This is a genomic window from Microbacterium sp. C5A9 (genome assembly GCF_022627955.1).
Classification (GTDB): Bacteria; Actinomycetota; Actinomycetes; order Actinomycetales; family Microbacteriaceae; genus Microbacterium.
This window is the reverse complement of record NZ_JABXGD010000008.1, coordinates 1-114168: the sequence shown is the minus strand read 5'-3', so window position 1 is coordinate 114168 and position 114168 is coordinate 1. Positions and strand designations below refer to the sequence as shown.

At 68.6% G+C, this 114168-nt stretch carries 105 protein-coding genes, 4 tRNA genes and 2 pseudogenes (1 of these 111 only partly in view); 71 read left to right on the top strand and 40 right to left on the bottom strand.

Translation table 11 applies throughout. The features are described from left to right. Both HWD99_RS15535 and HWD99_RS15530 read right to left on the bottom strand, forming a co-directional pair. On the bottom strand, positions 1 to 85 hold the start of the coding sequence (locus HWD99_RS15535; RefSeq protein WP_241797094.1) for a hypothetical protein. It extends 1121 nt beyond the left edge of the window; only the first 85 of its 1206 coding nucleotides appear in the window; it begins with the start codon at positions 83 to 85; its stop codon lies off the left edge, out of view. 131 nt (positions 86 to 216) lie between these two features. Beyond that, a tRNA-Gly gene (locus HWD99_RS15530) sits at positions 217 to 290 on the bottom strand. 111 nt (positions 291 to 401) lie between these two features. Here HWD99_RS15530 and HWD99_RS15525 point away from each other — a divergent pair. The 12 genes from HWD99_RS15525 (at position 402) to HWD99_RS15470 (ending at position 14020) form a co-directional block, all read left to right on the top strand. Then, positions 402 to 475 (top strand) — tRNA-Pro (locus tag HWD99_RS15525). Between the two features lie 62 nt (positions 476 to 537). Then, entirely contained in the window at positions 538 to 2055 is a 1518-nt protein-coding gene (gene tig / locus HWD99_RS15520) for a trigger factor (RefSeq protein ID WP_241797093.1), read from the top strand. 70 nt (positions 2056 to 2125) lie between these two features. Next, positions 2126 to 2635, top strand: coding sequence for a tetratricopeptide repeat protein (locus tag HWD99_RS15515; RefSeq protein ID WP_241797092.1), 510 nt, complete (start codon positions 2126 to 2128; stop codon positions 2633 to 2635). Positions 2636 to 2716: 81 nt separating this feature from the next. Continuing rightward, positions 2717 to 3316, top strand: a complete 600-nt coding sequence (locus HWD99_RS15510) for an ATP-dependent Clp protease proteolytic subunit (protein WP_241797091.1) — start codon at positions 2717 to 2719, stop codon at positions 3314 to 3316. Positions 3317 to 3336: 20 nt separating this feature from the next. Further along, on the top strand, positions 3337 to 3978 hold the full coding sequence (locus HWD99_RS15505) for an ATP-dependent Clp protease proteolytic subunit (RefSeq protein WP_194763380.1): 642 nt from the start codon (positions 3337 to 3339) through the stop codon (positions 3976 to 3978). Positions 3979 to 4127: 149 nt separating this feature from the next. After that, positions 4128 to 5063: a sugar-binding transcriptional regulator gene (locus HWD99_RS15500; RefSeq protein ID WP_241797090.1), complete on the top strand. Its 936-nt coding sequence runs from the start codon at positions 4128 to 4130 to the stop codon at positions 5061 to 5063. Next, on the top strand, positions 5060 to 6061 hold the full coding sequence (deoC, locus tag HWD99_RS15495) for a deoxyribose-phosphate aldolase (RefSeq protein ID WP_241797089.1): 1002 nt from the start codon (positions 5060 to 5062) through the stop codon (positions 6059 to 6061). Before HWD99_RS15500 ends, deoC begins: the two co-directional genes overlap by 4 nt. A gap of 11 nt (positions 6062 to 6072) precedes the next feature. After that, the gene (locus tag HWD99_RS15490; RefSeq protein WP_241797088.1) at positions 6073 to 7515 is read left to right on the top strand and encodes an aldehyde dehydrogenase family protein; all 1443 of its coding nucleotides are present in this window, start codon (positions 6073 to 6075) and stop codon (positions 7513 to 7515) included. Further along, entirely contained in the window at positions 7512 to 8381 is an 870-nt protein-coding gene (locus tag HWD99_RS15485; protein ID WP_241797087.1) for an aldehyde dehydrogenase family protein, read from the top strand. Before HWD99_RS15490 ends, HWD99_RS15485 begins: the two co-directional genes overlap by 4 nt. 162 nt (positions 8382 to 8543) lie before the next feature. Beyond that, on the top strand, positions 8544 to 9812 hold the full coding sequence (gene clpX / locus HWD99_RS15480; protein WP_241797086.1) for an ATP-dependent Clp protease ATP-binding subunit ClpX: 1269 nt from the start codon (positions 8544 to 8546) through the stop codon (positions 9810 to 9812). A 288-nt stretch (positions 9813 to 10100) separates the two neighbouring features. Continuing rightward, positions 10101 to 11387, top strand: a complete 1287-nt coding sequence (locus HWD99_RS15475) for an MFS transporter (protein ID WP_241797085.1) — start codon at positions 10101 to 10103, stop codon at positions 11385 to 11387. A gap of 17 nt (positions 11388 to 11404) precedes the next feature. Then, positions 11405 to 14020, top strand: coding sequence for an alpha-L-rhamnosidase (locus HWD99_RS15470; RefSeq protein ID WP_241797084.1), 2616 nt, complete (start codon positions 11405 to 11407; stop codon positions 14018 to 14020). A 7-nt stretch (positions 14021 to 14027) separates the two neighbouring features. Here the strand turns inward: HWD99_RS15470 and HWD99_RS15465 are convergent, their stop codons facing one another. The 3 genes from HWD99_RS15465 to valS form a co-directional block, all read right to left on the bottom strand. Then, positions 14028 to 16079 carry a M3 family metallopeptidase gene (locus HWD99_RS15465; RefSeq protein ID WP_241797083.1) on the bottom strand — a complete coding sequence of 684 codons (2052 nt, stop codon included), beginning with the start codon at positions 16077 to 16079 and terminating at the stop codon, positions 14028 to 14030. A gap of 93 nt (positions 16080 to 16172) precedes the next feature. Next, entirely contained in the window at positions 16173 to 16388 is a 216-nt protein-coding gene (locus HWD99_RS15460; protein ID WP_241797082.1) for a hypothetical protein, read from the bottom strand. Continuing rightward, positions 16388 to 18982 carry a valine--tRNA ligase gene (valS, locus tag HWD99_RS15455; protein WP_241797081.1) on the bottom strand — a complete coding sequence of 865 codons (2595 nt, stop codon included), beginning with the start codon at positions 18980 to 18982 and terminating at the stop codon, positions 16388 to 16390. The genes HWD99_RS15460 and valS overlap by 1 nt, the downstream gene beginning before the upstream one ends. A gap of 204 nt (positions 18983 to 19186) precedes the next feature. Between valS and HWD99_RS15450 the strand changes: the two genes are divergently transcribed. The 4 genes from HWD99_RS15450 (at position 19187) to HWD99_RS15435 (ending at position 24156) form a co-directional block, all read left to right on the top strand. Beyond that, the gene (locus HWD99_RS15450; RefSeq protein WP_241797080.1) at positions 19187 to 20797 is read left to right on the top strand and encodes an ABC transporter substrate-binding protein; all 1611 of its coding nucleotides are present in this window, start codon (positions 19187 to 19189) and stop codon (positions 20795 to 20797) included. 103 nt (positions 20798 to 20900) lie between these two features. Then, positions 20901 to 21842, top strand: coding sequence for an ABC transporter permease (locus HWD99_RS15445; RefSeq protein ID WP_241797079.1), 942 nt, complete (start codon positions 20901 to 20903; stop codon positions 21840 to 21842). Further along, complete coding sequence (locus HWD99_RS15440) at positions 21839 to 22651, top strand: ABC transporter permease (protein WP_241797078.1); 813 nt, start codon at positions 21839 to 21841, stop codon at positions 22649 to 22651. Before HWD99_RS15445 ends, HWD99_RS15440 begins: the two co-directional genes overlap by 4 nt. After that, entirely contained in the window at positions 22648 to 24156 is a 1509-nt protein-coding gene (locus HWD99_RS15435; RefSeq protein ID WP_241797077.1) for an ABC transporter ATP-binding protein, read from the top strand. Before HWD99_RS15440 ends, HWD99_RS15435 begins: the two co-directional genes overlap by 4 nt. Here HWD99_RS15435 and HWD99_RS15430 read toward each other — a convergent pair. After that, positions 24146 to 24796: a pentapeptide repeat-containing protein gene (locus tag HWD99_RS15430; RefSeq protein WP_241797076.1), complete on the bottom strand. Its 651-nt coding sequence runs from the start codon at positions 24794 to 24796 to the stop codon at positions 24146 to 24148. The genes HWD99_RS15435 and HWD99_RS15430 overlap by 11 nt on opposite strands. Before the next feature lie 304 nt (positions 24797 to 25100). On the opposite strand from HWD99_RS15430, the gene ileS reads away from it, so the two are divergent. From ileS to ndk, 4 genes are read left to right on the top strand one after another with little or no spacing between them, the layout of a single operon-like run. Further along, positions 25101 to 28487, top strand: a complete 3387-nt coding sequence (gene ileS, locus HWD99_RS15425) for an isoleucine--tRNA ligase (protein WP_241797075.1) — start codon at positions 25101 to 25103, stop codon at positions 28485 to 28487. Then, complete coding sequence (locus HWD99_RS15420) at positions 28484 to 29836, top strand: folylpolyglutamate synthase/dihydrofolate synthase family protein (RefSeq protein ID WP_241797074.1); 1353 nt, start codon at positions 28484 to 28486, stop codon at positions 29834 to 29836. The genes ileS and HWD99_RS15420 overlap by 4 nt, the downstream gene beginning before the upstream one ends. Beyond that, positions 29833 to 30246, top strand: a complete 414-nt coding sequence (locus HWD99_RS15415; RefSeq protein WP_241797073.1) for a DUF4233 domain-containing protein — start codon at positions 29833 to 29835, stop codon at positions 30244 to 30246. Before HWD99_RS15420 ends, HWD99_RS15415 begins: the two co-directional genes overlap by 4 nt. Position 30247: 1 nt before the next feature. Then, positions 30248 to 30664, top strand: coding sequence for a nucleoside-diphosphate kinase (gene ndk / locus HWD99_RS15410; RefSeq protein ID WP_241797072.1), 417 nt, complete (start codon positions 30248 to 30250; stop codon positions 30662 to 30664). 87 nt (positions 30665 to 30751) lie between these two features. Here ndk and HWD99_RS15405 read toward each other — a convergent pair whose 3' ends face one another. Further along, positions 30752 to 31369, bottom strand: a complete 618-nt coding sequence (locus HWD99_RS15405; RefSeq protein ID WP_241797071.1) for a vitamin K epoxide reductase family protein — start codon at positions 31367 to 31369, stop codon at positions 30752 to 30754. A gap of 283 nt (positions 31370 to 31652) precedes the next feature. Between HWD99_RS15405 and HWD99_RS15400 the strand changes: the two genes are divergently transcribed. Further along, positions 31653 to 34169: an Rne/Rng family ribonuclease gene (locus tag HWD99_RS15400; RefSeq protein ID WP_241797070.1), complete on the top strand. Its 2517-nt coding sequence runs from the start codon at positions 31653 to 31655 to the stop codon at positions 34167 to 34169. On the opposite strand, the gene HWD99_RS15395 is transcribed toward HWD99_RS15400, so the two are convergent. Next, complete coding sequence (locus tag HWD99_RS15395; RefSeq protein WP_241797069.1) at positions 34134 to 34400, bottom strand: DUF4031 domain-containing protein; 267 nt, start codon at positions 34398 to 34400, stop codon at positions 34134 to 34136. The two genes, HWD99_RS15400 and HWD99_RS15395, sit on opposite strands and share 36 nt — an antisense overlap. Positions 34401 to 34611: 211 nt before the next feature. On the opposite strand from HWD99_RS15395, the gene rplU reads away from it, so the two are divergent. From rplU to HWD99_RS15340, 11 genes are all read left to right on the top strand, one after another. Next, positions 34612 to 34920: a 50S ribosomal protein L21 gene (gene rplU, locus HWD99_RS15390; RefSeq protein WP_028501602.1), complete on the top strand. Its 309-nt coding sequence runs from the start codon at positions 34612 to 34614 to the stop codon at positions 34918 to 34920. Between the two features lie 18 nt (positions 34921 to 34938). After that, positions 34939 to 35196 (top strand): 50S ribosomal protein L27, encoded by a 258-nt coding sequence (gene rpmA / locus HWD99_RS15385; protein WP_028501603.1) that lies wholly within the window; start codon positions 34939 to 34941, stop codon positions 35194 to 35196. Between the two features lie 128 nt (positions 35197 to 35324). After that, on the top strand, positions 35325 to 36827 hold the full coding sequence (gene obgE, locus HWD99_RS15380; RefSeq protein WP_241797068.1) for a GTPase ObgE: 1503 nt from the start codon (positions 35325 to 35327) through the stop codon (positions 36825 to 36827). Continuing rightward, on the top strand, positions 36824 to 37609 hold the full coding sequence (gene proB / locus HWD99_RS15375; RefSeq protein WP_241797067.1) for a glutamate 5-kinase: 786 nt from the start codon (positions 36824 to 36826) through the stop codon (positions 37607 to 37609). Before obgE ends, proB begins: the two co-directional genes overlap by 4 nt. A gap of 9 nt (positions 37610 to 37618) precedes the next feature. Next, complete coding sequence (locus HWD99_RS15370; protein ID WP_241797066.1) at positions 37619 to 38872, top strand: glutamate-5-semialdehyde dehydrogenase; 1254 nt, start codon at positions 37619 to 37621, stop codon at positions 38870 to 38872. Positions 38873 to 38937: 65 nt separating this feature from the next. Further along, complete coding sequence (locus HWD99_RS15365; RefSeq protein WP_201470046.1) at positions 38938 to 39162, top strand: hypothetical protein; 225 nt, start codon at positions 38938 to 38940, stop codon at positions 39160 to 39162. 6 nt (positions 39163 to 39168) lie between these two features. Then, the gene (gene nadD / locus HWD99_RS15360) at positions 39169 to 39771 is read left to right on the top strand and encodes a nicotinate-nucleotide adenylyltransferase (protein ID WP_241797065.1); all 603 of its coding nucleotides are present in this window, start codon (positions 39169 to 39171) and stop codon (positions 39769 to 39771) included. Further along, the gene (locus HWD99_RS15355; RefSeq protein WP_241797064.1) at positions 39768 to 40889 is read left to right on the top strand and encodes a hypothetical protein; all 1122 of its coding nucleotides are present in this window, start codon (positions 39768 to 39770) and stop codon (positions 40887 to 40889) included. Before nadD ends, HWD99_RS15355 begins: the two co-directional genes overlap by 4 nt. 5 nt (positions 40890 to 40894) lie before the next feature. Then, positions 40895 to 41293 (top strand): ribosome silencing factor, encoded by a 399-nt coding sequence (gene rsfS / locus HWD99_RS15350; RefSeq protein ID WP_241797063.1) that lies wholly within the window; start codon positions 40895 to 40897, stop codon positions 41291 to 41293. 1 nt (position 41294) lies between these two features. After that, the gene (locus HWD99_RS15345; protein ID WP_241797062.1) at positions 41295 to 41984 is read left to right on the top strand and encodes an SDR family oxidoreductase; all 690 of its coding nucleotides are present in this window, start codon (positions 41295 to 41297) and stop codon (positions 41982 to 41984) included. 130 nt (positions 41985 to 42114) lie between these two features. Further along, complete coding sequence (locus HWD99_RS15340) at positions 42115 to 42372, top strand: hypothetical protein (protein ID WP_241797061.1); 258 nt, start codon at positions 42115 to 42117, stop codon at positions 42370 to 42372. 40 nt (positions 42373 to 42412) lie between these two features. On the opposite strand, the gene HWD99_RS15335 is transcribed toward HWD99_RS15340, so the two are convergent. The 3 genes from HWD99_RS15335 to HWD99_RS15325 form a co-directional block, all read right to left on the bottom strand. Beyond that, positions 42413 to 42598 (bottom strand): hypothetical protein, encoded by a 186-nt coding sequence (locus HWD99_RS15335; RefSeq protein WP_241797060.1) that lies wholly within the window; start codon positions 42596 to 42598, stop codon positions 42413 to 42415. Positions 42599 to 42722: 124 nt separating this feature from the next. After that, complete coding sequence (locus tag HWD99_RS15330) at positions 42723 to 43856, bottom strand: AI-2E family transporter (protein WP_241797059.1); 1134 nt, start codon at positions 43854 to 43856, stop codon at positions 42723 to 42725. 233 nt (positions 43857 to 44089) lie between these two features. Further along, positions 44090 to 44162: transfer RNA gene (locus HWD99_RS15325), tRNA-Ala, on the bottom strand. 119 nt (positions 44163 to 44281) lie between these two features. Between HWD99_RS15325 and HWD99_RS15320 the strand changes: the two genes are divergently transcribed. From HWD99_RS15320 to HWD99_RS15295, 6 genes are all read left to right on the top strand, one after another. Further along, entirely contained in the window at positions 44282 to 44722 is a 441-nt protein-coding gene (locus HWD99_RS15320; RefSeq protein WP_241797058.1) for a GNAT family N-acetyltransferase, read from the top strand. A gap of 63 nt (positions 44723 to 44785) precedes the next feature. Continuing rightward, positions 44786 to 45850 (top strand): NAD(P)-binding domain-containing protein, encoded by a 1065-nt coding sequence (locus tag HWD99_RS15315; protein ID WP_241797057.1) that lies wholly within the window; start codon positions 44786 to 44788, stop codon positions 45848 to 45850. 110 nt (positions 45851 to 45960) lie between these two features. Continuing rightward, complete coding sequence (locus HWD99_RS15310) at positions 45961 to 46752, top strand: hypothetical protein (protein WP_241797056.1); 792 nt, start codon at positions 45961 to 45963, stop codon at positions 46750 to 46752. Then, complete coding sequence (locus tag HWD99_RS15305) at positions 46749 to 47276, top strand: DUF3592 domain-containing protein (protein ID WP_241797055.1); 528 nt, start codon at positions 46749 to 46751, stop codon at positions 47274 to 47276. Before HWD99_RS15310 ends, HWD99_RS15305 begins: the two co-directional genes overlap by 4 nt. A gap of 58 nt (positions 47277 to 47334) precedes the next feature. Next, positions 47335 to 47991: an SDR family oxidoreductase gene (locus HWD99_RS15300; protein ID WP_241797054.1), complete on the top strand. Its 657-nt coding sequence runs from the start codon at positions 47335 to 47337 to the stop codon at positions 47989 to 47991. Positions 47992 to 47996: 5 nt separating this feature from the next. Then, positions 47997 to 49232 carry a glycoside hydrolase family 3 N-terminal domain-containing protein gene (locus HWD99_RS15295; RefSeq protein WP_241797053.1) on the top strand — a complete coding sequence of 412 codons (1236 nt, stop codon included), beginning with the start codon at positions 47997 to 47999 and terminating at the stop codon, positions 49230 to 49232. Positions 49233 to 49291: 59 nt separating this feature from the next. On the opposite strand, the gene HWD99_RS15290 is transcribed toward HWD99_RS15295, so the two are convergent. The 3 genes from HWD99_RS15290 to HWD99_RS15280 are packed head-to-tail and all read right to left on the bottom strand — an operon-like array spanning position 49292 to position 51870. Then, entirely contained in the window at positions 49292 to 50161 is an 870-nt protein-coding gene (locus tag HWD99_RS15290) for a 3-methyladenine DNA glycosylase (protein WP_241797052.1), read from the bottom strand. 1 nt (position 50162) lies between these two features. After that, complete coding sequence (locus tag HWD99_RS15285; RefSeq protein WP_241797051.1) at positions 50163 to 51188, bottom strand: App1 family protein; 1026 nt, start codon at positions 51186 to 51188, stop codon at positions 50163 to 50165. 4 nt (positions 51189 to 51192) lie between these two features. Beyond that, entirely contained in the window at positions 51193 to 51870 is a 678-nt protein-coding gene (locus tag HWD99_RS15280; RefSeq protein WP_241797050.1) for a DedA family protein, read from the bottom strand. A 41-nt stretch (positions 51871 to 51911) separates the two neighbouring features. On the opposite strand from HWD99_RS15280, the gene HWD99_RS15275 reads away from it, so the two are divergent. The 3 genes from HWD99_RS15275 to HWD99_RS15265 all read left to right on the top strand — a co-directional run bounded on the left by HWD99_RS15275 (position 51912) and on the right by HWD99_RS15265 (position 56530). Next, complete coding sequence (locus HWD99_RS15275; RefSeq protein ID WP_241797049.1) at positions 51912 to 53225, top strand: anthranilate synthase component I family protein; 1314 nt, start codon at positions 51912 to 51914, stop codon at positions 53223 to 53225. Positions 53226 to 53258: 33 nt separating this feature from the next. Beyond that, complete coding sequence (gene leuS, locus HWD99_RS15270) at positions 53259 to 55835, top strand: leucine--tRNA ligase (RefSeq protein WP_274618330.1); 2577 nt, start codon at positions 53259 to 53261, stop codon at positions 55833 to 55835. A gap of 92 nt (positions 55836 to 55927) precedes the next feature. Beyond that, positions 55928 to 56530, top strand: a complete 603-nt coding sequence (locus tag HWD99_RS15265; RefSeq protein WP_241797047.1) for a ComEA family DNA-binding protein — start codon at positions 55928 to 55930, stop codon at positions 56528 to 56530. 38 nt (positions 56531 to 56568) lie between these two features. Here HWD99_RS15265 and HWD99_RS15260 read toward each other — a convergent pair whose 3' ends face one another. The 3 genes from HWD99_RS15260 to HWD99_RS15250 form a co-directional block, all read right to left on the bottom strand. Further along, positions 56569 to 57936 (bottom strand): D-alanyl-D-alanine carboxypeptidase family protein, encoded by a 1368-nt coding sequence (locus tag HWD99_RS15260; protein ID WP_241797046.1) that lies wholly within the window; start codon positions 57934 to 57936, stop codon positions 56569 to 56571. Between the two features lie 138 nt (positions 57937 to 58074). Further along, entirely contained in the window at positions 58075 to 59340 is a 1266-nt protein-coding gene (locus HWD99_RS15255) for an FAD-dependent oxidoreductase (protein WP_241797045.1), read from the bottom strand. Further along, the gene (locus HWD99_RS15250) at positions 59333 to 60889 is read right to left on the bottom strand and encodes a cryptochrome/photolyase family protein (protein ID WP_241797044.1); all 1557 of its coding nucleotides are present in this window, start codon (positions 60887 to 60889) and stop codon (positions 59333 to 59335) included. Before HWD99_RS15250 ends, HWD99_RS15255 begins: the two co-directional genes overlap by 8 nt. Positions 60890 to 61673: 784 nt before the next feature. On the opposite strand from HWD99_RS15250, the gene HWD99_RS15245 reads away from it, so the two are divergent. Then, the gene (locus HWD99_RS15245) at positions 61674 to 63794 is read left to right on the top strand and encodes a ComEC/Rec2 family competence protein (protein ID WP_241797043.1); all 2121 of its coding nucleotides are present in this window, start codon (positions 61674 to 61676) and stop codon (positions 63792 to 63794) included. 46 nt (positions 63795 to 63840) lie between these two features. Continuing rightward, the gene (holA, locus tag HWD99_RS15240; RefSeq protein ID WP_241797042.1) at positions 63841 to 64893 is read left to right on the top strand and encodes a DNA polymerase III subunit delta; all 1053 of its coding nucleotides are present in this window, start codon (positions 63841 to 63843) and stop codon (positions 64891 to 64893) included. 81 nt (positions 64894 to 64974) lie between these two features. Here holA and rpsT read toward each other — a convergent pair whose 3' ends face one another. Then, positions 64975 to 65235, bottom strand: coding sequence for a 30S ribosomal protein S20 (rpsT, locus tag HWD99_RS15235; protein ID WP_201470029.1), 261 nt, complete (start codon positions 65233 to 65235; stop codon positions 64975 to 64977). Positions 65236 to 65479: 244 nt separating this feature from the next. On the opposite strand from rpsT, the gene HWD99_RS15230 reads away from it, so the two are divergent. Then, entirely contained in the window at positions 65480 to 66697 is a 1218-nt protein-coding gene (locus HWD99_RS15230; protein WP_241797041.1) for an MFS transporter, read from the top strand. On the opposite strand, the gene HWD99_RS15225 is transcribed toward HWD99_RS15230, so the two are convergent. From HWD99_RS15225 to HWD99_RS15205, 5 genes are all read right to left on the bottom strand, one after another. Beyond that, entirely contained in the window at positions 66666 to 67421 is a 756-nt protein-coding gene (locus tag HWD99_RS15225) for an alpha/beta fold hydrolase (RefSeq protein WP_241797040.1), read from the bottom strand. The two genes, HWD99_RS15230 and HWD99_RS15225, sit on opposite strands and share 32 nt — an antisense overlap. A gap of 66 nt (positions 67422 to 67487) precedes the next feature. Continuing rightward, positions 67488 to 69200, bottom strand: coding sequence for an ABC transporter family substrate-binding protein (locus HWD99_RS15220; protein ID WP_241797039.1), 1713 nt, complete (start codon positions 69198 to 69200; stop codon positions 67488 to 67490). 132 nt (positions 69201 to 69332) lie between these two features. Beyond that, entirely contained in the window at positions 69333 to 71276 is a 1944-nt protein-coding gene (locus HWD99_RS15215; RefSeq protein WP_241797038.1) for an ABC transporter ATP-binding protein, read from the bottom strand. Continuing rightward, positions 71273 to 72187, bottom strand: a complete 915-nt coding sequence (locus HWD99_RS15210; RefSeq protein ID WP_241797037.1) for an ABC transporter permease — start codon at positions 72185 to 72187, stop codon at positions 71273 to 71275. The genes HWD99_RS15215 and HWD99_RS15210 overlap by 4 nt, the downstream gene beginning before the upstream one ends. A gap of 13 nt (positions 72188 to 72200) precedes the next feature. Continuing rightward, positions 72201 to 73184, bottom strand: coding sequence for an ABC transporter permease (locus HWD99_RS15205; protein ID WP_241797036.1), 984 nt, complete (start codon positions 73182 to 73184; stop codon positions 72201 to 72203). Positions 73185 to 73450: 266 nt separating this feature from the next. Here HWD99_RS15205 and lepA point away from each other — a divergent pair, with 266 nt between their 5' ends. Genes lepA through hemW form a run of 4 tightly spaced genes read left to right on the top strand, consistent with a single transcriptional unit; the run spans position 73451 to position 77725 of the window. Further along, positions 73451 to 75304, top strand: a complete 1854-nt coding sequence (gene lepA, locus HWD99_RS15200) for a translation elongation factor 4 (protein ID WP_241797035.1) — start codon at positions 73451 to 73453, stop codon at positions 75302 to 75304. 1 nt (position 75305) lies between these two features. After that, positions 75306 to 75827: a DUF1990 family protein gene (locus HWD99_RS15195; protein WP_241797034.1), complete on the top strand. Its 522-nt coding sequence runs from the start codon at positions 75306 to 75308 to the stop codon at positions 75825 to 75827. A 10-nt stretch (positions 75828 to 75837) separates the two neighbouring features. After that, the gene (locus HWD99_RS15190) at positions 75838 to 76491 is read left to right on the top strand and encodes a DUF1990 family protein (RefSeq protein WP_241797033.1); all 654 of its coding nucleotides are present in this window, start codon (positions 75838 to 75840) and stop codon (positions 76489 to 76491) included. A 16-nt stretch (positions 76492 to 76507) separates the two neighbouring features. Next, positions 76508 to 77725: a radical SAM family heme chaperone HemW gene (gene hemW / locus HWD99_RS15185; RefSeq protein ID WP_241797032.1), complete on the top strand. Its 1218-nt coding sequence runs from the start codon at positions 76508 to 76510 to the stop codon at positions 77723 to 77725. Between the two features lie 47 nt (positions 77726 to 77772). On the opposite strand, the gene HWD99_RS15180 is transcribed toward hemW, so the two are convergent. Further along, positions 77773 to 78069, bottom strand: a complete 297-nt coding sequence (locus tag HWD99_RS15180; protein WP_241797031.1) for a hypothetical protein — start codon at positions 78067 to 78069, stop codon at positions 77773 to 77775. A gap of 34 nt (positions 78070 to 78103) precedes the next feature. Between HWD99_RS15180 and HWD99_RS15175 the strand changes: the two genes are divergently transcribed. Then, positions 78104 to 78379 carry a hypothetical protein gene (locus HWD99_RS15175; RefSeq protein ID WP_241797030.1) on the top strand — a complete coding sequence of 92 codons (276 nt, stop codon included), beginning with the start codon at positions 78104 to 78106 and terminating at the stop codon, positions 78377 to 78379. On the opposite strand, the pseudogene HWD99_RS15170 reads toward HWD99_RS15175, so the two are convergent. Beyond that, positions 78365 to 79225: pseudogene (locus HWD99_RS15170) on the bottom strand (carboxylesterase family protein); the annotation flags it as partial. The gene HWD99_RS15175 and the pseudogene HWD99_RS15170 overlap by 15 nt on opposite strands. 90 nt (positions 79226 to 79315) lie before the next feature. Here HWD99_RS15170 and hrcA point away from each other — a divergent pair. The 12 genes from hrcA to HWD99_RS15110 are packed head-to-tail and all read left to right on the top strand — an operon-like array spanning position 79316 to position 89344. Continuing rightward, positions 79316 to 80347 (top strand): heat-inducible transcriptional repressor HrcA, encoded by a 1032-nt coding sequence (gene hrcA / locus HWD99_RS15165; protein ID WP_241797029.1) that lies wholly within the window; start codon positions 79316 to 79318, stop codon positions 80345 to 80347. A gap of 36 nt (positions 80348 to 80383) precedes the next feature. Next, positions 80384 to 81499, top strand: a complete 1116-nt coding sequence (gene dnaJ / locus HWD99_RS15160; protein WP_241797028.1) for a molecular chaperone DnaJ — start codon at positions 80384 to 80386, stop codon at positions 81497 to 81499. Between the two features lie 10 nt (positions 81500 to 81509). Then, the gene (locus HWD99_RS15155) at positions 81510 to 82238 is read left to right on the top strand and encodes a 16S rRNA (uracil(1498)-N(3))-methyltransferase (RefSeq protein ID WP_241797027.1); all 729 of its coding nucleotides are present in this window, start codon (positions 81510 to 81512) and stop codon (positions 82236 to 82238) included. A gap of 44 nt (positions 82239 to 82282) precedes the next feature. Then, positions 82283 to 82630, top strand: a complete 348-nt coding sequence (locus tag HWD99_RS15150) for an HIT domain-containing protein (RefSeq protein ID WP_241797026.1) — start codon at positions 82283 to 82285, stop codon at positions 82628 to 82630. Positions 82631 to 82676: 46 nt separating this feature from the next. Beyond that, positions 82677 to 83702: a PhoH family protein gene (locus tag HWD99_RS15145; RefSeq protein WP_241797219.1), complete on the top strand. Its 1026-nt coding sequence runs from the start codon at positions 82677 to 82679 to the stop codon at positions 83700 to 83702. Between the two features lie 16 nt (positions 83703 to 83718). Then, positions 83719 to 84177, top strand: coding sequence for an rRNA maturation RNase YbeY (gene ybeY, locus HWD99_RS15140; RefSeq protein ID WP_241797025.1), 459 nt, complete (start codon positions 83719 to 83721; stop codon positions 84175 to 84177). Further along, positions 84174 to 85469, top strand: a complete 1296-nt coding sequence (locus tag HWD99_RS15135) for a hemolysin family protein (protein ID WP_241797024.1) — start codon at positions 84174 to 84176, stop codon at positions 85467 to 85469. The genes ybeY and HWD99_RS15135 overlap by 4 nt, the downstream gene beginning before the upstream one ends. Beyond that, on the top strand, positions 85462 to 86358 hold the full coding sequence (era, locus tag HWD99_RS15130) for a GTPase Era (RefSeq protein WP_241797023.1): 897 nt from the start codon (positions 85462 to 85464) through the stop codon (positions 86356 to 86358). Before HWD99_RS15135 ends, era begins: the two co-directional genes overlap by 8 nt. 51 nt (positions 86359 to 86409) lie before the next feature. After that, positions 86410 to 86925 carry an RNA polymerase sigma factor gene (locus HWD99_RS15125; RefSeq protein WP_241797022.1) on the top strand — a complete coding sequence of 172 codons (516 nt, stop codon included), beginning with the start codon at positions 86410 to 86412 and terminating at the stop codon, positions 86923 to 86925. A 5-nt stretch (positions 86926 to 86930) separates the two neighbouring features. Further along, positions 86931 to 87911, top strand: coding sequence for a hypothetical protein (locus tag HWD99_RS15120; RefSeq protein WP_241797218.1), 981 nt, complete (start codon positions 86931 to 86933; stop codon positions 87909 to 87911). Continuing rightward, positions 87908 to 88387: a hypothetical protein gene (locus tag HWD99_RS15115; RefSeq protein WP_241797021.1), complete on the top strand. Its 480-nt coding sequence runs from the start codon at positions 87908 to 87910 to the stop codon at positions 88385 to 88387. The genes HWD99_RS15120 and HWD99_RS15115 overlap by 4 nt, the downstream gene beginning before the upstream one ends. Positions 88388 to 88402: 15 nt before the next feature. Continuing rightward, a complete protein-coding gene (locus HWD99_RS15110) occupies positions 88403 to 89344 on the top strand; it encodes an NADP-dependent oxidoreductase (RefSeq protein ID WP_241797020.1) in 942 nt (313 codons plus the stop codon). A 12-nt stretch (positions 89345 to 89356) separates the two neighbouring features. On the opposite strand, the gene HWD99_RS15105 is transcribed toward HWD99_RS15110, so the two are convergent. Further along, a complete protein-coding gene (locus tag HWD99_RS15105; protein WP_241797019.1) occupies positions 89357 to 90001 on the bottom strand; it encodes a hypothetical protein in 645 nt (214 codons plus the stop codon). 193 nt (positions 90002 to 90194) lie between these two features. On the opposite strand from HWD99_RS15105, the gene leuA reads away from it, so the two are divergent. Beyond that, positions 90195 to 91949, top strand: coding sequence for a 2-isopropylmalate synthase (gene leuA / locus HWD99_RS15100; RefSeq protein WP_241797018.1), 1755 nt, complete (start codon positions 90195 to 90197; stop codon positions 91947 to 91949). A 195-nt stretch (positions 91950 to 92144) separates the two neighbouring features. Here leuA and HWD99_RS15095 read toward each other — a convergent pair whose 3' ends face one another. Further along, entirely contained in the window at positions 92145 to 92831 is a 687-nt protein-coding gene (locus tag HWD99_RS15095; RefSeq protein ID WP_241797017.1) for a trimeric intracellular cation channel family protein, read from the bottom strand. A 34-nt stretch (positions 92832 to 92865) separates the two neighbouring features. On the opposite strand from HWD99_RS15095, the gene recO reads away from it, so the two are divergent. Both recO and HWD99_RS15085 read left to right on the top strand, forming a co-directional pair. Continuing rightward, complete coding sequence (gene recO / locus HWD99_RS15090; protein WP_241797016.1) at positions 92866 to 93612, top strand: DNA repair protein RecO; 747 nt, start codon at positions 92866 to 92868, stop codon at positions 93610 to 93612. Next, positions 93609 to 94412, top strand: a complete 804-nt coding sequence (locus HWD99_RS15085) for an isoprenyl transferase (protein ID WP_241797015.1) — start codon at positions 93609 to 93611, stop codon at positions 94410 to 94412. Before recO ends, HWD99_RS15085 begins: the two co-directional genes overlap by 4 nt. Here the strand turns inward: HWD99_RS15085 and HWD99_RS15080 are convergent. Further along, entirely contained in the window at positions 94352 to 94978 is a 627-nt protein-coding gene (locus HWD99_RS15080) for an AAA family ATPase (RefSeq protein ID WP_241797014.1), read from the bottom strand. The two genes, HWD99_RS15085 and HWD99_RS15080, sit on opposite strands and share 61 nt — an antisense overlap. Next, positions 94975 to 95550, bottom strand: coding sequence for an AAA family ATPase (locus HWD99_RS15075; RefSeq protein WP_241797013.1), 576 nt, complete (start codon positions 95548 to 95550; stop codon positions 94975 to 94977). The genes HWD99_RS15080 and HWD99_RS15075 overlap by 4 nt, the downstream gene beginning before the upstream one ends. Positions 95551 to 95603: 53 nt before the next feature. On the opposite strand from HWD99_RS15075, the gene HWD99_RS15070 reads away from it, so the two are divergent. Next, positions 95604 to 96296: a DsbA family protein gene (locus HWD99_RS15070; protein ID WP_241797012.1), complete on the top strand. Its 693-nt coding sequence runs from the start codon at positions 95604 to 95606 to the stop codon at positions 96294 to 96296. Positions 96297 to 96300: 4 nt separating this feature from the next. On the opposite strand, the gene HWD99_RS15065 is transcribed toward HWD99_RS15070, so the two are convergent. Next, positions 96301 to 97068 (bottom strand): phosphotransferase, encoded by a 768-nt coding sequence (locus HWD99_RS15065; RefSeq protein WP_241797217.1) that lies wholly within the window; start codon positions 97066 to 97068, stop codon positions 96301 to 96303. Positions 97069 to 97103: 35 nt separating this feature from the next. After that, entirely contained in the window at positions 97104 to 97598 is a 495-nt protein-coding gene (locus tag HWD99_RS15060; RefSeq protein WP_241797011.1) for a glutathione peroxidase, read from the bottom strand. Positions 97599 to 97657: 59 nt separating this feature from the next. On the opposite strand from HWD99_RS15060, the gene dusB reads away from it, so the two are divergent. The 5 genes from dusB (at position 97658) to HWD99_RS15035 (ending at position 103047) form a co-directional block, all read left to right on the top strand. Then, a complete protein-coding gene (gene dusB, locus HWD99_RS15055) occupies positions 97658 to 98812 on the top strand; it encodes a tRNA dihydrouridine synthase DusB (RefSeq protein WP_241797010.1) in 1155 nt (384 codons plus the stop codon). Continuing rightward, a complete protein-coding gene (locus tag HWD99_RS15050; protein WP_241797009.1) occupies positions 98802 to 100196 on the top strand; it encodes a deoxyguanosinetriphosphate triphosphohydrolase in 1395 nt (464 codons plus the stop codon). The genes dusB and HWD99_RS15050 overlap by 11 nt, the downstream gene beginning before the upstream one ends. After that, positions 100196 to 102064, top strand: coding sequence for a DNA primase (gene dnaG, locus HWD99_RS15045; RefSeq protein WP_241797008.1), 1869 nt, complete (start codon positions 100196 to 100198; stop codon positions 102062 to 102064). Before HWD99_RS15050 ends, dnaG begins: the two co-directional genes overlap by 1 nt. Positions 102065 to 102100: 36 nt before the next feature. Beyond that, positions 102101 to 102874 (top strand): ATP-binding cassette domain-containing protein, encoded by a 774-nt coding sequence (locus tag HWD99_RS15040; RefSeq protein WP_241797007.1) that lies wholly within the window; start codon positions 102101 to 102103, stop codon positions 102872 to 102874. A 97-nt stretch (positions 102875 to 102971) separates the two neighbouring features. Further along, positions 102972 to 103047: transfer RNA gene (locus HWD99_RS15035), tRNA-Asn, on the top strand. 143 nt (positions 103048 to 103190) lie between these two features. On the opposite strand, the gene HWD99_RS15030 is transcribed toward HWD99_RS15035, so the two are convergent. Continuing rightward, positions 103191 to 103706 carry a septum formation family protein gene (locus HWD99_RS15030; protein ID WP_241797006.1) on the bottom strand — a complete coding sequence of 172 codons (516 nt, stop codon included), beginning with the start codon at positions 103704 to 103706 and terminating at the stop codon, positions 103191 to 103193. A 120-nt stretch (positions 103707 to 103826) separates the two neighbouring features. After that, the gene (gene def, locus HWD99_RS15025) at positions 103827 to 104393 is read right to left on the bottom strand and encodes a peptide deformylase (protein WP_241797005.1); all 567 of its coding nucleotides are present in this window, start codon (positions 104391 to 104393) and stop codon (positions 103827 to 103829) included. 61 nt (positions 104394 to 104454) lie between these two features. On the opposite strand from def, the gene HWD99_RS15020 reads away from it, so the two are divergent. Next, positions 104455 to 105450, top strand: a complete 996-nt coding sequence (locus HWD99_RS15020) for a DMT family transporter (RefSeq protein ID WP_241797216.1) — start codon at positions 104455 to 104457, stop codon at positions 105448 to 105450. Between the two features lie 60 nt (positions 105451 to 105510). Here HWD99_RS15020 and pgl read toward each other — a convergent pair whose 3' ends face one another. The 7 genes and pseudogenes from pgl to HWD99_RS14985 all read right to left on the bottom strand — a co-directional run. Next, entirely contained in the window at positions 105511 to 106296 is a 786-nt protein-coding gene (gene pgl, locus HWD99_RS15015) for a 6-phosphogluconolactonase (RefSeq protein WP_241797004.1), read from the bottom strand. Then, positions 106296 to 107231 (bottom strand): glucose-6-phosphate dehydrogenase assembly protein OpcA, encoded by a 936-nt coding sequence (locus tag HWD99_RS15010; protein WP_241797003.1) that lies wholly within the window; start codon positions 107229 to 107231, stop codon positions 106296 to 106298. The genes pgl and HWD99_RS15010 overlap by 1 nt, the downstream gene beginning before the upstream one ends. Next, positions 107228 to 108778, bottom strand: coding sequence for a glucose-6-phosphate dehydrogenase (zwf, locus tag HWD99_RS15005; RefSeq protein ID WP_241797002.1), 1551 nt, complete (start codon positions 108776 to 108778; stop codon positions 107228 to 107230). Before zwf ends, HWD99_RS15010 begins: the two co-directional genes overlap by 4 nt. A gap of 22 nt (positions 108779 to 108800) precedes the next feature. Next, positions 108801 to 110408, bottom strand: a complete 1608-nt coding sequence (locus HWD99_RS15000) for a glucose-6-phosphate isomerase (RefSeq protein ID WP_241797001.1) — start codon at positions 110406 to 110408, stop codon at positions 108801 to 108803. After that, on the bottom strand, positions 110405 to 111517 hold the full coding sequence (gene tal / locus HWD99_RS14995; protein ID WP_241797000.1) for a transaldolase: 1113 nt from the start codon (positions 111515 to 111517) through the stop codon (positions 110405 to 110407). The genes HWD99_RS15000 and tal overlap by 4 nt, the downstream gene beginning before the upstream one ends. After that, a complete protein-coding gene (gene tkt, locus HWD99_RS14990) occupies positions 111514 to 113610 on the bottom strand; it encodes a transketolase (protein WP_241796999.1) in 2097 nt (698 codons plus the stop codon). The genes tal and tkt overlap by 4 nt, the downstream gene beginning before the upstream one ends. A gap of 265 nt (positions 113611 to 113875) precedes the next feature. Then, a pseudogene (locus HWD99_RS14985) lies at positions 113876 to 114168 on the bottom strand (hypothetical protein); the annotation flags it as partial.

The following is a 114168-nucleotide window of genomic DNA, read 5'->3' as shown; positions in this document are numbered from 1 at the left end:
GAGACTCGTCGCCCGTGCTCGCGAAGCGCACGGGGAGAGTGTGGCCGCCGGCTCCGGCTCGGACCACGTCGACGGGTGCAGTCATGCGGGGACCTCCGTGGGGAACCTGCGTATCACGACTCTAGTCAGATCCGCCGGGACGGCGAGCAGCAGATCCGTCGAGACGGGTGGTCCGGAAAGCAGAAAGGCCCCCGCATCGCGGGGGCCTTTCTCGAGTGGAGGGGCTGACGAGAATCGAACTCGCATCATCTGTTTGGAAGACAGAGGCTTTACCACTAAGCTACAGCCCCGTTGTCGGCGGTGAACCCGGAGGAACTGTGCCGACTCATCGATCATAGCGGACTGTCGGACGTGCTCATGTCCGTTAGACTCGGTGGGGCTGAATCTGCGTGCAGATTCCCCGGGGCGTAGCTCAGTTTGGTAGAGCGCCCGCTTTGGGAGCGGGAGGTCGCAGGTTCAACTCCTGTCGCCCCGACACGGCTCGAACGGCCTGACAGCCGCGATTCAGCGCGGAAACCACAAGGAGAACACACCAGCATGGCGAACAGCACCGTCGAGAAGCTCACCCCGACCCGGGTCAAGCTCAGCATCACGGTCACCCCCGACGACCTCAAGCCCAGCATCTCGCACGCCTATGAGCACATCGCTCAGGACGTCCAGATCCCCGGCTTCCGCAAGGGCAAGGTCCCGGCTCCGATCATCGACCAGCGCATCGGCCGCGGAGCGGTCATCGAGCACGCGGTCAACGAGGGCCTCGACAAGTTCTTCCGCGAGGCGAGTGCCGAGCACAAGCTGCGCATCGTCGGCCGTCCGGCCGCCGAGATCACCCAGTGGCCGAACGAGAAGGACTTCTCGGGAGACCTCCTGGTCGACATCGAGGTGGACGTCCGCCCCGAGATCGAGATCCCCGCGTACGACGGCATCACCCTGACTGTCGACGCCGTCGAGGCTGACGACGCCGCCCTCGACGAGGAGATCGAGAAGCTCCGTGCCCGGTTCGGCACGCTCGTCCCCGTCGACCGCCCCGCGGCGAAGGGTGACTTCGTCGAGCTCGACCTCGTCGCCACGATCGACGGCGCCGAGATCGACCGCGCCGAGGGCGTCTCGTACGAGGTCGGCTCCGGCGAGCTGCTCGAGGGCATCGACGATGCGATCGAGTCGCTCACCGCCGGTGAGGACACCACCTTCCGCTCGGCACTCGTGGGCGGCGACCACGCCGGCTCCGAGGCCGAGGTCTCCGTGAGCGTCAAGGCCGTCAAGGAGCGCGAGCTTCCCGAGGCCGACGACGACTTCGCGCAGATCGCCAGCGAGTTCGACACGATCGCAGAGCTCCGCGAGAGCCTCGCCGAGCGCGTCGCCCAGCAGGGCGTCTTCACGCAGGGCTCCGCCGCTCGCGACAAGCTCGTCGAGACGCTGCTCGAGCAGATCGAGATCCCCGTCCCGCCGCAGCTCATCGAGGACGAGGTGCACAACCACCTCGAGGGCGAGAACCGCCTCGAGGACGACGTGCACCGCGCCGAGGTCACCGAGGCCAGCGAGAAGCAGTTCCGCACGCAGGTCCTGCTCGACACGATCGCCGAGCAGGCCGACGTGCAGGTCTCGCAGGAGGAGCTCTCGCAGTACCTCATCCAGTCCGCGTCGCAGTACGGCATGGCGCCGCAGGAGTTCGTCGAGGCGCTGCAGTCGTCGAACCAGCTGCCCGCGCTCGTCGGCGAGGTCGCCCGCAACAAGGCGCTCGCGATCGCGCTCGGCAAGGTCAAGGTCGTCGACACCAACGGCAAGGCCGTCGATCTGTCCGACTTCGTCGTGACCGATGACGAGGCTGAGGCCGCTGAGACCGAGGCTCCTGCCGAGGAGAAGCCGGCCAAGAAGGCTCCCGCCAAGAAGGCCGCTGCGAAGAAGGCCGACGACGCCGAGGGCGACGAGAAGCCCGCTGCGAAGAAGCCCGCTGCGAAGAAGGCTCCCGCGAAGAAGGCCGACGACGCTGAGGCTCCGGCCAAGAAGCCCGCTGCCAAGAAGGCGCCGGCCAAGAAGGCGGCCGACAAGGCTGAGTGATCGAACACGATCTCGATGAGAGGGGCGGATGCTGAGGCATCCGCCCCTTTCTCGTGGAGGAGGGAACGACATGAGTGACGACACGAACATGACCTGGGACGACCGCATCGACGAGGTGTGGGCCGATGCATCCGGCGAGGAGGTCGGGGAGTCGACGATCGCCCGCATCGATGCTCTTGCCGCCGAGCGCGGTGAGGACGACGCCCGCGCGGAGTTCGAGAGGGGTGGGGCGCGGGACTCCGCCGGCCTGCCGGCCGAGGCCGTCGAGTTGTACCGGCGCGCTCTCTCGCTGGGCCTCGACGACGAGCACCGTCCGCAGTGCGTGATCCAGCTGGCCAGCTCGCTGCGCAACCTCGGTGAGTACGACGAGGCGCTCGCGGTGATCCGCGCAGAGCAGGAGCGCTCGGCCGACGGCCCGTATCGGGACGCGCTCGCGACCGTGCACGCGCTGATCCTCGCGAGCTCGGGGAAGCCGGCGCAGGGACTCTCGGTCGCGCTGCTGGCCCTGGTGCCGCATCTGCCGCGGTACCACCGCTCCATGACCGCGTACGCCCACGAGATCGCGGAACTCGACGGCTGATATGCCGACGGCGAACACGGCCTGGGCGCCGCGTTGTCGCCGGTAGATTCGAATCACTGAAACACGGAATCAGGAGCTGACATGGCTGCAGAACCCCTCCTCGCTACGAGCGTCTTCGACAGGCTGTTGAAGGACCGCATCATCTGGCTGGGATCGGAGGTGCGCGACGAGAACGCCAACGAGATCTGCGCGAAGATCCTCCTTCTCGCCGCAGAGGACTCCGAGAAGGACATCTACCTCTACATCAACTCGCCCGGTGGATCGATCACCGCGGGCATGGCGATCTACGACACGATGCAGTTCGTCCCGAACGACATCGTCACCGTCGGCATCGGCATGGCGGCATCGATGGGCCAGCTGCTGCTGACCGCCGGCACCAAGGGCAAGCGCTACATCACCCCGAACGCCCGCGTTCTGCTGCACCAGCCCCACGGCGGATTCGGCGGCACCTCGAGCGACATCCAGACGCAGGCGCAGCTCATCACCTCGATGAAGAACCGTCTCGCCGAGATCACCGCCTCGCAGACCGGCAAGTCCGTCGAGCAGATCAACGCCGACGGTGACCGCGACCGCTGGTTCACCGCCGACGAGGCTCTCGAGTACGGCTTCGTCGACCACATCCGCGACTCGGCCACCGACGTCGTCGGCGGCGGCGGAACCGACCAGGACAACACCAAGTAACGGAAAGCGAAAGGACTCTCATGTACGCACCCACCTTCCGCTCTGCCGGCAACCTGCCCTCCAGCCGCTACGTGCTCCCTCAGTTCGAGGAGCGCACCGCGTACGGCTTCAAGCGTCAGGACCCCTACAACAAGCTGTTCGAGGATCGAGTGATCTTCCTCGGCGTGCAGGTCGACGACGCGTCGGCCGACGACGTCATGGCCCAGCTGCTCGTTCTCGAGAGCCAGGACTCCGAGCGCGACATCACCATGTACATCAACTCGCCCGGTGGTTCGTTCACCGCCATGACGGCCATCTACGACACGATGCAGTACGTCGCGCCGCAGATCCAGACCGTCGTGCTCGGCCAGGCGGCATCCGCCGCATCCGTGCTGCTCGCTGCCGGGCACCCCGGCAAGCGTCTCGCTCTGCCCAACGCCCGCGTGCTCATGCACCAGCCGGCGATGGGCGAGGCCGGACACGGTCAGGCATCCGACATCGAGATCCAGGCGGCGGAGATCCTCCGCATGCGCACCTGGCTCGAGGAGGCGATGGCCCGTCACACGGGCAAGCCCGTGGAGCAGGTCAACCGCGACATCGACCGCGACAAGATCCTGTCCGCCGCCGAGGCGCTGGACTACGGCATCGTCGACCAGGTGCTCACCTCGCGCAAGCGCATGTGACCATTCGGATCTGAGAGGACGTCGGCCCCCGGGCCGGCGTCCTTTCGTCATTCCGGCAGATGTGCGGATCACCTCGTACTATTGCTCATATGAGCACGCGGATGCGCGAAATCCGTTGCGCGCGTACTCTGGAGAACGAGGAGGATGCTGTGGATGACGAGCTGACGATGGTCCGCGTCGCCGAGTTGTACTACGACGAGGAGAAGACGCAGGACGAGATCGGAGCGCTCCTGGGCCTCTCCCGTTGGAAGGTCGGGCGCCTGCTCATCCAGGCGCGCGAGCGCGGCATCGTCAGGATCGAGATCATCCACCCGCGTGCGCGTCGGCTGGGACTCGAGCGCGAACTCGTCGATCGACACGGTCTCTCGGCCGCGGTGGTCGTTCCCGCCCCCGAGGGTGACGACGGAACACTCGAGCGCGTCGCACAGGCGGCCGCCGACTACCTCACGGCCATGCGGCCGGTGCCGCGCACGCTCGGGGTGAGCTGGGGTCGCACGCTGCGCGCCGTCGCCGAGGCGCTCCCCGACGGGTGGGCGACCGGAGTCACCGTCGTGCAGCTCAACGGGGGAGTGAGCCTCAATCGCAGGTCGGGCGGCGCAGCCGGACTCGCCGTCACGATCGCACAGCGGGCCTCGGGTCAGGTCTCGCTGCTGCCCAGCCCCGCCATCCTCGAACGCGTCGAGACCAAGCAGGCCATCGAGGCCGACCGCACCGTCGCGGCCGTGCTCGAAGAGGCCGCGGAGGCGCAGGCGTTCCTGTTCACGGCGGGCCCGTGCGACGCGAGCTCGGCCCACGTCGAGAACGGCTACCTGTCGGCATCCGATGTCGAGGAGCTGTCGCGGCGCGGAGCCGTGGGCGACGTGCTCGGTCGATACATCGACGCGGACGGCAACATCGTCGACCCGCAGCTCGACGCGCGCACGGTCGGCGTCGACCTCGGCCGCCTTCGCGGAGCGAGCCGAGCGGTCTTCGTCACCGCCGGTGACGCCAAACATGACATCGCGCGTACAGTCGTGACAAGCGGCCTGTGCAGCGTCCTGGTGACAGATGAGAACACAGCACGAGCATTGTTGGAGGAACGATGACGACCCAAGAACTCAGCCGCAGATCGGCGGTGGAGGTCCTCGGCGGTGAGCCGGACGACGCCACACTCCGCCGCTTCCTGCATGGCCTTCCCGGAGTCGACGCCGTCGGGCTCGAGCAGCGTGCTGCCGGCCTCGGCACGCGATCGATCAAGACGACGTCGAAGGCCTGGGCCCTCGACACGATCATCAGGCTGATCGACCTCACGACGCTCGAGGGCTCGGATACGCCGGGCAAGGTGCGGTCTCTCGTCGCGAAGGCGAAGAACCCCGATGCCGCCGACCCGTCGACCCCGAAGGTCGCCGCCGTCTGCGTCTACGGCGACATGGTCGGCGATGCGGTCGAGGCGCTCGGCGGCCTGCACGGCGATCCCGATGACGGGCTCATCTCCGTCGCCGCGGTGGCGACCGCGTTCCCGAGCGGGCGCTCGTCTCTGGCGATCAAGCTCGCCGACACCGCCGAGGCCGTGGCCGCCGGTGCCGACGAGATCGACATGGTGATCGACCGAGGTGCCTTCCTCTCCGGACGCTATGGCCTGGTCTTCGATCAGATCGCCCAGGTCAAGGAAGCCTGCCGCCGAGCCGACGGCTCCTACGCCTCGCTCAAGGTCATCCTCGAGACCGGCGAGCTGAACACATACGACAACATCAAGCGTGCCTCGTGGCTCGGCATCCTCGCCGGCGGCGACTTCATCAAGACCTCGACGGGCAAGGTGCAGCCGGCGGCGACGCTGCCGACCACCCTGCTCATGCTCGAGACGGTGCGCGACTGGCACCGTGGCACGGGGCAGCGCATCGGCGTGAAGCCGGCCGGCGGCATCCGCTCGTCGAAGGATGCCGTGAAGTACCTCGTCACGGTCGCCGAGACGGTGGGCGAGGAGTGGCTCCAGCCGCACCTCTTCCGCTTCGGCGCGTCGAGCCTCCTGAACGACGTGCTGCTGCAGCGTCAGAAGCTCACCACCGGCCACTACTCCGGCCCCGACTACGTCACGATCGACTAGGAGCCCCGTACATGTCATTCCTGGAATACGCTCCGGCACCGGAGTCGAAGGCCGTCCTGAACCTCAAGGACAGCTACGGCCTGTTCATCGACGGCGAGTTCGTCGACGGCTCGGGTGCGAGCTTCACCACCATCTCGCCTGCCGACGAGACGCGCATCGCCGAGATCGCCTCGGCGAGTGACGAGGACGTCGACCGTGCCGTCGCCGCTGCGCGCCGCGCCTACGACAAGACCTGGTCGACGATGAGCGGCCGCGATCGGGGCAAGTACCTCTTCCGCATCGCCCGCCTCGTGCAGGAGCGCGCCCGTGAGCTCGCGGTCGCCGAGAGCCTCGACAACGGCAAGCCGATCAAGGAGAGCCGAGACGTCGACGTGCCGCTGGTCGCGTCCTGGTTCTTCTACTACGCCGGCTGGGCCGACAAGCTCGACTACGCCGGGCTCGGCGCGAACCCGCGCGCGCTCGGCGTGGCGGGTCAGGTGATCCCGTGGAACTTCCCGCTGCTCATGCTCGCGTGGAAGCTCGCTCCCGCGCTGGCCGCCGGCAACACCGTCGTGCTCAAGCCCGCCGAGACCACGCCGCTGACGGCGCTGATCTTCGCGGAGATCCTGCAGCAGGCCGACCTTCCGGCAGGTGTGGTCAACATCGTGACCGGAGCCGGTTCGACCGGTGCCGCGCTCGTGCGGCATCCGGACGTCGACAAGGTGGCCTTCACCGGGTCGACCGGCGTCGGACGCGACATCGCCCGCGCGGTCGCCGGCACCAGGAAGAAGCTCACGCTCGAACTCGGCGGCAAGGCCGCGAACATCGTGTTCGACGACGCGCCCATCGATCAGGCGATCGAGGGCATCGTGAACGGCATCTTCTTCAATCAGGGTCACGTGTGCTGCGCCGGCAGTCGGCTGCTCGTGCAGGAGTCGATCCACGACGAGGTCATCGACCGACTCAAGAGCCGCCTGTCGACACTGCGTCTCGGCGACCCGCTCGACAAGAACACCGACATCGGTGCGATCAACTCGGCCGCGCAGCTGGCCCGCATCCGCGAGCTCAGCGACATCGGCGAGGCCGAGGGCGCGGAGCGCTGGACGGCGGACTGCGCGATCCCCGAGAAGGGATTCTGGTTCGCTCCGACGATCTTCACCGGTGTCGAGGCCTCCCATCGCATCGCCCGCGATGAGGTCTTCGGACCCGTTCTCTCGGTCCTGACGTTCCGCACGCCCGCCGAGGCGATCGCCAAGGCCAACAACACGCCATACGGTCTCTCCGCCGGCATCTGGTCGGACAAGGGATCGCGCATCCTCGCGGTGGCCGATCGCCTCCGCGCCGGCGTCGTGTGGGCCAACACGTTCAACCGATTCGACCCGTCGAGCCCGTTCGGCGGATACAAGGAGTCCGGATACGGCCGCGAAGGCGGACGCCAGGGTCTCACCGCCTACCTGAAGGGGGCATCAGCATGAGCAAGCGACACAGTGCCAATGACCGACTCAGTGTTCCGAAGACCTACAAGCTCGCGATCGGCGGCGCCTTTCCGCGCAGCGAATCGGGGCGTACGTACGAGGTGCTCTCGGCCAAGGGCGCGTTCCTCGCGAACGCCGCGCAGGCGTCCCGCAAGGATGCGCGGGATGCGGTCGTGGCGGCCCGCGCGGCGGTGAAGGGCTGGTCGGGAGCGACCGCCTACAACCGCGGCCAGGTGCTGTACCGCATCGCCGAGGTCCTCGAGGGGCGCCGCGCGCAGTTCATCGACGAGATCTCCGCGCAGGAGGGCGTGTCGGCAACCGCTGCCGCGACTCAGGTGGATGACGCGATCGACCTCTGGGTCTGGTACGCCGGGTGGTGCGACAAGTACGCGCAGGTCGCGGGGAACGCGAACCCGGTCTCCGGGCCGTACTTCAACATCTCGGTGCCGGAGCCGACCGGAGTCGTCGCGATCGTCGCGCCGCAGGACTCCGCTCTGCTCGGCCTCGTCTCCGTGGTGGCGCCCGCGCTCGTCGCCGGGAACACCGTCGTCGTGATCGCGAGCGAGCGTCATCCGCTGTCGGCCATCAGTCTCGCCGAGGTGCTCGCGACCAGCGACGTGCCCGGGGGAGTGGTCAACGTCCTCACCGGATCGCCCGCCGAGATGGCGCCGTGGCTCGCGTCGCACCAGGACGTGAACGCGCTCGACCTCGCCGGAGCGGGGGCCCTGGACTGGGTCGACATGCAGATCGCCGCCGCCGAGACACTGAAGCGCGTCCTGACCCCCGGTGAGGTGACGGCATCGCCCGAGCGGATCGCCGCCTTCACCGAGATCAAGACCGTGTGGCACACCAAGAGCATGGTCTGACAGCACGTTCTCGACAGGCCCGCCCACGCCTCGCGTGGGCGGGCCTGTCCGTCTGCGAGTCGATATCGACTCGAGATGCGCGCGCCGCGCCAATGCGTCCCGGTGTCGGATGCAGCGGTTAGGCTCAGTAGACGATCTCTGGATCCCCCTAGGAGGACGCGCATGGCCCGTATCGGTGAAAGCGCTGACCTGTTCAAGTGCTCGTTCTGCGGAAAGAGCCAGAAGCAGGTGCAGCAGCTCATCGCTGGACCCGGTGTGTACATCTGCGACGAATGCGTCGAACTGTGCAACGAGATCATCGAAGAGCGGATGGCCGAGTCCTCCGCCGAGGGGAGCGCGGACTTCGAGCTGCCCAAGCCCCGAGAGATCTTCTCCTTCCTCGAGGAGTACGTCGTCGGTCAAGAACCCGCGAAGAAGGCCCTGTCCGTCGCGGTCTACAACCACTACAAGCGAATCCGCGCGCACGGCACTCTGCAGACGGCCGAGCAGAAGGCCGAGAGCGTCGAGATCGCCAAGAGCAACATCCTGCTCATCGGTCCCACCGGCTGCGGCAAGACGTATCTGGCCCAGACGCTCGCGAAGCGCCTGAACGTTCCGTTCGCGGTCGCCGACGCCACGGCGCTGACCGAGGCCGGTTATGTCGGTGAGGACGTCGAGAACATCCTGCTCAAGCTCATTCAGGCGGCGGACTACGACGTCAAGCGCGCCGAACAGGGGATCATCTACATCGACGAGGTCGACAAGATCGCACGCAAGGCCGAGAACCCGTCGATCACCCGCGACGTCTCGGGCGAGGGCGTGCAGCAGGCGCTGCTCAAGATCATCGAGGGCACGGTCGCCTCGGTGCCGCCCCAGGGTGGACGCAAGCACCCTCATCAGGAGTTCCTGCAGATCGACACGTCCAACGTGCTGTTCATCGTCGCGGGCGCCTTCGCGGGCCTCGAGGACATCGTCTCGGCACGCGTCGGCAAGCACGGCATCGGCTTCGGCGCACCGCTGCACGACAAGGGCAAGGACCTCGACCTGTTCAGCGAGGTGCTCCCGGAGGACCTGCACAAATTCGGACTCATCCCCGAGTTCATCGGTCGCCTCCCGGTGGTCACGAACGTCTCGCCGCTCGACCAGGATGCTCTCATCGACATCCTCACCGGCCCTCGCAATGCGCTCGTCAAGCAGTATCAGCGCATGTTCGAGCTCGACGGCGTCCAGCTCGAGTTCGAGGAGGACGCCCTCCGGTCCATCGCCGACCTCGCGGTCGAGCGGAAGACCGGCGCACGAGGCCTCCGCGCGATCCTCGAGGACGTGCTCGGCCCCATCATGTTCGAGATCCCCTCGGCCGAAGACGTCGCGAAGGTCATCGTGACCCGCGCGGCCGTCGACGAAGGTGCGCCTCCCACGATCGTGATGGAGCGCAAGCGCAAGAGCGCGTAAGCTCGCTGCCCATTCCCTGGCGGGTGTTCGGCTCCGACATCGTCGTCGCCGACCGGTGGATGCGGCTGCGCGCCGACCGATGCCGGGGTTCGTGCTGTCGCGAGATCGCGCCGTAGACCCCCGCGGGTCGCGCCGCCGCGCGGCGGCGCTCCCGGCAGCGAGCGCTCGGGCGCGCGCGCGACGCGAGCTCAAAACCTGAGGGACTTTGGGATTCGTGACTCCTGCTGTTACAGTCGGAGTGCTTGAATCGTTTCACCGCAGTCTTGCTTGCGGCTTCAAAGGAGAATCGTGAACACATCGCTGACCAAAGGCCGCGCCTGGTGGATCGCCATCGTCGCCGGCATGGCATCGTTCCTCGACGCGGCGGCGATCGCCGGCACGGGCACAGGTCTGCTGCTCTTCCAGCAGGAGTTCGGCTTCGGGGCGGACGTCTTCGGGCAGTTGTCCGCGATCCTCACCTTCACGATCGCCGTCGGCGCCCTGGCCGGTGGATTCCTCAGCGATCGCTTCGGGCGTCGCCGCGTGTTCACGGTCACGGTGGCGATGTTCGCGATCGGTGCGCTGGTACTCGCGCTCGCACCGGCCACAGGCGCGCTCTACCTCGGCATGCTGCTGGTCGGCCTCGCCGCCGGCGCCGACCTGCCGGCCTCGATGGCGATGATCGCCGAGAGTGCTCCGGAAGGCAGCAAGGGCAAGATGGTCGCCTTCTCCCACATCCTCTGGATGGCCGGAGTCCTCGCCGTGGTCTTCATCGGCGTCCTGGTGGGCGGCATGGGCGGCACCGGTGCGCGCATCCTGTACGGCATCCTCGCCGCGATCGCACTCCTCACCATCGTCGCGCGCGCCGGTCTTCCCGAGTCCGGAGAATGGCAGCGCGCGCGTACCGGCACGATCGTCACCGCAACAGGCGCAGAGGCGTCGGCGGCATCGTCGGGTGGCGCGAAGGCGCTGTTGGCTTCGGGGTTCCTCGTGCCGCTCGTCGCGCTGACGCTCTTCTACGCGATCGCGAACATCCCCGCGAACACGAACGGGCAGTTCTCGGCATACCTGTACGTCAACGCGGCGGGAACCGATGTCTCCACCGCGAACCTCTTCGGGCTCATCGGTATCGGCGTGTCCCTCATCGGGAATCTCACGCTCATGCGCCTCGTCGACACGAAGTACCGCATGCTCGGATTCGTCATCGGGCTCGCGCTGTCTGTCATCGGGTTCCTCATCCCCGTCCTCGCCGGGGTCTCCGTCTCCACGCTCGTCGCGATGGGCGTGTTCTACGCTCTCGGCGGAGCGATCGCCGGTGAGCCGATGTTCAAGGTCTGGGCTCAGGAGCTGTTCCCGACCCTCCACCGCAGCACCGCACAGGGGATCGCCATCGCGGCCACCCGTGTCGTCGCGGCCGTCGTCGCCCTGTTCACCCCGATGATCATCACCGCGGGCGCCAGTTCGATGTTCGTCCTGCTGATCGTGACGACGGTGGTCGCGGGTCTGATCGGCCTGCTGTGGATTCCGCGGCTGCCGCGCGCACGCACCGTCGAGAGCGCTGAAGCCGCCGAGTCCGCCACGGCCGGCGTCTCCTGAGCGGCGGGCGACTCGACATGATCACTTCCGTTCCCGCACCGCAGCGTCCGACTCTCGAGCACCACGCCGACGGACGCCTGGGCATCGTGCACCGCGCTCCGAGGATCAGCTGGACGCTGTCGGATGCCCCGCGGGGATACGCGCAGCGGGCGTATCGACTCGAGCTCACTCGCAGCGTTCCGGGTGGCGAGACCACGACGAGCGTGTTCGAGCGGACGGAGTCCGCGCAGATCCTGGTCCCCTGGCCCGACAGCCCCCTCTCGTCGCGCGAGCGGGTCGCCGTGAGGGTCGCCGTGTCCGACGGTACGGAGTGGAGTCCCTGGAGCGAGGCCGGCTGGGTCGAGGCAGGGCTCTTCGATGCCGCGGACTGGCAGGCGGAGTTCATCGGCGGATCGTGGCCGGAGACATCCGCGCCCGAGGAGCGTCGCCCGTCGCGAGTGCGCACCGATCTGCACCTCGAGGGCGGCGTGGCGTGGGCCCGGTTGCGGTTGACCGCCCATGGCCTCGCCGAAGCGGAGATCAACGGCGTGCGCGTCGGAGACGAGGAGCTCACGCCGGGGTGGACGAGCTACCGGCACAGGCTGCCCGTGGCGACGTTCGATGTGACGGACATGCTCGTTCCCGGGGACAACGCGATCGGCGTCTGGCTGTCGGATGGCTGGTGGCGCGGGCACCTCGGCTTCGAAGGCGGACGCTGGGACGTCTACGGTGACGACCTCTCGGCCTTCGTGCAGCTCGAGGTTCTGTTCGACGACGGCACCTTCCACATCCATGGATCGGACGCGACCTGGCAGGCGGGCTTCGGCCCTGTGCTCTCGAGCGGCCTGTATGCGGGGGAGAGCGTGGATCTGACCCGCCACGACCCGTCGTGGTCGACGCCGGGGTGGACGGATGAGGACTGGACGCCCGTCTCGGTATCCTCCGCGGACACGAGTGTGCTCGTCGGTGCGGAGGCACCGCCGGTGCGCTGCACGGCCGAGCTCCCGCCCGTGCGCACCGAGATTCGCGAGGAGGGCCGGGTGCTTCTGGACTTCGGTCAGAATCACTCCGGGCGCCTGCGGCTGCGCCTGCCCGCCTCGCGCGGAACGGAGATCGTCATCCGCCATGCGGAGGTGCTGCAGGACGGCGACATCTACACCAGGACGCTGCGCCATGCCCGTGCCGAGGATCGCGTCGTGCTCTCCGACACCTCGATGGAGTGGGAGCCGCGAGGAACGATCCACGGGTTCCGCTACGTGGAGATCAGCGGGTGGCCGGGCGAGATCGCCGATGGCGATGTCGTCTCGCGGGTGCTGCACACCGACATGGAGCGCACGGGGTGGTTCCGGTCGTCGCACGCCGCAGTGAATCGTCTGCACGAGAACGCGGTCTGGAGCCTGCGGTCCAACTTCGTCAGCATCCCCACCGACTGCCCGCAGCGCGATGAGCGACTCGGATGGACGGGTGACCTGCAGGTGTTCGCCCCTACCGCGGCGTTCCTCTACGACGTGACGGGGATGCTGGGGTCCTGGTTGCAGGATCTCGCGGACGAACAGGACGACCTCGGCACCGTGCCGCTCTGGGTGCCGTTCGTCGCCCTCGAGCCGTGGAGCAGCTTCCCGGCGTCGCCGATGGCGGTGTGGAGCGACGTCGCGGTACTCGCGCCGGACACGCTTCATGAGCGGACCGGCGACACGGCCGTGCTGCGACGTCAGTGGAGAAGCGGGTTGGCGTGGATCGCCGAGTCCCTCGCGGGCGCCGGTGACTCGCTGATCGTCGACGGCGGCTTCCAGCTCGGGGACTGGCTCGATCCGTCCGCGCCTCCGGAGAGCCCGATGCAGGCCGTGACTCCGTCGTCGCTCGTGGCCAGCGCCTACCTGGTCCACAGCCTGCGGCGGCTCACCGCGATCGGCCGGGTGCTCGGCGAGGAGCGGGAGGTCGACCGTCTCGACGATCTGGCCGTCCGCGCGGCCGCAGCGTTCCGAGCCCGCTTCCTCGATGCGGACGGGAGCCCGGTCGTGGTGACGCAGACCGCGCTCGCCCTCATCACCGTGTTCGACCTGTGGCCCGACGACGCTGCCGCGAAGGCGGGGACGCGTCGGCTCGCTGAACTCGTGCAGGAGAACGACGGGCGCGTCGCGACCGGATTCGCGGGCACGAACGTCATCTCGGATGCGCTGTCGCTGGGCGGTCACGACGCCGCGGCCTACCGACTGCTGGAGGCCGACGAGAACCCGTCGTGGCTCTACACCGTCGCCATGGGTGCGACCACCATCTGGGAGCGGTGGGACTCGATGCTGCCGGACGGCACGGTGAATCCCGGCGACATGACCTCGTTCAACCACTACGCCCTGGGCGCGGTCGCAGACTGGATGCATCGACGGGTGGCGGGTCTCGCGCCCGGCGAACCGGGCTACCGGAGGATCCGCTTCGCACCGAGGCCCGGGGGCTCGTTCACCTCGGCCGGTGCGACGCACCGAACGCCCTACGGCGAGGCGTCGATCGACTGGGTGCGGCGAGACGGAGAGCTCGATCTCACCATCCGCGTGCCTGTCGGTGCGGTCGGCGACCTCGAGCTTCCCGGTGGCGAGACGAGGATTCTGGGGCACGGACTCCACGCCCTCAGCGTCCCGGCACCGCTCTCCGGCGACTAGTGACCGCTCACCGGTCGAGCCCGCGCCTCTTCAGCAGGGGAGCGATCTCGGCATCGCGCCCGCGGAAGTCACGGTAGGCGTCGAGCGGGTCCTTCGACCCGCCGACTCCCAGCAGGCGTGCACGGAACCGGTCGCCGTTCTCGCGTGTGAGGCCGCCGTTCTCCCGGAACCAGTCGACGGTGTCGGCGTCGAGCACCTCGCTCCAGATGTAGGAGTAGTAACCCGCGCTGTACCCGCCGGAGAACACGTGTGCGAAGTAGGTCGAAGAGTAGCGTGTCGGCACGGCGGGGTCGTCCAGGCCGATGTCGGCGAGCGCCGCGGCTTCGAAGGCCGCGACATCGTCGATCGCGGCGTCGGGTCCTCCGCGGTGCCACGCCTGATCGAGCCAGGCCGCAGCGAGGTACTCGCTCGTGTCGTGACCCTGGTTGAAGGTCTCCGTCGCGCGGAGCCGCTCGACGATCGCGGCGTCGAGCGGCTCGCCCGTCTCGTGGTGGCGGGCGTAGTTGTCCAGCACCTCGGGCCAGAGGATCCACATCTCGTTGACCTGACTGGGGAACTCGACGAAGTCGCGGAACACGTTGGTGCCGGAGAAGTGCGGATACGTCACCACGGCGAACAGACCGTGCAGGGCGTGACCGAACTCATGGAACAGGGTGGTGACCTCGTCGAGCGTCAGCAGCGTCGGCTCCCCGTCGCCGGGGAGCGCGACGTTGAGGTTGTTGACGACCACGGGCAGCGTGCCACGCAGGCGCGACTGGCTGACGAGCGGATTCATCCAGGCGCCGCCGCGCTTCGAATCGCGGGTGTACAGATCGAGCACGTACAGACCGACCGCCGTCCCGTCGGCGTCGTGCACCTCGAAGACGCGCGCACCAGGGTGGTAGGCGGTGAGGTCGGCGCGTTCGGTGAAGGTCACGCCGTAGAGCTGCGTGGCGGCGAAGAACACGCCGTCCTGCAGGACCCGCTCGGCCTCGAACCAGGGGCGCAGCGCCCCGGTGTCGATCGAATACCGGGCGGTGCGCACCTTCTCGGTGTAGAACGCCCAGTCGTGGGCCTCGACCGTGAACGGCGTGTCCTCCGTCTCGTCGACGATGGCCCGCAGTGCGTCTCTCTCGGCGCGCGCGTTGCGTGCCGACGGTGCGGCGAGCTCGCGCAGCATCCGTTCGACAGCCTCGGGAGTCCTCGCCGTCTCGTCTGCCGTGACGTAGGCCGCGTGCGAGTCGTAGCCGAGGATCGCTGCGCGCTCGGCGCGGAGCCGCGCGATCTCGCGCAGCACCGGGCCGTTGTCGTTCGCGTTGTCCCGCGACGCCCGCGCGCGCGATGCATCCATGATGCGCCGCCGTGACTCGCGGTCCCGCAGCTGTGCGAGGGAGGGGTGGCCGGTGAACAGCGGCAGCGAGACGAGGAACTTCCCGTCGAGACCGCGTTCTGCGGCGGAGCGGGATGCGGCCGAGAGCTCGCCCGAGCTGAGCCCGGCGAGTTCGTCAGCGGAGTCGAACACGACCGCGAGGTCGTTCGTGTCGTTCAGGAGATTGCGTTCGAACGCGGTGCTGAGGGTCGACAGCTGCTGATTGAGTGCGGTGAGACGGCGCTTGGCGTCGTCATCGAGGCCGGCGCCCGCGTGGGTCATCTCCCGGTGGTGGCGTTCGACGAGGTATCGCTGCTCGTCGTCGAGGTCGAGGTCCGCGAGCTGCGCATGCACCTGCTGCACTCGCCAGTACAGTGCCGCGTCGAGAGCGATGGCGTCGGTGTGGGCGGCCATCAGGGGCGCGAGCTGCTCGTCGACCGCTTGGATCTCGGGCGTCGCATCGGCCGAACTCACCGTGTAGAACGCGTGGGCCACGCGATCGAGCATCTCTCCCGACCGTTCGATCGCCTCGATCGTGTTCTCGAACGTCGGCATGGAACGCACCATCGTGATGCGTGCGATCTCGCGGAGGTGCTCGTCGAATGCCGTCCGGAAGGCGGGCAGATAGTGATCGGGTCTGATCGCGCTGTAGTCGGGGAGCCCGTAGGGCAGTTCTGACGGCTGGAGCAGCGGGTTCGAGGCGTCGGTCATGGCTCGAGCCTAATCACCGGCGTCGCCGGACGACCGAGACCCTCCGTCGCCGAGGGCAGCGGAGGGTCTCGTCAGGGACTGCGGCGGACCGGATCAGTCCTGGAACGGGCGGGCGATCACGTCACCGGTCGAGGTCTGCACGACCTCCCAGCCCGCATCGAGCTCGGCGATCGCGCGGCCTTCGAGCCACGTGAGCGTCCAGTGGCCGACGAGGCCGCGCGACTCGACCTCGGCGATCGCCGGTCGCAGAAGCGCCGGCACGGATGCCGGCGGCTCGGCGCCGGCGGCCCAGCGCGTGCCCAGCTGCATCAGGCGCCCTCGACCGGGGCGAGCTCGATCGCGGTGACGGCGAACTCCTCGGCCTCCGTGAACTCGAGCTCGGCGATGCGGCCCACGGCACGGAGGTCGTCGGCCGCGGCTCGCAGCGACTCGAGCTTGGCCGCCGGAGCGGCGATGGCCGCACGCGAGACCGGCGTCTTCTGGGAGGCCTTCGCCTCGGTCTTGGCGCGACGGATGCCGATCAGCGCCTCGCTCGCCGCCGACAGCACCGCCGTGTCGCCCTCGATGCCGAGGGGCTCGGGCCACGAGGCGGTGTGCACGGAGCCCTCTTCGAACCACGACCACACCTCCTCGGTCGCGAACGAGATGATCGGGGCGAGCAGACGCAGCAGTGTCGACAGTGCCAGGCGCAGCGCGAGGGCCGCGGACGCCTGACCGGTGTCGTTCTGGTTGTACGCGCGCTCCTTCACGAGCTCGAGGTAGTCGTCGCAGAACGTCCAGAAGAACGCCTCGGTGACTTCGAGTGCCTTCGCCTGGTCGTAGTTCTCGAACGCCCTGGTGGCCTCGACGATCACGGCGTCGAGGGCCGTCAGCATCGATGCGTCGAGCGCGTGGGTGACCTGTGCGCCCTCGGGCACCGGGAACGACAGCACGAACTTCGCCGCGTTGAGCACCTTGATCGCGAGGCGGCGGCCGATCTTGACCTGCGTCGGGTTCTGCGGGTCGAAGGCAGCGTCCATGCCCAGACGGCTGGACGCGGCCCAGTAGCGGACCGCATCCGACCCGTGGGTCTCGAGGATGTCGGCCGGGGTCACGACGTTGCCCTTCGACTTCGACATCTTCTTGCGGTCGGGGTCGACGATGAAGCCGGAGATCGCGGCATTCCGCCACGGTGAGCGGCCGTCTTCGAGAGTCGAGCGCAGCATGGTCGAGAAGAGCCAGGTGCGGATGATGTCCTGACCCTGCGGACGCAGGTCGAACGGAGCCGTGAGCTGCCACAGCTCCTCATCGCGCTGCCATCCGCCGGCGAGCTGAGGCGTCAGCGACGAGGTCGCCCAGGTGTCGAGGATGTCCGCCTCGGCTTCGAAGCCGCCGGCTGCACCCCGCTGGTCTTCGGTGTATCCCGCCGGAACGTCGGTGGTCGGGTCGATGGGGAGCGACGCGTGGTCGGGGGCGAGCACGCGGTCGTAGTCGCGGTCGCCGTTCTCGTCGAGTCCGTACCAGAGCGGGATCGGCACGCCGAAGAAGCGCTGGCGCGACACCAGCCAGTCTCCGGTGAGCCCGCCGACCCAGTTCTCGTAGCGCACGCGCATGAACTCCGGATGCCACGCGAGCTCGGTGCCGTGTGCGAGCAGCTCGTCACGGAGCTTCGCATCGCGGGCGCCGTTGCGGATGTACCACTGCCGCGTCGACACGATCTCGAGCGGACGGTCGCCCTTCTCGAAGAACTTCACCGCGTGGTTGAAAGGCTTGCCGACCGCGGTCATGTCGCCGGTCTCCTGCAGCTTCTCGACGATCGCCTTGCGGGCGGAGAACACGGTCTTGCCTGCGAGCTCCGTCTCGTACCACTCGATGGCCTCGGCGTTCGCGACGATCGAGGGCGCGGACGGCAGGAAACGGCCGTCGAGGCCGATCGTGGTCATGTTCGGGAGATCCGCCCCGGCGGCGGTGCGCAGCTCGCGCCACCAGATGATGTCGGTCACGTCGCCGAAGGTGCAGACCATGGCGGCGCCCGTGCCCTTGTCGGGCTGGGCGAGGTGGTGGCCGTGGATCTCGATCTCGGCGCCGAAGAACGGCGTGCGCACCTTCGTGCCGATCAGATCCTTGTGCGGCCCCTCGGGGTGCGTCACGATCGCGATGCAGGCCGGCAGCAGTTCGGGACGCGTCGTCTCGATCGTGATCGAGCCCGAGCCGTCCGCGAACGGGAAGTCGATGGTGTGGTACGCGGCCTGCTGGTCGCGGTCCTCGAGTTCGGCCTGCGCGATGGCGGAGCGGAAGTCGATGTCCCACAGGGTCGGCGCGAGGGACTGGCAGGCCTCGCCGCGCTCGAGGTTGCGCAGGAAAGCCAGCTGGCTCTGCCGGATCGTGTCGTCGGAGATCGTGCGATACGTCTGCGTCCAGTCGACGCTGAGGCCGAGCTGGCGGAAGAGAGCCTCGAACTGCTTCTCGTCTTCGATCGTGAGGCGCTCGCACAGCTCGATGAAGTTGCGACGGCTGATCGGCACCTGGTCGGCGGCGCGGCTGGACTTGTTGTCGCCGCCCTCGAACGGCGGCGTGAAGTCGTCCTGGTAGGGAAGCGTCGGGTCGCAGCGCACGCCGTAGTAGTTCTGGACGCGGCGCTCGGTGGGCAGACCGTTGTCGTCCCAGCCCATCGGGTAGAAGACGGTCTTGCCGCGCATGCGCTCGAATCGCGCCTTGACGTCGGTGTGCGTGTACGAGAACACGTGACCGATGTGCAGGCTGCCGGATGCCGTCGGCGGAGGAGTGTCGATCGAGTAGACACCCTCACGGCCGGACTGCGCGGCGCGGAGACGATCGAACAGGTAGGTCCCCTGCTCGGACCACGTCTCTCCCCACTTCGCTTCGAGGCCTTCGAGCACGGGCTTGTCGGGAATCACGGACATGGAGGTCTCCTCGAGCGATGTATGCGGCACTGTGTGAGCGTGCCTGAGTGTGGGTTGTGCCCCACAGTCTAATCGCGTCCCACGGATGTGGAGTTCCGCCGTGTCCCGAGCGAGCGCCGGTGCGTCCGCGGGGATCTAGAATTGGATCGAGTCCAAGAACTGATGCATCCGCGTCGTCTCCCGCATTCCCTCCCGAGGAACAGCATGCCCATCTCCTTCCTGCGCCGCGCGATCCCGCTCGGCGCCACCGTCGCCGTGAGCGCACTCCTTCTCAGCTCCTGCGCCGCACCGTCATCCGAGTCCGAGGGCGGCGAGCTCGTCTGGTCGATCGAGGGTGCGAACCTGTCGGCCGGCCACATGGACCCGCAGGTCAGCCAGCTGGACGTCTCGGGGATGGTGCAGCGAGCGGTGCTCGACTCCCTGGTGTTCCAGGAGGACGACGGCTCGTTCGTGCCGTGGCTCGCGAAGGACTGGAAGGTCTCGGACGACAGCACCGAGTACACGTTCACGCTGCGTGACGACGTCACCTTCACCGACGGCGAGCCGTTCGACGCCGAAGCGGTCAAGGCGAACTTCGATCGCATCGTCGACCCCGAGACGGAGTCGGCGCAGGCGGCGTCCATGCTGGGCGCGGACTTCTACGAGGGCACCGAGGTGGTCGACGACCACACGGTGAAGGTCAGCTTCACCCAGCCCTATGCGCCGTTCCTCCAGGCGGCGAGCACTCCGCAGCTCGGCTTCTACTCGCCGGCGGTCCTCGCCGATTCCGCCGACCAGCTGAAGGCCGGGGGTCCCGGGGTCACGGTCGGCACCGGTCCGTACGAGCTGACCGAGTACACGCCGGATCAGGAACTCGTCTACACGCGCAACGACGACTACGCCTGGGGCCCGCACGGCGAGGAGGCGCCGACGGTCGAGACCCTGCGCGTCGAGATCCAGCCGGAGGCGTCCGTGCGCACGGGCGTCGTGCAGAGCGGCGAGGCGGATCTCGCGAGCAACATCCCGCCGAACCTCGCGGGTGACCTCGGCGACGGCATCACGGTCGACTCGATCGAGTACCCGGGACTGCCCTACTCGCTGTACCTCAACGAGAAGAACGGCGTCTTCGCCGATGAGAAGGTGCGCCAGGCGTTCGCGCGCGGGATCGACATCGATGCGGCGGTCGAGGAGATCTTCTTCGACCAGTTCCCCCGTGCGTGGAGCGTGCTCGGATCGACCACGCCCGGATACGACGCGTCTCTCGAGGGCACCTGGGCGTTCGATCAGAGCGCGGCGAACGCGCTGCTCGACGACGCCGGGTGGACCGAGCGCGACACCGACGGCATCCGCATGAAGGACGGGCAGCGTCTGTCCGCCCGGTGGATCGCCTGGACGCCGGTCCCCGATGACAGGGCGGCTCTCGCCAACGCGATCCAGTCCGACCTCACGGGGATCGGCTTCGAGGTCGTCCGCGAGGTCCTCGAGCCCGGCGCGTACAACGAGCAGTACGGCCCGAAGACGTTCGATCTCACCGACTGGGGATTCTCCGGCGTCGACCCGGACTTCCTGCGCGCGCACCTGCACACCGATGGATTCCAGAACGCCTCGCAGGTCACGGACCCCGAGATCGACACCCTGCTCGACCAGGCCGTCGCGTCGAGCGATCAGGACCAGCGCAACGCGATCTACACGCAGCTGCAGGAGTGGAATGCCGAGTACACGGCCATCGTGCCGCTCTACAGCCCGTCGGCCATCACCGCGGTGGGCGAGCGCGTCAGCGGTCTCGACTACGACCTGTACGGGCGCCCGCTGTTCTACGACGTGAGCGTCGGCTGACGCCTGCGTCGTCGAGCGCCCTCCGGTCCATCGCTGCGGTATCGTTCGTGAGCGAGCGCCGCGGGCCGCAGGGCGCTCAGGAACTCTCGAGAGGGCGCGAACGGTGAAGGCAGCGCTCATCCGCATCGCCGGCCTCGCGGCATCCGTCGTGATCGTGCTCTGGGGCGCGGCGACCCTGGTGTTCCTCGCGTTCCGCGTGGTCCCCGGCGACCCGGTGTCGGTGATGCTCGGACCGCAGGCGCAGGTCAGCGAGGCCGTCAAGGACGGCATCCGCGCCGAACTCGGTCTCGATCGTCCGCCCCTCGAGCAGTACGTCGCGTTCATCGGGCAGCTCGCGCGGGGAGACCTGGGCGAGTCGTACCAGCTGCGCATGCCCGTGACCGAGGTCATCGGCCGCCAGCTCGGCGCGACGCTGCAGTTGTCCGCGCTGGCCCTCGTGATCGCCGTGCTGCTCGCACTGGCCGTCGCTCTGCTCGTACGCGGTCGGGTCGGGCGCGCTGTCGCCGCGGGCGTCGAACTCGTCATCCTGTCGTCGCCGGTGTTCTGGATCGGGCTGATCCTGCTGAGCGTCTTCGCCTTCGGTCTCGGGTGGTTCCCCGTGTCGGGCGCCCGGAACCCGGCGACGATCGTGCTGCCGGCGATCACCCTGGCGCTGCCGGTGGCGGCGCTGCTCAGTCAGGTGCTGCGCGACGGTCTCGTGCAGGCCGAGCGGATGCCGTTCGCCGAGACCGTGCGTGCACGAGGAGCGGGTCCCTCGTGGTTCACGCTGCGCCACGGCCTGCGCCACGGAGCCGCCAATGCGGTGACCCTGGCGGCCTATCTGACCGGATCGGTGCTCGGAGGAGCCGTGCTCGTCGAGACGGTGTTCGCCCGTGCAGGTCTCGGCCGCGTGACCCTCGCGGCCATCACCAACCGCGATCTTCCCGTGATCACCGGCATCATCCTGCTCAGCGCCCTCGTCTTCGTGGCCGTGAACCTCGTGATCGAGCTGCTGCATCCGCTCATCGATCCCCGTCTGCGGGCCGAACGCGGAGGTGGGCGATGAGGCGCGCTCAGGTCGTGCTGCTCTGGTGCGCGGTCGCCGTGCTGTTGGTGCTCGCCTTCGCCGCGGCCTTCCCCGGAGTCCTCGCCACGCACGACCCGCTGCAGACCGATGTGCGTGCGTCGCTGCAGCCGCCCAGCGCCGAACACCTCTTCGGCACCGACCAGAGCGGCCGTGACGTCTACTCCCGGGTGGTTCACGGGGCCGGGCGCTCGGTCGGCATCGGCCTCCTCGCCACAGGCATCGCGCTCGTGGTCGGGCTTCTCGTCGGAGCCCTCGCGGGACTCGCGCCCCGCGGAGTCGACGCGGCGCTCATGCGAGTGAATGACGTGCTGATGGCATTCCCCGAGTTCCTCGTCGCGCTCGTCGTCGTGGCGGTGCTCGGGCCGGGACCGGTCAACATCGCGATCGCCGTGACACTCGCGGCCGTGCCCGTGTACATCCGCCTCGCCCGAGTGCAGACGCGCACGATGCGCAGTGCGGAGCATGTCGAAGCGGCGCGCATCCTCGGCGTGCGTCCCGTTCCCGCCTTCGTCCGGCATGTGGTGCCCGCCGTGCTCGGCTCCCTCAGCGTCCTCGCGACGATCGGCATCGGATCGAGCATCCTCGCCGCGGCCGGTCTCAGCTTCCTCGGACTCGGCCCGTCGGAGCCGACCCCTGAGTGGGGCCTCATGCTCGCCGGAGGACGCAACGTGCTCGGTCAGGCCTGGTGGGTCGCCGTCTTCCCCGGCATCGCGATCACCCTCACGGTGATCTCCGCGACGATCGTCGGCAGGGTGCTGCGCGCCAGGGCCGAAGGGCGGACGTCATGACCGCGGCGCTGGACCTGGAGGGGCTGCGCATCGACTTCGGCGGTGCGCCGGTGGTCGACGGGGTCTCGATGACGGTGTCGCCCGGCGAGTGCGTCGCCATCGTGGGCGAGTCCGGGGCGGGGAAGTCTCTCACCGCCCGTGCGCTGCTGGGGCTGACGTCCGCAGACGCCCGCGTGAGGTTCGATCGGCTCGTCGTCGACGGAACGGACGTCGCACGGTTCGGGGAACGGCGGTGGCGCGCGCTGCGTGGTGCCGCCATCGCCCTCGTCTCGCAGGATGCTCTCGTGTCGCTCGATCCCCTGCAGCGGGTGGGCTCGGAGATCGCCGAGCCGCTGCGCCTCCACGGCCTCGTGTCGGGGCGAGCGGCGCTGCGCGAGAGGGTGCAGGAGCTGCTGCATCGCGTCTGGATGCCGGATGCCGACCGCAGAGCCCGGCAGTACCCGCACGAGCTGTCCGGCGGACTCCGTCAGCGGGCCCTCATCGCGTCTGCCATCGCCGCCGAGCCGGCCGTCCTCATCGCGGATGAGCCGACCACGGCGCTCGACGCGACGGTGCAGGCTCGGATACTGGGGCTGCTCCGCGAGATCGCCGATGCCGGGACCGCCGTCGTCTTCATCAGCCACGACTTCGCGGCCGTGCGTCGGGTCGCCGATCGGGTGCTGGTCATGCGGGGCGGTGTGGTGGTCGAGTCCGGGGCGGTGGCCGACGTGCTCGAGTCGCCGCAGCACGACTACACCCGGCAGCTGATCGCCGCGACGATGCACGAGCCGCGTACGACCCCGGACGGCGATGCCTCTCCCGTGCTCGTCGTCACGGGCGCGAGCAAGACGTTCGGCGGGAGCACGGCGGTGAGAGAAGCGTCGTTCGCCGTGCCCGAGGGACGCACCCTCGGCATCGTCGGCGAATCCGGCTCGGGCAAGACGACCCTCGCCCGGATGATCGTCGGCGTCGAGCAGCCGGACGACGGAGGGCTCCGCTGGATCGGGGAGCACAGGGTGCAGCTCGTGCACCAGAACCCGCTCGGCGCGTTCGACCCCCGATGGACCATCGGTCGGTCGCTGAGGGAGGCGCTCGCCGCGGGCGGGGTGCCCCGGCGGCACAGGGCGGCGCGCGTCTCGGAACTGCTCGCGGAAGTCGACCTCGACCCCGCGCTCGCGAGACGCCGACCCATCGCCCTCTCGGGCGGGCAGCGTCAGCGTGCGGCGATCGCTCGGGCCCTGGCCGCCGAGCCCGAGGTGCTGGTGCTGGACGAACCCGTGTCGGCTCTGGATCCCTCGGTGCGGGAGCGCGTGCTGCAGCTCCTGCTGCGGCTGCAGCGCGAGCGTCAGCTGACCATGGTCTTCGTGTCCCACGACCTCGACGTCGTCGGTGCCGTCGCCGACGACGTGCTGGTGATGCAGGACGGCGTCATCGTCGAGCAGGGCGCGGTCGCGGATGTCTTCGCCTCGCCGCAGCATCCGTTCACGCAGGAGCTGCTGGAGGCCAACGGCCCGCTCAGTCCGTGACCTGGATGCCGATCCCGGCGGCGAGCACGGAGGCGAGCCCCTGCACCTGGAAGCTGCTCAGGGTCGTGCCGCGGAGGCTGTTCGCATCGAGGAACGCCGACGCGTCGAGCCCGCGCAGGTCGACATGCGTGGCGCGCATGCCCCGGGAGTCGACCTCATCGGTGCGGGTCTCGGTGAAGCGGACCCGGGTGAGCTCGGCCTGGGGCATGTCGATCGTCCGGATGCTGCACGCGGTGATCTCGATGTCCGCGGCACGCACGGCGCCGAGGTTCAGATAGTCGATCCGCACATCGCGGAGCTCCAGCTCGTCGATGCGCGCACTGCTGAGATCGAGCGTCCCGATGCGGCCGCCGCTGATGCGGACGCGACGCACCCCGGCATCCCGCATCCGCAGCGAGGCGATGCGGACACCCGTCATATCGACGTCGATGAGCGTGGCCCCTGTCAGATCGACGCTGTCGGCATCGGCCGTGATGGTGCACTGCTCGAGAGAGGCGTGGGAGAGATCCGCCGCGACCTCGAGGTCGAGTCGTGCCGCGAGGAGGTCGGCACCGCGCCGTGCGGTCGCGGACTCGAACTCACGCGGAAGGTCGGGGGGAGAGACACGGGGAGCCGCAGGGGACTCGGGGGAGCGGGCCATGCTTCGAGGGTAGGGGGTGGGGCGGACAGGCAGTCGCCTCGCCGGCGGGGAGGCGCCCGCGCGTCACCGCGCGTACAATGGAACCCACGAGCTGTGATCCGGACATCGCCGGGGAGCTCTCGGAAGAACGGTCGGCCCCGCACGGGGTGGACTCAGTAGAACCGAGCGGGGCAGGCCCGTCACAGCCGCAGTGAGAGTGGCCCCGCCGTGAGGCGCGGCACGCGAGGTGGTACCGCGGTTCCCCGGAGACGATCCGGACGGATCGTCCTCGCAGCAGCATCCGCCACGACTCCTGCGAGACGACATGACCTACCCGCGTTCCTCCTTCGGCCCCGCCGCCGACCAGGCTGCCTCCGTCGCCCCGAGCCCCCGGTTCCCCGAGATCGAGCGGGAGGTGCTCGACTTCTGGGAGACCGACCAGACCTTCCGCGCCTCCATCGAGCAGCGCGAAGGCGACGACGAATGGGTCTTCTACGACGGCCCGCCGTTCGCCAACGGCCTCCCGCATTACGGGCACCTGCTCACGGGCTACGCGAAGGATGTCTTCCCGCGCTTCCAGACCATGATCGGCAAGAAGGTCGACCGCGTCTTCGGCTGGGACACGCACGGTCTGCCTGCCGAGCTCGAGGCCATGAAGCAGCTCGGCATCACCGAGAAGAGCCAGATCGAGGAGATGGGCATCGACGTCTTCAACGCGAAGGCGAAGGACTCGGTGCTCAAGTACACACATGAGTGGCAGGACTACGTCACGCGTCAGGCCCGCTGGGTCGACTTCGAGCGCGGCTACAAGACGCTCGACCTCGGGTACATGGAGAGCGTGCTCTGGGCGTTCAAGACCCTGTACGACAAGGGCCTCGCCTACGAGGGATACCGGGTGCTGCCGTACTGCTGGCGCGACGAGACCCCGCTGTCGGCGCACGAGCTGCGCATGGACGACGACGTGTACCAGAACCGGCAGGACCCGTCGGTCACCGTCACGTTCCCGCTGACGGGCGCCAAGGCCGAAGCCCTCGGGCTCACCGCCGTGCGAGCGCTGGCCTGGACGACCACGCCCTGGACCCTCCCCACCAACCTCGCGCTCGCCGTGGGGCCGGACATCGAGTACGTCGTGCTCCCCGCCGGACCCGGAGGCGCTGCCGACGTGCACGCCGCCGAAGGATCGACGGATGCCGCGATCGAAGCGTCCGCGCACCGCTACCTCCTGGCCCGCGAACTGCTCGGCGGCTATGTCAAGGAACTCGGCTACGAGAGCCTCGACGACGCGCTCGCCGCGGTGGACGCGACGGTCCGGGGCGCGGAACTGCAGGACGTCACCTACGACCGGCTCTTCGACTACTACGCCGACACCGAGACGTACGGCACCGAGAACGCCTGGCGCATCCTGGTCGACGACTACGTCACCATCAGCGACGGCACCGGCATCGTCCACCAGGCGCCGGCCTACGGTGAGGACGACCAGCGGGTGGCCGGTGCCGCCGGCATCCCCACGATCCTGTCGCTCGACGACGGCGGCAAGTTCCTCCCGAACGTCACCGACGTCGCCGGCCAGCTCTGGATGGATGCGAACACCCCGCTCATCCGCCTGCTGCGGGGCGAGGGTCGCCTGCTGCGCGAGCAGAGCTACGTGCACTCGTACCCGCACTGCTGGCGCTGCCGGAACCCCCTGATCTACAAGGCCGTGTCGAGCTGGTTCATCCGCGTCACGGACATCAAGGACGATCTGCTCGCGAACAACGAGCAGATCACGTGGGTGCCCGAGAACGTCAAGCACGGCCAGTTCGGCAAGTGGCTCGAGGGCGCGCGCGACTGGTCGATCAGCCGCAACCGCTACTGGGGCTCGCCGATCCCGATCTGGAAGAGCGACGACCCCGAGTACCCGCGGGTCGACGCCTACGGCTCGCTCGAAGACCTGGAGCGCGACTTCGGCACGCTGCCGCGCAACCCCGAGGGCGAGATCGACCTGCACCGTCCGTACATCGACGACCTCACGCGTCCGAACCCCGACGACCCGACCGGCGCGAGCACGATGCGCCGCATCGAGGACGTCTTCGACGTGTGGTTCGACTCGGGATCGATGCCGTATGCGCAGGTGCACTACCCGTTCGAGAACCAGGAGTGGTTCGACACGCATGCCCCCGCCGACTTCATCGTCGAGTACATCGGGCAGACGCGCGGCTGGTTCTACGTCATGCACGTGCTGTCGACCGCGCTGTTCGACCGCCCGGCGTTCACCGGTGTGAGCTGCCACGGCATCGTCCTCGGCAACGACGGCTACAAGATGTCGAAGTCGCTGCGCAACTATCCCGACGTCTCCGAGGTGCTCGACCGCGACGGCTCCGACGCGATGCGCTGGTTCCTCATGTCGAGCTCGGTGCTCCGCGGCGGCAACCTGGCGGTGACCGAAGAGGGCATCCGCTCGGGCGTGCGCGAGTTCCTGCTTCCGCTGTGGAACTCCTGGTACTTCTTCGCGACGTATGCGAACGCGGCGAAGGCCGGTGGCTACGAGGCGACGTGGCGCACGGACTCCACCGACGTGCTCGACCGCTACATCCTGGCGCGTCTCGGAGACCTCGTCCGCGAGGTCCGTGCCGACCTCGAGGGCCTCGACTCCACGACGGCATCCGCTCGTCTGCGCGACTTCGCCGAGGTGCTCACCAACTGGTACATCCGCCGGTCGCGCGATCGGTTCTGGGAGGGCTCGAGCACGGAGGCGTTCGACACGCTCTACACGGTCCTCGAGACGCTGACCCGCGTCGCCGCCCCGCTGGTGCCGCTCATCAGCGAGCGGGTCTGGCAGGGACTCACCGGTGGACGCAGTGTGCACCTGCAGGACTGGCCGGACGACTCCGCGTTCCCTGCGGCCGACGAGATCCGCGATGCGATGGATGCGGTGCGCGAGCTCTCGAGCGTCGGCAATGCCCTGCGCAAGAAGGAGAAGCTCCGCGTGCGTCTGCCGCTCGCCCGTCTCACGGTCGTCTCGCCGCTCGCGTCGACGCTCGGCCAGTTCGAGGACATCCTGCGCGAGGAGCTCAACGTCAAGTCCGTAGAGCTCGTGCAGCAGTCCGAGACGACGGCGGGGGAGTACGGCATCAGCCATCGGCTGAGTGTGAACGCCCGGGCCGCCGGTCCTCGTCTGGGCAAGAACGTGCAGACCGTGATCAAGGCCGCGAAGGCGGGTGACTGGTCGGAGTCCGACGGGATCGTGACGGCCGGCGGCATCGCGCTCGAACCCACCGAGTACGAGCTGGCACTCGAGACGACCGGTCGGCCCGACGGCGAGGCGCTCGCGATCGTCCCCTCGGGCGGATTCGTGCTGCTCGACACGCAGACGACCCCCGAGCTCGAGGCAGAGGGGCTCGCTCGCGACGCGATCCGCGTGGTGCAGGAGGCCCGCAAGAACGCCGGCCTCGACGTCAGCGACCGCATCGTGCTGGCACTGAACGCGACCCCGGAAGACGCGGCGGCCCTGACGGCGCACGCCGATCTGATCTCGCGGGAGACCCTGGCGATCGCGTTCGCCGCGCAGCCGACGGAGGGACTGGACGCGGTGGTCGACGACGTCTCGAGCCCCGGCGACGGAGTCTTCCGCTCCGGAGCCCGCGCGCTCGGCTCGTCGAAGGGACCGATCATCGTCACGATCGACGCCACCGCCGTCGTGCGGGACGCCGCGAAGGAAGGAGCGTCGTCATGAGCGCTCGCGACCGGGCGGATGCCGTCTACTCCACGCTGCTGAGTCGAGCGGGCGAGCGATGGGTGCAGCCGCGCAAGGAGCGCACGGCCCGCATCCTCGCCTTCCTCGACGACCCGCAGCGGACGTATCGGGTCGTCCACATCACGGGAACGAACGGCAAGACGTCGACCGCGCGCATGATCGAGAGCCTGCTGCGCGCGCACGGACTGCGCACGGGCCTGTTCACGAGCCCGCATCTCGAGCGATTCACCGAGCGGATCATGATCGACGGCGAGCCGATCGATGATGCGGCCGTCGCCGACGCCTGGGACGAGATCGAGCCCTTCGTCGAGATCGTCGACGCCGAGCTCGAGGCCTCGGGCGAGGAGCCGCTCACGTTCTTCGAGCTGCTCACGGTCCTGGCCTTCGTCGCGGTCGCCGATGCGCCCGTCGACGTGCTCGTGCTCGAGGTCGGGATGGGGGGCGAGTGGGATTCGACGAACACCGCCGACGGTGACGTCGCGGTCTTCGCACCCATCGACATCGATCACGCCGACCGTCTCGGCGGCACGATCGCCGAGATCGCGAAGGTCAAGTCCGGGATCATCAAGGAGGGTGCGGCCGTCGTCTCGGCGCAGCAGCCCGCCGAGGCCGCCGAGGTGCTCCGGAGAGCGGCCGCGGAGAAGAACGCGACCATCGCCTTCGAGGGCGACGAGTTCGGGCTGACCGTGCAGAAGCTCGCCGTCGGGGGACAGCTCCTCTCGATCCGCGGTCTCGCGGGCGAGTATCTCGAGGAGTACCTGCCGCAGTACGGTGCGCACCAGGGTCACAACGCCGCGCTGGCCGTGGCCGCGGTCGAGTCGCTCATCGGCGGGGGAGAGCAGCGCATCGCCGACGACATCATCTCCGAGGGGCTGCAGGGCGCGACATCGCCGGGACGCCTTCAGCTGCTCGGGATCTCGCCCACGGTGATCGTCGACGCCGCGCACAACCCGCACGGCGCCGCCGCGCTCGCGCAGGCGATGGACGACAGCTTCGACTTCGACGAGTGGGGCGTCGTGCTCGGCGTGCTCGCCGACAAGGACGCGGCCGGCATCGTCGCGAAGCTCGCTCCCGCGGCCGCGCACGTGTTCGCGACCGCGCCGGAATCGGACCGCGCCAGCGATGCGGACGTCATCGCCGACCTCGTCGAGGCGCTGGGCCATCGGGCGACCGTGCACGCGACGCTCGCGGATGCCGCCGATGCGGCACGCGAGTGGGCGGCGTCGACGGATCGTCGCGCGGTCGTGATCGCCGGTTCGGTCGTGCTCGCCGGAGAGGCGATCGCGCTCGCGGAGGACGAGGACTGGAAGTCGGGGTGGCGCGCGTGAGCGCGGACTCGGTCCCGGCACGGGCCCCTCGTCCGCCGCGCACGCTCGTGCAGAAGCTCGCCCCGATCGTGCTCGGCTTCGAATCGATCGTGGTGTTCCTCGCCGGGCTCACGGTCTTCGGTCTGAAGGCCCTGCCCGCGGGCATCCCGCCGTGGTGGGGGATCGTGGGCGGTGGCGTCGTCGGGCTCGCCTGCATCGCCGTCGCCGGGATGATCACGAAGCCCTGGGCGATCACCGCGGGGTGGGTGCTCCAGGTGATCATCGCCCTGTCCGCGATCCTCGTCCCGGCGATCCTGCTGGTCGTCGTGATTTTCGGTGGCATGTGGGGGTATGCGACGATCATGGGGGCTCGATTGGACGCACGACGTCCTGCCGCGCCCGCGACCGAGACTCAGACAGAGAGTGAATGACATGGCCACCGAAGAAACCCTCGTCCTCGTCAAGCCCGATGGTGTCGCTCGCGGCCTCACCGGAGCGATCCTGGCGCGCATCGAGTCGAAGGGCTATGCGCTCGTCGACATCCGCCTGGTCGAGCCCGACCGTGACCTCCTCGCCGCCCACTACGCCGAGCACGAGGGCAAGCCGTTCTACGAGCCGCTCATCGAGTTCATGCTCTCGGGTCCGTCCGTGGCGATCCGCCTCGCGGGCAACCGTGTGATCGAGGGCTTCCGCTCGCTCGCAGGCACCACCGACCCGACGACCGCCGCACCCGGGACGATCCGCGGTGACTTCGGCCGCGACTGGGGTCTCAAGGTGCAGCAGAACCTCGTGCACGGCTCCGACAGCGTCGAGTCGGCCGAGCGCGAACTCGCGATCTGGTTCGACTGACCTGCAGTGCGCGGCGGACGCCGCGCAGACGACGAAGCCCGCTCCACTCTCGCGTGGGGCGGGCTTCGTCGTCGGTCGGCAGTGCGATCAGAAGATCATCCCGACGACCTCGCCGAGCAGGTCGAGGCCGCGCAGCTGCGCGAGCAGGATGACGAGTGCGTAGGCGAGGATCGTGGCCAGCGGCACCCAGGCCATCAGCGAGGCGCCCGCCTTCCTGACCTTCGGGCTGCGTGAGAACGTGCCGTTGCGCATCAGGTGCACCATCGTGGAGAAGAACGTGGGGATGGTCACGGCCCAGGTGAGCATGCACCACGGGCACAGCACGCCGAGGTTGGGCGCGTACAGGCTCTGCCAGATGAGCCAGCACACGAGGCCGAAGGCGAACGTGACGCCCGCGCCGAACAGACCCCAGAACCAGCGCGGGAATCGGGCCCCTGCCAGGATCGCGACGCCGACGACGAGCGGTGCCGTCCAGAGCGTGAGTCCGATCAGGGGATTGGGGAAGCCGAAGATCTCGCCCTGCCAGGACCCCAGGTTCTTGCCGCACTGGATCATCACGCTGACGTTGCAGCTGAGTTCGGCATCGGGGTTCTCGAGCTGGATGAACTTGTCGATCGTCAGCTGGAAGGCGGCGAACCACCCGACCACGCTCGCGATGATCAGCCAGACGGCGTAGACGACGGGGCGGGTGCGCTGCTCGCTCATATGTGGATTATCCCAGCGATCGCTATGGATCGGGCGAGAGAGCGCCGGGGAAAACGACGCGGAGAACAGCAGGATGCCGTGAACCGGGCCAGTTGGTGCGATAATGGCCTGTGATGCATCGCTCGACCCCGTCGAGGCCGGCATCGACGCAGACTTCGGGGCCGTATGCCCCACGCGACCAGAGCCATGAGCCGGACGCACACCGAGTGAGTTCGCAGCATCCACGGATGCCGCATGAGAATTCGCGGAGCACCAGGTGCACCGCGCGAGGAGTAAGCCAGAGATGGCCGATGAGAACAATGACTACGACGCCCCTACCCTCGACTTCCCTGCGGATGCTGACGCGCCCGCAGAGGTGACGACCGAGGCTCCGCAGGAGCCGGAGGCCGTCGAGGGTTCGCCCGCTGAAGACGCGCCCGCAGCAGAGGATGCCGCGGCCGCCGAGGACGCCCCGGCCGCCGAGGACGCCTCTGCCGCCGAGGACGCTCCCGCCGTCGAGGATGCTCCTGCCGCCGAGGACGCCCCTGCCGCCGAGGAAGCTCCTGCTGCCGAGGAAGCTCCTGCTGCCGAGGACGCCTCTGCCGCCGAGGAAGCTCCTGCCGCCGAGGATGCTCCTGCCGCCGAGGATGCTCCCGCCGCCAAGAAGGCCGTGGCCGAGAAGCCGAAGCCCGAGGTGCCGTCCGCTCCCGAGCCGCTGACCGCGGTGTCGCTGGGTCTGCTGCCCGAGGTCTTCGTGTCTCAGGTCTCGACGCAGCTGCATTTCTACGCCCCCGAGATCGTCCCTCTCCCTGCCCTCCCGGGTCGCGAGCGCGTGTTCGACCGCATCGCCGAGCGCGAGCAGGACGAGCCGGCATCGGGTCGTCGGGGCCGTCGCCGTCGCGGCGGATCCGACGAGGGAGACCAGCGCGAGCAGCGCGATGAGCCCCGCCAGCCGCGTCAGCGCGTCGTCGAGTACATCACCGAGCCGAAGGCGATCAAGGGGTCGACCCGACTCGAGGCCAAGAAGCAGCGTCGTCGTGACGGACGCGATGCGGGGCGTCGCCGTCCGGTCGTGACCGAGGCGGAGTTCCTCGCTCGTCGCGAGTCCGTCGACCGCAAGATGGTCGTGCGCTCCAAGAACGGCCGCACGCAGATCGGTGTCCTCGAGGACGGCGTGCTCGTGGAGCACTACGTCGCGCGCAACCAGGACGCGTCGCTGATCGGCAACGTCTACCTCGGTCGCGTGCAGAACGTGCTGCCGAGCATGGAGGCGGCGTTCGTCGACATCGGGCGCGGACGCAATGCCGTGCTGTACTCGGGCGAGGTCGACTGGGACGGTGTCGAGACCGGCAACCAGCCGCGCCGCATCGAGCTCGCGCTCAAGGCGGGCGACCGCGTCCTCGTGCAGGTCACGAAGGACCCGGTGGGTCACAAGGGTGCGCGCCTGACGAGCCAGATCTCGCTTCCCGGCCGCTACCTCGTGTACGTGCCCGGCGGATCGATGAACGGCATCAGCCGCAAGCTCCCCGACAACGAGCGTGCGCGCCTGAAGCGGATCCTCAAGGAGGTCCTCCCGGAGTCGTCCGGCGTGATCGTCCGCACCGCTGCCGAGGGCGCGACGGAAGATCAGCTGACGCGCGACGTGCAGCGTCTCACGACCCAGTGGGAGCACATCCGCACGCAGGTCGAGAACCAGCAGGCTCCCGCGCTCCTGCACGCCGAGCCCGACCTCCTCGTCAAGATCGTCCGCGACGTCTTCAACGAGGACTTCACCAAGATGCTCATCCAGGGCGAGGAGTCGCAGCGCACGATCCGCGCCTACCTCGAGAGCGTCGCCCCCGACCTCCTCGAGCGCGTCGAGTCCTACGAGGACGACGCCGACCCGTTCGACGCGTTCCGCATCACTGAGCAGATCGAGAAGGCTCTCGACCGCAAGGTCTGGCTTCCCTCGGGCGGCTCGCTCGTGATCGACCGCACCGAGGCCATGACGGTCGTCGACGTCAACACCGGCAAGTTCGTCGGCTCGGGGGGAAACCTCGAGGAGACGGTCACCAAGAACAACCTCGAGGCGGCTGAGGAGATCGTCCGCCAGCTGCGCCTGCGCGACATCGGCGGCATCATCGTCGTCGACTTCATCGACATGGTGCTCGAGTCCAACCGCGATCTCGTGCTGCGTCGTCTGATCGAGTGCCTGAGCCGCGACCGCACGAAGCACCAGGTCGCCGAGGTCACCTCGCTCGGCCTCGTGCAGATGACCCGCAAGAAGCTGGGCCTCGGACTGCTCGAGACCTTCAGCGAGGCGTGCGAGGTGTGTGCCGGGCGCGGAGTCATCGTGCATCACGATCCCGTCGTGAAGCACCGAACCAGCAGCAACGGCAATGGGAACGGGAACTCCTCGTCGAACCGGCGCCAGCGCGGCGGGAACAACAACCAGGCCCAGAACCAGGCGCCGGCGTCCGTGACGACACACAGCATCCCCGAGGGTGCGAAGTCCGCACTCGCGCAGATCGCCGCGTCGACGCGGGCTCCGAGCGCCGAGGATGCGGTGTCCGAGTCCGTCTCGTCGGACCAGCCTGCGGAGGCTCCGGTCGCCCAGGAGCGTCCCAAGAAGCCTCGCAAGAAGCGCGGGGCCGACCGCAAATCCCCGAAGTCGCCCGCGGAAGCTCTCCTCGATTCGGTCCTCGACGCTCTGCCGGAGCCGAAGGCACCCGGTCAGGGGCGCGGTCGTCGTCGCGTCTCGACGGCCGCCCTCACGGGAACTCCGGTCTCCGTGAACTCCGAGCCGTCAGCGCCGGTCTCGGGCGGGGATACGCAGTCCTGAGGCGATGAGCCTCCGGACCAGCTCCTTGCCGTCGACGTGATGCGCGCCGGCGGCGATGAGCCGGGGGACGAGCTCTTCCGGGACGTCGTAGTGGTCGAGGTCGAAGGCGCGCGCAGGCACGTCGTGCGATCTCGCGAAGGCGTGCAGCTCGTCCAGGTTGTCGTCGCTCACGAGATGAGCCCAGAGTCGCCCGTGTGCGGGCCAGCGGGCGTCATCCACGAGAACGGTCATCACGACAGCCTATGGCCGGACACACCAGGCGGTACGTTTTGCCACAGTGTCCTGCATCCGGTAAAGTAGTCCCTTGGTGCGCATGCCGCGTCGTCCTGGACGGTCGGAGCGGAGAGTCTTGCAGCCGCACCCGTCGCCCGCGACGCATGCAAGCAACAGTCTTCCCGTGAGATTCTCGGAGCCCCGAGCTCCCCAACGAAACAGGTATGAAGTGGTTTACGCAGTAGTGCGCGCCGGTGGGCGGCAGGAGAAGGTCGAGGTCGGCACGATCGTTCAGCTCGACCGTGTCAAGGCTGCCCAGGGCGAGAAGATCGAGCTGGCCGCAGTGCTGCTCGTCGACGGCGCCACGGTGACCACCGACGCTGACTCGCTGGCGAAGGTCAAGGTCACGGCAGAGGTCATCGGCAACCTCCGCGGCCCGAAGATCATCATCCAGAAGTACAAGAACAAGACCGGCTACAAGAAGCGTCAGGGCCACCGCCAGGAGCTCACGCGCGTCAAGATCACCGGCATCAAGTAAGACCGAGGAGACCAGGACATGGCACACAAAAAGGGCGCAAGCTCCACCCGTAACGGTCGTGACTCCAACGCTCAGCGACTTGGCGTCAAGCGCTTCGGAGGACAGCAGGTTCTCGCCGGCGAGATCATCGTCCGCCAGCGCGGCACGCACTTCCACCCCGGCGTGAACGTCGGCCGTGGGGGCGACGACACGCTGTTCGCTCTGGCCGCCGGTGCGGTCCAGTTCGGCGCGAAGGGCGGCCGCAAGGTCGTCAACATCGTCGCCGCTGCTGAGTGATCACAGCACGACAGTAGACATCCGATTCGGGGCGGGCTTCGGCCCGTCCCGAATTTCGGCTTTAGGCCGGGTTTCGGCTTCATGCCGGGTTTCGGCTTCGAGCCGAATTTCTTTATAAGGAGAGAGACATGGTCAGCTTCGTCGACACCGTGACGCTGCACTTGCGCGCGGGTAAGGGCGGCAACGGCTGTGTCTCGGTGCACCGCGAGAAGTTCAAGCCGCTCGGCGGCCCCGACGGGGGCAACGGCGGTGACGGCGGAGACGTCATCCTCGTCGCCGACACGCAGACGGGAACGCTTCTCTCGTACCACCACTCGCCGCACCGCAGCTCCGGCAACGGCGGTCCCGGAATGGGCGACCACCGCGCCGGCTTCATGGGCGAGGATCTCGAGCTCCCCGTGCCGGTCGGCACCGTGGTGAAGAACACGGCCGGCGACGTGCTCATCGACATGATCGAGCCCGGCGAGCGTTTCGTGGTCGCAAAGGGCGGACTCGGCGGTCTCGGCAACGCCGCACTCGCCACCCCGAAGCGCAAGGCGCCCGGATTCGCGCTGCTGGGTACCCCGGGCTATGAGGGCGACGTCGTCCTCGAGCTCAAGACCGTCGCCGACGTCGCGCTGGTGGGTTATCCGTCCGCCGGCAAGTCGAGCCTGATCGGGGCCATCTCGGCGGCGCGTCCCAAGATCGCCGACTACCCCTTCACCACGCTGCACCCCAACCTGGGCGTCGTGCAGCAGGGCGACTTCCGCTACACCGTCGCCGACGTGCCGGGCCTCATCGAGGGCGCCAGCGAGGGCCGCGGTCTCGGACTCGAGTTCCTGCGTCATGTCGAGCGCTGCTCGGCTCTGCTGCACGTGCTCGACTGCGCCACGCTCGAGCCGGGCCGAGACCCGATCTCCGACCTCGACGTGATCCTCGCCGAGCTCGCGGCGTACGAGGTGCCCGAGGGGCAGACTCCGCTGCTCGAGCGTCCGCAGCTCATCGCGCTCAACAAGATCGATGTGCCCGAAGCTCGTGATCTCGCCGACCTCGTGCGTCCCGACCTCGAAGCCCGCGGCTTCCGCGTGTTCGACATCTCGACCATCTCGCACGAGGGTCTTCGCCCGCTCACCTTCGCGCTCGGCGAGATCGTCGACAGATACCGCGCTGAGCTGGCCGCTGCCGAGCCCGTGCGCGAGCGCGTCGTCATCCGTCCGCGGGGATCGAAGAAGGAGTTCTCGATCCGTGTCGAGGGCGGCACGTACGGCGATCTGTACCGGATCCTCGGAGAGAAGCCGGTGCGCTGGGTGCAGCAGACCGACTTCCAGAACGAGGAGGCCGTCGGCTACCTCGCGGATCGCCTCGAGAAGCTGGGTGTCGAGGACGAGCTGTTCCGTCTGGGCGCCGTGCAGGGCTCGACGGTCGTCATCGGTGAGGGCGACAGCATCGTCTTCGACTGGGAGCCGACCATGACCTCTGCCGCCGAGCTGATGACCGCTCCGCGAGGCACCGACCCGCGACTCGCCCCGAACTCGCGTCGCACGACGTCAGAGCGTCGCGAGCAGTACTACGAGCGCATGGATGCCAAGGCCGAGGCCCGCGCCGAAGCCGAGACGCGTCGCCTCGCCACCCGCGACGAGGGTGAGGCGTGACTGCTCGCACGCGCGCGGACCTCGCGACCGCATCGCGCATCGTCGTGAAGGTCGGATCGTCGTCGATCAGCGGTGACGCGTCCTGGCGCATCCCCCTCCTCGTCGAGGCTCTCGCTGCCGCGCACGCGCGCGGCGCCGAGGTCATCCTCGTGTCGTCGGGGGCGATCGCCAGCGGCATCCCGTTCCTCCGGCTCGACGCCCGACCGACGGATCTCGCGACCCAGCAGGCCGCTGCGGCCGTGGGTCAGAACATCCTGGTCTACCGCTACCAGGAGGCGCTGCGGCCCTTCGACATCGTCGCGGGCCAGGTGCTGCTGACGACGGGCGACCTCGAGAACCCCACGTCGCGCAGCAACGCGCGTCGTGCGATGGAACGTCTGCTCGGGCTGCGTGTGCTGCCGATCGTGAACGAGAACGACACGGTCGCGACGCAGGAGATCCGCTTCGGCGACAACGACCGGCTCGGAGCGCTCGTCGCGCAGCTGACCCAGGCCGACGCGCTGGTGCTTCTGAGCGACATCGAATCGCTCTACACGAAGCCGCCGTCCGACCCCGCGGCCGAACCGATCGACGTGGTCGCGCCCGATGCCGATCTCTCCGGCCTCGAGTTCGGCTCGACGGTCGTGAACAGCGTCGGGACCGGGGGAGCGGCCACGAAGGTCTCCGCTGCTCGCCTCGCCGCCGCATCCGGCATCGGCGTGCTCGTGACGAGCGCCGACCTGGTCGGGAAGGCGCTCTCCGGGGCTGACATAGGCACCTGGTTCGAGCCCGCGCTCTCCTAGACTGGGCGGATGACCGACCAGACTCCGCAGGTGCGCCTGGAGCGCGCGAAAGAGGCGTCCCGCGCCACCGCCGCACTCACGAGCGACGATAAGGAACGCGCGCTCGAGGCCATCGCGGTGGCTCTGGAGCAGAACGCCGCGTCGATCATCGAGGCCAACGGTCGCGACATCGATCGGGGACGAGCCGACGGGATCGGCGAATCTCTGATCGATCGGCTGCGGCTCGACGAGAAGCGCGTCGCTGCTCTCGCGTCGGCTGTTCGCCAGGTGGCGGCACTGGCCGATCCCGTGGGGCGGGTCGTCGGCGGTCACCGGATGCCGAACGGCGTGGCGCTCGAGCAGATCAGAGTGCCTTTCGGCGTGGTCGGCGCGATCTATGAAGCCCGCCCGAACGTGACGGTCGACATCGCCGCTCTCGCCCTGCGATCCGGCAATGCGGTCGTCCTCCGCGGTGGCAGCGCGGCGAAGGAGTCGAACACCGTGCTGGTCGAGGTGATGCGTCGCGCGCTCGATGGCGCGGGCGTCACCGCGGAGGCCATCCAGACCGTGGATGACTTCGGTCGCGACGGAGCGAAGGCGCTCATGCACGGACGCGGCTTCATCGATGTGCTCGTGCCGCGCGGCAGCGCCGGCCTCATCGAGACGGTCGTCACCGAATCCACCGTTCCCGTGATCGAGACCGGAGCGGGCAACGTGCACATCGTCCTCGACGAGAGTGCTCCCGAGGACTGGGCTCGTGACATCGTCGTCAACGCCAAGGTCCAGCGCCCCAGCGTCTGCAACGCGGTCGAGACCGTGCTCGTGCTGCGCCAGGCTGCACCGCGGCTCATTCCTCTGGTCGCGAGCGCGCTGCAGAGCGAAGGCGTCGCGATCCACGGCGACGACATCGTCGCAGGGCTCGTCTCGAACGTGATCCCCGCGACAGAGGAGGACTGGGCCACCGAGTACCTCAGCCTCGACATCGCGATGAAGGTCGTCGATTCCCTCGACGACGCGCTCGACCACATCCGCCGCTACAGCACCGGGCACACGGAGTCGATCATCACGACGGATTCGAGCAACGTGGAGCGCTTCCTCGCCGAGGTGGACTCGGCCGTCGTGATGGCGAACGCCTCCACGCGCTTCACCGACGGCGCCGAGTTCGGCTTCGGCGCCGAGGTCGGCATCTCGACTCAGAAGCTGCACACGCGCGGGCCGATGGGGCTTTCCGAGCTGACCAGCACCAAGTGGCTGGCGCGTGGGGCGGGGCAGACCCGCGGCTGAGGGCTAGACTAGGTGGCGCTGCGGCGTCACGCGCGCCCGCCCGCCAGCCACGAAACGGAGTCAGGATGAACCTCGTCGCACAGATCGCGATGGTCGCCGCCGAGACCGAACACCACGGCAATGTCCAGGCAGAGACGCTGATCTTCGGGGTGATCGCCATCATCCTGTTCGCGTTCCTCGGTCTGGTGACGCTGTCGTACAAGAACGTCGCCAACCGTCACTCGGCGAAGGCCGAGGCGTGGGCCGCGCAGCACGGCAAGGACGGCCACGAGGCAGGACACGGCCACTAGGCCCCTATGAACGACACGACCTCGCGTCCGGCGCGCATCGGTGTGATGGGCGGCACCTTCGACCCCATCCACCACGGGCATCTGGTCGCGGCGAGCGAGGTCGCGCACTCCTTCGACCTCGACGAGGTCGTCTTCGTCCCGACAGGTCGGCCGTGGCAGAAGGCCGAGGTGACGCCGAGCGAGCACCGCTATCTGATGACGGTCATCGCCACGGCGTCCAACCCGCAGTTCACGGTCAGCCGGGTGGATGTGGATCGCGAGGGTCCGACCTACACGATCGACACTCTGCGCGATCTCAAGAAGGCGCGACCCGACGCAGAGCTGTTCTTCATCACGGGAGCGGACGCCGTGGCGCAAATTCTCAGTTGGAGGGACCATGATGAGTTGTGGGAGTTGGCCCACTTCGTCGCGGTCTCACGTCCAGGTCACATCCTGAGCACAGACGGCCTCCCGAGCGACAACGTCAGCCAGCTCGAGGTGCCTGCGCTCTCCATCTCGTCGACGGCGTGCCGAGCACGGGTCCGCGAAGATGAGCCGGTCTGGTACCTCGTTCCCGACGGAGTCGTTCAATACATCGCGAAGCATCATCTGTATCGGAGCAATGCATGAGTACATCGGATCAGCATGGGCAGGGTCCGCTGACGCGAAAGCAGCTGCGTGAGATCCGGCTGACCGGTTCCACGCCCGTGATCACGCCCGAGGAAGCCGCCGCTGCCGCAGCGTCTGCCCCGCCCGCGCCGCCGGTTCCGCCGGCCGCGGAGCCGGAAGAGACCGCGCCCCCGGCCGCGCCGGCCCCCGTCGAAGCCGACCTCGCAGGCGGCGTCAGGCTGACCCGTCGCCAGGTGCGCGAACTCGAGCGGTCACGATCCGGTTCGGATTCCGAGTCGCCGGCAGACGCACCCACCGACGCGGACGCTGCGATCTCGGAAGAGGCTCCGGCCGGCGACGACGCACCTGCCGATGACGAGCCGGGTGACGATGCGCCCGCTGACCGCGAGCCCGCCGACGACGCACCCGCCGACGACGACCTCGCCGACGATCTCGACGACGAGGACATCACGGCCACCCCGGTGAGCGCCTCCGCTCGGGTCGACGACGCATCGGACGTCGTGCTGATCCCCGGTTCGGCTGAGGAAGACGGATCCGACTCCGACGAGCCGTCCGGCGACCGTGCGGATTCCGACACCGACGAGGCGTCCGACGCCGAGGCCGAAGAGGAACGCCCCACCGTCAGCTCGACCTTCGGTCAGGGTGTGCTGCGCGACGAGGCCGAGCCCGCCAAGCCGTTCACCCCGTCGTTCGACGAACTGCTCACCGTGGGGGACTCCGCCGGATCGCAGCACCGCGGCGGCAACACGCTGATCTTCAACCCCGCACCCGGCGACGGCTCGCTCTCGGGGCCTGTCGCGTCGACAGGCGAGATCCTCGTCACGGGCTCATACGAGCTGCCCAAGGGTCTCGGCTCGCAGGGTCACGCTCACGGAACGACCGACGGCAAGGAGGTGGATGCCGTCCTCATCGATGGAGAACTTCCGCCCGCATCCTCGCCGACGCCGATCGCAGCGAGCGCTGCGGTCAGCACCATCAAGCCCGCCGGTGAGGTCATCCGTCCGCCGGCCCCCGAAAAGGGCAACAAACTCATGCTCATCCTCGCGATCGTGGCGGGTGGTCTCGCGCTCGCGCTGGGCGTCGCCCTGATCGTGGCCTTCACCGGAAATGTGTTCTGAATCTGATGCAGTCACCTGATACCGCCGTAGAGATGCTGCAGCTCGCAGCCGACGCAGCCGTCTCGAAGGGCGGTGAAGACCTCGTCGCCCTGAACGTGTCGGAGCCTCTTCCGCTCGTCGACATCTTCCTGCTCGTCACCGGAAACAGCGAGCGCAACGTCGCCGCGATCGCCGATGAGATCGAGGACAAGCTCATCGAGTCCGGGCACAAGCGCGTCCGTCGCGAGGGCCGCGCCGAGGCACGATGGGTGCTGCTCGACTTCGGCGACCTCATCGTGCACGTCTTCCACCAGGAGGAGCGGGTCTACTACGGCCTCGAGCGCCTCTGGAAGGACTGCCCCGTCGTTCCCTTCGAGGTCGCAGATCCCGCTGCCGCGGATCCCGCTGCCTCGGATCGCGTCTGACGTGGCGGTCCATCTGATCACCGGAGCCGGCTCCGGCATCGGTGCGGCTCTCGCCCGCCGTCTGCTCGATCGCGGTGATCAGATCGTCCTCCTCGCGCGCGACGCGGGGCGTGCACGGGAGATCGCGTCGTCGTTCCCCGGCGCCTCCACGATCGTCGGCGACCTGGCGCAGCCCGGCCGTCTGTCGTGGGCGCTGTCGAAGCAGGCTCTGCCCGAGCGCATCGACTCCCTCGTGCATGCGGCGGGCGTCGTCGACCTCGGTCCGGTCGCCGACCTTCCGGCGACGCTGTGGGAGCGACAGCTCGCTGTGAACCTCGTCGGTCCCGCCGAGCTCACCCGGCTCCTTCTTCCGCTCCTGCGGATGTCGAAGGGGCGTGTCGTGTTCGTGAACTCGGGCGCAGGGCTGCACGCGCACGCGGACTGGTCGGCCTACGCCGCCTCGAAGCACGGCCTGAAGGCTCTGGCCGATTCGCTGCGCGCCGAAGAAGCTGAGCACGGGGTGCGGGTCACGTCGATCTATCCCGGGCGCACGGCGACGCCGATGCAGGAACGGGTCCATCATCAGGAGGGTCGCGAATACGACCCCTCCCGGTTCATCGCGCCCGACTCGGTCGCGACGACGATCCTCACCGCGCTCGACCTGCCCGATGACGCGGCTCTGACGGATCTCACGGTCCGGCCGACCGGCTGACGCCCCGGCACTGCCTGACTGCATCCACCTGTCAAGGCCCTACCGGCATCCGCTCCTCTCGCCCAGGATTCATCTTGGGGGAGAGAGTCGTGGAGGTCATCGAATGTCCGGAGATCCAGAGCCCAGATACGTGCTCAATCGAATCACGCCGTCTGAGTGGGTGATCAACGACCTGCGCTACGCGGCGGATGATCCTCGCCACGTGGTCGCATGCGTCTACGAATACGCGGAGACAGAGGTCGAGGTGGTGTGGCTTCGTGATCTGCCCCTCGCGGTGCGCTACGCGAATGCCTTCGAGGTGCTCGCAGAGGTCGCACGGGTGCAGGATCCGAGCCGCGCGACGCGGCCCATCGTCATCCCGCATCTGCCGCCTTTACTGGCGACGTGACCATACGCGGCAGGCTCCTCGGAGCCTGCCGCGTCGTCGTTCAGGCGTCGGTGTCGTCCGCGCCGCCGCTCTCGGCGGCGAGACGGTCGGCGGCGGCGCTGTCGATCTCGTCGGGGTTGGCGTCCTCGTCGAGCACGCGTTCTCCGTCGACCTCCTGACGGGGGACGCTGTCGTTCGGGTCACCGTCGTCGGGCAGCGGGACCAGCGGGGGAATGGGTGTGGACATCGTCGTCTCCTCTTCTGTCGATGTCGCCCCAGGATAAGAAGGCGGAGTCACCGTCGGCAGATGCTTGACCGGAGCGCGCGCGAGGAGTATCGAGCGGCGGCCGTTCGCACGGCCACCGCTCGTCTCACACGGTCTCGGACCGCTTCTTGCGGAAGGGGCGCGCCGCGGTGTGCGGGCCGTCCCAGACGGTGATGATGCCCCATGCCACTGCGGCGATCGGCACCGACAGCACCGCACCGACGATCCCGCCGAGGATGGTGCCGGTGGTCAACGCGAGCAGGATGACGAGCGCGTGCAGCTTGAGCGATCGGGCCATGACGACCGGCTGCAGGAAGTTGCCCTCGAGCTGATTGACGAGCACGACGATGCCGACCACGATCAGGGCGGCGAGGGGACCGTGGGTCACGAGCGCGACGAGGGCGGCGAGGATGCCGGCCGCCGTCGCACCGACGAGCGGGATGAACGCCGTCAGGAAGACGATGACCGCGAGGGGAAGAGCCAGGGGGATCTGGAGGATCGCCAGGCTGACGCCGATGCCGACCGCATCCGCAGCGGCCACGATCGAGGTTCCGCGGATGTAGCCGCCGAACACGTCGACCGTCTTGTCGCCGATGCGACGAGCACGCTCGTAGCTCGCACCGGTGAACGGGCGCAGCAGGAACTCCCAGATGCGCGGGCCGTCCTTGAGGAAGAAGAACAGGACGACGATCATCAGGGCGAGTCCGGTGAAGAAGCTCGCCGTCGCCGACACGCCCGCGAGAGCGCCACGCCCGAACGAGGCGCTGGTGAGGAACTCCCCGGCGCTGGCCCACAGATCGTCGAGGTCGATCGCCGCGATGTCGAAGGGGAGGGTGTCGAGCCAGGCCGTCACCTGCGCGATGCCGTCCGTCGCCGACTCGACGAGGTCGTCCCACTGCGAGCGCACGGTCAGCACGATGACCCAGACGACGCCGCCCAGGATCGCGAGGATGCCGATCAGGGCGATCCAGGTCGCGAGGATCGACGGCACGCCCCGTCGGCGCATGAACGCGACGAGGGGGTGGATGGCGGAGGCGAGGATCAGCGCGATCGTGACAGGGATGAACACGAGGGACAGCTGGGTGATGACCAGCACGCCCACGGCCACCAACGCGAGCACGGCGAGTGTCTGCAGGCTGCGGGTCGCAGCGAGACCGAGCCCTCGCGACCAGAGGCCGGGTTCGCTCTGCGGGGCGATCCCCGTCGATGTCGTCTCCGGTCGTCGGAACAGTCCCAGCACTAGCGTCCTCCTGCAGTCGGAGACCGTCAGGTGACGGTCCGTGGCCTTGGTCTTTCTATCCGGCTCTCGGGGGGATCGCAAGCCCCTGGCGTCCGGTGTCCTGGACCCACCGCATGTGGCAGCGGGCTCTCGCGCGGAGGGCGCTGCGGGGGAGGGCCGGTCTGCGCGGAGCACTGTCGGCGCACGCTCGGGCCGGATACAAGAAAACCCGCGATCTCTCGCGGGTTTCGTTGTGGACCTGAGGGGACTCGAACCCCTGACCCCCTGCATGCCATGCAGGTGCGCTACCAGCTGCGCCACAGGCCCAGAATCGCTTCGTGAACTCCCGAAGCAACTTGAACAGAGTACTACACGGATCGAGCGCAACACCAATCGGGGCTCGTCTCCCGGGCGCGTCGCCGTGGACGGATGAATAGTGTGGGGGCATGACGATGATCAGCCCCATCACCGAGAACGACTTCGACGAGTGGTCCGGCCTGTGGTCCGGCTATCTCACGTTCTACGGTGCCGAGATCGATGGCGAGGTCACCGCGGAGACCTTCTCCCGGATCGTGATGGACGAGGAGCTGCACGGGGCCATCGCTCGGGATGACGATGGTCGTGCGCTGGGCATCGTGCACTGGCTCACGCACCCGGCGACCTGGAGTCGCGGCGAGTACTGCTACCTCGAGGACCTCTTCGTCGATCCCGAGTCACGGGGAGCGGGCGCAGGACGGTCGCTGATCTCACACGTCCGTGAGTGGGCGGCCGCACGGGGATGCGCGAAGGTGTACTGGCTGACGCAGGAGGGCAACGAGACCGCCCGTGCGCTGTACGACCGTGTCGCCACCCACACCGGGTACACGCACTACCAGATCGCGCTCTGAGGCCTCCGGAGCTCGCGCCGTGATGTGCGGAACAACGGTGCCGTCGTTCCTGTTTACCCTCTCGTGAACCTCCTCGACAGCATCGTGATCGGTGCAGGGCAGGCCGGACTGTCGGCGTCCTTCCACCTGACGCGTCTCGGCATCTCGCATGTCGTGCTCGACGGCGACACCGAGCCGGGTGGGGCGTGGCGGCATCGCTGGGATGCGCTGACGATGCGCGACGTCCATGGCGTCGCGGAGCTTCCGGGAGACGCCCCGCCGCCCCTCGACAGCCGACGCGCGAACCAGGCGGTGCCCGAGTACTTCGCGGCCTACGAGCGTCGCCATCGGCTGCCGGTCGTCCGCCCGGTGATGGTCGAACGGGTCGAGGACGACGAGGGCGTGCTGGTCGTGACCGCGGGAGAGCGGCAGTGGCGTGCGCGCACACTCGTCAACGCGACCGGGACGTGGACGCATCCCTTCCTGCCTCACTACCCGGGCATGGAGACGTTCCTCGGCGAGCAGCTGCATACGGTCGACTATCCGGGTCCTGAGCACTTCGTCGGGTCGCGCGTGCTCGTCGTCGGGGGAGGTGCCTCGGCAGTACAGTTCCTCGGGGCGCTCGCACCGATCACCGACACGCTGTGGGCCACGCGGCGGTCGCCGATCTGGCGTACTGACGACTTCACGCCCGAGGCCGGTGCCGCGGCGGTCGCGCTCGTCGAGCAGCGGGTCGCCCGCGGGCTCCCCCCGGAGAGCGTGGTGAGCGTCACGGGTCTCATGCTGCGGGACCAGGAGCGCGAGGCCGAACGGCTCGGCGCCTATGACGCTCGGCGTCCGATGTTCGCGCGCATCGAACCCGACGGCGTGCGCTGGGCGGACGGCTCCTTCGAGCGGGTCGACGTCATCCTCTGGGCGACAGGGTTCCGACCGGCGATCGCGCACCTGGCACCGCTGCACCTGAGGAGCGAGTCGGGAGGGATCCAGCTCGATCGTGCCGGCCGAGGAACCACGGCCGTGAAGGACCATCGCATCCAACTGGTGGGCTACGGCCCCTCTGCGAGCACCATCGGCGCGAATCGGGCCGGCCGCTCGGCAGCGAAGGGCGTGCAGGCGGCGCTGAGGTCGGCGGCGCTCCGCACGGTCTGAGCAGATGCTCCGCTCGGAGCCCCGATCCGGTCCACCACCCGGATTCGCTGCCGGGCCGGCCAGGGCGCCTCGTCCGACGCGGCCCCGACGCCGGCCGCTACGCTGAGGGCATGCTGCGTGTGGTGATCCTGATCGTCTGGCTGCTGCTGTCCGCATGGCTGCTGATCTGGACGGGCGAAGGGCTCTTCGGCGTCGATCAGCGCGAGTCGATCCTGCCGTTCGGCGGTGAGGACACTCTGGGGGCTCCGATCATGATCGGCGTCGCCTGGGGCCTGATCCTCACGTTCGGCGGAACGATGTCGGGCTTCGGACGTCGGCGGAAGGTGCGCGGCGACTCGCTCGTCGCGGCGGGACACATCGTCGAGATCTCCCGCACCGGCCTGACGGTCAACGACATGCCGCAGTACGACCTGTTCATCCGGGTCACCCCCGCCGCCGGAGACGACTTCATCGGGCAACTCAGGATGCTGTTGGACACCGCTGACCTGGCCGGACTCCAGGTCGGCCAGCCCGTTCCCGTGCGGTACGGTGTCACCGATCACGACACGGTCGAGCTCGCGGATGTGACCGACCCGACCGTGCACGAGGCCATGCTGCAATGGCGCATCGATCGGGGTCTCATCGCCCCGCGTCTCGTGAAGGCGCGGACGACCGGCATCCAGGTGCCGGCATCCGTCCTCGAGGTGCGCCCCACCGGCAGACGGCTCGAAGGACAGAGCGAGCTCGCGCTCCGGGTGCTCATGGCCCCGGAAGGGGCGTCGACGTGGGAGGCGGAGACGTCGGTGTTCGCCTACCCCGAGGCGATCTCGCGTTTCCAGGTGGGGGCGCCGATCTGGGCCTTCTACCGCCGGGAGGATCCGCAGACCGTGGCCGTGACGATCGAGAAGGAGCGGGACCGATGAACATCCTCGACACCCTGATCTGGCTCGTGAACTTCCCCGCCTCTCGCGGATACGTGATGGTGTTCATCGCGGGCTTCTCCCTCCTCGGCCTGTTCGCCATGTCGGCGTCGCGCAGCACGCCGGGCGTATCGCTGCGCCGCATCCGAGAACGGGAGGGGCTCCTGCATCGCGACGATGCGACGCGCGGGCAGGTCTGGGGCACCGTTCGCCGCATCGTGTTCAGGATCCTCGCCGTCATCATGCTCGGGAATCTGGTGATCGGCATCCTGAGCCTCACGGGTGTGCCCGTCACCCGCGCGTACATCCACGAGCACGGCCAGCCCACGACAGGAACGGTGGATGGCGACTGGGTGACCTTCACGACCTCGAGCGGCGTCGAGTACACGATCGAGAGCAACTTCTTCACCCCGGCCGTCTACCCGGACCGCGACACCTATCTGCCCTCGGGCGAGCCGGTCGTCGTGCGCTACCTGCCCGACCACCCGCAGGCGTTCGTGATCGACAGTTCGCAGGGGCCGCGCTGAGCAGACCGTGTCGACCTGCGCGGAGCCGCTGTCGGTCAGGGCGCGTAGGGTGGAGGACATGTCGCGCATCATCGTCTTCGGCGGCCACGGCCGCATCGCCCTGTTGCTCGCTCCGATCCTGGTCGCTCGAGGCGACGAGGTCACGGCGGTGATCCGCAATCCCGATCATGTCGCCGAGGTCGAGCAGGGCGGCGCGCACGCGCTGGTCGCAGACATCGAGAAGCTCGGAACGGGCGAGCTCGCCGAGATCATCCGTGGGCACGATGCCGTGGTCTGGTCCGCAGGAGCGGGTGGCGGCTCGGCGGAGCGCACGTATGCGGTCGACCGCGATGCAGCGATCCGCACGATGGACGCTGCGTCCGAGGCCGACGTGAAGCGCTACGTCATGGTCTCGTGGATCGGCTCGAAGGCCGACCACGGTGTGCCGGAGGATTCCGACTTCTTCCCGTACGCCGACGCCAAGTGGGCGGCCGACGAGCACCTGCGCGGCACCGAACTCGACGGCACCATCCTCGGCCCCGGCACGCTCACCTTCGACGAGCCGACGGGGCGCATCCTCCTCGACCCCGAGGGCAAGGGTGAGGTGTCGCGCGCCGATGTCGCAGCGGTGATCGCCGAAGCACTCGGCAACCCCACGACCTTCGGCCGAACGATCCGCTTCGGCAACGGAGGCGACGACGACTCGACGCCGATCGCCGACGTGTTCCGAGCCTGAGGGCCATGTCGCGGCGCGGTGTCCGGGCCGCCGTGGCGGGTGCACTCGTCGCCGTCGCCACGCTGACGGCTCCTGCGAGCGCAATCGGCGCTGCGGGGAGCGACGCCGCAGTCCGCGCGGGCGATGGCGGGGCGCGTCCGGGCATGTTTTTCGAGTCCGCGGAGAGCCCGGCGCAGGGGCCCGAAGAGCGCGCCGCCGAGATGGTGGCCGCCATGACGACGGCCGAGCAGGCCGCCAGCGTCGTGATGGGGCACATCCCCACCACGGACCTCGCAGCCCTGAACTCCTACATGGCTCAGGGGCTGGGCGGATTCATCCTCATGGGCGGCAACATCCCGGCGACCGACGCCGAACTGAGGGCCATCACCACCGCTCTCGCACCCGATCCCGACCTCCCGCCGCTCATCGCGATCGACCAGGAGGGCGGTATCGTCTCGCGACTCGGTGGCGACGACTTCGCCGCATCGACGACGCTGAAGTCGCTCCCGGTCGAACAAGCGACGGCGGCGTTCTCCGCGCGCGGGTCCCTCGTCGCGCAGGCGGGCATCAGCGTCAACTTCGGGACCGTCGCCGACGTCACCGCCGACCCGTCGTCTTTCATCTTCGGCCGAGCGCTGGGTGTCGACCCGCGATCCGCGGCCGATCGCGTCGTCGCTGCCACGGTCGCGCAGGAGCGGTTCCTCGCTTCCACCCTCAAGCACTTCCCTGGACACGGCGCAGCACCCGGAGACTCGCACCATGCGATCCCCACCACTGCCGAGACTCTCGACGAGTGGCGAGCATCCGATGCGATCCCCTTCGCGCAGGGCATCGATGCGGGGGCCTCGGTGCTCATGTTCGGACACCTCGCCTACACGTCGATCGATCCCGCGCCGGCATCGCTGTCGCCGCGGTGGCATGAGATCGCGCGTGAAGAGCTCGGCTTCGACGGAGTCATCGTCAGCGACGACCTCGGGATGCTCCAGTCCTCCGGCATCCCCGAGTATGCGGATCCGGTGGCCAACGCGATCGCCGCTCTCGACGCGGGCACCGACCTCGTGCTCATGATCGCCGGTTCGACCGATCAGACGGCGGGCCAGATCGCCAGCGGTGTCGCCGCCGCCGTCGAGTCCGGCGCGCTGCCCGCAGACCGACTCGCCGATGCCGCGACGCGGGTCATGACGCTGCGGCTGACGTCCAGCGCCTCGGCCGCCGACTGGATCCTGTGCACCGAGTGCGCACCGGTCGACGCGGGGCCGTGACGGTGCCGGGCGGTCGGCTCGGGCGGAACGCCTCGGAACGCTGAGGGGATGCCGGGCGGTCAGGCGTCGGCGGTGACCCGCAGGTCTGCTTCGTGCCACGCATCCAGCAGCGCTGAGCGGAGGTGTGCCCCTCGGTCGGCGAACACCCGTTGGCGGCGGACGTACTCGGCCTTGCCCTCTGCGGTCTCGATGGGCACGGGGACGATGCCCCAGTCCGCCAGGTCGTAGGGGGCCGCCTGCATGTCGAGCAGCCGGATGTCGCGTGCGTGCTCGAAGGCATCGAGCAGAAGCTCACCCGGCACGAGCGGCCCCAGCTTCAGCGCCCACTTGTACAGGTCCATCCCGGCGTGCAGGCAGCCGGGCTGCTCGAAGAGCGGCTGATCGTCGCGGCTCAACGGCGCGCGGTTGCGGGGGACGGCCTCAGGGGTGAAGAACCGGAACGCATCGAAGTGCGTGCAGCGCAGCTCGTGGCTCTCGACGACCGCGTCGGTCGCCGACTGGCCGAGTCGCAGAGGCACGGGGTGGCGATGCGCGTCCGCGCGGTAGACCATGGCCCATTCGTGCAGTCCGAAGCATCCGAACTGCCCGGGGCGAGAAGCGGTGCGCCGGAGCATCCGCTCGACCAGCGCCGCGAGATCGGGCTTCTCGCGCGCGAAGGCGGCCGCATCGGGCACCATCCCGTCGGGAGTCGCGCCCGGCGAGTACCAGCGCCAGCTCGCACGGTCGGAGGCGTCTGCGAGTTCGACGCCTGCTCCGGGGTGCCACCGTCGCAGTTGCGGCGGCTTGTAGGAGTAATAGGTGAAGAGGAAATCCCAGACCGGATGCTTCTGCCCGCGCGCCGCTCTCTCACGATGCGCGGCGGTGAGCGCGTCCGCCCGCTCCTGGTGAGCGGACTCGCGACTCTGCCACTCGGAGCGGGAGAGGATCATCTCAGCGCAGGATGCCGGCTTCGCCGAGCAGGTCGCGCAGGCCGGCACCGTCTTCGGCGCTCACCCAGGGGGCGACGTCCTCGGAGTGCGGCTCGCGTCCGGCACGACCACCGGCCAGCACCGCCTCGGCAGGCAGGAGGCGGCGGATGGCGACACCGGCGACGGAGTCGGGATGCTCGTCCATGAACTGGGAGTAGATCGACTCATCGTGCTGCCCGTCATCGCCGATGAGCAGCCACTTCATGTCGGGGAACTCGACCGCCAGACGGCGCAGGTTGGTGAGCTTGTGCTCGCGGCCGCTGCGGAACCACCGGTCATGCGTCGGGCCCCAGTCGGTGAGGAGCATGGATCCGGCGGGGAACAGGTGGCGCCCGAGGAATCGCGTCAGTGTGGGAGCCACATTCCAGGCACCCGTCGACAGGTAGATCATGGGGGCGCCGGGATGCTCACGCAGCACCTGGTCGAGCAGGACGGCCATGCCGGGCACGGGGAGGCGGGCATGCTCGTCGACGACGAAGGAGTTCCACGCGGCGATGAACGGGCGGGGGAGAGCGGTGACCATCACGGTGTCGTCGACGTCGGACACGATGCCGAACCGGGTGGACTCCGAGACGACGAAGGCCGTGGTCTCGACGGGCTCCTGTCCCTCGACCGAGAACGTGAAGGTCTGCCATCCGGGCTCGAGCGTCGACTCGACCACGGAATCGATCACGCCGCCGCGGTCGGCGATGACGTGGTGCACCGCGTCGCCGATCTGCACCGTGACCTTCGCGAAGCTCACCGGGATGCCGACGAAGCTTCGCCAGCCCCGCACACTCGCGGGTTCGCCGTCCTTCGTCCGTCGCTGTGGCGGGACGATCAGCACGCGTCCGACCACGCGCACCCAGCCGGGACCGCCGTATCCGGGGAACGGGAGGATGGTCGCCGTGCGACCTTTACGGCGCGCTCGTCCCTCTCGCCACACGTGGAAGCGGTGTTCGAGACGCGCGAACCAGTGGATCCGGGGCGCCGGGGGTGCGGAAGCCATTGCTTCAGTCTTTCACGTCCGCGCTGCTCTGCGTGTCGGCGTCCCCGGCCTCGAGGTGGCGGGCTTCGCGGCGGGCGAGGACCTTCTTGCCCACGAAGGCGAGCACGAGGAACAGGGCGATGATGCCGACGAAGACGTAGCCGGCGAAGTGGACCCGGTCGACGAGCTCACGGAAGCTGCCCGCGGCGAGCGAGGTGATGCTGACATACGCGGTGGCCCAGAGCAGGCACGCCGGCGTCGTCCAGGCGATGAAGCGGCGATACGAGTAGTGGCTCATGCCGACGGTGAGCGGCACCAGAGAATGCAGCACAGGCAGGAAGCGCGAGAGGAAGATCGCGATGCCGCCCCGACGGGCGAGGTAGTTCTCCGCCCGTACCCAGTTCGCCTCACCCACACGACGACCGATCCACGACTGGCGGATGTGCGGCCCGACCCAGCGCCCGAGCCAGAAGCCGATGCTCTCGCCGATCAGAGCGCCGATGACCACGGCGATCACCATCGCGATCGCCTCGACGAGCCCGGAGACCCCCATGGAGGCGATGATGACGATCGTGTCGCCGGGAACCACGAGACCGATGAGGATGCTCGTCTCGAGCATCACCGCCACTCCGGCGATGAGTGTGCGCGTGACCGGGTCGATCGACTGGATCAGGTCGAACAGCCACAGCAGCAGGTCATCCACTCCTTGAGAATACGGGAGCGGGGGAGGCCTAGGCTGAGAACGTGCCCGACCGTCTGACCGCTCGCGTCCTGCCCCACGCGGTCGACCCCGACGCCCTCTTCGTCGCCCTGGAGGCCGACGTCGAGGACCTCTTCTGGCTGGATGCCGGAGCAGACGCGACGGACGGCTGGAGCTACATCGGTACGGGCGAGATCGCCGCCGCTCCCGATGACATCCGGCTCGACATCGCGGACCCGTCGGCGGACCCGATGGGTCCCCCTCTGCGCGGCGGCTGGGTCGGCTGGTTCGACTACGAGAGCGGGGCGCAGTCCGCGGGGGCACCGGTTGCGCGCTCCACTGACGAGCCCGTCACCACGGGTCTGCGCATCACCCGGATGGCCGCGTTCGACCATGCGGTGGGACGCGTGTGGGTGCTGACGGATGAAGAGAGTCAGGACGACTGGGCGCGCTATGTCGCATCGACCGCGCCGGCACCTGTCCTGCCCTCCGCTCCGGTGAGCGCTGCAGCCGTCGCCCGCCACACGCCGGAGGAGTATGCGCATCTCATCGAGCGCTGCCGTGAGCTGATCCGAGCGGGGACGGCCTACCAGCTCTGTCTCACGACGCGCTTCACCGTTCCCGGCGTTCACGACGGCGTGGCGGTGTACCGGCGTCTGCGCTCAGCCACCCCGGCTCACCATGGCGGCTTCCTCAGGATGGCGGGGGAGTCGCTGCTGAGCGCCAGCCCCGAGCAGTTCCTGCAGGCCGAGAACGGTGTGATCCGCACCCGCCCCATCAAGGGCACACGCCCGCGCGGGCGCGATGCCGCCGAAGACGTCGCGCTCGCCGCAGAGCTCGCGGTGGACCCGAAGGAGCGCGCCGAGAACGTCATGATCGTCGATCTCATGCGCAACGATCTCTCGCGGGTGTGCGTGCCGGGGTCGATCCGTGTCGACGCGCTCTGGGCGGTCGAGACCTATCCGGCGGTGCATCAGCTGGTCAGCACGGTCACCGGCAGAGCGGCTGAGGGAACGACCGTCGGCGATCTCCTCGCGGCGACGTTCCCCGCGGGGAGCATGACCGGGGCGCCGAAGCTGTCGGCCATGACCGAGCTGCACACGCTCGAGGGCGGGCCGCGCGGGGTGTACTCCGGATGCTTCGGCTACGTCGGCGACGACGGGACGCTCGACCTGGCCATGGTGATCCGCAGCATCGTGCTCGATCGACACGGTGCGCGGGTCGGTGCGGGCGGAGGGATCACGTGGCGGTCGGTCGCGGCATCCGAAGTGGCGGAGGTGGCGACCAAGGCACGAGCGCCGCTGGCCGCGCTCGGGGCGGAAATGCCCGGCGCCTGGGCTTCCGATATCCTGAACTGATCCCCTTTTCCCTCCAGATTGGTCGTGCGTTCGTTGTCTGAGAACCTGTCCACCTCTCCCGTCGACGAGGAGTCCTCCTCGGCGCACGCCATCCAGGCCAAGTGGCAGAAGTACTGGGCGGAGAACGGCACGTTCCTCACCGGCGGCGACGATGACACCCGGCCGCGTCGGTACGTCCTCGCGATGTTCCCGTACCCGTCCGGCGACCTGCACATGGGGCACGCCGAGAACTACCTGTACTCCGACATCGTCGCCCGTTTCTGGCGCCACCGCGGGCACAACGTCCTGAACCCGATCGGGTGGGACTCGTTCGGCCTGCCTGCCGAGAACGCGGCCATCCGCCAGGGCGCCGACCCGCGCGAGTGGACGTACCAGAACATCGCACAGCAGAAGGTCGGCTTCGAGGCCTACGGCGTCTCGTTCGACTGGAGCCGGGTGCTGCACACCTCCGACCCCGAGTACTACCGCTGGAACCAGTGGCTGTTCCTCAAGATGTCCGAGCGCGGTCTGGCGTACCGCAAGAAGAGCCCGGTCAACTGGTGCCCCAACGACCAGACCGTGCTGGCGAACGAGCAGGTCGTCGACGGCCGGTGCGAGCGCTGCGGCTACGAGGTCGTCAAGAAGAAGCTGACCCAGTGGTACTTCCGCATCACCGATTATGCGGACCGTCTGCTCGACGACCTCAACCAGCTCGAGGGACGCTGGCCGCACAAGGTGCTGCAGATGCAGCGCAACTGGATCGGCCGCTCGGTCGGCGCCGACGTCGACTTCCGCATCGAGGGACGCGAAGAGCCGGTCACGGTCTTCTCGACGCGCCCCGACACCCTGCACGGCGCGACGTTCTTCGTCGTCGCCCCCGACGGGGATCTCGCCGCCGAGCTGGCCGCCGATGCGCCGGCCGAGGTGCGTGAGCGCTTCGAGAAGTACCTGGGCGACGTGCAGAAGACCACCGACATCGATCGTCAGTCGACGGATCGTCCGAAGACCGGTGTGTTCCTCGAGCGCTACGCCATCAACCCGGTCAACGGCGAGAAGCTGCCGATCTGGGCTGCCGACTACGTGCTCGCCGACTACGGTCACGGCGCGGTCATGGCCGTTCCCGCGCACGACCAGCGCGACCTGGACTTCGCCCGCGCCTTCGACCTGCCTGTGAAGGTCGTGGTCGACACGACCGCTCCGATCACCGGTGCCATGCCCGTGATCGAGGTCGATGACGAGGGCGTGCCGATCGACACCGGTGCCGCCATCGACGAGCAGAATCCGGCATCGACCGGCATCGCGCTCACCGGCGAGGGCCGCATGATCAACTCGGGCGCCCTCAACGGGCTCTCGAAGCGCAACGCGATCGCGCGCGCCATCGAGCAGCTCGAGGCATCGGGCACCGGCCGCGCCGCGAAGAACTATCGTCTGCGCGACTGGCTGATCTCGCGTCAGCGCTTCTGGGGCACCCCGATCCCGATGCTGCACGCCGAAGACGGAAGCATCATCGCTGTCCCCGAGGACAAGCTGCCGGTGAAGCTGCCGAGCGTCGAGGGTCTCGACCTGAAGCCGAAGGGCACTTCGCCGCTGGGCGGCGCGGAGAGCTGGGTGCGCACCGTCGATCCCGTGTCGGGCGAGCCGGTGCTGCGTGACCCCGACACCATGGATACGTTCGTCGACAGCTCGTGGTACTTCCTGCGGTTCCTGTCGCCGAACAGCGACACCGTGGCGTTCGATCCGGCCCAGGCCGCTCGATGGGCTCCGGTCGACTCGTACATCGGCGGTGTCGAGCACGCGATCCTGCACCTGCTGTACGCGCGCTTCATCACCAAGGTGCTCTTCGACATGGGGCTCATCGACTTCACCGAGCCGTTCTCGAACCTGATCAACCAGGGAATGGTGCTGCTCGACGGGCAGAAGATGTCGAAGAGCAAGGGCAACCTCGTGCTCTTCCAGGAGGAGCTCGACGCCCACGGCGCCGACGCGCTGCGCGTGGGTCTCGCCTTCGCCGGCCCGGTGGAAGACGACAAGGACTGGGCGGACGTGTCGACGACCGGTGCCCAGAAGTTCCTGTCGCGTGCGATGCGCATCGCGCACGAGGTCTCCAGCCCGGTCGATGTCGTGTTCGCCGGTGGCGACGCGGCCCTGCGACGTGCCACGCACAAGCTGCTGTCCGAGGCGCCCGCGCTGGTGGAGCAGACGAAGTTCAACGTGCTGGTCGCTCGGCTGATGGAGCTGGTGAACATCACGCGCAAGACCATCGACGGTGCCGGTGGCGCCGGCGACCCGGCTGTTCGCGAAGCCGCCGAGACCGTCGCGGTGATGCTCGATCTCATCGCCCCGCACACCGCGGAGGAGATGTGGGAGACTCTCGGCCACGAGCCGTCGGTCGGTCTGGTCACCTGGCGTTCCGCCGACCCCGTCCTGCTGTTCGAGGACACGGTGACCGCAGTCGTGCAGGTCGGCGGCAAGGTGCGTGCGCAGCTCGAGGTGTCTGCTCGCATCGGCGAGGTCGAGCTCGAAGAGCTCGCCCGTTCCGATGAGCGCGTGATCCGATCGATCGGAGATCGCGAGATCGTCAAGGTCGTCGTTCGCGCACCGAAGATCGTCAGCATCGTCGTCAAGAACTGAACGGTCCTGCACAGCGTGCCGCTGCCCCCGGTTGTCCACGGGCAGCGGCACGCGGCGTTCCAGGGGTGATCTCCCGGCTCTAGCGTGGCGGCATGCCCGAGACGCCGCCGACCATCCCGCGACCGCGCAGATTGCAGTTGAGTGTCGGCGCAGCCGTGATCGTGGGGCTCGTCGTCCTGTCGGGTGCGGTCGGCCTCGGCCTGCTCAAAGGGCAGGCGGCTCCGACGGAATCCGTGGCGCTGACGGCGGATGCCGAAGAATCCGCCGTTTCCGGCGAGCTCTACGTGCATGTGCTCGGCGCTGTCGAGCATCCGGGACTCTACGTCCTCGATCTCGATTCGCGCATGGTCGACGCCGTGGCCGCCGCCGGTGGCACCACCGACGACGCCGACCTGGCGGGGGTCAACCTCGCGAGGACACTCGAGGACGGCGAGCAGATCATCGTGCCCGTGGTCGGAGTGGCGGGTGATGTCGGCGGTGCGTCGGCCGTCCAGCCCGCGGACGACCGGGTCGATCTCAACGCCGCAGATCAGGCCGCGCTCGAGACCCTACCTCGCATCGGTCCGGCGCTGGCGGAACGCATCATCGCGTGGCGTGAGGAGAACGGCCGCTTCCAGTCGGTCGATGACCTGCTCGCGGTGCCGGGGATCGGAGAGAAGCTTCTGGCGGGGATCCGCGATGCGGTGCGCGTGTGACTCGTGATCCCGTCATCCGCGACTCCCGCCGAGCTGCCTCAGTCCTCGGCTCCGGTCACGGAGCCGAGCTCGGACGGGTGAGTGAGTCGCCACCACTCGGTGGGCGGGTCGATGCTTCCCGAGATCGTCACGGGAACGGTGACGGCGTTCGGCCCGGCCGTCCAGGTGACACTGCCCACGACCGAGCCATCGCTGTACGTCGGCGGGGTCTCGATGTCCATCGTCAGCTCGATCGGCGTATCCGACCACGTGAAGATCGACGCGCTCTCGCCGATGACCAGCGTCGCGGCGGATCCCCACGGCGTCGAGATGGATCCGATCTCCTGGCCATCGGTCGCGACGGGCACCTGGTGGAAACCGGAGCGGATGCCCTCGAGTGCAGCGACCACGGTGGCGTTCACCGACTCGCGCGACGCTCCTCCGAGGACGACGCCGGTGACCGCGAGCGGAGCGGCCGCGCCCACGTCGAGCGTCGCCGTGTAGAGCAGATTGTGCGTCCCCTCGCCGAGGTTCCCCGTCTTCAGCCCCGTGATCCCGGCGGTGCCGAGAAGACCGTTGGTGTTGTACAGCCGGCCGGCACCGGGGATCGAGACCGCCGGGGTCGCGACGATCTGAGCGATCGCCGGATGCGCGGCGGCGAGCTTGGCGATGGCCAGCAGGTCGGCGGGCGTGCTCGTGTTGCGCGGACTGATGCCCGTGGGCTCCGCGACCGTCGTCCCGGTGAGTCCGTGAGATGCGAGCCAGTCGCGCGTCGTGCTGAGGAACGCGGTCTGCGATCCGAAGATCCGCGACGACAGTGCGTCGGCGTAGTTGCTCGCGGAGGGGATGAGCATGGCGGCCAGGGCATCGTGCAGCGACATCGAGGTGCCGGTGGGCATCGGAGCGATCGTCGCTCCCTGCACGTAGTACATGTCGTACAGGTCATGGTCCGCCTTGCCGAAGGTGATGGTCGGCCCGGGGTCATCGGCGGACGTGAGCGGCGACGCGTCGAGGATGACGAGGGCGGTGATGAGCTTGGTGATGCTCGCGATCGGCAGCGCTTCGCCCGTCCCGGACGCCGACCACGTGCCGTCCGCCCCCTCGCCGAGATAGGCGTCGGCGCCGGCGATGCTGATCGCCGATGCCGCGGCAGGTGGCGTGGCGACGACGGCGGCGGTGCCGACCGGCACCTGCGGGGCGCGGGTAGTCACCGCCGGCGGGTTCACCGGGGCCGTGAGTGCCCACCCGATGTAGCCTCCGGTCACGGCCAGCAGCAGGACGATGCAGACGGCGGTGATGATGAGCCCACGTCGGCGGCGTCTCCTGCGCACCGTGGGATCGATCCGATCATCGCTGAACTCCTGCTCGTGCGAGATGAGTTCTGCCAGATCGGACAGCCCATCGACCGACTGATCGGATGCCGTCACCGAGAGCCCCTCATCGCGCCCCACCTGTCGCTCGCAATCCTCAGAAAAGACCATCCTCGCGTATGACCGAAGCGTCCGGTATCGGCCATTCGGGGGACACGTGTGCGGCAGCACATCGCCTCGCCCACGAAGCGTCGATCATCTCGGTGAGGAGCGTCCCTCGTCAGTCAGGACCGCGCGCGCGGCACGTTCGCCGGACGCGAGGGCACCCTGAATCGACGCGGTGTCCCGGTGGTCCCCGGCGACGTACAGACGCTCGGCGTAGCGCGGTGATCGCGGGGCGCTCAGGGGTGCCGGCTGGGCCGGGAGCGCGTCGACGACGTCGTCGCGCCGGATGAGCTCCCACGCGCTGACGTCAGCACCCCAGATCTCAGCCAGGTGGCGGCGGACGTCATTCTCCTCGGCGGGATCGCCGCCCCGCGGCAGCAGGCAGGTCGCGGCGATGAGGTGGCTTCCGGCCGGCGCGTAGGAGGGCACTGTGTGCGTCATCACCACGGTGTTCACGACCGGGCCTCGCCCTCGCCCTCGCCCGTCCACGGTGAGCAGTGCGGATACGGTCGGAGGTTCTGCGGCGGCGAACCACCACGTCTGCAACCCGTTCGTCGCCGGTCTGTCGAGCCCGGTGAGGTCGGTGACGGCATCAGGGTCGACCGCGACGACCACCCGAGAGGCGCGGACGGAGTCGCCGTCGGTCACATCCACGCACATGCCCTGTCCGAGCACCGATACACGTTCGGCGCGGGCGCCGAGACGGATGTCTGCGCCCGCCGTGCGAGCGTGCGCGGCGAGCTGCTCCGGGACCGCAGCGATTCCTTGGGCGGGCAGGCCCGGTCGGCCGAGAGCGAAGTAGCGCACGAGCAGTCTGGCGAACGCGTTCGACGTCTCGCCGTGGCTCTCGGCCAGTACCCCGGCGAGGAAGGGCTCGAGCACAGCGGTGCGGAGCGGTCCGCGGAGCCCCGCGGCATCCCACCCCTCGCGCATGGTGACATCGTTTCGAGCGAGACGCGAGAGCGGCCGCAGCAATGCGGGCGTTGCCCACCGTGCCAGCGCGACGGCATCCCGACCGCTCACCAGACCGCTGCGCAGCGAGGTGGCGACCGACAGCGGATGCCGGACCGGATGCCGGAGTTCGGCCATGCCGTGCGTCGTGCGCACCCGCACACCGACGGGGAAGCTCCCCAGAGCGAGCGCGCCGAGATCGACGCTGCGGCGGAGCGCCGGGTAGGCCGGATTGAGCACCTGGAAGCCGCGATCCAGCCGGAAGCCGTCGACGGTGTCGGTGCGCTGGCGTCCTCCGACGGCATCCCCGGCCTCGAGGACGACGACATCGAGCCTGCGTGCGGCGAGCAGCACGGCGCAGCGAAGCCCCGCGAGTCCGGCGCCGATCACGATCACATCATGCATTCGCGACCACCTCCCCTCGGCGGATCGCCGATGCGCGCAGGCCGATCGCCTCGCGTTCGTCGTCGTCGATCCGATCGACGTTGCGCAGCTGCAGGGCCATGCGAGGGTTCGCGGCGAGGGTCTCGTGGTGGCGCATCAGAAAATCCCAATAGAGAGTGGTGATCGGGCAGGCATCGTCACCGACGCGTTTCTTCGGATCGAATCGGCAGGTGCGACAGTACGGGCTCATGTGAGAGATGTACGCACCCGATGCCGCGTAGGGCTTGCTCCCCATCAGCCCTCCGTCAGCGAACTGGCTCATTCCGAGGGTGTTGGGCAACTCCACCCACTCGACCGCGTCGACGTAGACCGCGAGATACCAGGCGTGCACTTCTGACGGTTCGACGCCGAGAAGCAGGGCGTAGAGACCGGTCACCATCAGCCGCTGGATGTGATGGGCGTAACCGTTCTCCAGTGTGGCGCCGATCGCATCGGCCATGCATGCCATCGAGGTGTCGCCCGTCCAATACCAGTCCGGCAGCGGCTCATGAGCGTCCAACGCGTTGCGGCGGGCGTACCCCGGCATCTGAGTCCAGTAGATTCCGCGGACGTACTCGCGCCACCCGAGAATCTGCCGGATGAAGCCCTCGGTGGATTCCAGTGGTGCGCGTCCGTCGCGGTACGCGGCCTCGGCCGCAGCGACGACCTCACGCGGGTGGAGAAGCTTGAGGTTCATGGCAGCAGAGAGGTGAGCGTGCCACAGCCAGGGCTCACCGGGCCACAGGGCGTCTTGCGAGTCTCCGAACCACGGGAGGCGCTCGTCGATGAAGAGCGCGAGCGATTCGAGCGCCTGCGCGCGGGTGACCGGCCACGCGAAGGTGTCGAGGCGACCGGGGTGGTCGGCGAAGCGCTCGGCGACGAGCGCGAGAACGTCTCGGGTCATCTCATCCGGCTCGAACACGGCTCTCGGCGGCACCATCCCGGGTCCCTGTGCGGGGAAGGCCCTGCGGTTGTCGGCATCGAAGTTCCACACACCGCCCTCGGGCTTCCCATCCGGGGTCATGAGGATCCCGAAGCGCCGACGTTGCTCCCGGTAGAAGTACTCCATCCGAAGCGTGTTGCGCTCGTGCGTGTGAGCGGCGAACTCGCGCACCGTGCACAAGAAGTGACGGTCCTCTCGGATCTCGAGCGCGATGCTGGCATCCATCGCCACCTGTCGTACTGACTCGAGCACCCGCCACTCGCCGGGCGCGGTCATCAGAAGCGATGCCGGAGCCAGCCGCGTGATGTCTGCGGCGAGCTGATCGGCGAGCGTGCCGCGGTTGTCGGGGTCGTCGAGCGACATGTAGTGGACCGCACGTCCAGCGATGCGCATCTCGGCGGCGCAGTGGCGCATGGCCGACAGGAACAGGGCCGTGCGCGGTTTGCTGCTCCAGACGTGAGTGGATTCTTCGGCGACCTCGGCCATCCACACCGCATCACGAAGCGGATCGAACCCGTCGAACCCACTGGCCTCGAGGTCGAGCTGGTCGCCGAGCACGATCACCAGATTGCGCAGCGTCCGCTCCATGGCACCAGCGTACGACGGGATGCCGTGGAGCGGACGGCTGCGTCGAGTCGGCACGTGTCGCGCATCGCTCGGCGAGGCGGTCATGCTTCACCGGCCATGGAGCGGGAAGTCGCGCGCTGGTCAACGGGACCGCACGAGGTCGTTGATCCATGGGTGTCCAGGGTGGGCGGTCTCCAGCGCGGTGCGGAGCCATGCAGAGGTCCGTCGCTCGGGGGATGCTCGTGACCGCACCGAGTCCGTATCGTCGATCGCATGGATATCGCTTCGATGCTCATGGGCGCCTCAATCGTCTCCGTCGCATGGATCGCCTTCTGGCCGTGGGCGCAGCTGAAACGCCTTCGCGAGATCGAAGGAAGCACCGCTGCGGGGGCGGACGCGGAGTCGACTCCGAGTCCATAGACGGGCGTCGCCGCCGCGCGAAGTTCGATCAGAGTGCACGGTGACGCGCATGTGCGGCCCTGCACATCCACTGGCAGCCGCGTGGTTCTCCACGTGCGTTGACACCCCGGACCTCAGCGATTGCCGGCCGTCGTTACGGTGGCCGGATGTGTCAGCGTATCGAGGCGAAGTGTCTGTGCGGAACTCTGTTCTTCCAGATCCGTGACCGGGGGCTCGGGTGACGCGGGATCTGCGTCTCCTGCCTGTCGCCGGGGGAGTGTGGGCTGTCGCGCTGGGGTGCGTGTTCGTGCCGGCCGCTGCGGGGTGGGCTGCGCTCGCGAGTGGTGTCGCAGCGATCGCGGTGGGGACGGTCCTGTGTCGCCGATACCGGCCGGAGGGGTCGCGCGTGGCTCTCGTGCTCGTGGTGCTCGCGGTGATGGCCGCCGTGTCCCTCACGGTCATCACGATGCTCCCCGCCCGCGACAGCGCGGCGTCGTGGGATGGGCGGGTGGTCGAGGCGACGGGGGAGGTCACGTCGTCGGCATCCGTCGGTCGGGACGGGCGGCTGTGGATGGAGGTGCAGCTGACCGGGATCGGGTCGCCGGGGTCGGTGCGGGCGGCATCCGCCCCGGTACGGGTCGGCATCGACCCGGTCGACGGGTTCGATCTCGGTGCGACAATCAGGGTGCAGGGCGAGGCAGCTGCGACGGATCCGGGGGAGAGGTCTGCGCTCGTGGTGTTCGCGAGTACCGCATCGGTCGAGGTTCCGGCATCCGGGGTGTTCGCGGTCGCCGCAGGCCTGCGGAGCGTCTTCATCGATCGATCCGCGCGTCTTCCCGAGCCCGGGGCCGGTCTTCTCCCCGGACTCGCGGTCGGCGATACGCGCGCGGTGTCGGCAGAGCTCACCGAGCAGATGAAGGCCAGCGGCCTCAGCCACCTGACCGCGGTCAGCGGGGCGAACTGTGCGATCGTCGTCGGTGCGGCATTCGCGCTGACTGCCCTGTGCGGTGGGGGACGACGCACCCGGGTGTCCGTCGCCGCGGTCGCGCTGAGCGGATTCATCGTGCTCGTCACTCCCGAGCCGAGCGTGATCCGCGCCGGCGTGATGGCGGGCGTCGCGATGATGGCGTTGATGCTCGGGCGCCCGAGTGCCGGTGCAGGGATGCTCGCGCTGAGTGCGACGGGCATCCTCCTCGTCGATCCCTGGCTGGCCGCGAGTCCCGGCTTCGCGCTCTCCGTCGCGGCCTCCGGCGCCCTGATCCTGCTCGCACCTCACCTGGCGCGAGGGATGCGTCGCTGGCTGCCGGCTCCGCTGGCACTCGGGATCGCGGTGCCGCTGGCTGCGCAACTCGCATGCGGTCCGATCATCGCGCTGTTCGCCGAGCAGCAGTCCCTGATCGGACTCCCGGCGAATCTGCTGGCCGCTCCCGCTGCGCCCATCGCGACCGTGATCGGGATGCTGGCATGCCTCGCCGCCCCACTACCGCCCGTGGCTGATCTGCTGGCGGCCTCCGCCTGGCTCCCCGCGTCATGGATCGCGGCGACGGCAGAGGTGAGTGCTGCTGTGCCGCTCGGGCAGATCGCGATGCCGTCGGGAATCCTGAGCGCCACGGTCGTCGGCGCAGTGAGCGCTGCCGTCGCGATCGTCCTGATCGGTGGGGGTCCCCGTCCGGGCGGCCGCCGTCTCCGAGCCCTCGCAGGGGTTGTCGTCGCGGTCAGTGTCGCTGCGTTCGGCGCGCGCCTGCTGCTCGATGGTCCTCTGGCGAGTTCGACCACGCCGGACGGCTGGTCGATCGCGGCCTGTGATGTCGGACAGGGCGATGCTCTCGTCGTCCGCTCCGAGGGCGAGGTGGCGCTGATCGACACAGGCCCCGAACCCGAACCGCTGGCCGAGTGCCTGAGGTCGCTCGGGATCGACAGGATCGACCTTCTCGTCCTCACCCATTTCGATCTCGATCATGTCGGCGGTGTCGAGGCGCTGCAGGGTCGTGTGGACGAGGTCGTGCACGGACCGACCGGGGAGAGTGCAGACGAGGGGCTGCTCGGCCGTCTGGCCGACGGAGGTGCGACGGTCTCGCCGGTCGTCGCGGGCATGCGGGGCGAGCTCGGTGCGGCGGCATGGAAGCTGCTGTGGCCGGGGCGCGGGGTGATGGCGTTCCCGCCGGGCAACGACCTGAGTGTCGTTCTCGAGGTCGGCGGGGGAGGAGTTCCGCGCTCCCTCTTCCTGGGGGATCTGTCGGCCGAGGCCCAGCGGATGGTTCTGCGCTCCGCGCACATCCGTGGCACGTTCGACGTGGTGAAGGTCGCTCACCACGGCAGCGCGGATCAGGACGCGGGTCTGTATGAGGCGATCAGACCCGCTGCCGCGCTCATCAGCGTCGGGGAGGACAACGAGTACGGGCATCCGCGCGACGAGATCCTGGCGATCCTGCAGGGGATCGGAGCGCACGTGCTGCGGACCGACCTGCGGGGGCGCATCCTGCTCTCCGAGCGCGACGGCGAGCTGCAGGTGTGGACCGAGAGGTAGTCGCGGCAGGCACCGACGTGTCCGACCCCGCCGGTAGGCTGGAGCGATGGCAGCTTCGCGTACCCCGGCTCGTGGCGGAGCGTCCCGTGGCGGCGCGAAGGCGACGAAGATCGCGCAGGTCTCCTGGCGCGAGCCCCGTCCGGCTCCTCTCGTGCTCGTGTTCGGCCCCGAAGAGGTCTGCGCCGAGCGTGCGATCGCCGGGGTGCGCGACTATCTGCGCACGGAGGACCCGGCGCTCGAGGTGACTGACGTCCGCGCCGACGACTACGCGCCGGGCACGCTGCTCGCGCTCACGTCACCGTCTCTGTTCGGCGAGCCGCGACTCGTCCGCGTGTCCGGGGTCGAGAAGTGCTCCGACGCGTTCCTGCAGGAGGCGGTGTCGTACCTCGACCACCCACAGGAGGGGGCGACCGTCATCCTCCGACACACCGGCGCATCCGTCCGCGGCAAGAAGCTCCTCGATGCGCTCAGGGCGGGCAACGGAGGCGGGATCGAGATCGCGACCCCGGCGATCAAGCGCGACGGCGACCGGGTCGACTTCGCCGCGGGGGAGTTCGCCGCCGCCAGGAAGCGCATCGCTCCGCCTGCGCTGCGCGCGCTGGTCTCGGCATTCGCCGACGACCTCACCGAACTCGCCGCAGCATGTCAGCAGCTGATCGGAGACGTCGAGGGCGACATCACCGAAGAGGTCGTCACGAAGTACTACGGCGGGCGCGTCGAGGTCTCGGCGTTCGTCGTCGCCGACACGGCGATCGCCGGTCGTTACGGCGAGGCACTCGTGGCGCTGCGCCATGCTCTCGCGTCGGGAGCTGATCCAGTGCCGATGGTCGCGGCCTTCGCGATGAAGCTGCGCACGATGGCGCGCGTGGCCGGCAACCGTGAACCCAGTCGTCAGCTGGCGCAGCGCCTCGGCATGAAGGACTGGCAGGTCGACCGCGCGCGTCGGGATCTCGCCGGCTGGAACGAGCGCTCCCTGGGTCTGGCGATCCAGGCGACCGCGCGAGCGGACGCCGAGGTCAAGGGCGCCGCGCGTGACCCGATCTTCGCTCTCGAGCGGATGCTGACCGTCATCGCGACCCGCCAGCCGTTCGGCGAGTAAGCACGGACACGAAAGAGCCCGCCCCGCGAACGGGACGGGCTCTTCACACCCTTGCGGGCCAGATCTGCGAGCGCGGAGCGCTCAGAGAGCGGCGACCTGCTTGGCGATGGCCGACTTCTTGTTGGCAGCCTGGTTCTGGTGGATGACACCCTTGCTGACGGCCTTGTCGAGCTTGCGGGCAGCGGTCTTCAGGGCGGCCTCGGCAGCAGCCTTGTCGCCCGAGACGACAGCGGCGCGGGTCGCGCGGATGTGCGTCTTCAGCTCGCTCTTGACGGCCTTGTTGCGCTCGTGCGCCTTGTCGTTGGTCTTGTTGCGCTTGATCTGCGACTTGATGTTTGCCACGTGTGGACACTTTCTGTACAGGAGTTGATCGGAGTGCCGGTGGAAGAAGAGGGCTTCCGCGCGGCGGTCGTGAGGGAAGAACCCACACGCAAGCCAAGAAGCAACTCTACCAGCAGTCGGGTCGTTCGCCCTAAACGGCATCGGAGGTGCACAATCATCTCAGCCGGAGCAGACGCGGCCGACCGGGAGTGACGTCGACGTCGAGGAGCCACATGATCCGCTGCTTGCGCACCGCAGGAGTCCGATGAACGCGCGGGGCCGCGTCGGCGCGCGGTGGATGACGCTGTTCACCCTCGCCTGGCTGGCGGTGTGGACCGTGCAGCTCACGCCCGTCCAGCTGCTTCTGCCGCTGCAGCTCGACACGCCACAGGACGACTGGATCAGGGGAGTGGTGTCATCGGGCCTCGTGCTCGGCATCGGCGGGCTGGCCGGCATCGTGGCCGGCCCCGTGGCCGGAGCGCTCTCGGACCGCGCTCGCCCTGGTCGCAGACGACGACGACCGTGGGCGCTGGGCGCGGTCTGGCTCACCGCCGTGTGTCTCGTGGCCACCGGTTTCGCCGAAGGGCCCTGGGCGGTGGGCCTGGCCTGGGTAGGGGTCTCGGTGGGCGTGGCCGTCGCCTCGGCGGCATTCGGCGCTCTGATCGCCGACCAGCTCCCGCCGGGGCAGCGCGGCGCGGCGTCGGCCGCCGTCGGATCGAGTCAGGCGGTCGGCATCGTGCTGGGCGTCGGTCTGGTGGTGCTGCTCGGCCTCGGCATCCGCGACGGCTACCTGCTCCTGGCGGTCCTGATCGCGGCGATCGGCACGGCGGCATCGCTTCTCCTTCCGGACGATCCCGCTCTCGACGTGCCGCGCGCGCCTCGGCGGGTGCGGCAGGCCCTGTCGTCGCTGCGGGACCGAGACTTCGCCTGGATGCTCTCCGGCCGCCTGGTGACGAACATCGGCAATGCCCTCGGTACCTCGCTCTTCCTCTTCTTCCTGCTGCATGGCCTTCAGCAGGGTGAGGTCGAGGCGCAGGACAATCTGCTGCTGCTCATCGTCGTGTACACGCTCTTCGTCGTGCTCGCGTCGGTGATCACCGGCATCCTGTCGGACCGCACGGGACGTCGCCGGGGACTGGCGGTCGCCGCGACCATGGTTCAGGCCTGCTCGGGAGTCGTCATCACCCTCGTCCCGACGTTCGAGGCGACGATGGTGGCCGCGGCCCTGATGGGGCTCGGCTACGGGGCCTTCTCCACGGTCGGTCTGGCGTTCGCCGCCGATCTGCTGCCCGACGAGCAGGACCACGCGCGCGACCTCGGGGTGGTGAATGTCACCGCCGCGCTGGGGCAGCTCATCGGCCCGGTTCTCGGCGCCGGTCTCGTCGCGCTCGTGGGTGGCTTCTGGCTGGTGTTCGCCACGGCCGCGGTGCTGTCGGTGATCGGAGGACTGCTCACGGCTCGCGCGCGTCAGCCTGGTCGCTGAGTGTCGCGTCGGCCTCGATCGTGGCGATGCCCAGACGGAGCACGGCATTGAACACGTCCGGTCGCATGGCCGTCACGAGATGCGTCGTCCGCGGCACGACGATCAGCTCGGCGCGCGGGGCGAGACGCCGGAACAGGGCTTCGTTCAGGCGCAGCTGATCGTACTGGCCGTTGACGAACCACAGCGGCACGTCGATGCGGGCGACGGCTGTTGCGAGATCGAGGGTGGCGAGGTTTCGCAGAGCAGTGTCCTGCGTGTCGAGCGCGTAGCCTCCGGCGGCGAAGTCGGCACGCGTGTCCTCGGGGATCGTCGCCTCCAGGATGCGCTCCGTGAGCCACATACCGCGGTCCGGCAAACGGTCGACGGCCCTCGCGATCACTCGATAGGCCGCGAGGCCGGTGCCGCGGGGGAGCGAGGTGCAGGAGGCGGCGATGAGTCCGGCCACCGGCGGCGTCTGCGCCCCTCCGGTGTAGGCCAGGGTCAGCAGCCCGCCCATCGAGTGACCGACGAGCAGCACCGGCCCGCGGGTCGCCGCGTCGCGAACGGCCGCGTCGATCGTGTGCAGGGCCTCGTGCAGGGTGAAATCCTCCTGCACCCGCGTGCCGTGGCCGGGCAGATCCACCGCCGTGGCGGGAATGCCGGCAGCATCGAGGAACGCCAGCTGAGACCTCCACATCGTCGCTGACGTGCGGATGCCGTGCACGAGGACGATCTGGACGGTCACGGGTTCAGCATACGAAAGCGGGGCCGGTGGATGAACCACCGACCCCGCTCTCAGAGGAAGAAGTGCTTACTTCTCCCAGCCGACGTTCTCGACGGGGGTGACCCCGAAGAGGTCAAGGCCCACGTAGGGCTCCGGCGTCAGGTTGGCCAGGCCGTCCTTGACCGTGAAGATCGAGGGACCGTTGTAGAGCGGGATGACGCCCCAGGTCTCCTTGATGATCTCCGGCTCGAGCTTCATCGTGGCGGCGGTCCAGTCCTCGGCCGTCGTCTGCGACTCGACCTCGTCCTTGATCTTCTCGTCGATCTCCGGCGTGCCGGTGCCCGAGAGGTTCAGGCTGCTGTCAGAGCAGTACAGCTGGCAGAACCACAGCGGGCCGAACGGGTCGGAGTCCGTGAAGCGCAGCGAGAACGCGTCCCAGTTCTTCGTCGTGAAGTCGGTCGAGAAGTCCGCGGGTGCGCGCTTCTCGATGGTCAGGTCGATGCCGATCGCCTTCTGCTGCTGCTGCAGCGCCTTGGCGAGCGCCTCCTGGGTCGGGTCGTCGCTGTGCACCGGGAAGACGACGGACAGCTTCTCGCCGTCCTTCTCGCGGATGCCGTCTTCGCCCTCGGTCCAGCCGGCGTCATCGAGCAGCTTCTTGGCACCGTCGACGTCGAACTTCAGACCGGCCTCGGCGAACGAGTCACTGTAGCCGTCCTGGAAGTCGTACAGGTTCAGCGAGCCGGCCGGAGCCTCCTCGTAGTCGAGTCCGTTCCAGGCGATCTGCTTCTGCTGATCGATGTCGATCGCCATGAAGAAGGCCTCGCGGACGGCGGGATCCGACAGCTGCGGCTTCTCGCCGTCGAGGATCACGATGGTCTTCGCGGTCTGCTGCGAGCGGTAGGTCGTGACGTCTTCCATGTCGGCGACCTGTGCGAGGCGGTCCTTCGTGTTCGTGCCGACCATGTCGATCTCGCCGTTCTTGAAGGCGTTGATCGAGGCCGAGGCGTCGAGACCGGTGAAGGTGACCTTGTCGAGCAGAGGTGCGTTGCCCCACCACTTCTCGTTCGGCTCGAACGTGACGGACTGGCCGTTCACGTCGTAGTCGGTCAGCTTGTACGGGCCGGCGCCCCACTCGGGGTGCGGGTCCTCGATGAAGGCGGTGTTGAAGATCTCCGGCGTGTTGACCGCCGGGTGCATGATTCCGGTGAGGAACGGCATCTTCGGCCAGGCGAACTCGCCCTTGAAGGTGACGATGACGTCCTTGTCGGTCTCGCCGGCCGTGACCGACTCGATCTCCTTGTAGCCGTCGGTGGCGTTGGCCTCATAGGCCTCGTCCTCGCCGCTGTTCGCCTTCCAGGTGGCCTCGAACGCGGTGTAGTCGATCGGGGTGCCGTCGTTCCAGGTGGCCTTCTCGTTGACCTTCATCGTGACGACGGTCTTGCCGTCCTTCTCGCTGATGTCCCACGAGTCGAGGTAGGCGGGGTTGGCCGAGACGGTGCCGTCCGGGTCCATGAGGAAGACCTGCGGGGTGTACCAGGAAGCGAGTCGCTGGGTGTCCGCGCTGCCGTTGCCGTTGAACGCGTTCATCTGCGGCGTGACCTCGTTGATGCCGAAGTTGACCTCGCCTCCTTCCTGCAGGTTCTCGCGGGGCTGCGGGTTGTAGTCCGACGCCTTCGTCTCCTGGGGCTCGTTGCCGCCATCGGTTCCGCTGTCTCCAGTGCCCGACGCACAGCCGCTGATCACGAGTGCGAGGGCCCCACTGAGGGCGATGACGCCCGTCAGCTTGGTGGTGCCTTTCATGGTGCTCCTTTCGCCTTTCGGCGTGTCATAAAGGGGAGGTTAGTTCGCCGTCGTCGCAAACACTCGCGATGCAGAGCTTTATCGCCATACTGTTACACGACCTTAACCGGAGCGATTCGTCGCGGGGCGGGGTCAGGAGGCCAGCGGCTGCGTGGTCATGGTCTTGGCGTCGAAGATGATCCGCTGCCTGCCGCGCTCGATGTCGGGGTCAGGGACCGGGATCGCCGAGAGCAGCGCCTTCGTGTACGGATGCTGCGGGTTGTCGAACACCTCGTCGACGTCTCCGTGCTCGACGAACTCGCCCAGGTACATCACGGCGACGCGGTCGGCGATGTGGCGCACCACGGACAGGTCGTGCGCGACGAAGAGGTACGACAGGCCGAGCTTGACCTTGAGCTCGTCGAGCAGGTTGATCACACCGGCCTGGATCGACACGTCGAGCGCGGAGACGGGCTCGTCGAGCACGACGATCTTCGGGTTCGTCGACAGCGCGCGGGCGATGCCGATGCGCTGTCGCTGGCCGCCCGAGAACGCGCCGGGGAATCGATCGAGGTGGGCGGGGTTCAGCCCGACCAGATCCATCAGCTCCTGCACGCGCACGTGGGCGTCTGCGCGGCTGACGCCGATCGCGATCATGGGCTCCGCGATGATCGCACTCACCGTCATGCGGGGATCGAGCGCTCCCATCGGGTCCTGGAACACGATCTGGATGTCGCGTCTCAGCGCCCTCTCCTGCGCTCCGCTCGTGATGTCGCCCACACTCGTGCCGGCGACGACGATGTCGCCGTCGTCCTGCTTCGCGAAGTCCATGATCTGCAGCAGAGTCGTGGTCTTGCCCGAACCGGACTCTCCGACGATGGCCATCGTCTCGCCCTCGCGGACGTCGAAGCTGATGCCCTTGACCGCGTGCACCTCGCCGACCTTGCGCTTGAAGATCGCGCCCTTCATGAGCGGGAAGGTCTTGGTGAGGTTGCGCACCTCGAGCGTGACCGGTCGCTCTTCGCGGGGAGTCAGGGTCAGGGCGCTCTGGGGGATCTCGGCGACCGGATAGACGGGAAGTCCGCCGATGAGTCCGCCGTCCTCGATCTCCGCGGCGCGGAAGCACGCAGCGGTGTGCGCGGCGTCGGTTCCGGTGGCCACGGGAAGGAGCTCCGGCTCGGATGCGCGGCAGGCGTCGACCACGATCGGGCAGCGGTCGGCGAACGGGCAGGCGTGCGGCAGGTCGATGAGCAGGGGCGGGTTGCCCTTGATCGGCACCAGCGGCTGCTTCTCGGCCTTGTCGACGCGAGGGATCGCGCCGAGCAGGCCGATCGAGTACGGCATCCGCGTGCGGTGGAAGAGCTCGCGGGCCTCGGCGTGCTCGACGGGCTTGCCCGCGTACATGACGATGACGTCGTCGGCCGTGCGCGCCACCACGCCCATGTCGTGCGTGATCATGATGACGGCCGCACCGGTCTCGCCCTGCGCCTTCTCGATGAGATCGAGGATCTGGGCCTGGATCGTCACGTCGAGAGCGGTGGTCGGCTCGTCGCAGATGATGAGCTTCGGGTTGTTCGCCATCGCGATGGCGATGACGACTCGCTGACGCATGCCGCCGGAGAACTCGTGCGGGAACGACTTCATGCGCTTCTCGGGCTCGGGGATGCCCACGAGCGAGAGCAGCTCGACCGAGCGGTCCCACGACTCCTTCTTCGAGAGGTTCCGGTGCACGGTCAGCGCCTCGATCAGCTGGTCGCCGATGGTGAAGACCGGCGTGAGCGAGGTCAGCGGGTCCTGGAAGACCATGGTCATGCCGTTGCCGCGGATCATCGACATCTGCTTGTCGCTCTTGCCGAGCAGCTCCTCGCCGTCGAAGACGATGGATCCTGTGACCTTGGCGTTGTCGTCGAGCAGGCCGATGATCGCGAGCGACGTGACGGACTTGCCCGATCCGGATTCACCGACGATGCCGAGGGTCTTGCCGGCCTCGAGGTCGAACGAGACGCCGCGCACGGCGTCGACGCGTCCGGCCTCGGAGGGGAAGCTGACCCGAAGGTCGCGGACGGAGAGGACGGGGGAAGAGGAGATGGTGGTCATGCGCGGCCTCCTGCCGCTGAGGTGGGATCGAGCGCGTCGCGCAGTCCGTCGGCGACGAGTGCCATCGAGACGGTGAGCAGCACCAGTGCGGCGGCGGGGAAGTAGAACAGCCACGGGGCGCTGGTGATGCTGTTGGCGCCGCTGCCGATGAGCGAGCCGAGCGACACGTCGGGGATCTTCACCCCGAAGCCGATGAACGACAGGCCGGTCTCCGTCATCACGGCCGCGACGACGCCGAGGGTGAAGTTGATGACGAGGAGCGAGCCGATGTTGGGGAGCAGGTGGCGCATGACGATGGTCATGCCGCGCACGCCCATGTAGCGCGCGGCCTCGACGTACTCGCGCTCGCGCAGCGACAGCGCCATGGTCCAGATCACCCTCGCCTGGAAGAACCAGCCGATGAAGATGAGTGCCAGGGCGATGACCCGCCAGTCGCCTCCCGCGGTGTTCGACACCAGGGCGAGGATCAGGAAGGTGGGGATGACCATGAGGAAGTGGATGAGAAGCAGCGTGAACTTCTCGGTCCGCCCGCCGAAGTACGCCGCGGCGGTGCCGACCACGGCGGAGAGCGCGGTGGTTCCGACGGAGACCGTGACGGCGATCATGAGCGAGCGCTGGAGCCCGATGGACACCTGCGCGAACAGGTCGTTTCCTGCGGGGGTGGTGCCGAACCAGTGCTCACCCGACGGCGGCGTGCCGAGATTGAGGAAGTCGAGGTAGATGTGGTCGTACCGTGCCACCAGGGGGCCCACGATCGAGAAGAGCACGAGCGCGAGGAACACGATGACGCCGAAGACGGCCGGCTTGTTGCGCATGAATCGCCGGTAGTACAGCGCGAAGGTCGACATCCGCTTGCGCTGCACGGCCACGGGAGCCGGCTGCTCGGCGGTGTGCAGCGTGGGATCGATCATTTCCGAGCTCATGTCAGCTCACTCTCACTCGCGGGTCGAGGGCGACGACGGCGATGTCCGCGAGGATCGCGCCGATTGCGGTCAGGACCGCACCGAAGGCGGCGACCGCCACGACGCCGTGGACGTCGTTCTTCGAGATCGTGTCGATGAAGTACTTGCCCATGCCGTTCCAGCCGAAGATCGACTCGGTCAGGATGGCGCCGGTGAAGACCGTCGGGATCGTGAACGCGAGCTGCGTCGCGACCGGGATGAGCGACGGACGCAGGGCGTGCTTGCGGATCGCCTGCTGCTTCGTGAGGCCCTTGGCACGCGCCGTGCGCACGTAGTCGGCCTTGATGTTGTCGAGCAGGAGGGAGCGCTGCAGCAGGTGGTAGTTCGCGTAGCCCGTGAGGACGAGGGCGATCGTGGGAAGCGTCAGATGCTGGAGCTTGTCGATGATGTAGGGGAAGAAGCCCTCCACACCCTTGCTGCCGGCGCCGGTCACGTAGAAGACGCGCACACCCGCCCACTCGTTGAAGGCGATGGCGAGGAGCACGATTCCGAGCGCCGCGACGACGATGGGGATGTTCATCGTCACGATCGACGTCGCCTGACCGATCCGGTCGCCGAGCTTGTACTGGCGAGAGGCGGTGTAGACGCCGAGCCCGATGCCGAGCACGGCACCCAGGATGGTCGCGCCGATGACCAGCTCGCCCGAGACCCACATGCGGTATGCGATCTGGTCGTTCACCGACTGGCCGACCGGGCTCTGCCCCCAGTCCCAGCGGAAGAGGATGCCGCTGAACCAGGTCCACCACCGCTCGAGGAGCGGAACCGTGTCGCTCAGGTTGAACGGCTCGAGCATCCGCGTGATCTCCTCGGGGGAGAGCGGCGGGCGGCGCCCGACATAGTTGCTCCGGGGGTCGAGGAACGACCACGCCAGGAAGTAGGTCACGTTGGTCGCGACCACGATCATCAGCAGCCAGCCCAGTGCTCGGCGCACGAGATACTTGATCAAGGTGTTGATTCTCTCTCTTTTTCAGACGCGCTCGGGAACAGCCGACGCAACTCTGAGCCGGAGGGAGACGGCCGTGCACCGTCTGCCGATCTGCGCGAATCGACTCGCCGCATGGTGTGTGACGGAGTCTTATCGCTCACGGGATCCGGTGTCACGGATGGCTCCCGGGCAACCTCGGCAGGTTATCACCATCGCGGTCGAATCGGGATATCACCGCTTCCACCGAATCGGGCATTGACCATCACGCCCCGTAGAATCGACGGGACATGTCACCACGCGCCCTCACTCCGCTTCAGCCTGCCGCGACGCCTGCGACGAAGATCCGCAATTTCTGCATCATCGCGCACATCGACCACGGCAAGTCGACCCTCGCCGACCGCATGCTCCAGATCACCGGCGTGGTCTCGGATCGCGACATGCGCGCCCAGTATCTGGACCGCATGGACATCGAGCGCGAGCGCGGTATCACGATCAAGTCCCAGGCGGTCCGCATGCCCTGGGAGCTCGAGGGCGAGACGTTCGCGCTCAACATGATCGACACGCCGGGGCACGTCGACTTCACCTACGAGGTCTCCCGGTCGCTCGCCGCCTGCGAGGGGGCGATCCTGCTCGTCGACGCCGCCCAGGGCATCGAGGCTCAGACGCTCGCGAACCTCTACCTGGCTCTCGAGAACGACCTGCACATCATCCCGGTCCTCAACAAGATCGACCTGCCGGCGGCCGACCCCGAGAAGTACGCCAAGGAACTGGCATCCCTCATCGGCGGCAAGCCGGAGGACGTGCTGCGCGTCTCGGGCAAGACCGGTGTGGGCGTCGAGGCGCTGCTCGACCGCCTGGTGCAGGAGATCCCGGCCCCGGTGGGCGATGCGGATGCCCCCGCCCGAGCCATGATCTTCGACTCGGTCTACGACGCCTACCGCGGGGTGGTCACCTACGTCCGCATGGTCGACGGCAGTCTCTCGCCGCGCGAGCGCATCCAGATGATGTCGACGGGCGCGAACCATGACGCGCTCGAGGTCGGCGTGTCGAGCCCCGAGCCGATCCCCACGAAGGGACTCGGCGTCGGAGAGGTCGGCTATCTCATCACCGGTGTGAAGGACGTGCGTCTGTCGAAGGTCGGTGACACGATCACGGCGGCGCGCAAGCCCGCGTCAGAGGCCCTCGCGGGCTACACCGACCCCAAGCCGATGGTGTTCTCCGGCATCTATCCGATCGACGGCAGCGACTACGCGGAGCTGCGTGAGGCGCTCGACAAGCTCAAGCTCTCCGACGCGTCGCTCCAGTACGAGCCCGAGACCTCGGTCGCGCTCGGATTCGGATTCCGCTGCGGCTTCCTCGGACTCCTGCACCTCGAGATCATCACCGAGCGCCTCGAGCGCGAGTTCGGCCTCGACCTCATCACCACCGCGCCCAGCGTGATCTACGAGGTCCTCACCAGCGACACCGGCGAGACCGTGACCGTGACCAACCCGAGCGAGTACCCCGACGGGCGCATCGGCTCGGTGGCGGAGCCCATGGTGAAGACGGCGATCCTGCTGCCCAAGGACTACGTGGGTACGGTCATGGAGCTCTGCCAGTCCCGACGCGGCTCGCTGCTCGGGATGGAGTACTTCTCGGAGGAGCGCGTCGAGCTGCGGTACATGATGCCGCTCGGTGAGATCGTGTTCGACTTCTTCGATCAGCTCAAGTCGAAGACGCAGGGCTATGCCTCGCTCGACTACGAGCCCGCCGGCCAGCAGGAGGCGGATCTCGTGAAGGTCGACATCCTGCTGCAGGGCGAGAAGGTCGACGCATTCAGCTCGATCGTCCACCGCGACAAGGCATACGCGTACGGCACGATGATGGCCGAGCGTCTGCGCAAGCTCATCCCGCGCCAGCAGTTCGAGGTGCCGATCCAGGCGGCCATCGGCGCGCGCATCATCGCCCGCGAGACCATCCGCGCGATCCGCAAGGACGTTCTGGCCAAGTGCTACGGCGGTGACATCACCCGCAAGCGCAAGCTCCTCGAGAAGCAGAAGGAGGGCAAGAAGCGCATGAAGATGGTCGGTCGCGTCGAGGTCCCCCAGGAGGCGTTCATCGCCGCGCTCTCGGGCGACGTCGAAGGCAAGGACAAGAAGTAGCGTGACGCTGCCGCGGTACGAGCGCGGCCTGACACGGCATCCGCTCGGAGACCTCCCGAAGGGGATGCGCGGCGCCGAGCGCTCGGTGGCGGTGCCGGAATACGCGCAGACAGCCGTCGGCGCGCTCATCACCTCGTGGGAGTTCAAGAGGCGCGCCGGTTTCGAGACGCCAGGGGGCGAGCCCGTCGCCGGGCAGGAGGGGCGCCTCGGCACGACCGTGCTCGGGATGCACTTCGCGGAGCCGATCCGCGTGGTGTGGGCCGACGAGCACGGATTCGGCTACGAGACTCGCCCGGGGCACCCGATCTACGGAGAGGAATCGTTCGTTCTCGAAGACGGCCGGTTCACCGCGCGATCGATCTCGCGCCCCTCGACCCTGCGATGGCGGCTGCTGACGCCGGTTCTCCGCGCCATGCAGCGCGGGGTGTTCCGTCGGTACATCTCGAGCGTCGAGTCGGAGATCGACCGGTGCAGGCAGGTTCGGGAACCCGGGGTGAGTGATCGTCCAGGTAATGCCAAGTAGGCTGGCTCTCATGCGGCGCGGGACTTTCCGAGACGACACGGTGGACTATGCGGCCGTGGGTGCGACCCACGCCCCCGATCTGATGCAGTATCCGCCGGAGCGCAGCATCCCGGCGGAGAACTCCTGGCGCATCGGCAGCGGACTCGAGCGGTTCCAGACCGCGGGCGAATCTCTTCTGACCTGGACGGCGCAGCGCGCCTCGGGACTCAGCGTCGACGATGTGCGCCCGGCACCCGGACCGGCCTACGCCGGTGTGAGCTTCGACGCGGAGGGCACCCCGATCGCCCCGAGCAAGAACGACGTCGAGCAGCGTTTCGACGCCGAGGGGACCCCATTCGCGGGCCCCGGGATGACTCTGCGCCTGCACGGCCGGGTGGCCGGCATGAGAGCCGACGCGGAACTGCGCGTCATCTCCGTGACCGAGGAGAAGCGCCGCATCGGATTCGTGCTCGGCACCGTCGGCGGTTCGGTCGTACGGGGCGAAGAGTCGTTCGACATCGACTGGCGCGAGGACAACGACGAGGTGTGGTTCACGGTGCGCGCCTTCGACGCGCCGAACTCGCTGCTGTATCGCACCGTGCCCGCTCTCGTGAAGCGCCGTCGCCGCGAGCTGTTCGCCCGCTACCTGCGCGCGATCTCGCCGCTGTACGCGACGCCGCTCTGATGAACTCAGCCCTCTGATGGCCGGTCCTCTGCCGCTCGGCGACCCGGCCCCGGCCGACGGTCGTCTTCCCGCCGATCTTCCGCTGGATCCCGAGGTGCCGTTCTCGGCCTACCTGCACATCCCCTTCTGCCGCGTGCGCTGCGGCTACTGCGACTTCAACACCTACACGTCCGGTGAGCTGCGCGGTGCGAAGCAGGAGGACTACGCCTCGACCCTCCTCACCGAGATCGACCTCGCCAGAGAGGTGCTCGCCGACGCCGGAGCGCTGCGACCGATGGACACCGTGTTCTTCGGCGGAGGCACCCCCACGCTGCTGCCGGCCGGCGATCTCGCCCGCATGCTCGGGGCCGCGACCGACGCGTTCGGCCTGGCCGAGGGCGCCGAGGTCACGGTCGAGGCGAATCCCGACACGGTCACTCCCGATGTCGCGCGCATCCTCGCCGATGCGGGGGTCACGCGGCTCTCGATAGGCATGCAGTCGGCGGTTCCCCATGTGCTCGCCGCGCTGGATCGCACGCATCGGCCCGAGAACGTCGACACCGCCGTCGCTGCCGCGAAGGATGCGGGCCTCGCGGTCAGCGTCGACCTCATCTACGGGGCACCCGGCGAGTCGCTCGCCGACTGGGAGGCCTCGCTCGACGCGGCGCTCGCCCTCGAGTCGGACCACATCTCGGCGTACGCGCTGATCATCGAAGACGGCACGAAGCTCGCCAGGCAGATTTGCCGCGGCGAGGTGCCTACTCCCGACGACGATCTCCAGGCCGACATGTACGAGCTCGCCGACGCCCGCCTCGCGGCGGCCGGTTTCGACTGGTACGAGGTGAGCAACTGGTCGCGCTCCGAGCAGCAGCGCTCGCGCCACAATCTCGCCTACTGGCGGGGGAGCGACTGGTGGGGGTTCGGACCCGGCGCCCACAGCCATGTCGCAGGACTCCGCTGGTGGAACGTCAAGCACCCCGCGGCCTATGCGCAGCGCCTCGCGGCGGGGGAGTCGCCCGCCGCGGGGACCGAACGCCCCGATGACGAGTCGCGGATGCTCGAGCGCATCCTGCTGCTCAGCCGCATTCGCGAGGGGATCGCCGTGGACGACCTCCGGGCCGACAAGCGCTCCCGTGTCGCCGGGCTGATCGCCGACGGCCTCGTCGATCCCGTCGCGGCGGTGCGCGGTCGGGTGCAGCTCACGCTTCGCGGGCGCCTCCTCGCCGACGCCGTCGTGCGCGAGCTCACGGACTGACCGTCTCGCCCCCAGCGTCGGGTGAGAGCAGGTGTCGGGCTGAGCGTCTACGCCCGCGGGGTGAGCAGGTCCAGCGCCTCGGTGCGCCGCTGGGCGACGGTCGAGGTCCGGGTGTCGAAGAGACGCGTGAGCCGCCCCGGCCCGAAGACGGGCCATCCGGGGTCGCCGGTCGTGATGAACGAGATCCAGGCGGCGTGCATCTCGTCGGCGAGGGCCTGCGGCGCGTCGGCGCCCGCGAGACGCTGAGCCTCCGGATCGCGCAGCCGGTCGAACACGAAGCCCAGCTCGAGCGCGTGCGCCGCGCGCAGGTCGCGGACCGGGCTCTCCCAAGCGAACTCGTACACGTAGGTGGGTGCGGTGCGCGCTCGGGCGACGCGGGTGAGCGGCGCGCGCTCGGGCGACGCGGGTGAGCGGCGCGCGCAGCAGGAGGTCGGTGGCGAGCTGGCCGAAGATCTCACCGGTGGAGGCGCCGGGGAAGGCAGCTCGGTAGGCCGTGACGGCTCGTCGCGGAATCCGCAGCGCCAGGCGCGCGAGCAGCAGCTTCAGTCCGCTGATCGCCGCCAGATCCGCAGGCGGGAACCACAGGCGGTATTCGTCGGTGTTGCTCCCGATGAGAAGGGGGACGTCGGTGTCGGCGATGATCTCGTGCGGTGAGCGGGGGAGGGACTCGGGGTCGACCGCGAACTGGAATCCCGCTGCCCCGCCGAGCGGTGACGAGCCGGCGGCCTGACGACGCCGCGCGTGCAGCAGCCTCTCGGGCGACAGCTGCGCGAACCCGGCCCGGTCGGCCGGGACGCCGAGCAGCTTCGCCAGGCGATTCGTGACCCGACCCGCCTTCGCGACGCTCTGCGCCTCGAGGGGTCCGGACTCGATGATCGCGCGAGCGATCAGTGCGCGTGACGACGTGTTCGCGAGCAGACCGGCGACGATCGCCCCGCCCGCCGATTCGCCCATGACCGTGATCCGGCCGGGGTCGCCGCCGAACGCGGCGATCTCGCGATGCACCCACTCGAGGCCCGCCGCAGCATCCTGGAGCCCGAGGTTCCTGGGGGCGTCCTTCAGCACGGAGAAGCCCTCGGATCCGAGGCGGTAGTTGATCGAGGTGAAGACGATCCCCGCACGCGCGAAGGCGGCGCCGTCGTACAGGGGGATGGCCGCGGTGCCGCGCTCGAGGGCGCCCCCGTGGATCCAGAGGACGACCGGAGCGCCGTCGGCATCGTGCGGAGCCCAGACGTTGACGGTGAGGATGTCGTCGCCGGGGATCTCGACCGAGCCCAGGAGATCTCCGATCGCGCCGGGATACGGATGCTGCGGCGCGGTCGGCCCGAACGCCGTGGCGTCGCGCACGCCGTCCCACGCGGCGGCGGTGCGCGGTGCGCGGAAGCGGTTCGCTCCGAAGGGGGCGGCGGCGTACGGGATGCCGAGGTAGCGGTCGACTCCGTCGAGCGCCTCGCCGCGCACGGTTCCGGTGGACACGGTGGCCTGCGGCGCGACACTCATGGTGCTCATCGTAGGGGGATCAGCACGGTGCGCCCCTCGACGGGTAGAATTGGCACTCGTAGCCGGTGAGTGCCAGAGGGAGGAGATGCGATGGTCAGCGAACGAGGCCTCCAGGTCCTCCGCGCGATCGTGCAGGACTACGTCGAGACGCATGAGCCCGTGGGCAGCCGATCCATCGTCGATCGCTATTCGTTCGGCGTGTCGGCCGCGACCATCCGCAACGACATGGCGCTGCTCGAAGACGAGGAGCTGATCGCGGCCCCGCACACGTCGTCCGGCCGCGTGCCCACCGACAAGGGCTATCGGGTCTTCGTCGATCACCTCGCCCAGCTGCGCCCGCTCTCGGGAGCGCAGCGCACGGCCATCGAGTCGTTCCTCACGGATCCCGCCGACCTCGACGACCTCATGGTCCGCACGGTCAGGGTCCTCACGCAGCTCACCGGTCAGGTCGCGCTCGCGCAGTACCCCTCGTTCGCCCGCGCGAACCTCACCCACATCGAGCTCGTCGCGCTCGCGCCGACGCGCCTGCTCATCGTCCTCGTCACCGACGCCGGCGGCGTGTCACAGCGCATGGCCCCGTTGCCGGCTGTGGTCGACGAGACCGACATGGCGGTGCTCCGCGCACGCCTGTCGGCTCTGATCACCGGGCGTGCCGTGAGCGATGCAGCCGACCGCCTGCAGTCCCTCCTCGCGGCCGACGAGCATGCGAACGATCAGGTGCTCCGCGCGCTCGCGACGATCATCATCGACGAGCTCGGTCAGTTCCGGCAGGAGCGGCTCGTGATGGCCGGTGCCGCCACGCTCGCCCGGCGCGAGCAGGACTTCCGCGGCAGCATCCATCCGCTGCTCGAGGCGATCGAGGAGCAGGTGACCCTGCTGCGGCTGATGAGCGAGATGGAGACCGACTCGCACGGACTCGCGGCGAGCATCGGCACCGAGAACGCCTCGTTCGGACTGGGTGAGGCCTCGATCGTCGCGAGCAACTACGCCGCCCCCAGCGGCACAGCTCGAGTCGGCGTGATGGGGCCGACCCGCATGGACTATCCGAGCAACCTCGCGGCGGCGCGGGCTGTGGCCCGCTACCTGTCGCGGATGCTCGACGAAGACGAGGCCGCTCGCTGACGCGGGCGACCTGACACGACACGCAGAAGGGCCATTGTGGCGGATCACTACGAGGTACTCGGCGTCTCCCGCGACGCTTCCACCGACGAGATCAAGAAGGCATACCGACGACTCGCACGGCAGCTCCACCCGGACGTGAATCCGGGTGAGGATGCGGCCGAGCGATTCAAGCTCGTCACCCACGCCTATGACGTGCTGAGCGACGACGAGTCGCGTCGCCGGTACGACATGGGAGGAGGCGACGGCGCTGCCGGCAACTTCGGCGGATTCGGCGGGTTCGGCGACATCTTCGAGACGTTCTTCGGAGCAGGGCAGGGCGGAGGGCGTGGAGCACGTCCGCGCTCGCGGCGTGAGCGCGGTCAGGATGCGCTCGTGCGGGTCACCCTCGATCTCGGCGATGTCGTCTTCGGCGCACACCGCGACATCGAGGTCGACACCGCCGTGCTGTGCGAGACCTGCAACGGCTCGTGCTGTCAGGAGGGCACCTCGCCGGTGACCTGCGACATCTGCGGCGGATCGGGCCACGTGCAGCGTCAGGTGCGCAGCCTGCTCGGCAACGTCGTGACCTCGCAGCCGTGCGGCACGTGCGAGGGATACGGCACGACGATCCCGTATCCGTGTGGCACGTGCGGTGGCCAGGGCCGAGTGCGTTCGCGTCGCACGGTGTCGCTCGACATCCCCGCCGGTGTCGAGACGGGCCTGCGCCTGCAGCTTCCCGGCTCCGGCGAGGTCGGCAAGGCCGGTGGCCCCAACGGCGACCTGTACGTCGAGGTCACCGTCAACCCCCATCCGGCGTTCAGCCGCGACGGCGACGACCTGCTGGCGACGCTCGAGGTCGCGATGACCGACGCGATCCTCGGCACCGAGACGACGATCCAGGGGCTCGACGGCGAGGTCGATCTCGAGATCCGTCCCGGCGTGCAGTCGGGTGACGTCCTCACGATCAAGGGGCGTGGGATCACGCCGCTGCGCGGCAGCCAGCGCGGCGACCTCCGCGTCGGAGTGCAGGTGCTGACCCCCACCAAGATCGACTCCGCACAGCGCCGGCTCATCGAGGACTTCGCCAAGAAGACCAAGGCGCCCGAGCCCCAGCTGGCGCAGTTCCAGCAGGGACTGTTCTCGAAGTTCCGCGATCGCTTCCGCTCGCACTGATCGGCATCCCATGGCACTGCACTTCCTCGTCGAGTCCGCGTCGGACACCGCCATCGGCGACGTCGTCACGCTGACCGGGTCCGAGGCCAAGCATGCGGCGGTGGTCCGTCGCCTGCGGGTCGGCGAGGCGGTCACCGTCGGAGACGGCGCCGGGGTCTGGCTCACCGGCGTCGCCGAAGAGGTGACGCCCGCGCGCGTCGACGTGCGCGTCTCCGAACGGGCCGTCGCTCCCGCGCCGACCCCGCGGATCGTGCTGGTGCAGGCCCTCGCGAAGGGCGACCGCGACGAGCTCGCGGTGCAGGCGGCCTGTGAGCTCGGTGTCGACGAGGTGGTTCCGTGGCAGGCGAGTCGCAGCGTCTCGCGCTGGGAGGGTGCGAAGGCCGTCAAGGGCCGGGAGCGCTGGGCGAGCATCGTCCGCGAGGCGGCCAAGCAGGCGCATCGCGCGTGGGTGCCAGAGGTGGCGGCACCCGTGACGACGAAGCAGCTCGCGGCACGCGCCGCGCAGCAGCGTGTCCTGCTGCTCGATCCCACCGCATCCACGCGGATCTCGCAGCTGGAGTCCGACGGTCGGGATGTCGTGCTGGTCGTCGGGCCCGAGGGCGGGATCTCCGATGAGGAGATCGCGCGGCTGGTGGAAGCGGGCGCCGAGCGCGTGCTGCTCGGTGACACCGTGCTGCGCACGTCGACGGCGGGTCCCGCCGCCATCGCGGTGCTGTCTGTGGCTCTCGGGCGCTGGTGACGCGGCTCGAGCCTTCCGAGCCGCCCGATCGGTAGACTGAGACCATGGCAGAGCCCTCGATCTTCACGCGCATACTCAGTGGCGACATCCCGGGTGAGATCCTCCTGGACACCGGTCGGGTCTTCGCCATCCGCGACATCGATCCGCAGGCGCCGCTGCACGCGCTGGTGATCCCGAAGACCGAGCAGTACCGCGACGTCACGGAACTCGCGGCGGGAGACCCCGGTCTGCTCGCCGAGATGGTGTCGGCAGCCAAGCAGCTCGCCGATGACCACGCGAACGGCGAGTACCGCCTCATCTTCAACAACGGCGCGAGCGCCGCGCAGTCCGTGTTCCACGTGCACGCCCATGTGCTCGGCAATATCGAGGAGAACAAGCTCGTTGGCTTCTGACGATCAAGACATCATCACCGAACGCGTCTACGCCGACGGCGTCGCGATGGTGCAGCTGCTGGGTCCGCAGGACCGTCTGCTCCGGATGCTCGAGAAGGAGCACCGCGAGGTGCAGGTGCTCGTGCGCGGCAACGAGATCACGCTGACCGGCGCCGCCGACGCGGTGGAGAAGGCCAAGAGCCTCGTCGACGAACTGCTCACCATGACGAAGGCCGGTCACGACCTGGCCCCCAGCGACGTCACCAGCTCGGCGCGCCTGCTGCGCACCGACGGTGGACCGCGCCCGAGCGAGGTGCTCGGCGAGGCGATCCTGTCGACGCGCGGCAAGGTCATCCGACCGAAGACGCTCGGTCAGAAGGAGTACGTCGACGCGATCGAGGAGAACACGATCGTGTTCGGAATCGGTCCTGCGGGCACCGGCAAGACGTACCTCGCGATGGCGAAGGCCGTGCAGGCGCTGCAGCGCAAGGAGGTCACGCGGATCATCCTCACGCGTCCCGCCGTGGAGGCGGGGGAGCGGCTCGGGTTCCTGCCCGGCACGCTCACCGACAAGATCGACCCGTACCTGCGCCCGCTCTACGACGCGCTCAACGAGATGATGGATCCGGAGATCGTGCCTCGCCTCATGGCGACGGGGACCATCGAGGTCGCGCCGTTGGCCTACATGCGCGGCCGCACGCTCAACGACTCGTTCGTGGTGCTCGACGAGGCGCAGAACACGACCCCCGAGCAGATGAAGATGTTCCTGACCCGCCTGGGCTTCGGATCGAAGATGGTCGTCACAGGCGACATCACCCAGGTGGACCTGCCGCAGGGCTCGTCCGGACTCCGTCTCGTGACACGGGTGCTCGACGGCATCGACGACATCCACTTCGCTCGTCTCACCAGCGACGACGTGGTGCGGCACTCGCTCGTCGGACGCATCGTCGACGCATACAGCGAGTACGACGAACGCCGCACCGCGCAGCGCTTCGAGCGCGAGCAGGCGGCGGAGTTCGCCAACCGCGCCGAGCGCCGGGGAGCACAGCGACCGGGCCCCAGGGACCGCATGCCGAAACGAGGCCTCTCCTGATGAAACGAGCACAGAAATGATCGAGATCAACAACGAGTCGGCCATCGACGTCGACGAGACCGTGCTCCAGCGCCTGACGGACTTCAACCTCGCCCAGCTGCACGTCAGCCCCGATGCCGAGGTCGCCATCGTCCTCGTCGACGAGGGTGCCATGGAGGCGCTGCACGTGCAGTGGATGGATGAGCCCGGCCCCACCGATGTGCTCAGCTTCCCCATGGACGAGCTGCGGCCCGGCACCGAGGACCGCCCGACCGCCCCCGGACTGCTCGGAGACATCGTCCTGTGCCCGCAGGTCGCCGAGACCCAGGCGCAGGCGGCCGGACACACGCTGATGGACGAGCTCATCCTGCTCGCCACGCACGGACTGCTGCACCTGCTGGGATTCGACCATGCAGAGCCCGACGAGGAGCGTGAGATGTTCGGACTGCAGAAGGAGCTCATCCAGGGCTTCGCTGCCGTCGAACGTCGACGATGACCGCGGGTCTCCTCCTCGCGGGGGCGGTGCTGCTTGTCGCCTTCGGCGGCCTCATGGCAGCCATCGACGCGGCCTTCGGCGTCACCTCGCGCTCCGACATCGCGGAGATGGGAGCAGAGGGGCGCAACGCCCGTCAGCTGGCGCGGATCGCCGTCGACCCGGATGCGCACGTCAACTCGGTCTCCTTCATCCGCGTGCTCGCCGAGACCGCGGCCGCCGTGCTCGTGACCGTGGCGTTCAGCATCCTCTTCGACAACATCTGGTGGGCGATGCTCGCCGCCGCCGTGCTGATGACCGGCATCACGTTCGTGCTCGTCGGAGCGAGTCCGCGGTCGTTCGGCCGTCAACATGCCGACCGCATCCTTCGGGCGAACGCTCCGATCGTCCGCGGCCTGCGGATCTTCCTCGGTCCGATCGCGCAGGGCCTCGTGCTCCTCGGCAACCGGGTGACGCCCGGCACAGGTCGCAGCTCGTTCACCTCTGAGGAGCAGCTGCTCAGCATGGTCGACGAGGCCGCGTCGAACGACCTCATCGAGGCCGACGACCGCGACCTCATCCACTCGGTGTTCGACTTCACCGATCAGTTCGTCCGCGCCGTCATGGTGCCGCGCACCGAGATGGTCACGGTCGACGCGACGGCCACGACCGACGAGGCGATGACGCTGTTCCTGCAGCGCGGGGTGTCGCGGATGCCCGTGGTGGACGACGACGCCGATGACGTGGTCGGCGTGCTGTATCTGAAGGACCTCGTGCAGTTCGCGTATCGCGATGAGAGCGCCTGGCGCGCGGCATCCATCCGCCCGATCTCGCGCCCCGCGACCTTCGTGCCCGAGTCCATGCGCGCCGAGACGCTCCTGCAGCAGATGAAGCGCGACGCGGTGCACGTGTGTCTCGTGATCGACGAGCACGGTGGCATCTCGGGCCTGGTGACTCTCGAGGACCTCATCGAGGAGCTCGTCGGCGAGATCTCCGACGAGTACGATCGAGTGGCAGCAGAAGTCGTCGAACTCGGCGACGGACGATACCGCGTGAGCGCCCGACTCTCGCTGGAGGATGTCGGCGACCTGTTCGGACTCGAGCTCGAGGACGACGACGTCGACTCCATCGGCGGTCTGCTGGGCAAGGCCCTGGGCCAGGTTCCTCAGCCGGGAGCCATGGCGACCGTCGAGGGATTGACCCTGACGGGAGGCGCGTCGAGAGGACGCGGACGCGGCATCGCGACGGTGTTCGTCGAACGAGCCGTGAACGATCCTGCAGGAGCAGGGCACGAAGGAGACCAGGACGATGACTGAGCAGATGCGAAGCGGGTTCGTGACCTTCGTGGGACGACCCAACGTCGGCAAGTCGACCCTCACGAACGCGCTCGTCGGCGAGAAGATCGCCATCACCAGCGAGAAGCCCCAGACCACACGGCGTGCCATCCGAGGCATCGTGAACCGGCCGGAGGGTCAGCTCGTGATCGTCGACACCCCGGGCATCCACAAGCCGCGCACTCTGCTCGGCGAGCGCCTGAACGATCTCGTGGAGCAGGTGCTCGGCGACGTCGACGTCATCGGCTTCTGCGTGCCGGCCACCGAGAAGGTGGGCCCCGGCGACCGACGTATCGCCGCCTCGCTCGACGGGTATCCGCGCGCGAAGAAGGTGGCGATCGTGACGAAGACCGATGCCGCCGGTCGCGATGAGATCACCGAACGGCTCATGGAGGTCGATGCTCTGCGTGAGGACTGGGCAGCGGTCATCCCCCTGTCGGCGCTGACCCGCGACCAGCTCGAGGTCCTCGCGGACGAGGTCCTCTCGCTCATGCCTGAGGGCCCTGCGCTGTACGGCGAGGGCGTCACGACGGACGAGTCCGAAGAGGACCGCATCGCCGAGATGATCCGCGAAGCGGCGCTCGACGGCGTCCGGGATGAGCTCCCGCACTCCATCGCCGTGGTGATCGACGACATCGCACCGCGAGAGGACAGCGACCTCACCGACGTGCATGCCTCGATCGTGGTCGAGCGCGACAGCCAGAAGGCGATCATCATCGGGCACAAGGGCAAGCGGCTGGCCGATGTGGGCCGTCGGGCGCGTGTCGGCATCGAGGAGCTGCTGGGCACGCGGGTCTTCCTGGGGCTGCACGTCAAGGTCGCCAAGGAATGGCAGCGCGACCCGAAGCAGCTCGGTCGACTCGGCTTCTGAGATGGGGAACCGACACGCTGAGCGGGTCGGGTGCTCCACCGGACGACAGAGATGAGCACCCGCGGCGACGACGCCGAGAAGCAGAAGGATCACGCCTTCAGTGCGCTCTTCGATGCGAACTGGGCGCGCGTGCGCCATCACGTCGAGGGCGTCGTCGACGACGACACCGAAGTGACGGAGATCGTGTCGGAGATCTTCCTCCACGCCTGGTCGCGCCTCGACCCGGCGAGGCCGATGGACCGTCTGTGGCTTCTGCGCGCCGCCGACCGGGTGCTGCGGTCGAGAACCGCTCGTGCGGTCACGCGGCGGACGGCGCTCGACGCGGTGCATCGGGGGATGTCCGGCGCCGAGGGTGCCGCTGACCTCACCATGCGGGTGCGCGTCCTCACAGCTTTGGGTGTCCTATCCAGGACTGAGCGGCGTATCATCATGCTGACATACTGGGATGGGCTCGCGGTGGGGGAGATCGCTGAGATGCTGCGCAGCCCGAAGATCCGAGTGAGGAAGACGCTGCGTCGCGCACAGCAGAAGCTGCGCACGGCGCTCGGACTGGAGGAGGCGGGGTGACGGCGATGGGCGACCACGCGCTGCTGGATCGGGTGTTGACGGAGGCGGATCCCGCCCGGACCCCGCGGGATGCGCATCCCGGCGCCGCCGCACTGATGGTGCGCGACAGGATCATCCGCACCTCGCGCGCTCCTCGACGACGCCGCGCCGTCGCCGTCGGATGGGCCTCCGGCCTCGCCGCGGCCGCCGCAGCCGCCGTCGTGGCTGTCGCGGTTCTCGTGCCGCAGGGTGAGGCGGTCGCCGAGGGGCTCGACCCTCTCGACTTCTCATCCGCCGAGAGCGCAGCTGCCACGGTGGAGAGCGCGCAGGAGTCGCTGGCAGCGAGTGACGGTCCGATCGCCCCGGAGCGAGTCGTGCGATCCGCGAACTGGGCATTCGACATCAACGGGAGCACCGGCGAGACAGAGGTGGTGCCGCAGCTGACCGTACTGCAGTGGGAGCCCGACCTCTCCGGTCATATGACGAGCATCCTCGGTGTGCCTTACGATCCGGCCGATGCGACGGCGAACATGGGTGCAGAGGTGAGCAGCTCGGGACAGATCTCGGTCGATCTGCCGATCGAGCCCGGCCAGTTCGCGACCGCGGTTCCCGACGCCTTCGGCAGCAGCGAACAGGAGGTCGAGGCGGCCCTCTCGGCGTTCGGGATGCCGGCGGACCCCACGGGAGCCGAGGTGCTCACGGCCATGACGACGATGCTCCAGCAGTGGACGCTGACCAACCCGCAGCAGTCGCAGCTGCTCGGGATCCTCGAGGCCACGGGCGATGCCGAGGGGCTGGGGTCGACGGTCGATCGCCTCGGCCGTCCGGCAGCGGGCCTGCGGGTCGTGTCGGATGACGGAGCGGCGAGCGACGTCGTGCTGATGTCGATCGACACCGGCCGCATCATCGGCATCGAGCGCACGAACCTCGAGGACACCGATCTGATCGACGCCGGCGCTGTCGTCTCGTACACGCTGTGGGATCTCGACGAGAGCCTGATCCGATGAGAGCGCGTCGCGTCGCCGTCGCGATCGTGCTGGGCGTTCTCGCCGCCGGAACGCTGGGCGGTGCCGCGCAGGCCGAGGGCTTCGGCGATGAAGAGGTCGCGAGCCTGATCGTCGAAGTGATGGACGAGGTGCCCGGCGGGGTCATCGTCGACAGGAACCACGCGGTGTGGCCCGAGCTGGGCATGGCGCTCACGGTGCCCGCTCGCGGCGACATCGCTCTGCGCGCGGCCGTCGGCTCGTGCGCCAACGGACAGGTGTGCGCCTTCACCGGCGGCTCGCTGACCGGGGCCAAGCTCAGCTGGACGACGTGCTCGACGCACACGATCCCGTCGAGCTTCGTCACGAGGTCCATCGCCGATGCGCGCTCGAGCGGATCCGCTCAGGCGAGGAAGGTCACGACGGTTCTCGCGACGGCTCCCGCCAACGGCTGGGCGAACGTCTCCGGCGCGGCGGACAATCTGCGCTGCGTGCTCTGAGATGCGGGATCGCCCATGACCGTCGCCGCACGATGGATCGCCACCACCTGGGGAGGTCCCGACTCGTGGGACCTCGTCCAGGCGGAGGTGCCGGCGCCGCAGACGGGCGAGGTGACGGTCCGCGTCCACGCGGCGGGAGTGAACCCCGCTGACGCCAAGCACGTCGCGACGCCCCGGCCCGGTGTCGAGCTGCCCGTCCCGATCGGATACGAGATCTCCGGAGTCGTCACCGCGATCGGACCCGACACGCGCATCGGCTCCGGCGAGGTGTCGATCGGTGATGAGGTCGTCGCGTTCCGCGTCCGCGGGGGGTATGCCACGCAGCTCACCCTGCCGGCCGAGAAGGCTTTCGCCAAGCCCACGACTCTCACGCATGCCGAGGCGGCGAACCTGCTCCTCGCCGGAACCACGGCGGCCGAGATGCTGTCCGTGACCCGTGCGGCGCCGGGGGAGACGGTCCTGCTCCACGGCGCGTCTGGCGCGGTCGGCGTCAGTCTGCTGCAGCAGGCCGCACTCCGCGGGATCACCGTGATCGGGACGGCGAGCGAGGCGCGTGCGCAGGTCGTGCGCGACTTCGGTGGAGTCCCGGTGCGCTACGGCCCTGGTCTCGCCGACCGCGTGCGCGCTCTGGCAGGAGAGGATGTCGTCGTCTCGCTCGACGCCGTGGGGACGGATGAGGCGATCGACGTCTCGCTCGAGCTCGTCGCCGACAGGAGCCGCATCGTGACGATCGCCGCTCCCGCTCGTGCCGCCGCCGAGGGCATCCTCGCCATCGCGGGCTCTCAGCCTGCGAGCGCGCGCTTCCGCGATCAGATCCGCGGCGAGCTCGTGGCACTGGCGCAGAACGGCGATCTGGTCGTACCCGTGGCGCGGACGTTCCCGCTGGACGAGGCGCCGGCGGCGCTCGCCCTGCTCGCAGAAGGGCATCCGGGCGGCAAGCTCGCGCTCATTCCCTGATCGCCGCGCGGGCTAGCCGACCGTCCGGAGGGCGGACGTGACGATGACGACGCCCTGTCCGTATGCGGTATCGACGGCATCCTGCAGTGTGCCGTCGTCCCAGACGACCTGCACCCAGACGTAGCCCCGCTCAGGCCACGCTGTCAACGCGTCGGTGCCGAGCCACGCGAACACCTCGTCCTGCACCCGAGACAACTCGCGTTCTTCGTTGCGCCCGTCCACTCCTCCCGTAGGGTCCTCGCTCGGCATCGGGTCGTACAGGGCGAGAAGCATCGGGGTATCCGTGAGCGTGAATCGCTCGCCGTCATACACACCCCGCGCGGCGTAAGAGCCCCACCTGACCTGACCGCTCGTCTCGCTGCCGTCGACCTGATCCCACGTCCACCCGTCGACGGGGACGCCGACGCACTGCGGCGGGTCCGACTCCATCACGATGCCGAGGCAGATCTCGACGTCACCGGCTGCATCGATCACCGTGCCGGCCGCGGTCACCGGACCCTCGGGCGGAGCGACGACCGGCGCAGTCGCAGGAAGCCCCGCCGGTGAGCTCGTCGGGGCGGGGGAGGAGCCTGCATCCGTCGAACAGCCTGACAGCACGAGAAGGGCGGTCACAGCGACTGTGGCGGAGGCAGACGCGAGAGTGCGCGAGATCTTCATACTCCCTAGTGTCGCGCGCGCCCCGATCGTCTCGCCGTGTCGACCCGGGGCCGCACCCTGCTAACATGGCCGCATGCCTTTCGGCGGTCTGCTTCTTCTTAGCTGCCGCGACGAGTCCTAAAGCTAGGGCCTTCCTCGTCGCGGCGCTTGTGTTGGCCCGTTCATATTTCTGACGAAGAGAAGAAGCCCCATCATGCAGAACACTCAGCGCCCGTCCGCGATGCCGATCCACAAGTACCGGCCGTTCCACGAGCAGATCACCGTCAACCTGCCTGATCGCACCTGGCCGGATGCCCGCATCACCGAGGCCCCCCGGTGGTGCGCCGTCGACCTGCGCGACGGGAACCAGGCGCTCATCGACCCGATGTCGCCGGAGCGCAAGCGCGTCATGTTCGAGCTGCTCGTCAGCATGGGGTACAAGGAGATCGAGGTCGGCTTCCCCTCGGCGAGCCAGACGGACTTCGACTTCGTCCGCCAGCTCATCGAGGAGAACCTGATCCCCGACGACGTCACGATCCAGGTGCTGACCCAGGCGCGCGAGCACCTGATCGCCCGGACTTACGAGTCGATCGCCGGGGCCAAGCAGGCGATCGTGCACCTGTACAACTCGACGAGCGTGCTGCAGCGCGAGGTCGTGTTCCGCACCGACAAGCAGGGCATCATCGACATCGCGCTCGAGGGCGCGCGCCTGTGCCGTCAGTACGAGAAGACGATCCCCGACACGCAGGTCTACTACGAGTACTCACCCGAGAGCTACACGGGCACCGAGCTCGAGTTCGCCGTCGACGTCTGCAACCAGGTGATCGAGATCTTCGAGCCCACGCCCGACCGCAAGGTGATCATCAACCTGCCGGCGACCGTCGAGATGGCTTCGCCGAACGTCTACGCCGACTCGATCGAGTGGATGAGTCGCAACCTCGCCCACCGCGAGAACGTCATCCTGTCGCTGCACCCGCACAATGACCGCGGCACCGCGATCGCCGCGGCCGAGCTCGGCTACATGGCAGGCGCCGACCGCATCGAGGGCTGCCTCTTCGGCAACGGTGAGCGCACGGGCAACGTCGACATCGTCGCCCTGGGCATCAACCTGTTCACGCAGGGCATCGATCCGCAGATCGACTTCAGCGACATCGACCAGGTCAAGCGCACGGTCGAGTACTGCAATCAGCTGCCGGTGCCCGAGCGCAGCCCGTGGGCCGGAGACCTGGTCTTCACGGCGTTCAGCGGCTCGCACCAGGACGCGATCAAGAAGGGCTTCGAGGCGATGGCCGCCCGGGCCGAGGCCGAGGGCGTCACGGTCGACGACATCGAGTGGGCCGTGCCGTACCTGCCGGTCGACCCCAAGGACCTCGGTCGCTCGTACGAGGCCGTGATCCGCGTGAACTCGCAGTCCGGCAAGGGGGGTGTGGCGTACCTGCTGAAGGCGGACCACGCGATCGACCTGCCGCGCAAGCTGCAGATCGAGTTCTCGGGTGTCGTGCAGACGAAGACCGATGCCGAGGGCGGCGAGGTCACCAGCGAGCAGATCTGGTCGATCTTCAACGACGAGTACCTCCCCGCTACCGACACCGACGCCAAGTGGGGCCGGTTCGAGCTGCTCTCGACGCAGACCCGCAGCGACATGTCGGGCGATGTGGTGCTCGATGTGACCCTGCGCGACGATGACCAGCAGGTCGCGGTCGCCGGCAACGGCAACGGCCCGATCGCCGCGTTCATCGAGGTGCTGCGCGGTCAGGGCTTCGACATCACGCTCTACGACTACGTCGAGCACGCTCTCAGCGCCGGCGGCGACGCGCAGGCCGCGGCCTACGTCGAGCTGCAGATCGGCGACCAGCGCCTGTGGGGCGTCGGCATCGACGGCGACATCTCGACGGCCTCGCTGAAGGCGATCGTCTCGGGCGTCAACCGATCGATCCGCACCCGCCAGCAGGAGCTCGCCGCGGTCTGATCGGATGCTCGCTCCCGATCGTCGAGCGAGGACGGCGGAGCCGACCGAGACGAGGCACGGTGAGGGACGCCGCGCGCGTCACCACGTCTCGTCTCGGCGCTTCGCTCCTCGCTCGACGACCGGGGTCTCGGTGCGGAGACCCGCACCGAGTGAGCGCCGGCGAGCCGACGGGTGATCGCTCCACGACCGGCGGCGTCAGGGCTTGATGATCGGGATGACACCGGTCTCGGCGGCGACCTTGCGGCGGTAGAGGCGCCGCTGCTCGGGCAGCGACACGTCGAAGCTCACGGCGAGCACGCGGATGATCGCGGTGACGACGATGCCGAGCACTGCGGCGAGCGGGATGGGCATGCCGAAGGCGTTCGCGATCACGATGAACGTGCACCCTGCTCCTGCGGCCACGGCGTAGAGCGAACCGACGTGCATGATCGCGGTCGGCAGTCCCATCAGCATGTCTCGCAGAACGCCGCCGCCGACCGCGGCGCACGCCCCGATGAAGACCGCGGGCACCGGAGGGATGCCGAACGCGATGGCCTTGCTGGTGCCGAAGGCGCCGAACATGCCGATGACCACGGCGTCGAGCACGACGATGACCCTGTTGAGTCGATCGAAGAGGCCGGCCAGCAGCATGCCGAGCAGCGATGCTCCGGTCGCCGTGAGCAGATACCAGTTGTTCTGCAGGGTCGCGGGGGTCTGGCCGAGGAGGATGTCGCGGATGAGACCTCCGCCCATGCCGATCATGATCCCGATGATCGCGACGCCGAGCCAGTCGAGCCGTCGCTGGCCCTGGAAGCCCGAGGCGAACATCGCGCCCTGCACCCCGCCGAGGCCGACGCCGAGCAGGTCCGCCCAGAGCGGAATGATGAAGAGCGGTTCGGTCACCCCTCCATTCTCCCGCACGGAGGATAATCGAGGAGTGCCCACCTACCGAGACGAAGCGGTGATCCTGCGCACCCACAAACTGGGGGAGGCGGATCGCATCGTCACGATGCTCTCGCGCGGGCACGGCAAGATCCGTGCGGTCGCCAAGGGAGTGCGGCGCACATCGTCGAAGTTCGGCTCCCGTCTCGAGCCGTTCATGGTCGCCGACGTGCAGCTCTACCAGGGGCGTTCGCTCGACATCGTGCAGCAGGCCGAGTCGCTCGGCTCGTACGGATCCGACATCGCGGCGCACTACGACCGGTTCACCTCGGCCAACGCCATGGTCGAGACCGCCGACCGACTCAGCGACTCCGAGGCGACACCCCAGCAGTACCTCCTGCTCGTGGGCGGTCTGCGCGCGCTGTCTCGGGGCGAGCACTCGCCGCGCAGCATCCTCGATTCGTATCTGCTTCGCGTCATGGCGCTGTCGGGGTGGGCGCCATCGCTCGGCGACTGCGCCCGTTGCGCTGCTCCCGGGCCCCACGCGCATTTCGTCGGACAGCTCGGTGGCGCGGTGTGCGTGAACTGCGCACCGGCCGGAAGCCCGCGGGTGGCCGACCGGACCCTGTCGCTGCTGCGCTCGCTCATGGCCGGCGAGTGGGATGTCATCGACGCGGCTCCGCATGCCGACACGGCGGCGGCCTCCGGCCTCGTCGCCGCCTACGCCCAATGGCATCTGGAGCGCGGCATCCGCTCGCTCGCGCACCTCGTGGCCGATGAACCCCGAGAAGGAGCACGGTGAGTCCCAAGCCCTATACGCACAAGGATGCCGTGGCGTATCGCCCGCTCGACTGGACGGGCGTCCACCCACCTGAGTTCCCCGTCGTTCCCGAGCACGTCGCGATCGTCATGGACGGCAACGGCCGTTGGGCCAACCGGCGGGGGCTGAACCGCGTCGAAGGGCACAAGGCCGGCGAGGAGGTTCTTCTCGACGTCGTGGCCGGGGCGATCCAGGCCGGCGTGAAGCATCTCTCCGTCTACGCGTTCTCGACGGAGAACTGGGCACGCTCACCGGAAGAAGTCCGCTTCCTCATGGGATACAACCGCGACGTGCTGCATCGTCGTCGGGACCAGCTCAACGAGTGGGGCGTGCGCGTGCGCTGGGCCGGCCGCAAGCCGCGGCTCTGGGGCAGCGTGATCAAGGAGCTGCAGTACGCCGAGCAGCTCACCCGCGACAACGACGTGCTCACGCTCACGATGTGCGTGAACTACGGCGGGCGGGTCGAACTGGTCGATGCGATGCGCTCCATCGCCGCGGATGTCGCTGCCGGTCGGGTCAAGCCCGCGGCGATCAGCGAGAAGATGATCCGGCGCAATCTCTACGTCTCGGACATGCCCGACGTCGATCTGTTCCTGCGCAGCTCGGGGGAGCAGCGCACCTCGAACTTCCTCCTGTGGCAGTCGGCCTACGCCGAGATGGTCTTCCTCGACACTCTCTGGCCCGACTTCTCGCGTGAGGAGCTGTGGCGGGCGATCGGCGTCTACGTGTCGCGGGATCGCCGTTTCGGCGGGGCCGTCGACACACCGGATGCGCCTGCCTGAGCCCGCAGCCATCGCTCCGTCTCACGCGGGTGGCGCAGCCTGACGATCGTCAGATGCGGGAACCGCTCCGTCTTCAGCGGCATCTGCGTGGTCCAGAATCGTCGGGTCTTCGTCTGCCAGGCGAGGATGCTGCGCGAGGGGTCACGTGTCGTCAGCAGACGCCAGAGCGGTTTCTCGACATTCCCGTTGTACATGCGCGTCCGCAGGATGCTGCGGCTCAGCGTGCGGCGCAGCAGCCGCGTGCGCACGATCGGCCAGGGGTAGTCGAGCCAGATCACGAGCTGTGCCCGCGGCGTCATGATCTCGTCGGTCCCCTTGCTCGTGTACTGCCATTCGGTGATCCAGCGATCCGTCGCCGCGAACGACCTGACGTCGTCGAGGAACGCGGGCCGGGGCGTCCACTGCGGCCCGTGATGCAGGGCGTCCATCTCGTGGCGATCGAGATCCCAGAGGCTCGCGAGCCGGGCGGCGAGCGTCGTCTTCCCTGATCCTGTGATCCCGGCGATGAGCACCCGCTCGGGGCGGAGCGGCAGCGGATCGTCGGCCGTCAGCATCCGAGCGGTCATCGGTCCGTGTCCTGTCGCGCCACCGTCAGCCACCTGTCGACCTGCCTCGGATGCGTCAGACGCACCACGGGCAGGTGGGGATGCTCTGCCATGATGTGCGGCATGCGTCTCTCCCACTTGTGGCGCGTGTCCTTCTGCCAGCGCAGGATGTCGTTGTCACCGGTCCAGGCGTCGCGTCGCCACAGAGCCGGCTCCACATTGCCGTTCCAGAGCGGCGTGCGGAAGAGGCGGCGTCCGATCGTCCGCCGGAGGAGCCGACGGCGGACCAGCGGGAACGGGTAGTCCAACCAGATCACCAGCTGCGCACGCGGGGCCAGGATCCGGTCGGTGCCTCTGCTCGTGTACTGCCACTCGGTGATCCAGCGGTCCTCCGCGGCGAACGCTCGTACATCGTCGAGGAACGTCGGGCGCGGGGTCCATCCCTCGCCGTGGAACAGCGCATCGATCTCGACGTGCCGCAGATCCCAGAGCGCCGCGATGCGCCGGGCGAGCGTGGTCTTGCCCGACCCGGTCACCCCGGCGATCAGCACCCTTGAGGGGCTGAACGGCAGCGGGTCGTCGGCGCAGAGCATCCGAGAATCCTACCGACGGAATAGCGCACAGGCTCATGCGGTTGGATGTGAGTGTGAGTGAAGCCATCTCGATCGACATCTGGTCCGACATCGCCTGCCCCTGGTGCTACATCGGCAAGCGCAACCTCGAGAAGGGGCTCGAAGCCGTCGCCGGCGACGATGACGTCCCCCAGGTGGACATCACCTTCCACTCGTTCGAGCTCTCGCCCGACACCCCCGTCGACTTCGACGGCGATGAGATCGACTTCCTCGCCGGGCACAAGGGAATGCCCCGCGATCAGGTGGAGCAGATGCTCTCGCACGTCACGGGCGTCGCGGAGAACGCCGGTCTCGAGTACCGGTTCGACCTTCTGCAGCACACGAACACCGTGAAGGCCCACGAGCTCCTCCACTTCGCGAAGGCGCAGGGAGTGCAGCACGAGATGGAGGAGCGGCTGATGTCCGCCTACTTCACCGAGGGCAAGCACGTCGGCCGTATCGACGACCTGGTCGCCCTCGCGGTCGAGGTGGGGCTCAACCCCGACGACACGCGCGACGCTCTGGTCTCGTCGCGTCATCTCGCCGACGTCCGACAGGACCAGGCGCAGGCTCAGGCCTACGGCATCCAGGGCGTGCCGTTCTTCGTCATCGACGGCCAGTACGGCATCAGCGGCGCGCAGCCGCCCGCCGCGTTCGAGAACGTGCTGCGCGATCTCTGGGCCAAGCGGGGGCAGGCGGACAGCGACCTCGAAGAGGCTGCGGTCTGAGATCTCAGGCGTCGCCCTGCAGCGGCGCCGGAGTGAGCGCGGCGAGCCAGACATCGCGGTGTGTGCCGACGTAGTCCACGACGGCACTCCAGTGCGAGCCGTGGCCGTCGGCGAACATCGACGCCCACGGTTCGCGGCCCTGCTCGTGCGAGGCGGCGAGCAGATCGCGCATCGCCGCGGCGCGCTCGCGCATCGCCTCGGGCAGCAGGAGCCGCAGCGCGCGGTCGGCGCCGTACCCGTCGGCGAAGGCACGCAGGTCGCGTCCTGCATCCTCAGGCGGCACCTGGACGCGGGAGAGTGTGAAGGCCTGTGCCGCATAGGCGAGATCCCACAGGCGCGTGCTGGGTGCTGCGGCATCCCAGTCGATGAAGACCCACCGCTCTCCGAGGACCAGGTTCCAGGGCGCCAGGTCGTTGTGGCACACGAGGTCGGCACCCGGAGCCGCGATGGCGGTCTCCCACGCGGCATCGCGCGAGGTGAAATCCGCGGTCGCGTCGTGGATGGCCCTGACCATCGTGCCGACACGGCGCAGCTGGTCGTGCGAGAGCGGCCCCGCGTCCATCGCGAGGGTGCCGGGGACGTACTCCACGACCTGCCGTCCCCGGTCATCGCGCCCGAGGGGCTCGGCAAGATCGACGCCCCGCGCGCGCACGTGACGCATGAGCGCATGCACGTTCGGCGTCGACGGACTCCAGGCCTTGCGCACCGTGTCGCCGACCCTGGTGACCTGGCCGCTCGCATGTCCGCCGGTCAGCGGCTGCTCGTCGTGCATGCGCAGTCCAGGCGTCGCGGGGTCGGCCACGCCTTCTAGCGGGCGAGCGCGGCCTCGATGGCGCCGACGATCGCGGGGTCGTTCGGCTTCTGCTTCGGCCGGAACCGGATCACCTCTCCGTCGGGCAGGACGAGGAACTTCTCGAAGTTCCACTCGACGCGGCCGGCCTTGCCGCCGGCATCCGGGGTCTGCTTCAGCGTCTTGTAGAGGTCGGTGGCGTTCTTTCCGTTGACCTTCACCTTGTCAGTGATCGGGAAGGTGACGCCGTACGTCGTGGAGCAGAACTCCAGGATCTGATCGACCGAGCCCGGCTCCTGGCCGAAGAACTGGTTGCAGGGGAACCCGACGACGCTGAACCCGCGGTCGCCGTACAGACGCTGCAGCTCTTCGAGCTGTTCGTACTGCGGTGTGAGTCCGCACTTCGAGGCGACGTTCACCACGAGCACCACGTCGGCACCGAGATCGTCGAGCGTCTTCTCCGTGCCGTCGGCGTCGGTGAAGGGGATGGAACGGACAGCGGGATCGGTCATGTTCACAGCTTAGATCGATGCGCCGCGACGGGCTCCGTGTCTGGGAGAATGGAGAGGACATGACTCTCGCCACCACCCCCGCCCGTACCCTCCGCATCGGTCCGATCGCCCTCGACGTGCCGGTGGTCCTGGCACCCATGGCCGGGATCACGAACACCGCCTTCCGTCGGCTCTGCCGCGAGTACGGCGCAGGACTGTACGTCAGCGAGATGATCACGTCTCGTGCTCTGGTCGAGCGCAACGAGACGACCATGCGGCTCATCCGGCACCACGAGTCCGAGACGCCGCGCTCGATCCAGCTGTACGGCGTCGATCCGCACACGATCGCCGAGGCGGTGCGCATCATCGTCGCCGAGGACCACGCCGACCACATCGACCTGAACTTCGGATGCCCGGTTCCCAAGGTGACCCGCAAGGGCGGGGGAGCGGCGCTGCCGTGGAAGAGCTCGCTGTTCTCGGACATCGTCACGCAGGCGGTCAAGGCCGCGGGAGACATCCCCCTGACCGTGAAGATGCGCAAGGGCATCGATCCTGACCACCTCACGTTCCTCGACGCGGGACGCGCCGCCGAGGATGCGGGTGTCGCGTCGATCGCTCTGCACGCGCGCACCGCCAGCGAGTTCTACTCGGGTCACGCCGACTGGAACGCGATCGGCGAGCTCAAGCAGGCCGTGACGAGCGTTCCGGTGCTCGGCAACGGAGACATCTGGTCGGCCGACGACGCGGTGCGCATGATGCAGCAGACCGACTGCGACGGAGTGGTCGTCGGACGCGGATGCCTGGGACGCCCCTGGCTGTTCGGCGAACTGGCCGCCGCGTTCGGTGCCGAGTCGCATCCCGTCGACGCGACCCTGGGATTCGTCGCCGATGCCTTCCGCCGTCACGCCGAGCTCCTCGTCGAGTTCTTCGAGGACGAGGATCGCGGCTGCCGTGACGTGCGCAAGCACGTCGCGTGGTACTTCAAGGGCTATCCGGTCGGTGGAGACATCCGCACGGGTCTCGCCACGGCCTCCAGCCTCGCCGAGATCGACGACCTGCTCGGACGCCTCGACCACGACGCTCCGTACCCGGGTGCAGATGCCGAGGGGCAGCGCGGCCGGTCGGGCCGCCCGAAGCGCCCGGCGCTGCCGGACAAGTGGCTGGAGTCGCGCGAGCTCGCGGCGTCGGCGTCGGAGATGATGCGAGGGGCGGAGATCGAGAACAGTGGTGGCTGATCTGCAGTCAGGGGCGTCCGCGGGGCGCACCGATGGGTATGACCCTCGCGATGCCGAGCGCTTCTTCGCCGAGACCCACCGTTCCGAACGCGACGACTTCGCCCGCGATCGCGCGCGCGTGCTGCACACCGCGGCCCTCCGGCGTCTCGCCGCGAAGACCCAGGTGCTGAGCCCCGCGAGCACCGCGGATTTCGCCCGTAACCGCCTCACGCACTCGCTCGAGGTCGCGCAGGTCGGTCGTGAGCTGGCCACGGCGCTCGGCGTCTCGGCCGATGTGGTCGACACGGCCTGCCTCAGCCACGACCTCGGACACCCGCCCTTCGGTCACAATGGCGAGCGGGCGCTCAACGAGTGGGCGGCGGACATCGGCGGGTTCGAGGGGAACGCACAGTCGCTGCGCATCCTCACGCGGCTCGAGGCGAAGGTCATCGACGATTCCGGCCAGTCGGTCGGCCTGAACCTCACCAGAGCCAGTCTCGATGCGACGTGCAAGTACCCCTGGACGGTCGACAGCCCGGTGCCCGATCCGGGCGGACGCCTCAAGTTCGGCGTGTACCCCGAGGACGAGGCGGTGTTCCGGTGGATGCGCGAGGGAGCGACCGGTCGCCTCCGCTGCATCGAAGCCGAGATCATGGACCTCTCCGACGACATCGGCTACTCGGTGCACGACTTCGAGGACGCGATCGTCAACGGCTACGTCGACGTGGCTCAGCTCTCCGACCCGCGGGCGCACGATTCGCTGATCGACCGCATCCAGCAGTGGGTCGGCTACGACTTCACCCGCGATGAGCTCGCCGACGCTCTGTACCGCCTGGCCTCGCAGCCGATGTGGTTGAAGTCGTTCGACCGGTCGCGGCACGACCTCGCGCGGCTCAAGAACCTCACGAGCGACTTCATCGGCCGATTCGCCCGTGCCGCCGTGTCGGCGACGCGCGAGGCCTACGCCGGCCCCGTGCTCGTGCGGTACAACGCGCACGTCGTCGTCCCCCGCGTCATCGAAGCCGAGATCGCCGTGCTCAAGGGGATCATGGGGCAGGCGATCGTGACGATCGACGCACGCAAGGGCGTCTACAAGGAGCAGCGCCGCGTTCTCACCCGACTCGCCGACGCGCTCTGGTCGACAGACGCGCTGTGGTCTGCGGGCGCCGACGTGCTCGAGCCCGCCTTCTCGGCGGACTTCGTCGCGGCGACCAGCGATACTGAGCGCGCGCGCGTGGTGGTCGACCAGATCGCGAGTCTCACCGACCAGAGCGCGATCGACTGGCACAACCGGCTCGTGGGAGAGATCGACCCCGCGGAGGTCGGCATCTGGAATCCGCGTCATGCGCGCCCCGGAGCACGCGTGCACACGCCGCGGCAGGCGGTCGTCGAAGGGGCCGGCTGATGCCCCGCATCCGCCAGGCAGACGTCGACGAGGTCAAAGCCCGCACGAACATCGCCGACATCGTCGGAGAGCGGGTCTCGCTGAAGTCCGCCGGTGTCGGATCGCTCAAGGGCCTATGCCCGTTCCATGACGAGAAGAGCCCGAGCTTTCACGTCCGACCGCAGGTCGGCTACTACCACTGCTTCGGTTGCGGAGAATCCGGCGACGTCTACTCGTTCCTGCGGGAGATGGATCACGTCAGCTTCACCGAGGCCGTCGAGAGGCTTGCCGGACGCATCGGCTACTCGCTGCACTACGAAGACGGGGGATCGGCGCCGGAGACGAGCGGTCGCAGTCGCCTCTATGCGGCGAACACCGCGGCGGCGGAGTTCTTCCGCTCGCAGCTGCTCACGCCGGATGCCGAGGCAGGGCGACGCTTTCTGGGCGAGCGCGGCTTCGATGCCGGTGCCGCGGCCCACTTCGGGGTCGGCTTCGCCCCCCGCGGGTGGGACGGGATGCTCAAGGCGCTGACGGCGCAGGGATTCACCCGCGAGGAGCTCAGCACCGCGGGGCTCGTCTCGACGGGACAGCGCGGAGTGTACGACCGCTTCCGTGGCCGGCTGGTGTGGCCCATCCGCGACGTGTCCGGTCAGACGATCGGCTTCGGCGCGCGCAAGCTCTTCGACGACGACCAGGGGCCGAAGTATCTGAACACCCCGGAGACGCCGATCTACAAGAAGGCGCAGGTGCTGTACGGCCTCGACCTCGCCAAGCGCGACATCGCGCGCGGCGATCCTCGCCGGGTCGTCGTCGTCGAGGGATACACCGACGTGATGGCGTGTCACCTGGCCGGACTGACCACGGCGATCGCGACCTGTGGAACCGCATTCGGCACCGACCACATCAAGGTGCTTCGCCGCGTCATGGGCGACGACAACGCATCCGGCGAGGTCGTCTTCACCTTCGACGGCGACGAGGCGGGCCAGAAGGCGGCGCTGCGCGCATTCACCGAGGACGACCGCTTCAACGCGCAGACCTTCGTCGCCGTGGCGCCCGACGGTCTCGACCCGTGCGACCTGCGCCTGCAGCGCGGAGACTCGGCCGTGCGGTCGCTCATGGAGACCAAGCAGCCGATGTTCGAGTTCGCGATCGACCGCAAGCTCGGCGGCTTCGACCTCTCCACGGTCGAGGGGCGCGTGGGTGCGTTGCGCGCCGCGGCGCCGATCGTCGCCGAGATCCGCGACCGCCTCCTGCGTCCGGGGTATGAGCGCGTGCTGGCGCGCCGACTGGGCATGGACCCGACTGAGGTGCACGGCGAGGTCGAGCGCGCGGCACGGGGCGCGTCGCAGAGCGGCAGGCAGGAGCCGAGCAGGCGCGACGCCGCGAGTGAGGCGCAGCACGCCGGCGGCTCGGCCGTCGCCCCCGTCACGCTGGCGAGCCTGCCGCGCACGGCGGACGTCGCCGTCGAGCGCGATGCGCTGATGGGGGCGCTCCAGTACGGTCACCGCATCGACCAGATCCTGCTCACCCGCGCACTGGAGCAGCCGTTCCGCACGCCCGGGCTCGACGCCGTGCGTGAGGCCGTGGCTTCCGCTCCGGACCGCACGCGCGCGGGGTGGGTGACCGAGGCCGTGAACTCCGTGCGCGAGCCGTATCGCTCGCTTGCGGGCGAGCTGCTGATGACCCCTTTCCCGGCACGGAACGAAGAGGGAGCCGTCGTCTCGACGACAGATCTCGCCCGCCGCCTGATCCTGCGTGGTCTCGAGCATGAGAAGCAGGAGCTGCTCGGTGCGGTGCAGCGGGTGCCCGCCGACTCCGACGGCGGCCGTGCACTGCGCATGAGACTGCGCGACATCGATGTCGAGCGTCAGCGGTTCACCGAGTCGTAACGAGGCGCACCCGCCGCCGCAGTGCAGGATGGGAACATGTCTGTCCGGCACGAATCCACCAACGCGATCGACTGCTCCGACCTGGTGATCGACCGGATCGGGCACAGCGGTCCGACCCGCGCGATCGACGGCGTCACGTTCTCTCTCGCGCCCGGCGGGCTCATCTGCGTCGCGGGACCGACGGGCTCGGGGAAGTCCACGCTCGTGGCCGCTCTCGCCGGGTCGACCGATGCGTCAGTGCGCGTCGTCGGCGGCAGTGCCCAGGTGTGCGGAGTCGACGTGCGTCGTCCGGGACGCAAGCATCGTGTCCTCACGTACCGCACGGGCTTCGTCCCTCAGGGAGCGGGTGCCGACCTGCCACCGCAGCTGACCGTCAACGAGGTCATCGCCGAGCCGATCCTGATCCGTGAGAAGCGCGTCAACGCCAAGGCCCTCTCCATCCGCATCGCGACCCTGCTCGACGAACTGCACCTGCCGCTCGGACTCGCCGCGAAGTTCCCCTATGAGCTCAGCGCCGGCATGCGACAGCGCGTCGCGATCGCGAGGTCTTTCGTGCTCGAACCGCGCGTCCTCATCGCCGATGAGATCCTCGCGAATCTCGACCTCGAGGTCCGTCCTGTCGTCTTCGACGCCATCACCCGCCGTCGCAAGGAGGAGGGGATGGGGGCGCTGCTGGTGACCAACGACGCCGATTTCATCCGCGAGCTCAACGCCGAGACGCTGATGCTCCGCTCGGGTCACGTCGTCGCTCGCGGGGTCGGGAAGGACCTGCTCTGGGCCCCGAACGCCGAGGCCGATTCGCAGCCGTGATCGAGTCGGCGAGCGACACGCCCGATGTGCGGCCGATGTCACGAGCACCTGCGGGAGTTTGCTAGGATTGACGAGTTGCCCGCGCAGCGGAGCACATTCCTCGGTAGCTCAATTGGCAGAGCAGCCGGCTGTTAACCGGCAGGTTCTTGGTTCGAGTCCAAGCCGGGGAGCCAATACCCCCGATCTTCATCTGAAGGTCGGGGGTTTTCCCTTTCCCGGACCAATGGGGGACGACTCCTCATCCGACGTGTTCTCCGTCGGACGCAGAAGGGGACCCCGCCCGGTGGCGGAGTCCCCTTCTGGATCGTCTGTCAGATCAGCGCGCGGCGCCCTTGAGGGATCCGGTGGTCTGTCCTGCCTCGTCGAAGATGATGCACTGGATGACGCGGTCGTTCAGCTCGTCCCAGGTCTGCTGGGTCGGGGTGATCGTGGTCACCTGCAGAGCGGAGTCCTGGTAGCCGACACCGACGAACGTCGTGTAGGCATCGCCGATGCACTCCTCGGAGGCAGCATCCACGGACTCCTCGGAGAACTCGCCGTCCTCCATCGTGATCTCGTGGTAGACCTCCATGTCGTGCGGCTGGTCGCACGGCACGACATCGATGTCTTCGAGCTGTCCCGTGCCGCTGTCCATCGTGCAGTCGCCGAGCTTCAGCGAGAAGATGTCGATGTTGGCGCTCTCGGTGACCTGGCCGGTCTCCTCGTCGCGGTCGGCATCTCCCGAGCCGCCGCCCAGGATCCCGTCGAGTGCGCTACAGCCGGTCAGAGCGACCGACAGCGCCACAGCAGCACCTGCGAGTGCCAGTGCGCGTCGCGTGCGCAGTTTCATCATGATGTTCCCCTCCAGAGCCTCTTGGTGCGCGGGCACAGAGAAGCCCGCCTCCAGCACGCTAGCCGTGTCCGAGTCTGTGATGCAACTCGGAAGAGCCTGTGACTGGGCTGAAAGGTAAGGTCAGCCTTCCAGGTCGTCGACGCCCGGCATCCAGCTGGCGCCCGGACGGCCCCAGCCGCGCTTCTTGGCGATCTTCTGCACCGTCTTCCAGTCGCCGTCCGAGAGACGATCGATGTAGAGGATGCCGTCGAGGTGGTCGAACTCGTGCTGCATGATGCGTGCACGCCATCCGTCGACGGCGATGTCCACGGGGTGGCCGTCGAGATCGGTGCCGGTGACCTGCACGCGCTCCGACCGTCTCAGCGCGAAGCGCTCGCCCGGGAACGACAGGCACCCTTCGGACTCGAGGTCGTCGTCGGGCGCACCCGGTTCGAGCGGGACCATCCACAGTTCGGGGTTGATGATCACGCCGCGCCACGGCTGGTCGTCGTCATCGACGTAGGAGTAGGTGTATAGGCGCAGCGGGACGCCGACCTGCGGCGCCGCGAGACCGACACCCGGTGCGATGTCCATGGTCTCGAACATGTCGGCGACGAGGGTTCGGATGTCGTCGGTGATCTCCTCGACGACGGAAGCGGGGGAGTGCAGGACGGGGTCGCCCATGATGCGAATCGGAAGTACAGCCACGCCATAACCCTACTCGGCGCATGTCGCCGGGTAGGGTCGTAGGGTGAGCATTTCCGTATGGATGACCGGGGCGGAAGACGTCACCGAGCAGCTGGTCGGTGCCTTCCAGAACCCCGGGCTGCTCCTCGGCATCCCTCTCGCCCTCGCCGGCGCCGTCTTCATGTCGCTGGGAGCGCAATATCAGCACCGTGGTGTCGAGAAGGTCGAGCGGCTGAGCGGTTCGGCCGGCACGAGCGGGCTGACCTTCGCGCAGGTCAGAGCGCTTCTCACGCGACCGTCCTGGATCGCCGGCACGCTGATGCTGGGCCTTGCGATCGTCTGCCAGCTCGCCGCGCTGGTGCAGGCGCCGCTCATCGTCGTGCAGCCCCTGGGAGCCATCGCTCTGGTCATGACGACGCTGCTGAATGCGCGCATCTCGGGCCACACGCCGACCCGGCAGTCGATCACGGCGATCGTGGCGTGTGTGGGCGGCATCTTCCTCTTCGTCTTTTTCGCCGCGATCTTCGCGACCGAGAAGGACGTGACCGACACCGAGCTCTTCACGATCCTGGCGATCCTCCTGGTCGTGATCATCGTCCTCGGCGCGTGCTGGCTCATCCTCCGACACCGGATGCGCGCGCTCTTCTACGTCATCGGCGCGGGCATCCTCTACGGCTTCGTCGCCACGCTCGCCAAGGTCGTCATCAAGCGCGTCCAGGCCGGCAACTTCGAGTGGATCACGATCGTGTGCGTGATCGCCCTGATCGCGGCCGCGGCCGTGGGCGCCTACTTCGTGCAGACCGCATACAGTTCGGGCCCGCCCGACCTCGTCATCGCCGGACTGACCGTCGTCGACCCGCTGATCGCGGTCCTGATCGGCATGACGATCCTCGGAGAGGCCGCTGCGGCCCCGCCGTGGGTGCTGGTCATCTTCGGCATCGCCGGCGCGATCGCAGTCTGGGGTGTCGTCGGCCTCGCGAGATATCACCCGCAGGTGCTCAGCGACAGTCAGGACCTCGGCATCACCCGTGGCAGCGATGCACCGGCCGAAGGCCACACGAAGGACGCCGACGCCTGACGGGCGCAGCGAAAACGCCGAGGCCTGATCAGGCGCTCGGCGTCTCGCGTGCGGAATCGGTCAGTACGACTGATCGATGAGGTCGGGGGAGACCTCGGATGCTGCGGCCTCGTCGACGAAGAACACGGTGCGCTTGCGGCCCTTCGCCCCTGCCACGGGCACGCTGGTGTAGCTGGCCCCCGCGAGAGCCAGGCCGAGCGCCGAGGCCTTGTCTGCCCCGGTGAGCACGAGCCAGACGCGCTTGGAGGCGTTGAGCACCGGTCGTGTGAGCGTGACGCGCTCGGGCGGCGGCTTCGGCGAGTTGCGGACCGGGAGGGCGGCGACATCGGTCACCGTGACTTCCTGCCTGTCCGGGAACAGCGAGGCGATGTGACCGTCGGGGCCGACCCCGAGGAAGCACACGGCGAACGACGGCCACGGGTGCTCGTCGGTTCCGAAACGGGCGAGCTCGTCGGCGTATGCCGCGGCAGCCTCGTCGAGAGTGAGGCCCTCACCGGCCGCCGCGACCTCATGCACGTTCTCCGGAGGCACCGGGATGTGATCGAGCAGAGCCGCCCGCGACTGCACCGCATTGCGGTCGGCGTCGGTCCGGGCGACGAAGCGCTCGTCTCCCCACCAGAAATGGACCAGCGACCAGTCGATGTCATCCGAACGCGGGTCCTCGAGGGTCGCACGCAGCACCGCACCGCCCATGGAGCCGCCCGTGAGGGCGACGTGGGCGATGCGGCCGTTGCGCGTGCGTGCGCGCAACCGGGTGAGGAACCGGTCAGCGACCCGCGCCGCCAGGGCGCCGGGCGTGCTCTCGACCACGACTCGCTTCTCTGCGGGCGTCGGCTGCGTCGACATCATTCTCCTGTCTCGGGCGGGCCCAGCTTTTCCCAGCCCTCGGTGATCACTCGACCGTACAGGACATCGGGGTCGAGGCGACGCAGCTCCTCAGCGAGGCACTCGCGCAGAGTGCGACGCGGCAGGTGCAGGTCGTGATCGGGCTGATCGGGCTGCGTGAGCACCGCGACGCCCGGCTCCGGACGCTCCAGGAGGATGTCTCCCGACGCACGCGTCAGGCGAACCGACTTGATGCCCTCCTGCCAGTGCTCCGCGTCCTCGTAGTGCCAGGTGACCTGCACGTCGAGGGCCATCTGCAGCCAGGCGGCGAGCAGAGCGGTGGACGGCGATGCCGACCCGCCGCGCACCTCGACGGCGGTGACCTCTTCGAACGGCGGCTGGTCGAGCACTGCCGCGAGCTGCTCGCGCCAGTGCGTCAGGCGCGTCCATGCGAGGTCGGTGTCTCCCGGGGCGTGCGTCTCTCCGAGCAGCGCGAGCCGGTCGCGGACGTCCGCCGCCGTGGCCGCATCCGTGATCCGTCGCTGGGCGATCTTCCCCAGCGGCGAGTTGGCGGGAGAGGTCGGCGCATCCTCGGGCCACCATGCGACGACCGGGGCGTCGGGAAGCAGCAGTCCGGTGACGAGGCTCTCCTCGTTGCTCGCGGCGTCGCCGTAGGCGTGGAGGACGACGACCTCGCTTGCGCCGGCGTCGCCGCCGACACGGATCTGCGCGTCGAGGCGGGCGTCGCCATCGCCGGTCGTCAGCACGATGACGCGCATCGGATGCTCGCGGGACGCGTCGTTCGCTGCGTCGATGGCCGCTTCCGCGACGCCGTTGCGTGCGGAGATGATCAGCGTCAGCACGCGGCCGAGAGCGACGGCGCCGCCGTCCTCGCGCACCTTGACGAGCTGCTTGGCGACCTGACTGACGGTCGTGTCGGGAAGGTCGATGATCACGGGCGTCTCCAGACTCGTCCGTCACGGGCAAGGAGGTCGTCGGCGGATGCCGGACCCCACGAGCCGGGTGCGTACTGGTCGACCGGGCCACCTTCGGCAGCCCAGAACTTCTCTACAGGGTCGAGGATCTTCCACGAGAGCTCGACCTCTTCATGCCGCGGGAACAGCGGCGGGTCGCCCAGGAGGACATCGAGGATCAGACGCTCGTATGCCTCGGGGCTCGCCTCGGTGAACGCGTGTCCGTAGCCGAAGTCCATCGTGACGTCGCGGACGTTGGTGCCGTTGCCCGGCACCTTCGACCCGAAGCGGATGGTCACTCCCTCATCCGGCTGCACGCGGATCACGAGCGCGTTCTGTCCGAGCTCGGAGGTGTTGGAACGGCCGAAGAGGTGCTCCGGCGCCTTCTTGAACACGACGGCGACCTCGGTCACGCGACGGCCGAGACGCTTGCCGGTGCGCAGGTAGAACGGCACTCCCGACCAGCGGCGCGTGTCGATCTCGAGCTTGATCGCGGCATACGTCTCGGTGGCCGACTGCGGGTTCATGCCCTCCTCGTCGAGGAAGCCGGTGACCTGCTCGCCACCCTGCCAGCCCCCGGCATACTGCCCCCGTGCTGTCGCGAGGGACAGGTCATCGGGCACGTGCACCGCGGCGAGGACCTTCTCCTTCTCGGCACGCAGGTGCTCGGCGGAGAGCGAGATCGGCTCTTCCATGGCGGTGAGGGCGAGGAGCTGGAGCAGGTGGTTCTGGATGACGTCGCGTGCGGCGCCGACGCCGTCGTAGTAACCGGCGCGGCCGCCGACGCCGATGTCCTCGGCCATCGTGATCTGCACGTGGTCGACGTAGTTGCGGTTCCAGATCGGCTCGTAGAGCTCGTTCGCGAAGCGCAGCGCCAGGATGTTCTGGACCGTCTCCTTGCCGAGGTAGTGGTCGATGCGGAAGATCGAGTCCGCCGAGAACGCCACCTCGAGAGCGGCATTCAGCTCGCGGGCCGACTCAAGGTCATGCCCGAACGGCTTCTCGATCACGACACGACGCCAGCGCTCGTCATCGTCGTCGTTCGCTCCGACCAGGCCCGAGTCCTTCAGCTGCTTGGCGACGAGCGGGAAGTCCTTCGGCGGGATCGACAGGTAGAACGCGTGGTTCCCCATCGTGCCGCGCTCGACATCCAGCTGATCGACCGTCTCGCGGAGCTTGCGGAACGAGTCGGGGTTGTCGAACTCGCCGCTGACGAAGCGGATGCCCTGGAGCAGCTGCGCCCACGTCTCCTCGCGGAAAGGCGTGCGCGCGTACTGCTTGACGGCGTCGTAGACGACCTGAGCGAAGTCCTGGTCCTCCCAGTCGCGTCGGGCGAACCCGACGAGTGCGAATCCGGGCGGCAGGAGACCGCGGTTGGCGAGGTCGTAGACCGCGGGCATGAGCTTCTTGCGTGACAGGTCACCGGTGACGCCGAAGATCACCAGGGCGCTGGGCCCTGCGATTCGGTTCAGCCGGCGATCATCGGGGTCACGCAGCGGGTTGTGCCCGCGCGAGATGGGAACAGACATCGGTGGGGGATTCTCCTGGCTGTTACTTCTGTGCTGCTTCGAAGAGGGTGAGGACGTCAGCCGAGGAGTCGGCGATCGTCAGTGACACGACCGGTCGGCCGTGGTCGGCGAGGACACCGGCGTCGCCGGCGGCCTGAGCCTCGATGAGCTGACCGAAGGTGAACGGTCGCTCAGGGATCTCGAGATCCACGTCCGTGCGCTCCAGGATCTGCAGGAAGACGCCCTGTGCGGGGCCGCCCTTGTGATACTGGCCGGTCGAGTGCAGGAAGCGGGGTCCCCACCCGAAGGTCGTGGGCCGGCCGGAGTCGGCTGCCACGAGTTCGCGGATGCCCTGCAGCTGCGGCACGTCGAGACGGTTCACATATGCCTGGATCGACACATAGCCGTCGTCGGCGAGGCGCGCCCAGAGCGCGTCGAGCACTCCTTCGACGGTTCCCGACGCGGCGAGAGCCGGATCGGAGACGCGCACCTCGACGCCGTTCTCGACGAATGCCGGAGCGGTCGGAGCCGGGCGTGCGTCGAGGAGGCCGCGCGCGGCGACCTTCGCCGACTCGACGTCGGGCTGGTCGAACGGGTTGATCCCGAGAAGATAGCCCGCGATCGCCGTGGCGTACTCCCAGACGATGAGCTGTGCGCCGAGCGATCCGCTGACGAGGATCTCGCCCGCATGGCGTTCGCGCAGGTGGAACTCGTTCGCGTCGTCGACCAGACGCACGATCTGCAGGTCGGCCGGCTTCGAGTCGAGTTCCGGAGAGACCGGGAGGAGCACGACGGGGAGGATGCCGGTGCCGGCCTTGCCCGTCGATTCCGCGATCAGCTGCTCGATCCAGTCGGGCAGGCCGTTGATGTGGGTCCCGTCGGTGATCAGACCGAGCTTGTCACGGCGGGGCGTGGTCGCAGCGATCGCCGCGGCGAGACGCAGTGCGGGGTTGTCCGCCGAGTCCACGGCGACCTCGAGGAGCGAGGCCTCGGCCTCGTTCAGGAGTTCGTCGATGTCGGCACCCGCGAGTCCCGACGGCACCAGCCCGAAGGCCGTGAGCGCCGAGTAGCGTCCGCCGACGTTCGGGTCGGCGGTGAAGACGCGGTATCCCGCCTCCCGAGCCGACGCGTCGAGCGGGGAACCGGGGTCGGTGACCACGACGATGCGCTCGATCGGGTCGATGCCGACGTCACGGAACGCGGCTTCGAAGGTGCGGCGCTGCGAGTCCGTCTCGACCGTGGAACCGGACTTCGAGGAGACCACGAGGACGGTGTTCTCGAGACCCTCGTCGAGAGCGGCGAGCACCTGTCCGGGAGCGGTGGAATCGAGGATCGTCAGCGGCACGCCGCTCGTCTGCGCGATCACCTCGGGGGCGAGCGACGAGCCGCCCATGCCCGCGAGGACGACGCGCGTGATGCCCTTGGCCTGCAGCTCGTCGCGCAGGGCGGAGATCTCTGCGACCAGCGGGCGCGAGACTGACACGGCCTCGACCCAGCCGAGGCGGTTCGTCGCCTCGGCCTCGGCCTCGGGGCCCCACAGGGTGGCGTCGCCACCCGTGACGCGCGAGGCGATGAGATCGTGCACGAGTGCCGGCACGGTCTCATCGATCGCCGCTCGCGCCGCGCCCGAGGCGTGGATCGCGAATGTCATCGCTGCGCCTCGAGCCCTTCGCGCACCTGGGTGAGCAGGTCGTGCCAGGAATCGATGAACTTGGCGACGCCTTCGTCCTCGAGCACCTGGGTCACGTCGGTGAAGTCGATCCCGAGATCGGCGAGGCCCGCGAACACGGCACGCGCGTCCTCGTAGCCACCCGTGATGGTGTCTCCGGTGACGACGCCGTGGTCGAAGGTGGCCTCGAGCGTCTTCTCGGGCATCGTGTTGACGACGTCCTTCGCGACGAGCTCGGTGACGTAGAGGGTGTCCGGCAGCGCCGGGTCCTTCACGCCGGTCGAGGCCCACAGCGGGCGCTGGGCGTTCGCGCCGAGCTTGATGAGGTCCTGAGCGCGCTTCTCGGCGAACTTCTGCTCGTAGAGCTCGTAGGCGAGACGCGCGTTGGCGAGCCCGGCCTTGCTCTTGAGGGCTTCGGCCTCGTCGGTGCCGATCGCCGAGAGGCGCTTGTCGGTCTCGGTGTCGACGCGCGACACGAAGAACGAAGCCACCGAGTGGATGCTCGACAGGTCGAAGTCGGCGCTGTGCGCCCGCTCGAGCCCGGTCAGGTATGCGTCGATGACCTCGGCGTAGCGCTCCAGGCTGAAGATCAGGGTGACGTTGACGCTGATGCCCGACGCGATGGCCTCGGTGATGGCCGGCAGACCGGCCTTCGTCGCGGGGATCTTCACGAGGAGGTTCGGGCGGTCGACCTTGGCCCACAGCTGCTTGGCCTGTGCGACAGTTCCCTCCGTGTCGTGCGCGAGGTCGGGGGAGACCTCGATCGAGACGCGTCCGTCGACGTGGCCCGACTTCTCCCACACGGGGCGGAAGACGTCGAGGGCAGCGGCGACATCCTGCGTCGTTGCGGCGAACACGGCCTCTTCCGCGGTGGCGCCGGAGGCGGCCAGCTCGGTGACCTGCGCGTCGTACGACGTGTTGTTCTTGTCGGTGATCGCGTTGGCGAAGATCGTCGGGTTCGTGGTGACGCCGACGACGTTGCGGGTCTCGATCAGCTCGGCGAGGTTGCCGGAGGAGATGCGGGTGCGGGACAGGTCGTCGAGCCAGATGCTGACTCCGGCTGCGGCGAGGTCTGCGGTGGGGGTGCTCATGCGTTCTCCTTGATGGTCTCGCGTGCGGCCGCGATGACGGCCTCGGTGGTGATGCCGAACTTCTGGAACAGGGTCTTGTAGTCGGCGGAGGCGCCGAAGTGGTCGATGCCGACCGAACGCCCGCGGTCGCCGACGATTCCGCGCCAGCTGAGGACGGAACCCGCCTCGACCGAGACGCGGGCCGTGACGGCCTTCGGCAGAACCGACTCGCGGTACGCCTCGTCCTGCTCGTCGAACCACTCGAGCGACGGAGCGGAGACGACGCGGACGTTGATGCCTTCCTCTGCCAGTGCCGCACGGGCGTCGACAGCGAGCTGCACCTCGGAACCCGTCGCGATGACGATCACGTCGGGGGTGCCGTTCGGAGCCTCGGCGAGCACGTATGCGCCCTTCGAGACGCCGTCGGTCGAGGCGAAGACGTCACCGTCTGCGGAACCCTGGCCGCGCTCGAACACCGGGATGTTCTGACGGGTCAGGGCGATGCCTGCAGGCCCTTCGTGGCGGCGCAGGATCTCGAGCCATGCGGCCGAGGTCTCGTTGGCGTCCGCCGGGCGCACCAGGGTGAAGTTGGGGATGGCGCGGAGCGTCGCGATCTGCTCGACCGGCTGGTGGGTCGGGCCGTCTTCGCCGAGGGCGACGGAGTCGTGCGTCCACACGAAGATGCTGGGCACGTTCATCAGCGCGGCCAGACGCACCGGAGGACGCATGTAGTCGCTGAAGATCAGGAACGTGCCGCCGAAGGCGCGCGTCGGGCCATGCAGCACGATGCCGTTGACGATCGCGCCCATGGCGTGCTCGCGGATGCCGAAGTGCAGCACCCGGCCGTAAGGGTCGCCGGACCACTCGTGCGTCGACCACTCCGCCGGGATGAAGGACTTCGCGTCCTTGATCGTGGTGAGGTTCGACTCGGCGAGGTCGGCCGAACCGCCCCACAGCTCGGGCAGCTCGGCGGCGAGGGCGTTGATGACCTGTCCGGACGCCGCGCGGGTCGACACATCCTTGCCGCTCTCGAACACGGGCAGGGCCGACGTGATGTCGGCAGGCAGCTCCTGTGCCTCGAGGCGGTCGAGCAGAGCCTTGCGCTCGGGGTTGGCCGCCGCCCATGCGTCGAACGACTTCTGCCATGCGGCACGGGTCTCGGCGGCGCGGTCCGCGAGGCCGCGGGTGTGCGCGATCACGTCGTCAGCGACGGCGAAGTGCTCGTCGGCGTCGAAGCCGAGGACCTTCTTGGTCGCGGCGAGCTCGTCGCCACCGAGCGCGGAGCCGTGGATCTTGCCGGAGTTCTGCTTGCCCGGCGAGGGCCAGCCGATGATCGTCTTGAGGATGATGAGCGAGGGCTTGGACGTCTCGCCCTTCGCGGCCTCGATGGCGGCGTGCAGCTCGGCGACGTCTTCGACGTACTCGCCCGTCTTCTTCCAGTCGACGGTCTGGACCTGCCAGCCGTATGCCTCGTAGCGCTTCGCGACGTCCTCGGTGAAGGCGACGTTCGTGTCGTCCTCGATGGAGATCTGGTTGGAGTCGTAGATCGCGATGAGGTTGCCGAGCTCCTGGTGACCGGCGAGCGACGACGCCTCGCTGGTGACGCCCTCCTGCAGGTCGCCGTCGCCGGCGATCACATAGACGAAGTGGTCGAACGGGCTCGTTCCCGCTGCGGCCTCGGGGTCGAACAGGCCGCGCTCGTAGCGGGCGGCGTATGCGAAGCCGACGGCGGAGGCGAGACCCTGGCCGAGCGGGCCGGTGGTGATCTCGACGCCCTTGGTGTGGCCGTACTCGGGGTGTCCGGGGGTCAGCGAGCCCCAGGTGCGGAGCGCCTTGAGGTCGTCGAGCTCGAGGCCGAATCCGCCGAGGTAGAGCTGCACGTACTGCGTGAGGGAGGAGTGTCCGACCGAGAGGATGAAGCGGTCACGGCCGAGCCAGTCGGTGTCGGTCGGGTCGTGGCGCAGCACGCGCTGGTAGAGCAGGTAGGCCGCCGGGGCGAGGCTCATCGCGGTGCCGGGGTGTCCGTTGCCGACCTTCTCGACGGCGTCCGCGGCCAGCAGACGAGCGGTGTCCACCGCGCGCCGATCGATTTCTTCCCACTGCAGTTCCGACACGGTGAAGCCCTTCTCAGACAGTTCGAGAGCACCCGGAAAGCAGCATCGATGTCCGCGTCATTACGGAAGGAGAGTGATGTGCACCGGGCACGCGAGTCTTTTCAGCATAGCGCTGTGGTCCGACCCGTTACCTCCCTTTACAACGCGAGGCGGGGCGTGTAATTCCCCGCGCGGGAGATCGATTTCGACCCCGGTGGGACCAGGGTCCAGGACCGGCGGAACGCGGTGTCAGCGCACGGTCTCCGGTGCCCGCAGGCCACCCGGTTCAGCAGCCGGTTCCGTGGGGGTTTTCGGTGCAGGTGTGGGTGATGAGGGCGGTGTGGGCTTCGAGGATGTGGATGGTGTGGGGTGTGCTGGTGGTGGTGAGTTGTTGGGGGAGGGTGGTCCATTCGGTGCCGAGGTTGATGTCGACGGTGTAGGTGGTGGTGAGGGTGGTGGGGTAGTCGCCGGGTTGTGTGTAGGTGTGGCTGGTGGGGGTGGGGGTGAATTGGGGGAGTCCGAGGGTGTGCCAGGTGTGGCCGGGGGTGGTGAGGGTGGCGGTGGTGGTGTCGCCGTAGT

What these genes read in the sequence shown, in the direction of transcription:
- tig (WP_241797093.1), top strand. Translation starts at nt 538, where the DNA reads ATGGCGAACAGCACCGTCGAGAAGCTCACCCCGACCCGGGTCAAGCTC.
- HWD99_RS15515 (WP_241797092.1), top strand. Translation starts at nt 2,126, where the DNA reads ATGAGTGACGACACGAACATGACCTGGGACGACCGCATCGACGAGGTG.
- HWD99_RS15510 (WP_241797091.1), top strand. Translation starts at nt 2,717, where the DNA reads ATGGCTGCAGAACCCCTCCTCGCTACGAGCGTCTTCGACAGGCTGTTG.
- HWD99_RS15505 (WP_194763380.1), top strand. Translation starts at nt 3,337, where the DNA reads ATGTACGCACCCACCTTCCGCTCTGCCGGCAACCTGCCCTCCAGCCGC.
- deoC (WP_241797089.1), top strand. Translation starts at nt 5,060, where the DNA reads ATGACGACCCAAGAACTCAGCCGCAGATCGGCGGTGGAGGTCCTCGGC.
- HWD99_RS15490 (WP_241797088.1), top strand. Translation starts at nt 6,073, where the DNA reads ATGTCATTCCTGGAATACGCTCCGGCACCGGAGTCGAAGGCCGTCCTG.
- HWD99_RS15485 (WP_241797087.1), top strand. Translation starts at nt 7,512, where the DNA reads ATGAGCAAGCGACACAGTGCCAATGACCGACTCAGTGTTCCGAAGACC.
- clpX (WP_241797086.1), top strand. Translation starts at nt 8,544, where the DNA reads ATGGCCCGTATCGGTGAAAGCGCTGACCTGTTCAAGTGCTCGTTCTGC.
- HWD99_RS15470 (WP_241797084.1), top strand. Translation starts at nt 11,405, where the DNA reads ATGATCACTTCCGTTCCCGCACCGCAGCGTCCGACTCTCGAGCACCAC.
- HWD99_RS15465 (WP_241797083.1), bottom strand. Translation starts at nt 16,079, where the DNA reads ATGACCGACGCCTCGAACCCGCTGCTCCAGCCGTCAGAACTGCCCTAC.
- HWD99_RS15460 (WP_241797082.1), bottom strand. Translation starts at nt 16,388, where the DNA reads ATGCAGCTGGGCACGCGCTGGGCCGCCGGCGCCGAGCCGCCGGCATCC.
- valS (WP_241797081.1), bottom strand. Translation starts at nt 18,982, where the DNA reads ATGTCCGTGATTCCCGACAAGCCCGTGCTCGAAGGCCTCGAAGCGAAG.
- HWD99_RS15450 (WP_241797080.1), top strand. Translation starts at nt 19,187, where the DNA reads ATGCCCATCTCCTTCCTGCGCCGCGCGATCCCGCTCGGCGCCACCGTC.
- HWD99_RS15440 (WP_241797078.1), top strand. Translation starts at nt 21,839, where the DNA reads ATGAGGCGCGCTCAGGTCGTGCTGCTCTGGTGCGCGGTCGCCGTGCTG.
- HWD99_RS15435 (WP_241797077.1), top strand. Translation starts at nt 22,648, where the DNA reads ATGACCGCGGCGCTGGACCTGGAGGGGCTGCGCATCGACTTCGGCGGT.
- HWD99_RS15430 (WP_241797076.1), bottom strand. Translation starts at nt 24,796, where the DNA reads ATGGCCCGCTCCCCCGAGTCCCCTGCGGCTCCCCGTGTCTCTCCCCCC.
- ileS (WP_241797075.1), top strand. Translation starts at nt 25,101, where the DNA reads ATGACCTACCCGCGTTCCTCCTTCGGCCCCGCCGCCGACCAGGCTGCC.
- HWD99_RS15420 (WP_241797074.1), top strand. Translation starts at nt 28,484, where the DNA reads ATGAGCGCTCGCGACCGGGCGGATGCCGTCTACTCCACGCTGCTGAGT.
- ndk (WP_241797072.1), top strand. Translation starts at nt 30,248, where the DNA reads ATGGCCACCGAAGAAACCCTCGTCCTCGTCAAGCCCGATGGTGTCGCT.
- HWD99_RS15405 (WP_241797071.1), bottom strand. Translation starts at nt 31,369, where the DNA reads ATGAGCGAGCAGCGCACCCGCCCCGTCGTCTACGCCGTCTGGCTGATC.
- HWD99_RS15400 (WP_241797070.1), top strand. Translation starts at nt 31,653, where the DNA reads ATGGCCGATGAGAACAATGACTACGACGCCCCTACCCTCGACTTCCCT.
- HWD99_RS15395 (WP_241797069.1), bottom strand. Translation starts at nt 34,400, where the DNA reads ATGACCGTTCTCGTGGATGACGCCCGCTGGCCCGCACACGGGCGACTC.
- rpmA (WP_028501603.1), top strand. Translation starts at nt 34,939, where the DNA reads ATGGCACACAAAAAGGGCGCAAGCTCCACCCGTAACGGTCGTGACTCC.
- obgE (WP_241797068.1), top strand. Translation starts at nt 35,325, where the DNA reads ATGGTCAGCTTCGTCGACACCGTGACGCTGCACTTGCGCGCGGGTAAG.
- HWD99_RS15370 (WP_241797066.1), top strand. Translation starts at nt 37,619, where the DNA reads ATGACCGACCAGACTCCGCAGGTGCGCCTGGAGCGCGCGAAAGAGGCG.
- HWD99_RS15365 (WP_201470046.1), top strand. Translation starts at nt 38,938, where the DNA reads ATGAACCTCGTCGCACAGATCGCGATGGTCGCCGCCGAGACCGAACAC.
- nadD (WP_241797065.1), top strand. Translation starts at nt 39,169, where the DNA reads ATGAACGACACGACCTCGCGTCCGGCGCGCATCGGTGTGATGGGCGGC.
- HWD99_RS15355 (WP_241797064.1), top strand. Translation starts at nt 39,768, where the DNA reads ATGAGTACATCGGATCAGCATGGGCAGGGTCCGCTGACGCGAAAGCAG.
- rsfS (WP_241797063.1), top strand. Translation starts at nt 40,895, where the DNA reads ATGCAGTCACCTGATACCGCCGTAGAGATGCTGCAGCTCGCAGCCGAC.
- HWD99_RS15335 (WP_241797060.1), bottom strand. Translation starts at nt 42,598, where the DNA reads ATGTCCACACCCATTCCCCCGCTGGTCCCGCTGCCCGACGACGGTGAC.
- HWD99_RS15320 (WP_241797058.1), top strand. Translation starts at nt 44,282, where the DNA reads ATGACGATGATCAGCCCCATCACCGAGAACGACTTCGACGAGTGGTCC.
- HWD99_RS15310 (WP_241797056.1), top strand. Translation starts at nt 45,961, where the DNA reads ATGCTGCGTGTGGTGATCCTGATCGTCTGGCTGCTGCTGTCCGCATGG.
- HWD99_RS15305 (WP_241797055.1), top strand. Translation starts at nt 46,749, where the DNA reads ATGAACATCCTCGACACCCTGATCTGGCTCGTGAACTTCCCCGCCTCT.
- HWD99_RS15300 (WP_241797054.1), top strand. Translation starts at nt 47,335, where the DNA reads ATGTCGCGCATCATCGTCTTCGGCGGCCACGGCCGCATCGCCCTGTTG.
- HWD99_RS15295 (WP_241797053.1), top strand. Translation starts at nt 47,997, where the DNA reads ATGTCGCGGCGCGGTGTCCGGGCCGCCGTGGCGGGTGCACTCGTCGCC.
- HWD99_RS15290 (WP_241797052.1), bottom strand. Translation starts at nt 50,161, where the DNA reads ATGATCCTCTCCCGCTCCGAGTGGCAGAGTCGCGAGTCCGCTCACCAG.
- HWD99_RS15285 (WP_241797051.1), bottom strand. Translation starts at nt 51,188, where the DNA reads ATGGCTTCCGCACCCCCGGCGCCCCGGATCCACTGGTTCGCGCGTCTC.
- HWD99_RS15265 (WP_241797047.1), top strand. Translation starts at nt 55,928, where the DNA reads ATGCCCGAGACGCCGCCGACCATCCCGCGACCGCGCAGATTGCAGTTG.
- HWD99_RS15255 (WP_241797045.1), bottom strand. Translation starts at nt 59,340, where the DNA reads ATGCATGATGTGATCGTGATCGGCGCCGGACTCGCGGGGCTTCGCTGC.
- HWD99_RS15250 (WP_241797044.1), bottom strand. Translation starts at nt 60,889, where the DNA reads ATGGAGCGGACGCTGCGCAATCTGGTGATCGTGCTCGGCGACCAGCTC.
- holA (WP_241797042.1), top strand. Translation starts at nt 63,841, where the DNA reads ATGGCAGCTTCGCGTACCCCGGCTCGTGGCGGAGCGTCCCGTGGCGGC.
- HWD99_RS15230 (WP_241797041.1), top strand. Translation starts at nt 65,480, where the DNA reads ATGAACGCGCGGGGCCGCGTCGGCGCGCGGTGGATGACGCTGTTCACC.
- HWD99_RS15220 (WP_241797039.1), bottom strand. Translation starts at nt 69,200, where the DNA reads ATGAAAGGCACCACCAAGCTGACGGGCGTCATCGCCCTCAGTGGGGCC.
- HWD99_RS15215 (WP_241797038.1), bottom strand. Translation starts at nt 71,276, where the DNA reads ATGACCACCATCTCCTCTTCCCCCGTCCTCTCCGTCCGCGACCTTCGG.
- HWD99_RS15210 (WP_241797037.1), bottom strand. Translation starts at nt 72,187, where the DNA reads ATGATCGATCCCACGCTGCACACCGCCGAGCAGCCGGCTCCCGTGGCC.
- lepA (WP_241797035.1), top strand. Translation starts at nt 73,451, where the DNA reads ATGTCACCACGCGCCCTCACTCCGCTTCAGCCTGCCGCGACGCCTGCG.
- HWD99_RS15190 (WP_241797033.1), top strand. Translation starts at nt 75,838, where the DNA reads ATGCGGCGCGGGACTTTCCGAGACGACACGGTGGACTATGCGGCCGTG.
- hemW (WP_241797032.1), top strand. Translation starts at nt 76,508, where the DNA reads ATGGCCGGTCCTCTGCCGCTCGGCGACCCGGCCCCGGCCGACGGTCGT.
- hrcA (WP_241797029.1), top strand. Translation starts at nt 79,316, where the DNA reads ATGGTCAGCGAACGAGGCCTCCAGGTCCTCCGCGCGATCGTGCAGGAC.
- HWD99_RS15155 (WP_241797027.1), top strand. Translation starts at nt 81,510, where the DNA reads ATGGCACTGCACTTCCTCGTCGAGTCCGCGTCGGACACCGCCATCGGC.
- HWD99_RS15150 (WP_241797026.1), top strand. Translation starts at nt 82,283, where the DNA reads ATGGCAGAGCCCTCGATCTTCACGCGCATACTCAGTGGCGACATCCCG.
- HWD99_RS15145 (WP_241797219.1), top strand. Translation starts at nt 82,677, where the DNA reads ATGGTGCAGCTGCTGGGTCCGCAGGACCGTCTGCTCCGGATGCTCGAG.
- ybeY (WP_241797025.1), top strand. Translation starts at nt 83,719, where the DNA reads ATGATCGAGATCAACAACGAGTCGGCCATCGACGTCGACGAGACCGTG.
- HWD99_RS15135 (WP_241797024.1), top strand. Translation starts at nt 84,174, where the DNA reads ATGACCGCGGGTCTCCTCCTCGCGGGGGCGGTGCTGCTTGTCGCCTTC.
- era (WP_241797023.1), top strand. Translation starts at nt 85,462, where the DNA reads ATGACTGAGCAGATGCGAAGCGGGTTCGTGACCTTCGTGGGACGACCC.
- HWD99_RS15125 (WP_241797022.1), top strand. Translation starts at nt 86,410, where the DNA reads ATGAGCACCCGCGGCGACGACGCCGAGAAGCAGAAGGATCACGCCTTC.
- HWD99_RS15120 (WP_241797218.1), top strand. Translation starts at nt 86,931, where the DNA reads ATGGGCGACCACGCGCTGCTGGATCGGGTGTTGACGGAGGCGGATCCC.
- HWD99_RS15115 (WP_241797021.1), top strand. Translation starts at nt 87,908, where the DNA reads ATGAGAGCGCGTCGCGTCGCCGTCGCGATCGTGCTGGGCGTTCTCGCC.
- HWD99_RS15110 (WP_241797020.1), top strand. Translation starts at nt 88,403, where the DNA reads ATGACCGTCGCCGCACGATGGATCGCCACCACCTGGGGAGGTCCCGAC.
- HWD99_RS15105 (WP_241797019.1), bottom strand. Translation starts at nt 90,001, where the DNA reads ATGAAGATCTCGCGCACTCTCGCGTCTGCCTCCGCCACAGTCGCTGTG.
- leuA (WP_241797018.1), top strand. Translation starts at nt 90,195, where the DNA reads ATGCAGAACACTCAGCGCCCGTCCGCGATGCCGATCCACAAGTACCGG.
- HWD99_RS15080 (WP_241797014.1), bottom strand. Translation starts at nt 94,978, where the DNA reads ATGACCGCTCGGATGCTGACGGCCGACGATCCGCTGCCGCTCCGCCCC.
- HWD99_RS15075 (WP_241797013.1), bottom strand. Translation starts at nt 95,550, where the DNA reads ATGCTCTGCGCCGACGACCCGCTGCCGTTCAGCCCCTCAAGGGTGCTG.
- HWD99_RS15065 (WP_241797217.1), bottom strand. Translation starts at nt 97,068, where the DNA reads ATGCACGACGAGCAGCCGCTGACCGGCGGACATGCGAGCGGCCAGGTC.
- HWD99_RS15060 (WP_241797011.1), bottom strand. Translation starts at nt 97,598, where the DNA reads ATGACCGATCCCGCTGTCCGTTCCATCCCCTTCACCGACGCCGACGGC.
- dusB (WP_241797010.1), top strand. Translation starts at nt 97,658, where the DNA reads ATGACTCTCGCCACCACCCCCGCCCGTACCCTCCGCATCGGTCCGATC.
- dnaG (WP_241797008.1), top strand. Translation starts at nt 100,196, where the DNA reads ATGCCCCGCATCCGCCAGGCAGACGTCGACGAGGTCAAAGCCCGCACG.
- HWD99_RS15040 (WP_241797007.1), top strand. Translation starts at nt 102,101, where the DNA reads ATGTCTGTCCGGCACGAATCCACCAACGCGATCGACTGCTCCGACCTG.
- HWD99_RS15030 (WP_241797006.1), bottom strand. Translation starts at nt 103,706, where the DNA reads ATGATGAAACTGCGCACGCGACGCGCACTGGCACTCGCAGGTGCTGCT.
- HWD99_RS15020 (WP_241797216.1), top strand. Translation starts at nt 104,455, where the DNA reads ATGACCGGGGCGGAAGACGTCACCGAGCAGCTGGTCGGTGCCTTCCAG.
- pgl (WP_241797004.1), bottom strand. Translation starts at nt 106,296, where the DNA reads ATGTCGACGCAGCCGACGCCCGCAGAGAAGCGAGTCGTGGTCGAGAGC.
- zwf (WP_241797002.1), bottom strand. Translation starts at nt 108,778, where the DNA reads ATGTCTGTTCCCATCTCGCGCGGGCACAACCCGCTGCGTGACCCCGAT.
- HWD99_RS15000 (WP_241797001.1), bottom strand. Translation starts at nt 110,408, where the DNA reads ATGACATTCGCGATCCACGCCTCGGGCGCGGCGCGAGCGGCGATCGAT.
- tal (WP_241797000.1), bottom strand. Translation starts at nt 111,517, where the DNA reads ATGAGCACCCCCACCGCAGACCTCGCCGCAGCCGGAGTCAGCATCTGG.